The 115343-nt window shown below is 41.0% G+C and carries 114 protein-coding genes and 1 tRNA gene (2 of these 115 running past the window's edge); 68 read left to right on the forward strand and 47 right to left on the reverse strand.

Features of this window, described 5'->3' with window-relative positions; genetic code table 11:
* The 5 genes from AAYR28_RS04350 to AAYR28_RS04370 all read left to right on the forward strand — a co-directional run.
* On the forward strand, positions 1–394 hold the final stretch of the coding sequence (locus AAYR28_RS04350) for a hypothetical protein (protein WP_065214161.1). Its footprint begins 1073 nt before the window's first position; the window shows 394 of its 1467 coding nt (coding positions 1074–1467); its start codon lies beyond the left edge, outside the window; its stop codon occupies positions 392–394.
* Positions 378–1283: a PqqD family protein gene (locus AAYR28_RS04355; protein WP_025093297.1), complete on the forward strand. Its 906-nt coding sequence runs from the start codon at positions 378–380 to the stop codon at positions 1281–1283. Before AAYR28_RS04350 ends, AAYR28_RS04355 begins: the two co-directional genes overlap by 17 nt.
* A complete protein-coding gene (locus AAYR28_RS04360) occupies positions 1280–1561 on the forward strand; it encodes a hypothetical protein (protein WP_024425332.1) in 282 nt (93 codons plus the stop codon). The genes AAYR28_RS04355 and AAYR28_RS04360 overlap by 4 nt, the downstream gene beginning before the upstream one ends.
* Positions 1562–1622: 61 nt before the next feature.
* Entirely contained in the window at positions 1623–2279 is a 657-nt protein-coding gene (locus AAYR28_RS04365) for a hypothetical protein (RefSeq protein ID WP_120207532.1), read from the forward strand.
* A gap of 127 nt (positions 2280–2406) precedes the next feature.
* Positions 2407–2480, forward strand: a tRNA-Gly gene (locus AAYR28_RS04370).
* A gap of 98 nt (positions 2481–2578) precedes the next feature.
* Here AAYR28_RS04370 and AAYR28_RS04375 read toward each other — a convergent pair.
* A complete protein-coding gene (locus AAYR28_RS04375) occupies positions 2579–3175 on the reverse strand; it encodes a hypothetical protein (protein WP_241770685.1) in 597 nt (198 codons plus the stop codon).
* 83 nt (positions 3176–3258) lie between these two features.
* On the opposite strand from AAYR28_RS04375, the gene queG reads away from it, so the two are divergent.
* The 10 genes from queG (at position 3259) to AAYR28_RS04425 (ending at position 13913) form a co-directional block, all read left to right on the forward strand.
* Positions 3259–4407: a tRNA epoxyqueuosine(34) reductase QueG gene (queG, locus tag AAYR28_RS04380; protein ID WP_075623684.1), complete on the forward strand. Its 1149-nt coding sequence runs from the start codon at positions 3259–3261 to the stop codon at positions 4405–4407.
* Between the two features lie 61 nt (positions 4408–4468).
* Positions 4469–5371: an amidase domain-containing protein gene (locus AAYR28_RS04385; protein WP_046310336.1), complete on the forward strand. Its 903-nt coding sequence runs from the start codon at positions 4469–4471 to the stop codon at positions 5369–5371.
* Positions 5372–5414: 43 nt separating this feature from the next.
* Entirely contained in the window at positions 5415–5888 is a 474-nt protein-coding gene (gene trmL / locus AAYR28_RS04390) for a tRNA (uridine(34)/cytosine(34)/5-carboxymethylaminomethyluridine(34)-2'-O)-methyltransferase TrmL (RefSeq protein WP_034282301.1), read from the forward strand.
* Positions 5889–6061: 173 nt separating this feature from the next.
* Positions 6062–6769 (forward strand): YrpD family protein, encoded by a 708-nt coding sequence (locus tag AAYR28_RS04395; protein ID WP_034282300.1) that lies wholly within the window; start codon positions 6062–6064, stop codon positions 6767–6769.
* Between the two features lie 375 nt (positions 6770–7144).
* Positions 7145–9040 carry a PrkA family serine protein kinase gene (locus tag AAYR28_RS04400; RefSeq protein WP_024425326.1) on the forward strand — a complete coding sequence of 632 codons (1896 nt, stop codon included), beginning with the start codon at positions 7145–7147 and terminating at the stop codon, positions 9038–9040.
* 139 nt (positions 9041–9179) lie between these two features.
* Positions 9180–10343, forward strand: a complete 1164-nt coding sequence (yhbH, locus tag AAYR28_RS04405; RefSeq protein WP_034282299.1) for a sporulation protein YhbH — start codon at positions 9180–9182, stop codon at positions 10341–10343.
* A gap of 363 nt (positions 10344–10706) precedes the next feature.
* Positions 10707–11339, forward strand: a complete 633-nt coding sequence (locus tag AAYR28_RS04410) for an HlyD family efflux transporter periplasmic adaptor subunit (RefSeq protein ID WP_024425324.1) — start codon at positions 10707–10709, stop codon at positions 11337–11339.
* A gap of 39 nt (positions 11340–11378) precedes the next feature.
* Complete coding sequence (locus AAYR28_RS04415; RefSeq protein ID WP_345808936.1) at positions 11379–12998, forward strand: DHA2 family efflux MFS transporter permease subunit; 1620 nt, start codon at positions 11379–11381, stop codon at positions 12996–12998.
* 17 nt (positions 12999–13015) lie between these two features.
* Positions 13016–13540, forward strand: coding sequence for an NAD(P)H-dependent oxidoreductase (locus AAYR28_RS04420; protein WP_024425322.1), 525 nt, complete (start codon positions 13016–13018; stop codon positions 13538–13540).
* A gap of 13 nt (positions 13541–13553) precedes the next feature.
* Positions 13554–13913 carry a hypothetical protein gene (locus AAYR28_RS04425; RefSeq protein ID WP_034282297.1) on the forward strand — a complete coding sequence of 120 codons (360 nt, stop codon included), beginning with the start codon at positions 13554–13556 and terminating at the stop codon, positions 13911–13913.
* Positions 13914–14026: 113 nt separating this feature from the next.
* Here AAYR28_RS04425 and cspB read toward each other — a convergent pair whose 3' ends face one another.
* Both cspB and AAYR28_RS04435 read right to left on the reverse strand, forming a co-directional pair.
* On the reverse strand, positions 14027–14227 hold the full coding sequence (gene cspB / locus AAYR28_RS04430) for a cold shock-like protein CspB (protein ID WP_008349061.1): 201 nt from the start codon (positions 14225–14227) through the stop codon (positions 14027–14029).
* Positions 14228–14438: 211 nt separating this feature from the next.
* Positions 14439–15530 carry a GGDEF domain-containing protein gene (locus AAYR28_RS04435; RefSeq protein WP_065214165.1) on the reverse strand — a complete coding sequence of 364 codons (1092 nt, stop codon included), beginning with the start codon at positions 15528–15530 and terminating at the stop codon, positions 14439–14441.
* Between the two features lie 238 nt (positions 15531–15768).
* Here AAYR28_RS04435 and AAYR28_RS04440 point away from each other — a divergent pair, with 238 nt between their 5' ends.
* Entirely contained in the window at positions 15769–16008 is a 240-nt protein-coding gene (locus AAYR28_RS04440) for a hypothetical protein (RefSeq protein ID WP_227001710.1), read from the forward strand.
* Between the two features lie 34 nt (positions 16009–16042).
* On the opposite strand, the gene AAYR28_RS04445 is transcribed toward AAYR28_RS04440, so the two are convergent.
* Entirely contained in the window at positions 16043–16441 is a 399-nt protein-coding gene (locus AAYR28_RS04445; protein WP_024426613.1) for a hypothetical protein, read from the reverse strand.
* Between the two features lie 151 nt (positions 16442–16592).
* Here AAYR28_RS04445 and AAYR28_RS04450 point away from each other — a divergent pair, with 151 nt between their 5' ends.
* Together AAYR28_RS04450 and AAYR28_RS04455 are read left to right on the forward strand one after the other, a co-directional pair.
* Positions 16593–17099 carry a YhcN/YlaJ family sporulation lipoprotein gene (locus tag AAYR28_RS04450; RefSeq protein ID WP_345808937.1) on the forward strand — a complete coding sequence of 169 codons (507 nt, stop codon included), beginning with the start codon at positions 16593–16595 and terminating at the stop codon, positions 17097–17099.
* 156 nt (positions 17100–17255) lie between these two features.
* Positions 17256–18128: a hypothetical protein gene (locus AAYR28_RS04455; RefSeq protein ID WP_034282333.1), complete on the forward strand. Its 873-nt coding sequence runs from the start codon at positions 17256–17258 to the stop codon at positions 18126–18128.
* Between the two features lie 24 nt (positions 18129–18152).
* Here AAYR28_RS04455 and AAYR28_RS04460 read toward each other — a convergent pair whose 3' ends face one another.
* A complete protein-coding gene (locus AAYR28_RS04460) occupies positions 18153–18797 on the reverse strand; it encodes a spore coat protein (protein ID WP_034282292.1) in 645 nt (214 codons plus the stop codon).
* 144 nt (positions 18798–18941) lie between these two features.
* Here AAYR28_RS04460 and AAYR28_RS04465 point away from each other — a divergent pair, with 144 nt between their 5' ends.
* From AAYR28_RS04465 to AAYR28_RS04475, 3 genes are all read left to right on the forward strand, one after another.
* Complete coding sequence (locus AAYR28_RS04465; RefSeq protein ID WP_034282291.1) at positions 18942–22322, forward strand: CheR family methyltransferase; 3381 nt, start codon at positions 18942–18944, stop codon at positions 22320–22322.
* 86 nt (positions 22323–22408) lie between these two features.
* On the forward strand, positions 22409–25312 hold the full coding sequence (locus tag AAYR28_RS04470; protein ID WP_101677427.1) for a 5'-nucleotidase C-terminal domain-containing protein: 2904 nt from the start codon (positions 22409–22411) through the stop codon (positions 25310–25312).
* Positions 25313–25358: 46 nt separating this feature from the next.
* A complete protein-coding gene (locus tag AAYR28_RS04475) occupies positions 25359–25925 on the forward strand; it encodes a class D sortase (RefSeq protein ID WP_034282287.1) in 567 nt (188 codons plus the stop codon).
* 38 nt (positions 25926–25963) lie between these two features.
* Here the strand turns inward: AAYR28_RS04475 and AAYR28_RS04480 are convergent, their stop codons facing one another.
* Complete coding sequence (locus tag AAYR28_RS04480) at positions 25964–26872, reverse strand: RluA family pseudouridine synthase (protein ID WP_305933602.1); 909 nt, start codon at positions 26870–26872, stop codon at positions 25964–25966.
* A gap of 109 nt (positions 26873–26981) precedes the next feature.
* Here AAYR28_RS04480 and AAYR28_RS04485 point away from each other — a divergent pair, with 109 nt between their 5' ends.
* The 14 genes from AAYR28_RS04485 (at position 26982) to AAYR28_RS04550 (ending at position 43582) form a co-directional block, all read left to right on the forward strand.
* Entirely contained in the window at positions 26982–27329 is a 348-nt protein-coding gene (locus AAYR28_RS04485; protein WP_041116937.1) for a DUF5365 family protein, read from the forward strand.
* 310 nt (positions 27330–27639) lie between these two features.
* Positions 27640–28305: an HAD family hydrolase gene (locus tag AAYR28_RS04490; RefSeq protein WP_034282284.1), complete on the forward strand. Its 666-nt coding sequence runs from the start codon at positions 27640–27642 to the stop codon at positions 28303–28305.
* A 15-nt stretch (positions 28306–28320) separates the two neighbouring features.
* Complete coding sequence (locus AAYR28_RS04495) at positions 28321–29859, forward strand: bifunctional GNAT family N-acetyltransferase/carbon-nitrogen hydrolase family protein (protein ID WP_034282283.1); 1539 nt, start codon at positions 28321–28323, stop codon at positions 29857–29859.
* 128 nt (positions 29860–29987) lie between these two features.
* Positions 29988–30404, forward strand: coding sequence for a VOC family protein (locus tag AAYR28_RS04500; protein ID WP_041116939.1), 417 nt, complete (start codon positions 29988–29990; stop codon positions 30402–30404).
* 80 nt (positions 30405–30484) lie between these two features.
* Entirely contained in the window at positions 30485–31402 is a 918-nt protein-coding gene (locus AAYR28_RS04505) for an AEC family transporter (protein ID WP_061109599.1), read from the forward strand.
* 33 nt (positions 31403–31435) lie between these two features.
* Positions 31436–33028, forward strand: a complete 1593-nt coding sequence (locus tag AAYR28_RS04510) for a PucR family transcriptional regulator (protein ID WP_345808938.1) — start codon at positions 31436–31438, stop codon at positions 33026–33028.
* Positions 33029–33283: 255 nt separating this feature from the next.
* Positions 33284–34624 (forward strand): aspartate aminotransferase family protein, encoded by a 1341-nt coding sequence (locus tag AAYR28_RS04515; protein ID WP_065214171.1) that lies wholly within the window; start codon positions 33284–33286, stop codon positions 34622–34624.
* A gap of 168 nt (positions 34625–34792) precedes the next feature.
* Positions 34793–35350 carry a glycerol-3-phosphate responsive antiterminator gene (locus AAYR28_RS04520; RefSeq protein WP_024425304.1) on the forward strand — a complete coding sequence of 186 codons (558 nt, stop codon included), beginning with the start codon at positions 34793–34795 and terminating at the stop codon, positions 35348–35350.
* 215 nt (positions 35351–35565) lie between these two features.
* Positions 35566–36381: an MIP/aquaporin family protein gene (locus AAYR28_RS04525; RefSeq protein ID WP_176967553.1), complete on the forward strand. Its 816-nt coding sequence runs from the start codon at positions 35566–35568 to the stop codon at positions 36379–36381.
* 15 nt (positions 36382–36396) lie between these two features.
* Positions 36397–37893: a glycerol kinase GlpK gene (gene glpK, locus AAYR28_RS04530; RefSeq protein WP_034282273.1), complete on the forward strand. Its 1497-nt coding sequence runs from the start codon at positions 36397–36399 to the stop codon at positions 37891–37893.
* Positions 37894–38032: 139 nt separating this feature from the next.
* Positions 38033–39694, forward strand: coding sequence for a glycerol-3-phosphate dehydrogenase (gene glpD, locus AAYR28_RS04535; protein ID WP_065214172.1), 1662 nt, complete (start codon positions 38033–38035; stop codon positions 39692–39694).
* A gap of 194 nt (positions 39695–39888) precedes the next feature.
* The gene (locus tag AAYR28_RS04540; protein WP_101677422.1) at positions 39889–41634 is read left to right on the forward strand and encodes a phospho-sugar mutase; all 1746 of its coding nucleotides are present in this window, start codon (positions 39889–39891) and stop codon (positions 41632–41634) included.
* A gap of 155 nt (positions 41635–41789) precedes the next feature.
* Positions 41790–42935, forward strand: a complete 1146-nt coding sequence (locus AAYR28_RS04545; protein WP_101677421.1) for a GAF domain-containing sensor histidine kinase — start codon at positions 41790–41792, stop codon at positions 42933–42935.
* Positions 42932–43582, forward strand: coding sequence for a response regulator (locus AAYR28_RS04550; protein ID WP_101677420.1), 651 nt, complete (start codon positions 42932–42934; stop codon positions 43580–43582). The genes AAYR28_RS04545 and AAYR28_RS04550 overlap by 4 nt, the downstream gene beginning before the upstream one ends.
* A 377-nt stretch (positions 43583–43959) precedes the next feature.
* On the opposite strand, the gene AAYR28_RS04555 is transcribed toward AAYR28_RS04550, so the two are convergent.
* Positions 43960–44208 (reverse strand): YhdB family protein, encoded by a 249-nt coding sequence (locus AAYR28_RS04555; protein ID WP_024426598.1) that lies wholly within the window; start codon positions 44206–44208, stop codon positions 43960–43962.
* A 191-nt stretch (positions 44209–44399) separates the two neighbouring features.
* Here AAYR28_RS04555 and AAYR28_RS04560 point away from each other — a divergent pair, with 191 nt between their 5' ends.
* Complete coding sequence (locus tag AAYR28_RS04560; protein WP_427846923.1) at positions 44400–44720, forward strand: YqzG/YhdC family protein; 321 nt, start codon at positions 44400–44402, stop codon at positions 44718–44720.
* A 109-nt stretch (positions 44721–44829) separates the two neighbouring features.
* On the opposite strand, the gene AAYR28_RS04565 is transcribed toward AAYR28_RS04560, so the two are convergent.
* Both AAYR28_RS04565 and AAYR28_RS04570 read right to left on the reverse strand, forming a co-directional pair.
* Positions 44830–46305 carry a catalase gene (locus tag AAYR28_RS04565; RefSeq protein ID WP_101677418.1) on the reverse strand — a complete coding sequence of 492 codons (1476 nt, stop codon included), beginning with the start codon at positions 46303–46305 and terminating at the stop codon, positions 44830–44832.
* A gap of 159 nt (positions 46306–46464) precedes the next feature.
* A complete protein-coding gene (locus tag AAYR28_RS04570) occupies positions 46465–46896 on the reverse strand; it encodes an Rrf2 family transcriptional regulator (RefSeq protein ID WP_024425294.1) in 432 nt (143 codons plus the stop codon).
* A gap of 183 nt (positions 46897–47079) precedes the next feature.
* Between AAYR28_RS04570 and AAYR28_RS04575 the strand changes: the two genes are divergently transcribed.
* On the forward strand, positions 47080–48279 hold the full coding sequence (locus tag AAYR28_RS04575; RefSeq protein ID WP_101677417.1) for a globin domain-containing protein: 1200 nt from the start codon (positions 47080–47082) through the stop codon (positions 48277–48279).
* Positions 48280–48346: 67 nt separating this feature from the next.
* Positions 48347–49768 (forward strand): SpoVR family protein, encoded by a 1422-nt coding sequence (locus AAYR28_RS04580; protein WP_369877304.1) that lies wholly within the window; start codon positions 48347–48349, stop codon positions 49766–49768.
* Positions 49769–49806: 38 nt separating this feature from the next.
* On the opposite strand, the gene garD is transcribed toward AAYR28_RS04580, so the two are convergent.
* From garD to AAYR28_RS04615, 7 genes are all read right to left on the reverse strand, one after another.
* The gene (garD, locus tag AAYR28_RS04585; protein WP_061109607.1) at positions 49807–51384 is read right to left on the reverse strand and encodes a galactarate dehydratase; all 1578 of its coding nucleotides are present in this window, start codon (positions 51382–51384) and stop codon (positions 49807–49809) included.
* 13 nt (positions 51385–51397) lie between these two features.
* Positions 51398–52090 (reverse strand): FadR/GntR family transcriptional regulator, encoded by a 693-nt coding sequence (locus AAYR28_RS04590; protein ID WP_369877328.1) that lies wholly within the window; start codon positions 52088–52090, stop codon positions 51398–51400.
* An 83-nt stretch (positions 52091–52173) separates the two neighbouring features.
* Positions 52174–53538, reverse strand: a complete 1365-nt coding sequence (locus AAYR28_RS04595; RefSeq protein WP_101677414.1) for an enolase C-terminal domain-like protein — start codon at positions 53536–53538, stop codon at positions 52174–52176.
* 27 nt (positions 53539–53565) lie between these two features.
* Entirely contained in the window at positions 53566–54942 is a 1377-nt protein-coding gene (locus AAYR28_RS04600) for an MFS transporter (RefSeq protein WP_046310382.1), read from the reverse strand.
* A 65-nt stretch (positions 54943–55007) separates the two neighbouring features.
* A complete protein-coding gene (gene gucD, locus AAYR28_RS04605) occupies positions 55008–56474 on the reverse strand; it encodes an alpha-ketoglutaric semialdehyde dehydrogenase GucD (protein ID WP_034282252.1) in 1467 nt (488 codons plus the stop codon).
* Between the two features lie 21 nt (positions 56475–56495).
* Positions 56496–57422 carry a 5-dehydro-4-deoxyglucarate dehydratase gene (kdgD, locus tag AAYR28_RS04610; RefSeq protein ID WP_101677413.1) on the reverse strand — a complete coding sequence of 309 codons (927 nt, stop codon included), beginning with the start codon at positions 57420–57422 and terminating at the stop codon, positions 56496–56498.
* A gap of 180 nt (positions 57423–57602) precedes the next feature.
* Positions 57603–58964: an alkaline phosphatase gene (locus AAYR28_RS04615; RefSeq protein ID WP_098676769.1), complete on the reverse strand. Its 1362-nt coding sequence runs from the start codon at positions 58962–58964 to the stop codon at positions 57603–57605.
* A 353-nt stretch (positions 58965–59317) separates the two neighbouring features.
* Here AAYR28_RS04615 and AAYR28_RS04620 point away from each other — a divergent pair, with 353 nt between their 5' ends.
* Together AAYR28_RS04620 and AAYR28_RS04625 are read left to right on the forward strand one after the other, a co-directional pair.
* Positions 59318–60148: a C40 family peptidase gene (locus AAYR28_RS04620; RefSeq protein ID WP_041116968.1), complete on the forward strand. Its 831-nt coding sequence runs from the start codon at positions 59318–59320 to the stop codon at positions 60146–60148.
* Positions 60149–60600: 452 nt separating this feature from the next.
* On the forward strand, positions 60601–62001 hold the full coding sequence (locus AAYR28_RS04625; RefSeq protein WP_034282247.1) for an amino acid permease: 1401 nt from the start codon (positions 60601–60603) through the stop codon (positions 61999–62001).
* 64 nt (positions 62002–62065) lie between these two features.
* Here AAYR28_RS04625 and AAYR28_RS04630 read toward each other — a convergent pair whose 3' ends face one another.
* Genes AAYR28_RS04630 through AAYR28_RS04640 form a run of 3 tightly spaced genes read right to left on the reverse strand, consistent with a single transcriptional unit; the run spans position 62066 to position 63886 of the window.
* Positions 62066–62356 carry a hypothetical protein gene (locus AAYR28_RS04630; RefSeq protein ID WP_024425288.1) on the reverse strand — a complete coding sequence of 97 codons (291 nt, stop codon included), beginning with the start codon at positions 62354–62356 and terminating at the stop codon, positions 62066–62068.
* Positions 62344–63402: an anti-sigma factor gene (locus AAYR28_RS04635; protein ID WP_070325651.1), complete on the reverse strand. Its 1059-nt coding sequence runs from the start codon at positions 63400–63402 to the stop codon at positions 62344–62346. The genes AAYR28_RS04630 and AAYR28_RS04635 overlap by 13 nt, the downstream gene beginning before the upstream one ends.
* Positions 63395–63886 carry a sigma-70 family RNA polymerase sigma factor gene (locus AAYR28_RS04640; RefSeq protein ID WP_024425287.1) on the reverse strand — a complete coding sequence of 164 codons (492 nt, stop codon included), beginning with the start codon at positions 63884–63886 and terminating at the stop codon, positions 63395–63397. The genes AAYR28_RS04635 and AAYR28_RS04640 overlap by 8 nt, the downstream gene beginning before the upstream one ends.
* 370 nt (positions 63887–64256) lie before the next feature.
* On the opposite strand from AAYR28_RS04640, the gene AAYR28_RS04645 reads away from it, so the two are divergent.
* Positions 64257–64859 (forward strand): lysophospholipid acyltransferase family protein, encoded by a 603-nt coding sequence (locus AAYR28_RS04645; protein ID WP_024425286.1) that lies wholly within the window; start codon positions 64257–64259, stop codon positions 64857–64859.
* A gap of 39 nt (positions 64860–64898) precedes the next feature.
* Here the strand turns inward: AAYR28_RS04645 and AAYR28_RS04650 are convergent, their stop codons facing one another.
* Both AAYR28_RS04650 and AAYR28_RS04655 read right to left on the reverse strand, forming a co-directional pair.
* Positions 64899–66230: a hemolysin family protein gene (locus AAYR28_RS04650; RefSeq protein ID WP_034282244.1), complete on the reverse strand. Its 1332-nt coding sequence runs from the start codon at positions 66228–66230 to the stop codon at positions 64899–64901.
* 58 nt (positions 66231–66288) lie between these two features.
* Positions 66289–66729, reverse strand: a complete 441-nt coding sequence (locus tag AAYR28_RS04655) for a MerR family transcriptional regulator (protein WP_034667702.1) — start codon at positions 66727–66729, stop codon at positions 66289–66291.
* 337 nt (positions 66730–67066) lie between these two features.
* On the opposite strand from AAYR28_RS04655, the gene AAYR28_RS04660 reads away from it, so the two are divergent.
* Both AAYR28_RS04660 and AAYR28_RS04665 read left to right on the forward strand, forming a co-directional pair.
* Positions 67067–68449: a hemolysin family protein gene (locus tag AAYR28_RS04660; protein WP_342496048.1), complete on the forward strand. Its 1383-nt coding sequence runs from the start codon at positions 67067–67069 to the stop codon at positions 68447–68449.
* A 91-nt stretch (positions 68450–68540) separates the two neighbouring features.
* Entirely contained in the window at positions 68541–68933 is a 393-nt protein-coding gene (locus tag AAYR28_RS04665) for a hypothetical protein (protein ID WP_034282242.1), read from the forward strand.
* Here the strand turns inward: AAYR28_RS04665 and crcB are convergent.
* From crcB to AAYR28_RS04680, 3 genes are read right to left on the reverse strand one after another with little or no spacing between them, the layout of a single operon-like run.
* Positions 68930–69295: a fluoride efflux transporter CrcB gene (gene crcB / locus AAYR28_RS04670; protein ID WP_034282241.1), complete on the reverse strand. Its 366-nt coding sequence runs from the start codon at positions 69293–69295 to the stop codon at positions 68930–68932. The genes AAYR28_RS04665 and crcB overlap by 4 nt on opposite strands.
* Positions 69296–69691 carry a CrcB family protein gene (locus AAYR28_RS04675; protein ID WP_342496049.1) on the reverse strand — a complete coding sequence of 132 codons (396 nt, stop codon included), beginning with the start codon at positions 69689–69691 and terminating at the stop codon, positions 69296–69298.
* 4 nt (positions 69692–69695) lie between these two features.
* Complete coding sequence (locus AAYR28_RS04680; RefSeq protein WP_034282238.1) at positions 69696–70412, reverse strand: glycerophosphodiester phosphodiesterase; 717 nt, start codon at positions 70410–70412, stop codon at positions 69696–69698.
* 305 nt (positions 70413–70717) lie between these two features.
* On the opposite strand from AAYR28_RS04680, the gene AAYR28_RS04685 reads away from it, so the two are divergent.
* From AAYR28_RS04685 to AAYR28_RS04695, 3 genes are all read left to right on the forward strand, one after another.
* Entirely contained in the window at positions 70718–70819 is a 102-nt protein-coding gene (locus AAYR28_RS04685) for a YhdX family protein (RefSeq protein WP_017360338.1), read from the forward strand.
* A 164-nt stretch (positions 70820–70983) separates the two neighbouring features.
* Positions 70984–72072, forward strand: coding sequence for a mechanosensitive ion channel family protein (locus tag AAYR28_RS04690; protein ID WP_041116978.1), 1089 nt, complete (start codon positions 70984–70986; stop codon positions 72070–72072).
* A gap of 29 nt (positions 72073–72101) precedes the next feature.
* Complete coding sequence (locus AAYR28_RS04695; protein ID WP_373924852.1) at positions 72102–72833, forward strand: NAD-dependent protein deacylase; 732 nt, start codon at positions 72102–72104, stop codon at positions 72831–72833.
* A gap of 40 nt (positions 72834–72873) precedes the next feature.
* Here AAYR28_RS04695 and AAYR28_RS04700 read toward each other — a convergent pair whose 3' ends face one another.
* The gene (locus tag AAYR28_RS04700) at positions 72874–73728 is read right to left on the reverse strand and encodes a polysaccharide deacetylase family protein (RefSeq protein WP_046310400.1); all 855 of its coding nucleotides are present in this window, start codon (positions 73726–73728) and stop codon (positions 72874–72876) included.
* A 296-nt stretch (positions 73729–74024) separates the two neighbouring features.
* Here AAYR28_RS04700 and dat point away from each other — a divergent pair, with 296 nt between their 5' ends.
* Positions 74025–74882 (forward strand): D-amino-acid transaminase, encoded by an 858-nt coding sequence (gene dat / locus AAYR28_RS04705; RefSeq protein ID WP_340892186.1) that lies wholly within the window; start codon positions 74025–74027, stop codon positions 74880–74882.
* 45 nt (positions 74883–74927) lie between these two features.
* Here the strand turns inward: dat and AAYR28_RS04710 are convergent, their stop codons facing one another.
* Positions 74928–75434, reverse strand: coding sequence for a universal stress protein (locus AAYR28_RS04710; RefSeq protein WP_034282233.1), 507 nt, complete (start codon positions 75432–75434; stop codon positions 74928–74930).
* A 555-nt stretch (positions 75435–75989) separates the two neighbouring features.
* Here AAYR28_RS04710 and AAYR28_RS04715 point away from each other — a divergent pair.
* Together AAYR28_RS04715 and AAYR28_RS04720 are read left to right on the forward strand one after the other, a co-directional pair.
* Complete coding sequence (locus tag AAYR28_RS04715; protein ID WP_065214180.1) at positions 75990–77747, forward strand: ABC transporter ATP-binding protein; 1758 nt, start codon at positions 75990–75992, stop codon at positions 77745–77747.
* Positions 77744–79759, forward strand: coding sequence for an ABC transporter ATP-binding protein (locus AAYR28_RS04720; protein WP_111927066.1), 2016 nt, complete (start codon positions 77744–77746; stop codon positions 79757–79759). The genes AAYR28_RS04715 and AAYR28_RS04720 overlap by 4 nt, the downstream gene beginning before the upstream one ends.
* A 117-nt stretch (positions 79760–79876) precedes the next feature.
* Here the strand turns inward: AAYR28_RS04720 and AAYR28_RS04725 are convergent, their stop codons facing one another.
* The 7 genes from AAYR28_RS04725 to AAYR28_RS04755 form a co-directional block, all read right to left on the reverse strand.
* Positions 79877–80494 (reverse strand): NAD(P)-dependent oxidoreductase, encoded by a 618-nt coding sequence (locus AAYR28_RS04725; RefSeq protein WP_041109935.1) that lies wholly within the window; start codon positions 80492–80494, stop codon positions 79877–79879.
* Between the two features lie 285 nt (positions 80495–80779).
* Positions 80780–80983: an alpha/beta-type small acid-soluble spore protein gene (locus AAYR28_RS04730; RefSeq protein ID WP_024425744.1), complete on the reverse strand. Its 204-nt coding sequence runs from the start codon at positions 80981–80983 to the stop codon at positions 80780–80782.
* A gap of 236 nt (positions 80984–81219) precedes the next feature.
* The gene (locus AAYR28_RS04735) at positions 81220–82326 is read right to left on the reverse strand and encodes an ABC transporter ATP-binding protein (RefSeq protein ID WP_034282227.1); all 1107 of its coding nucleotides are present in this window, start codon (positions 82324–82326) and stop codon (positions 81220–81222) included.
* Positions 82327–82469: 143 nt separating this feature from the next.
* Entirely contained in the window at positions 82470–83345 is an 876-nt protein-coding gene (locus AAYR28_RS04740) for a helix-turn-helix domain-containing protein (RefSeq protein ID WP_340899071.1), read from the reverse strand.
* Between the two features lie 20 nt (positions 83346–83365).
* Positions 83366–83575, reverse strand: coding sequence for a YheE family protein (locus tag AAYR28_RS04745; RefSeq protein WP_003211787.1), 210 nt, complete (start codon positions 83573–83575; stop codon positions 83366–83368).
* 152 nt (positions 83576–83727) lie between these two features.
* Positions 83728–85086 (reverse strand): YheC/YheD family protein, encoded by a 1359-nt coding sequence (locus tag AAYR28_RS04750; RefSeq protein WP_345808939.1) that lies wholly within the window; start codon positions 85084–85086, stop codon positions 83728–83730.
* The gene (locus AAYR28_RS04755; RefSeq protein WP_120207493.1) at positions 85043–86155 is read right to left on the reverse strand and encodes a YheC/YheD family protein; all 1113 of its coding nucleotides are present in this window, start codon (positions 86153–86155) and stop codon (positions 85043–85045) included. The genes AAYR28_RS04750 and AAYR28_RS04755 overlap by 44 nt, the downstream gene beginning before the upstream one ends.
* A gap of 215 nt (positions 86156–86370) precedes the next feature.
* On the opposite strand from AAYR28_RS04755, the gene AAYR28_RS04760 reads away from it, so the two are divergent.
* From AAYR28_RS04760 to AAYR28_RS04780, 5 genes are all read left to right on the forward strand, one after another.
* Entirely contained in the window at positions 86371–87504 is a 1134-nt protein-coding gene (locus AAYR28_RS04760) for a DUF445 domain-containing protein (protein WP_034282223.1), read from the forward strand.
* 121 nt (positions 87505–87625) lie between these two features.
* Positions 87626–87982: a YlbF family regulator gene (locus AAYR28_RS04765; protein WP_024425750.1), complete on the forward strand. Its 357-nt coding sequence runs from the start codon at positions 87626–87628 to the stop codon at positions 87980–87982.
* A 451-nt stretch (positions 87983–88433) separates the two neighbouring features.
* Positions 88434–89300: a Cof-type HAD-IIB family hydrolase gene (locus AAYR28_RS04770; protein WP_039177545.1), complete on the forward strand. Its 867-nt coding sequence runs from the start codon at positions 88434–88436 to the stop codon at positions 89298–89300.
* Between the two features lie 113 nt (positions 89301–89413).
* Positions 89414–90913, forward strand: a complete 1500-nt coding sequence (locus AAYR28_RS04775) for a coproporphyrinogen III oxidase (protein WP_034282220.1) — start codon at positions 89414–89416, stop codon at positions 90911–90913.
* Positions 90914–90988: 75 nt separating this feature from the next.
* On the forward strand, positions 90989–92263 hold the full coding sequence (locus AAYR28_RS04780) for a lysine N(6)-hydroxylase/L-ornithine N(5)-oxygenase family protein (RefSeq protein ID WP_326135016.1): 1275 nt from the start codon (positions 90989–90991) through the stop codon (positions 92261–92263).
* Positions 92264–92300: 37 nt separating this feature from the next.
* Here AAYR28_RS04780 and AAYR28_RS04785 read toward each other — a convergent pair whose 3' ends face one another.
* The 3 genes from AAYR28_RS04785 to AAYR28_RS04795 all read right to left on the reverse strand — a co-directional run bounded on the left by AAYR28_RS04785 (position 92301) and on the right by AAYR28_RS04795 (position 94416).
* Positions 92301–93524: a cation:proton antiporter gene (locus tag AAYR28_RS04785; protein WP_034282218.1), complete on the reverse strand. Its 1224-nt coding sequence runs from the start codon at positions 93522–93524 to the stop codon at positions 92301–92303.
* Positions 93525–93527: 3 nt separating this feature from the next.
* Positions 93528–94025, reverse strand: a complete 498-nt coding sequence (locus tag AAYR28_RS04790; RefSeq protein WP_024425442.1) for a cation:proton antiporter regulatory subunit — start codon at positions 94023–94025, stop codon at positions 93528–93530.
* 64 nt (positions 94026–94089) lie between these two features.
* Positions 94090–94416, reverse strand: coding sequence for a potassium:proton antiporter (locus AAYR28_RS04795; RefSeq protein ID WP_227001712.1), 327 nt, complete (start codon positions 94414–94416; stop codon positions 94090–94092).
* Between the two features lie 181 nt (positions 94417–94597).
* Between AAYR28_RS04795 and AAYR28_RS04800 the strand changes: the two genes are divergently transcribed.
* Positions 94598–95371 carry an enoyl-CoA hydratase gene (locus tag AAYR28_RS04800; RefSeq protein WP_051627350.1) on the forward strand — a complete coding sequence of 258 codons (774 nt, stop codon included), beginning with the start codon at positions 94598–94600 and terminating at the stop codon, positions 95369–95371.
* Positions 95372–95402: 31 nt separating this feature from the next.
* Here the strand turns inward: AAYR28_RS04800 and AAYR28_RS04805 are convergent, their stop codons facing one another.
* Positions 95403–95591 carry a YhzD family protein gene (locus AAYR28_RS04805; RefSeq protein ID WP_034282213.1) on the reverse strand — a complete coding sequence of 63 codons (189 nt, stop codon included), beginning with the start codon at positions 95589–95591 and terminating at the stop codon, positions 95403–95405.
* A gap of 171 nt (positions 95592–95762) precedes the next feature.
* Here AAYR28_RS04805 and AAYR28_RS04810 point away from each other — a divergent pair, with 171 nt between their 5' ends.
* The 4 genes from AAYR28_RS04810 to AAYR28_RS04825 all read left to right on the forward strand — a co-directional run bounded on the left by AAYR28_RS04810 (position 95763) and on the right by AAYR28_RS04825 (position 101138).
* Positions 95763–96977, forward strand: coding sequence for a DNA repair exonuclease (locus tag AAYR28_RS04810; protein WP_345808940.1), 1215 nt, complete (start codon positions 95763–95765; stop codon positions 96975–96977).
* A 16-nt stretch (positions 96978–96993) separates the two neighbouring features.
* On the forward strand, positions 96994–99780 hold the full coding sequence (locus AAYR28_RS04815) for an ATP-binding protein (RefSeq protein ID WP_345808941.1): 2787 nt from the start codon (positions 96994–96996) through the stop codon (positions 99778–99780).
* 62 nt (positions 99781–99842) lie between these two features.
* Positions 99843–100790, forward strand: coding sequence for a 3'-5' exoribonuclease YhaM (gene yhaM, locus AAYR28_RS04820; protein WP_024425447.1), 948 nt, complete (start codon positions 99843–99845; stop codon positions 100788–100790).
* 117 nt (positions 100791–100907) lie between these two features.
* Positions 100908–101138 (forward strand): sporulation YhaL family protein, encoded by a 231-nt coding sequence (locus AAYR28_RS04825; protein WP_041089925.1) that lies wholly within the window; start codon positions 100908–100910, stop codon positions 101136–101138.
* A gap of 53 nt (positions 101139–101191) precedes the next feature.
* On the opposite strand, the gene AAYR28_RS04830 is transcribed toward AAYR28_RS04825, so the two are convergent.
* Positions 101192–102076, reverse strand: coding sequence for a peptidylprolyl isomerase (locus AAYR28_RS04830; RefSeq protein ID WP_041117009.1), 885 nt, complete (start codon positions 102074–102076; stop codon positions 101192–101194).
* Positions 102077–102237: 161 nt separating this feature from the next.
* Between AAYR28_RS04830 and AAYR28_RS04835 the strand changes: the two genes are divergently transcribed.
* Entirely contained in the window at positions 102238–102324 is an 87-nt protein-coding gene (locus AAYR28_RS04835) for a YjcZ family sporulation protein (RefSeq protein ID WP_008361129.1), read from the forward strand.
* A 145-nt stretch (positions 102325–102469) separates the two neighbouring features.
* The gene (locus tag AAYR28_RS04840) at positions 102470–102559 is read left to right on the forward strand and encodes a YjcZ family sporulation protein (protein WP_017360317.1); all 90 of its coding nucleotides are present in this window, start codon (positions 102470–102472) and stop codon (positions 102557–102559) included.
* A gap of 51 nt (positions 102560–102610) precedes the next feature.
* On the opposite strand, the gene AAYR28_RS04845 is transcribed toward AAYR28_RS04840, so the two are convergent.
* Both AAYR28_RS04845 and AAYR28_RS04850 read right to left on the reverse strand, forming a co-directional pair.
* Positions 102611–102796 (reverse strand): hypothetical protein, encoded by a 186-nt coding sequence (locus AAYR28_RS04845; RefSeq protein WP_072368131.1) that lies wholly within the window; start codon positions 102794–102796, stop codon positions 102611–102613.
* An 82-nt stretch (positions 102797–102878) separates the two neighbouring features.
* The gene (locus AAYR28_RS04850; protein WP_034282208.1) at positions 102879–103400 is read right to left on the reverse strand and encodes a DUF3267 domain-containing protein; all 522 of its coding nucleotides are present in this window, start codon (positions 103398–103400) and stop codon (positions 102879–102881) included.
* 232 nt (positions 103401–103632) lie between these two features.
* Between AAYR28_RS04850 and AAYR28_RS04855 the strand changes: the two genes are divergently transcribed.
* Entirely contained in the window at positions 103633–103977 is a 345-nt protein-coding gene (locus AAYR28_RS04855) for a YhaI family protein (protein ID WP_070325666.1), read from the forward strand.
* Here the strand turns inward: AAYR28_RS04855 and AAYR28_RS04860 are convergent.
* Both AAYR28_RS04860 and AAYR28_RS04865 read right to left on the reverse strand, forming a co-directional pair.
* Entirely contained in the window at positions 103955–104575 is a 621-nt protein-coding gene (locus tag AAYR28_RS04860; RefSeq protein ID WP_024425452.1) for an HTH-type transcriptional regulator Hpr, read from the reverse strand. The two genes, AAYR28_RS04855 and AAYR28_RS04860, sit on opposite strands and share 23 nt — an antisense overlap.
* Before the next feature lie 187 nt (positions 104576–104762).
* On the reverse strand, positions 104763–105119 hold the full coding sequence (locus AAYR28_RS04865; protein WP_024425453.1) for a YtxH domain-containing protein: 357 nt from the start codon (positions 105117–105119) through the stop codon (positions 104763–104765).
* A 128-nt stretch (positions 105120–105247) separates the two neighbouring features.
* On the opposite strand from AAYR28_RS04865, the gene AAYR28_RS04870 reads away from it, so the two are divergent.
* Positions 105248–105439 (forward strand): hypothetical protein, encoded by a 192-nt coding sequence (locus AAYR28_RS04870; protein ID WP_024425454.1) that lies wholly within the window; start codon positions 105248–105250, stop codon positions 105437–105439.
* A 253-nt stretch (positions 105440–105692) separates the two neighbouring features.
* Here AAYR28_RS04870 and AAYR28_RS04875 read toward each other — a convergent pair whose 3' ends face one another.
* The 3 genes from AAYR28_RS04875 to AAYR28_RS04885 form a co-directional block, all read right to left on the reverse strand.
* The gene (locus tag AAYR28_RS04875) at positions 105693–106211 is read right to left on the reverse strand and encodes a tryptophan transporter (protein WP_024425455.1); all 519 of its coding nucleotides are present in this window, start codon (positions 106209–106211) and stop codon (positions 105693–105695) included.
* Between the two features lie 127 nt (positions 106212–106338).
* Positions 106339–107418, reverse strand: coding sequence for a 3-phosphoserine/phosphohydroxythreonine transaminase (gene serC / locus AAYR28_RS04880; RefSeq protein WP_034282206.1), 1080 nt, complete (start codon positions 107416–107418; stop codon positions 106339–106341).
* Between the two features lie 159 nt (positions 107419–107577).
* Positions 107578–108006 (reverse strand): HIT family protein, encoded by a 429-nt coding sequence (locus tag AAYR28_RS04885; RefSeq protein WP_024425457.1) that lies wholly within the window; start codon positions 108004–108006, stop codon positions 107578–107580.
* A gap of 486 nt (positions 108007–108492) precedes the next feature.
* Here AAYR28_RS04885 and AAYR28_RS04890 point away from each other — a divergent pair, with 486 nt between their 5' ends.
* Genes AAYR28_RS04890 through AAYR28_RS04900 form a run of 3 tightly spaced genes read left to right on the forward strand, consistent with a single transcriptional unit; the run spans position 108493 to position 111199 of the window.
* The gene (locus AAYR28_RS04890; RefSeq protein ID WP_217008512.1) at positions 108493–109233 is read left to right on the forward strand and encodes an ABC transporter ATP-binding protein; all 741 of its coding nucleotides are present in this window, start codon (positions 108493–108495) and stop codon (positions 109231–109233) included.
* Positions 109226–110446 (forward strand): ABC transporter permease, encoded by a 1221-nt coding sequence (locus AAYR28_RS04895; RefSeq protein ID WP_144496550.1) that lies wholly within the window; start codon positions 109226–109228, stop codon positions 110444–110446. Before AAYR28_RS04890 ends, AAYR28_RS04895 begins: the two co-directional genes overlap by 8 nt.
* A gap of 45 nt (positions 110447–110491) precedes the next feature.
* A complete protein-coding gene (locus AAYR28_RS04900; protein ID WP_046310440.1) occupies positions 110492–111199 on the forward strand; it encodes an EcsC family protein in 708 nt (235 codons plus the stop codon).
* A 27-nt stretch (positions 111200–111226) separates the two neighbouring features.
* On the opposite strand, the gene AAYR28_RS04905 is transcribed toward AAYR28_RS04900, so the two are convergent.
* Positions 111227–112414, reverse strand: a complete 1188-nt coding sequence (locus AAYR28_RS04905) for a M20 family metallopeptidase (protein ID WP_340899061.1) — start codon at positions 112412–112414, stop codon at positions 111227–111229.
* 283 nt (positions 112415–112697) lie between these two features.
* On the opposite strand from AAYR28_RS04905, the gene AAYR28_RS04910 reads away from it, so the two are divergent.
* On the forward strand, positions 112698–112850 hold the full coding sequence (locus AAYR28_RS04910; protein ID WP_224426392.1) for a hypothetical protein: 153 nt from the start codon (positions 112698–112700) through the stop codon (positions 112848–112850).
* Between the two features lie 64 nt (positions 112851–112914).
* Here AAYR28_RS04910 and AAYR28_RS04915 read toward each other — a convergent pair whose 3' ends face one another.
* On the reverse strand, positions 112915–113400 hold the full coding sequence (locus AAYR28_RS04915; protein WP_024425462.1) for an antibiotic biosynthesis monooxygenase family protein: 486 nt from the start codon (positions 113398–113400) through the stop codon (positions 112915–112917).
* A gap of 127 nt (positions 113401–113527) precedes the next feature.
* On the opposite strand from AAYR28_RS04915, the gene AAYR28_RS04920 reads away from it, so the two are divergent.
* On the forward strand, positions 113528–115343 hold the 5' portion of the coding sequence (locus AAYR28_RS04920; RefSeq protein WP_345808942.1) for a PBP1A family penicillin-binding protein. Its footprint extends 320 nt past the window's final position; the window shows 1816 of its 2136 coding nt (coding positions 1–1816); the start codon lies at positions 113528–113530; its stop codon lies off the right edge, out of view.

Below are 115343 nucleotides of genomic sequence, written 5' to 3' on the forward strand. Positions count from 1 at the left end.
TGGTCTGAGATCTTGGGAAGTGGCTTTATATAAATTTATCGGCCTTCTGCTCGTAGGTGTACTGCAAATTGTTTTATTCATGCTGACAACGCTGACGCTTCCTGATCAGATTTGGCACGCATTGATTGGTGCTGCTGTCTTATGCAATGCCACTGCGCTCTTTTATGTGGTAGGTATCTTACTTCCTCTAGATCGAAACAATCCCTACACAGGCATTTTTTCATTTGGAGCGCTTATTTTACTCATGATTCCGATTGTTTTTATTGGGAACTATGTCATAGGGGCGTCTAGTCAAGCGCTTCAGTGGCTGCTTATGGCTGCATTTGAGGGTCTGCTCATCTTTGCCATATACAAAGGTTTTTCATGGAGGTATTCACATGATTCAACTTCTTAACAATAAGCTAAAGATTGAGCGGGTACCGGCACTAGCGCCGTATGTGACCTTACAAAAGAGGCATCTCACGGATACGCAGTATGGAAGCACACTCCCGATCAATGAAAGTGCCTATCATATGTTAACGAAAGTGGACGGTAAAAGAACTGAAGCGAGTATTACCGCAGAGCTCGCCGATTTGTTTCAGGTCGATGAGTCGGTGATTGCTCGTGACTTTTATCAGCTGATGATGGGATTGAATCAGCATCACTTGCTGTCTATTCATTATCATTCACCATATCGGATTGTGACAGCCTGCTGTCAATTTTTCAAGCAGTATCAAGTCAAAATGAAGGAACGATTTGATTGTACTGGTCACTCGTTCCTTCACATTTTTGGGACGGCTTTGCTCATGGTGACACGTAAAATCATCTTTTTCTGGATGCTTTTCATGGTCATGGCAGGGATCGCTTTTTTATTCATTCCTGATCCGTCGATTGCAGCCATTGCGATTTATTTTACGATTATTTATTTCGGGTTAATTACCGGAACCGCCTTACATGAGGCGGCACATGGCTATGCGCATCGAAAATTTGCAGGGCGGGATGGGCCTCAAGGCTTTTTTGCGAGTGACATGATGTCAGTGAAGTTTGTAAGGCCCGTATTAGATCCATTTCAGAAAAAGCAGGTATGGATTACGCTGCTTGGTCCGCTTGTTCCCGGTGTGATTGGCGCAGCAGGCATCATTGTGACCATTTTATTTCTAAAAGAAAACCCGGTTTCGACAGCTTTTTTCATTTTTTCAATCACGTATTTTATTCAATTACTCTATCTTCTTCCGTTTATGGGGGATGGTAAGTCCATTATGAAGCAGCTATTGCTTGGGGGAATGGGAGGACAACGATCATGAACGTACAGGCGATGAAACAAGGCGCGATAGTTGGTAGTTTTCTCGGATTCTTAGGCTTTCCGATGCTGACAATCGGCGTACTGTTCTATCATTTATTTCAATCAAAAACGAATGATGCTTTATTATTTAACAGTCTCGCTTTTGAAATGGAAGGCTCGTCCGCATTTACTTTTCAGATCAAGCCTAACTTTTTTATTTATATGATGGTGATTTTTGCTGTGAGTTTTCTCATTGTGGCATTCCTATCAGCCATGAAACAGAAAAAAGCAAAAGGTTAGGAGAATTCTCCTAACCTTTTTTTAGTATAATAGGAAATAAAAAACACCAAAGGGGATCACAATGTTTAAAAAATGGAGCATTCTTTTATTCACAGTTTTTCTATTAGCAGGATGCGGCGAGAAGGCCGAAGAAACCACGACAACCGAGAAGACGGTTTCGACCATAAAAACAGAGCCTGCCACTAAAAACCAAGTAACCATCGAACAAATGAAACTCTCAAAAAAAGAAAAAAACTTACTAGAAGCAGCAACGGCTAATGAAAAGGTGGCTCTGACACTGAAAGGATTAACGAAGAAGAATAAGAGTATTACGTTTATCGGGAGTCATTACAAAAATGGACGATTAGTGAATAAGGAAGCATCATCTGCTACCTTTTCTTTACACCAGGATGGAACCGACCAAACGGTGAATGTACTTCTTCAATTACATCATGAGAAAGATACATATGAATCACAATTTAGTATTTGGTCAAATAAAAAGAATGATGGGATGACGAAAGCGACATCAAGCTTCCCGTTCAAAGTAAGTGACTATGTATTTTCTGCACAATCTGAAACTGTCAAAGTTGCTTCCGGAGGAAAGGCACTGATTGCGTATACAGCGGCGATGGGGAAAGACGGGGGTTCAACAATATTTGAAGAGATTGAGGAGAATCCAAAGCAAGCACTGAAGAATAAGTCACATGCATACTTATTTTATATCCAGCTAGATAAATAACTATTGTAATATATACGGAGAATATGAAGTTTTTTGACGAAAAATTTTCATATTCTCTTGACGAATTGTTAAGAAAGTTGTAACATAATAAAAGTCAACGCGATGACGTTGCTTTTAAAAGATTGATGCGGGTGTAGTTTAGTGGTAAAACCTCAGCCTTCCAAGCTGATGTCGTGAGTTCGATTCTCATCACCCGCTCCAATACATAATTTTGTTTATAACGCAGTATTTCGTTTCTTAGATAAACGAAGTGTTGCGTTTTTTATTATGTCAGTATAATGTGAAAAAGCACTGTCAGGCTACAGTGCTTTTTCAATGAGTTCATATTTGCTTTCTCCGCCATGTATTTGTACAAACATCTTCGTCAAGGATTGAATAAGAGCTTCACTCTTTTCCCGGGAAATAGATGGCGGGAAAAGGATGATTTGAAGAATGTTCTTTGTGTCTTGAGAAATTTGTGCTTTACTTGTTTGAGAAAATAATCCATTCAATCCTGCGCTGTCCTGCCATTCGATGTCACCAGCCTCATGTTTTGCCAGTGAAAGCGGTCCTTTGATGCGATCGGCATCTAATGTCAGGATAGGTAAGAAATATTTTAGTGAGAAAAATATCGACAAATCCTGTACGGAATTGGTCGAGTCAATAAATTGTTCCTTTTGGATGTTAGAAAGAAGTGGAAGGAAAGGAACGTCTTTTAAAAGATCCGTCCATTCTTTGATGGCTGGTACTTCTTCTAAGACTTTATCTTCGTATTCAAAAAATAAAGATTCTTGAAACAAGCGTAAGCGGCCTTTTAACATTTGAGGTGATGTACCCACTTCAATATGTGAATATTCAATCTGCCCAACATGGATAGACGGGTTTTGAGGATGAGAAATTTCCATATGTATCTTCACAGTGACTCACTCCAATCGGTCATGATACACTCGTATTATACTGAAAACAACAGAAGAAACAAAGAAAGGAGGTTTGCAAGGTGATTCATGTTGGAGAATTAAAAGAAGAATTGATTCAATATGCGAAAGAAATTGGTGTCGATAAAATTCGATTTGCAAGTGCCGATACATTTGATTCATTAAAGGACCGCCTCATCTTACATGAATCGTTAGGGTATTTGTCAGGTTTTGAAGAGCCTGATATTGAAAAAAGGACAAACCCTTCTTTGCTGCTTCCGAAGGCCAAATCAATTGTTGCGATAGCGCTCGCGTATCCTTCCAAAATGAAAGATGCTCCTCGAAGTACAAAGGATGCGAGACGGGGGATTTTTTGCCGGGCTTCATGGGGAACAGATTATCATGTTGTGCTGAAAAAAAAGCTTGATATGCTCGAAGAATTTCTGCGAAGCAAACATGTCGATATACGGACAAAATCAATGGTGGATACAGGAGAATTATCTGATCGTGCTGTAGCAGAACGTGCTGGCATTGGTTTTAGTGCAAAGAACTGTATGATTATCACGCCAGAGTTTGGATCTTATGTGTATTTGGCTGAAATGATCACAAATGTTCCGTTTGAACCTGATGAGAAAATTGAAGACCAGTGCGGAACTTGTAATAAATGTGTGGATTCGTGTCCAACGGGTGCGCTTGTGAATCCAGGGCAGCTGAATTCTCAGCGGTGCATTTCATTTTTAACGCAGACAAAAGGGTTTTTACCTGATGAGTTTCGTTCGAAAATAGGGAATCGATTGTACGGGTGTGATACGTGTCAAACTGTCTGCCCAATCAATAAAGGAAAAGACTTTCATCTGCATCCTGAAATGGAGCCAGACCCTGAAATTGCGAAGCCGCTGTTAAAGCCGCTTCTGACGATCAGCAATCGTGAATTTAAGGAAAAGTACGGTCATGTTTCAGGTTCATGGCGGGGGAAAAAGCCCATTCAGCGGAATGCAATTTTGGCACTCGCTCATTTTAAAGATGCATCTGCTTTACCAGTGTTAATTGAGTTGATGCACAAGGACCCAAGACCGGTCATTCGAGGAACGGCTGCCTGGGCAATTGGCAAAATTGGCGACGATCAGCAGCTTCCAGAGCTGGAAAAAGCCCTTGAACGGGAAAGTGATGAAGAAGCGAAAGAGGAGATTGTGAAAGGAATTGAGCTTTTACAGACACCTTTAAATACTAAATAACATCCCTGTGAACATAGAATGAACCAAACAAAGATTTTAAAAAATGTTTGGTGGTGTCTGTGTGAAACAATTATTAGAGAAAACTTTAGAAGACAGGCTGGCGTATTTAATCAATGACCGTGCAATCAAACAGCCGCAGCTTATGTCTGATGTGGAAGCAGTAGAGCGGAAAAAAGAGCTTTTTGCTAGAAGACAGGTTGAGATTGTGAAGGCGAAAGCAAAAACAAAACTTCTCGATTCAGCCATTCAAGATGATGGGGCTCAGCATGTGCAGTACCTTGCTCATCTCACATATGTATGCAAGGATGTAGACGATTCTTTTTATTTAGAGGAACAGGTGGAAAAAAGAGAAGCGTTTCTTTATAACAACATGCTTGTTAAAGATCGGATGATGTTAGAAGAGCGGCAAAGCGAAGAGCATATGGATGAGCGCTTTCAGACCGAAGAACAATTTGGGAGAGCCTTTCATTATGACCGGCGGGCTGCCGTGAAGTATGCGGAGACATATTGGAATAAACGGAATCCAGCCTATAAAAACTTTGAAGATAACTGTACAAATTTTATTTCACAATGTTTGAAAGCAGGGAATGCGCCAACGAGAGGGTATCCGAACCGCGGGTCTGGCTGGTGGGTGCGTCCGCATACGTGGAGCTATAGCTGGACGGTGGCTCATTCGATGAAAAATTATTTAGCGAATTCAAAAGCGGGTTTGAGAGCAAAGAAACTCAAAGAAGCCCACGAGCTTCAAATTGGTGATGTCATTTGCTACGATTTTGAAGGTGATGGAAGGTATAATCATACAACCATTGTCGTTGATCATGACAAAGGCGGAATGCCTCTTGTGAATGCACAGACGTATGACTCCCGCATGCGTTATTGGTCATACGAGGATTCGACTGCCTATACACCTGCTATTCGATATATGTTTTTTCACATTTTGGACGATGCCGCGAAGGATAGTTAGTGGTATAATGTTGAGCGGAAATGAAAATTAGAGGTGAACTTTTTTGGGACTTCATGTCGTTTTATATCAACCAGAGATTCCAGCTAATACTGGAAATATTGCGCGTACATGTGCAGCAACAAATACAACCCTTCATCTGATTCGTCCGCTTGGTTTTTCGACAGATGACAAAATGCTGAAGCGTGCAGGACTCGATTATTGGAAATATGCCAATGTGGTCTATCATGATTCACTTGATGAATTATTTGAGGCACATCCGAAGGGGCAATTTTTCTATATCACAAAATTTGGCCAAAAGCCGCATACAACATTTGATTACTCTCAGCTGGATGAAGACTATTTCTTTGTGTTTGGAAGAGAGACAAGTGGATTGCCAAAAGATTTGATTGAACAAAATATGGACCGTTGTCTTCGTTTACCGATGACAGAGCATGTTCGTTCTTTGAATCTGTCGAATACGGCAGCCATTCTTGTATATGAGGCACTTCGCCAGCAGCAATATCGCGATCTCATATAAGATCATGATTAAAAGCCGAGATACTGATCTCGGCTTTTTTATGTGAGTTAAGAAACAGGAAGATGAAAAATATGACTTAATTATACTTTTTTTGACATGTTAAAAAATAGGTAGTATGATAGATTGTGATCACGTTTTCAAAAAATGATGAATCCATTAGGAGGAATAATGAGATGAAAAAGCTACTGATCACTAGTGCCATTAGCTCAGCAATTTTAATGGGGACGCTTCCAGTCAGTATTCCAGGACTCTCTCAGACGCAGGAGATAGAAGCAGCGCAGTTATCAAAAGGGATTGGCGGGCGTACTTATATCAATAGTAACGGATCCATATTGGTCACAAAAATTCAACTCCCTTCCACAATGAGTGTGTCAAATGGTACAGCTTATATTTATTCTGGATTCACAGGTTCAAAGGAAGCGGATATTGGTCTTCAATACAGTTCAACCTATAATGTGTGGAAACCTACGATGAAAGTAGGAGCAAATAATCAAGAGACATATATCGAAGGAAAAGATGACTTCACGTATACAAAGGGATTTAAACCTGGAAGTACTGTTCAAATGACGATTTATAAAAATTTGAATGGGCATACAAGAGCGACGTTCTGGGGCACAAATAATGTTGGTTATACCGGCCGCATTATTACAGAAATTCAAAACTCAAACATTGGCTCTGTGACCAAGTGGAAACTACTGTCGACGGTAGCAGTAACTGACGATATTTATCGAAAAGACATTCGGGCGAATTTCTCTACTCGTTTTACTGACATCACATTGGATAATCGTGCCGTTACACCTGTGGTCGATACGCAAGACTTTACGAAGGTGCAGGTGTCAGGGAATACAGTGAATATGCAAGTGCTGAAAACAACGAACTAAATGAAAAAGGATGTTCCGCAAATGGAACATCCTTTTTTTCATTTACCAGGCTTGCCTTCGTAGCCAGCAGTGAAAATGGATACTAAAAACGTAATGATGACGCCCATCATAATGACCGTTCTCATATAAGCTCCCCCTTATCCCTTTGTTCCGTTCGCTGCCTGTTTCATATGATGTGAAGTTCACCTTGAAAAGCAGGAGAAGAAAATCATTTTTCTCCTATTTTTCCTTTATTATGAAGGGTCTTGCGGATGGTTGTCAATTCAGTTTGCCAATTCGTCATTTTGAAGAACGAAAGCATGTAATAGGACGCCTCCGCATAGATTGTAAAACAGTATCTGATTTCTAGCTTCAATCTTGAAAGAGGAGGTTCATATGGATATTTTAAAGAAAATCGAACAGCACAGAGAAGAAGAGCAGCGTCTCAAATGGGAAGGCACATTCAGCGATTATTTAGACATTATTAAGGAAAATCCACTTGTCGCTCAATCTGCTCATTCTCGCGTTTATCATATGATTAAAGACAGCGGGATTGAAGAGGAGAATGGGGTCAGAACCTACAAATTTTTTGATCAGGAGCTGTTTGGGTTAGAGGAATCACTCGAAAGATTAGTGGAGGAATATTTTCACCCTGCTGCAAAGCGGCTAGATGTCAGGAAGCGTATTTTATTACTGATGGGACCAGTAAGCGGGGGGAAATCGACGCTTGTCACTAGATTGAAAAGAGGACTTGAAGAATATTCACTCACAGATCATGGCGCAGTTTATGCGATCAAAGGCTGCCCTATGCATGAAGATCCGCTTCATCTCATTCCGCAAAATCTGCGGGAGGATTTCTATAGAGAATATGGGATTCGTGTGCAGGGGAATTTGTCGCCTCTGAACATGATGAGACTAGAAGAGGAATATGGCGGCAGAATTGAGGATGTAAGGGTCGAGCGGATCTTTTTCTCTGAAGATAAACGGACCGGCATTGGTACGTTTAGTCCGTCTGATCCGAAATCTCAGGACATTGCCGATTTAACAGGAAGCATCGATTTTTCAACCATTGCTGAATTTGGATCAGAGTCAGATCCCCGCGCCTACCGCTTTGATGGAGAACTCAATAAAGCAAACCGAGGGATGATGGAGTTTCAGGAGATGTTAAAGTGTGATGAGAAATTTCTCTGGCACCTTCTGTCATTAACGCAGGAAGGAAATTTTAAGGCAGGAAGATTCGCCTTAATTAGTGCAGATGAATTGATCGTCGCCCATACGAATGAAACCGAGTACCGGTCGTTTATTTCAAATAAAAAGAACGAGGCGCTCCATTCAAGAATTATTGTGATGCCAATTCCTTATAACTTAAAGGTCACAGAAGAAGAACGCATTTATCATAAAATGATTTCAGAAAGTGATGTCTCAGATGTGCATATTGCCCCGCATACGCTGAAGGTAGCAGCAATGTTCTCCATTTTGACGAGACTGAAAGAGCCGAAGCGTTCTGATATTGATTTGGTGAAAAAAATGCGTCTGTATGACGGAGAAAGTGTCGAAGGCTTCCAATCAGTCGACATTGATGAGATGAAAAAGGAATTTCATGACGAAGGGATGAGCGGAATTGATCCGCGGTATGTGATTAACCGAATTTCATCTACCATCATTCGAAAGAATATGGAATCGATCAATGCACTGGATGTCCTTCGCTCCTTAAAAGAAGGGCTCGATCAGCATCCGTCTATCTCCAGCGAGGATCGGGAGCGTTATTTGAATTTCATTTCAGTCGCACGAAAAGAGTATGATGATATTGCGAAGAAGGAAGTGCAAAAGGCCTTTGTGTATTCCTATGAGGAGTCTGCGAAAACGCTGATGGATAATTACTTAGATAATGTCGAGGCATACTGCAATAAAAACAAGCTGCGTGATCCGTTAACGGGTGAAGAAATGAATCCTGATGAAAAGCTCATGCGTTCAATTGAGGAGCAGATCGGCATTTCTGAAAACGCCAAAAAGGCATTTAGAGAAGAAATTCTGATTCGTATCTCGGCTTATGCGAGAAAGGGAAAACGCTTTGATTATAATTCGCATGAGAGATTGCGGGAGGCCATTCAGAAGAAGCTGTTTGCTGATCTAAAAGATGTGGTGAAAATCACGACATCGACGAAGACACCGGATGAACAGCAGCTGAAGAAGGTCAATGAAGTAGTGGCTAGATTAATTGATGAGCATGGCTATAATTCAACAAGTGCAAATGAACTTTTAAAATATGTAGGCAGTCTTCTGAATCGTTAATAAATGAAGGAGGCATTATTGGCGCATCAGCACCGGTAATGTCTTTTTTAGAAATGATCGTCAACTTGGATGACGAGCAGCATAGGATAAAGGAATCGATGGCTAGAAGAATTGTGCAAATAGGTGAGGAGGGGGATGGATGTCCCGGCAAGAAAAAAGTCAGTTTATTGTGTCTCAGGAAGACTGGTCCCTCCATCGAAAAGGCTATGACGACCAGCAGCGTCATCAGAAAAAAGTCAAAGAGGCGATTAAAAATAATTTGCCGGATCTTGTTACAGAAGAAAGCATCATCATGTCGAACGGAAAAGATGTTGTGAAAATTCCGATCCGTTCATTAGATGAATATAAAATTCGGTATAACTACGACAAAAATAAACATGTGGGTCAAGGCGATGGAGACAGCGAGGTTGGCGATGTTGTTGCGCGTGACGGCTCAGACAGCAAGCAGGGTCAAGGAAAGGGGCAGGGTGCTGGAGATCAAGCTGGTGAGGATTATTACGAAGCAGAAGTCTCATTAATGGATCTCGAGGAAGCACTGTTTCGTGAACTGGAGCTGCCAAACCTCAAGCAAAAGGAGCTTGACGACATCATTGTTGAACAAATTGAGTTTAACGATATTCGCAAAACCGGGTTAACAGGAAATATCCACAAAAAACGAACGATGCTGTCGGCATTTAAACGAAATGCGATGACAGGCAGTCCTTCCTTTTATCCGATTTACCCAGAGGATATCAAGTATAAAACGTGGAATGAAGTGACCAAACCAGAGTCGAAAGCTGTCGTTTTGGCGATGATGGATACGAGCGGAAGTATGGGGCTTTGGGAAAAATATATGGCGAGAAGTTTTTTCTTTTGGATGACACGTTTCTTACGGACAAAGTATGAGACGGTCGATATTGAATTTATTGCCCACCATACAGAGGCGAAGGTGGTAGACGAAGAACATTTCTTCTCACGGGGTGAGAGCGGGGGGACCATTTGCTCGTCTGTCTATCGAAAGGCACTAGAGCTCATAGACGAACGATACCCACCGTCGCGATATAATATTTATCCTTTTCATTTTTCTGATGGTGACAATTTGACCTCAGACAACGCCCGGTGTGTGAAACTTGTTTCTGAGATCATGAAAAAAGCCAATTTATTCTGCTATGGTGAAGTCAATCAATACAACCGGCATTCTACGTTAATGTCAGCATATAAACACATTCAGGATGAGAAATTTAAGCATTATATTTTGAAGCAAAAATCAGACGTTTTTCTCGCACTAAAAAAATTTTTTCAGCAGGAAGAAGTTCATTCATAACGAGCACATTTGAAAAAACCTTTCAGCATAAGGGCTGAAAGGTTTTTTGTGTGGAGAAGGAAAGGATCGCCAAAAAAAAGTAAAACTTTCTCTTTGACATTTCAATTTTCATTTATTAATATTTAATCTTGTTAAATATAAGTTTTTCAAAAAAGATGCCGATCGTCTTTTCTTCTTTTTCTGCTCTTTGCTCATAAGTGAACAATAAGTATAAATGGGCTGCACACCATGATAGGGGCGGGAGTAGAAGAAGGGAAAAGGACAGAGTGTTGAGCTTGTTTCATATTCTGTCAGATGATGGGCATTCTAAGTTTGCTAAAGCAGATGACACTATATTTTTATACATGAAAGGAGAAACAAAACATGAACAGAGGGCGTTTATTGCTAACGAACATTATTGGCCTTATTGTGATTCTTGCCATTATTGCCGGAGGTGCTTATTACTACTATGAAAGCACAAACTTTGTCAAAACAGATGAGGCAAAAGTGACAGGTGACATGTATCAAATTACAGCACCAGCAGCTGGACAAATCAAAGGCTGGGATATCAACGAAGGTGACGAAGTGGAAAAAGACAGCACAGTTGCAAAAGTTGAAGGACAAACAAAAACAAACATTAAAGCAGTGGCTGATGGCACATTAGTTAAAAAAGAAGTACAAAACAATCAACAAGTGCAGCCTGGTACAGTTCTCGGTGAAACAATTGATTTAAGCAAGCTTTACATCACAGCAAATATTAAGGAAACAGATATTAAAAACATTGAAAAAGGCGACAAAGTCGACATCGTTGTAGATGGAGATCCTGATACAACATTTGAAGGAACTGTTGAACAAATTGGTTATGCGACAAACTCAACATTCAATATGCTGCCAGCAACTAATTCAAGTGGCAACTATACAAAAGTAACGCAAAAAGTAGCAGTGAAAATTTCAATTAAAAATCCATCAGACAAAGTGCTTCCAGGTATGAATGCTTCTGTCAAAATTTCATCTTAATGATGATTGATATCAAAATATGAAAGGAGGTTGTCTGAGATGGCAAATCAACCTGCAGCGACAAAACAGGGAACAGGCTCCTTGTCTTTACTGATCATTTTAATGGCCGGTTTGTTCGTAGCGATTTTAAACCAAACGCTTTTGAACGTAGCTATGCCCCATTTAATGACAGAATTTAATGTGAGTGCAACGACGATTCAGTGGCTGACAACAGGCTACATGCTTGTCAACGGTGTGCTGATTCCGTTGTCTGCGTTTTTAATCACACGTTTTGGACAGCGCAGCTTATTCCTAGTGGCTATGATCTCGTTTACACTAGGTACATTTATTTGCGGCATTGCGCCAAACTTTTCAACGATGCTTATTGGCCGTTTGATTCAGGCTGTCGGCGGCGGTATCTTACAGCCGCTCGTTATGACAACAATCCTTTTTATTTTCCCTCCGGAAAACAGAGGGAAAGGAATGGGGATTTTTGGTCTTGCGATGATGTTTGCTCCTGCAGTAGGACCAACATTATCTGGTTACATTATTGAACATTATTCTTGGCGTATTATGTTTTATGGACTTGTGCCAATTGGTGCGATTGTCATTATCGCGGCTTTCTTTATGTTTAAAAATATTGTAGAGCCTAAAAAAATCAAGCTGGACAGTCTTGGTGCGATTCTTTCAATCGTCGGTTTTGCTTCCCTTTTATACGGAGTGAGTGAAGCAGGAAGTGATGGTTGGACAGATCCGCTCGTCTTATCTACGATTATTATTGGTGCGATTGCGATCATTCTCTTTATTTTCCAACAGTTGAAAGTTGATAATCCGATGCTTGATTTCCGCGTATTTAAATACAGCATTTTCTCATTATCAAGTGTCATTAACATCATTATTACGGTTGCTTTATATACGGGGATGTTCTTACTTCCGATTTATCTGCAAAACCTCGTTGGGTTTACGGCATTGCAATCTGGGCTATTAATGCTTCCAGGGGCACTTGCGATGCTCATTATGTCCCCGATTTCAGGGATCTTGTTTGATAAATTTGGACCTCGTCCGCTTGCCATTGTGGGGATGCTCATTACCGTTGTCACGACGTATGAGTTTACGAGGCTGACCATTGATACTTCCTATAGTCACATTGTGCTCATGTATGCAGTACGCGCATTTGGTATGTCGCTCTTGATGATGCCGGTTATGACAGCAGGGATGAACCAATTACCTCAGCACTTAAACAGCCATGGTACAGCGATGTCTAATACATTAAGACAAATTAGTGGTTCCATCGGTACGAGTTTGATCACAACGATTTATACGAATCGGACGACATTCCATTATTCCAATATGGCGGATCAAACAAATACTGCGGACCCGTTCTTTATGAATTCATTCCAGGCGGCTGTATCGAATGTGATGCATCATATGGGCATGACAGCAGAAGCTGCTCAAAAATATGTATCTACCCAGCTCTTTACAAAAGCACAGGTTGATTCAAACGTGATGGGCATCAATGATGCTTACATGTGGGTGACATTATTCTGTGCGGCTGGTGTCATTCTCAGCTTGTTCCTGCGAGATGTTCGTAAGGATAAAAAGCGAAAAGAACAGCAGCATAAGAAACAAGAAATATCACTGCTTCCGGCACCTAAGGAAGCTAACCAGGATGCAAGATAAGTGTGGAGGGACCGTACATGAAAATTTATGTTGTATACGATAGTGAAGGTGACCATACAAAAGCACTTGCAGAAGCGATTGCAGCAGGCGCAGGTGAAACAGAGCAAGCTGAAGTATTCATTGATCACGTGAAAGATGCAGACATTCGCAAGCTCGATCAAATGGATGCGATCATTTGGGGCTGCCCTGGTCACTTTGGTACCATTAGTTCTGGGTTAAAGACATGGATTGACCGTCTCGGCTACTTATGGGCAGAAGGAAAACTAATCGATAAAGTCGGTGCTGTTTTCTGTACAACTGCTACAACACACGGCGGTTTAGAAATGACAATGCATAATTTGATTACACCAATGTTCCACCAAGGAATGCTTGTTGTCGGCCTTCCTGGAAATGTTCCAGAGAATGCTTTATACGGCTCTTACTATGGAGCTGGTGTGACATGTCCGATCGATTCAGATGAATTGATTTCGACTGAAGGCATTGAACTTGGAAAAGCACTAGGAAGACGTGTAGCATCAGTCACTGCATCATTTAAGCGATAAGGAGAGGGTTCTTTTGGCGACGATTATTGTAGCGTTAGTAGCTGCTGTTCTAGTCATTATTGGATTAGTAGCGTTCAATGTCAGACACGCATCAGCCGATAAGGAAGAGATCAAAGAAGATGTCTCCAATCAGCCTGACGTGCCGCATAGCGAGCCAGAAGCTGTGGCGAGACCTGTAGAGCCTGAAGTTGAAAAAAAAGCGTCAGAGCCTTCTCGAACGGATGATGCTGCGTCTGGCGACGATTTCTATAGACAGGCGCTTCAAAAGTTTAAACAGCCAGAACCACCTGTCAAAGAAGAAGAACCAGAGACAAAAATGAATGATGATATGTATCGTTCTGCTTTGCAGAAGCTAAAGCAGAAGGACAAATAAAAAAGAGAACCTCTCAACAGGTTCTCTTTTTTTATGGCACAAAAAAACCGCCGGCAGAAGCCGGGCGGTTTTCCTTCACTCTATAAAGTGCTAAAAGAGCAGATGCTCTTAAATTACGCTTTGTTAACGTTAGCAGCTTGTGGTCCACGGTTACCTTCAACGATTTCGAAAGAAACTGATTGACCTTCTTCTAAAGTTTTGAAGCCTTCGCCTTGGATAGCAGAGAAGTGAACGAATACATCGTCTTGACCTTCTACTTCGATGAATCCGAAACCTTTTTCAGAGTTGAACCATTTTACTTTACCTTCTAACATGAAATTTCCTCCTAAAGCGATCTTAACGCTTAAATTCACTATTCTTGCTCTTACACAAACTTCAAAGACGAAAACTCTTTCAAAACTTTCTTCTTAAAGATGATACGAACAAAAATAATTACCTTTACTTTACCAGTGTTTGCGGGAAAAAACAACTGTTATACGAAAACTTTTTTAAAAATAATTAGTGCTAACAAATTGAGGAAAATGCCTATGTCAAATGGTCTTTTTTTCTCTCTGAAAAGCTCACTTGATTTCGGCCAGACTCCTTCGCTTTATAGAGCTCCTGGTCAGCTATAATTGGTAATTGCTTGATGTCTGCACTCGTTCCATGAGAATAAGCACATCCAATTGATACCGTAGTGTGAATGGACATACCATTTTTTAAATAAATCGGCTGATCGGCTATTTTTTTTCGTAAGCGTTCTGCAATCTGCCATGTTTTTTCAATTGTACAATTTGGTAGAAGGACAGCGAATTCTTCACCGCCAATCCGACCAATATAATCAGAGCTTCTTGTGTTTTTAATCAGCCTTGTACCGATTTCTTTTAAAACAATATCTCCCTCATGATGCCCATATTGATCATTGATGGTTTTGAAGTAATCGATGTCTAGGTAAATAAGGGACATTTGATGGATAGGCTGCTTCAACTTCTTAGTAAAAGCTTCTCTTAATACCTCATCGAACTTCCGTTTATTTAAAACACCTGTTAAAAAGTCATAATGAGCTTGGAATTTATATAAATTTAACAGCTGATATGCTTTTGTTTGATGTTCAATGACATAAAAGTTAAACAATCCAGCAATATATGAGAAAATCCAATATGTAGAATGCAGCTGAAATGATGTCTCATGCACGATCAAGATGAACAGGCTTGTGGCAACCACATTACCAATCGTAATGGATAACAGCATTTTCACAACATGATTCATATGACGCTCTGCAATCAAAAAAGAAGAGGCTGCGATAAACATCATGGAAAAAATATTGATGGAAGAAGCGATGTTGGCTTCAATTAATAATCGGCCAATGATCACAATAAAAGCTGCAATCATTGTTTGGGCGATGCCTCCATAAAAGGCCGTTAAAATAAGGGGAATATGTCTTAAATCGATGATCGCTGGTCCTGTTTTAATAGAGAAGAACATTAAAAGGACACCGAGTAACCCAGAAAGCATGCCTTTGCATATTTGCCTGAGCAAGGTATCTTCTTTCTTCAGAAAATTCTCTTTAAACACAAGCATAAATAAATAATGGAAAGTGACAAGAATTGTTAAATTAATAAAGAGGTCTCTTAGCAAAATAGAATCACCTTTTTAAAATTACTAAAATTTGTTGCAAAAGAAAAGGGGAAAAAGGATAATTAATAAAAATTTTAATGATGAGGAATTGAAGAAAATGCGGGGAAAACGCTTTCCAGATCAAACGGACTGGCTTTCTTTTTTTGAAAAAATGCCAGATGCCTGATTTGAAAAAGAAATGCCGGTTGAATATCAAGATTTGACGTTTCGGTTCGAGAATCAGGAGGAGCGATTTGTTGTGAACATGTCGCTTGCTATGCAGGAGTTTACCTTAAAGGTCGTTCGAAAAAAGACCGAATCCGTTTTAGGAATATATGATTTTAAAACAGTCCAGCATGTAGAGATTAAAAAAGATCGGAAGGAAGAAAAGGAGCTGTTGCTGATATTAGAGCATCGTGACGACTTCATCACAACAATCGAAATCACATTTCTACCTTCCTTTTGTCTTATGGTCAAAGAACATTTTTCAGGAGAATAAACAGGAGCCTCTTTTTATGAAGGCTCCTGTTTTATTATTTGTGCTCGATGTCATTGATGACTTGCTGGATCGATTCATCATCCATCACATTCATCACACTTTCATCAATGTGAAGAGATTGCGCATAAGATTCTCTTGGCTGATGAGTTCTTGATGGTGATTGGTGCTGGTTCGTTTGATTTGGCTGGACAGCTGTGAATGCCTGCTTGATCATTTGGCCAACTTCACCTGTTCCTTTTGATTCCTTATGTGAGCGGGACTCATGACGAGATGAATCTTGGTGCTGATGGTTTGCGCCTTTCATCATTGAAGACATATTCATTTGTGTCATGCTTTTCAGTCTTCTTCGTAAAACCGGGGAGAATAATGCAATGATTGCTGTTGATACTGCGATCATTGCGCCAGTGCTCATACCTTTTCTTTTTTTAAACAAACGAATCCCTCCATTTGATCGTGATGATCTTTCATCAAGTTTAGGATGACCAATCACAGCTGAATTATGAATTCATTTTGCGGAAAGAGAGGATATGTGCATAAAAAGCCGGCTGGATGAAAAACCTATGAGCAAAAGGAGGGAATAATTGATGAATAAGAAATGGATGCTATCTTTACTGCTCGTGCCAACATTAATCACCGCTGGGTGTGGAATGAACAACCAAGGCGATGAGCGTAGAGGAACAATGAAAAGGCAGTATGAAAATGTCACATATAAAAATGACAACATGAGACAGGATCAGCCAGATGTTCAAACACCTCAGAAGGTCAAAGTGGCAGATAAGGCGTCAGAGCTTGTAGCCAATATGTCTGAAGTGAAGACAGCAAACGTGCTTGTCACAGGAAAAAATGCATTTGTTGCCGTTGTACTTGAAGGCAATAAAAGCGGTGGTGTGACGGACGATCTGAAAAAGAAAATTTCAGACAAAGTCAAATCAACGGATCAACAAATCGACAACGTGTATGTATCTGCTAATCCAGACTTTGTCGATCGTATGCAAGGTTATGGAAAACGTATTAAAAGCGGAGAGCCGATTTCAGGATTTTTCGATGAATTTACTGAAACGGTTAGACGTGTCTTCCCTGAATCAAAATAGCTACGACAAAAGCCGTATGTCATATGCGGCTTTTTTGTTTGGAACCGCACCTCGCGCACCTGACTGCATAAAGTAAAAAATATATCACCTCTTGTTGATCTTTGTTTCTTCATAGAGAGAGAAAGAGGGTTCAGGATGAATTCAGGTGGGGAGCAAATGAAAGCAGGGCCGTCATTGATTCATAAAAAACTTGTAAGCGGGATGATTGCAGCAGGTCTGATTTTTTATGCTTTCACCGCGTACTTGATTTATGTTGCGTTTCAGCTGACAGGACAATATTTGGAGCAGTCTTCTCCTAAAACGGTTATCACGGAGGGACTCAATAAGCAAGTCTATGAACATATTCGAATCTACTATGCAGAGGAAGAGGATGCTTTTGTTGATCTGACCATAGAGGCCATGAAGCAGGCAGAGAAGAGGACAGCGTCAGTGTTTCAATTTGAAGCTGACAGACCTTTAGACGTTATTTATTTTGATGATAAAGAGACGATCGAACAAATCGCTGGTATCAAGCATATTACGGGATTTTACTCCGATCATGATCAAATGATTGGGTTATATCCAGATAAACGGGAAGCATTATTGAAGAAAGAGACACTGCCTTTATACTTTTTCAATACGCTTTTTATTCATGAGTATGCTCATTTTGTTTTCTATGAAAAGGTCCATTCATATGAAGTATCTCCAGGCATTTTTCCGCTTTGGTTTCACGAAGGAACAGCAGAGTGGACGGCCTATGATGTGTTAAATGCTACGTCTGAACGCTTCGATGTAATTCCATTTCAATCTCTTCATTCTGATCAAGACTGGCAGAACTCCCGGGTAACGTATGAGACAGATGTCTATTTACAAAGCTATTATATGATCTATGAGCTGGTGCAGCTTTACGGACGAGACATCATACATGAGATCATGGAGGAAACTGCGAAAACGGGCCAATTTGCTAGCGGTTTTGAACAGGCGACGGGGGAGAGGCTCACAGATTTTGAAGAACAGTTTAAAGTGATGTATCAAAGAAAAAACGGCTGACCAGAGAAGGGGTCAGCCGTTTTTTTAATGAAGCGGTTTTTGTTGATCTGCCTTGCTAGGAGGCATTTGAACCTGCCCCTGAAGCGGTGCAAAAGCTGACGTCATGGCTGTCATATCTTGTTTGGAAAGCTGAGGAACTTGATAGTAGCCATGCTTGTTTTGATACAAGAAAATTTCATATGCCATTTCGATAAAGTTCGGAATCTGCGCAGCAAGCACACGTCTGACAACAGGATTTGTTACTTCTAATGCGGACATGGAAAGTAGCCCAGCGTGTGATTTGACTAGGCTGAGCATATGTCCTGTGATGCCTAAGTCTTTTACATCCTGTAATGACTGATTCGGCTTCTTCGGCTGAGAAGGTTTGATTCCGTATGTCACTTGTGTGTGTTCTTTCATCATATAAGTAGCGGTTTCTTCACTAGGCTTTTGGCCTGTAGAAAAACAATCTACAGTGACATTGTACTGTGATAAAACGAACTGATATTGTCGATCCAGGATGTCGCATAATGCAGGATCTTGAATAAATTGCCGCAGGATCATATATTGATCCAAAATATTAATCGTGCCGGCTAAAATTTCATGTAAATCGAATAACTCATGCCCGCCATGGTTGAGCTCAGGCTGCTGAGCGCTTCCTTGAAACATTGGCTGCTGATCGTTTTGCATTGATATTCCTCCTTCTGTTTATACAATCTGTTTTAATGTGAGGATATTTTCTCGTTTTCATGCAAAAAACATTATTTACAATTAGAGGGTTTTCTTTCTTTTTGTCGAAAAAAAGTATCAGACGAATGAACATGGGGGTACCAGATGCAGGACAAAATCATTAATCGTTTGATAGAAGACGAACATGTGCAGGCACCAGTGATCGGCATCGGTGTTTCGCCGTTTGAACAGCATCATCTTGAGGCTTTTTTTCAATCGTTGCCACATGAATTAAATGCCTCTTTTATTGTTGTGCAAAATCACGTGACAGGCGATTGTATAACAGATTTGGAAGCACTTGTTTTACCGATTGGCTACCGGGCAAAAACGATTAAACATGGTGAGAAAGTCATGAAGAAGACCATCTATTTTTGTCCGCAGCATGCGGCTGTGACGTTAACAGAAGATCATCGGCTTCATGTATCTGAGCAGCTGCCAACAAACAAGGGATGCTCTGTCGACTCGCTTTTTAAGTCACTTGCCAGTGTTCAAAAGGAAGAGGCGTTTGCGATCTTTTTTCAAAAAGGTCATTGTGTGGGGAGTGGATTGCTTCGGTTGGTAGAGCAAGGCGGTACAGCGTTATCGTGCAGTGAGGTAGAGAGTGGTTTTGACAGCATGTATCATCACACATTCAAAAATCCATCCACCCTTGCAGCTTATATGGCCAATATCATCAATGTCCCGCATGCGGATGAGACGGATCCAGCTTTACTAAGAATCATTGAACGTCTCGAAATGTATAAAGGGATTGCCTTTTCAACCTATGAAAAGAAAAGGCTGCTTTCTGTTATTCAAAAACGCATGCGCACTGCAAACGAACCAATGTCATTATTAACAGAGTACGATCGTTTATTAGAAAGAGAACCAGATGAGCTTGACCGCCTGCATGCCCAGCTCCTAAGCGGCACGACTGCTTTCTTTAGAGATATGGAGGCTTTTCGAGTATGTGAACAGAAGGTGATCCCGTCAATCATTGACCATTCGATGAACAACGGGAAATCTCGGTGCCGAATTTGGATTGCGGGATGTTCGACAGGGGAAGAAGCTTATTCTTTTACGATTTTATTTTTAGAAGAAATGAAGCGAAGAGATGTGTCCATTGAACTTCAAGTCTTTGCGACAGATATCAACCGAAAAGCCATTCAAATAGCTAGTAAAGGTCTTTACTCGATAGAGTCTATGGCAAGCATACCGGAAAAATGGCGGGCGCGATATTTCGAAAAAAAAGGTGACGCTTTTATTGTGAAGCAGTCGCTTAGAAAACATATTGTTTTTGCTCCTCACAATTTATTGATTGATTCACCTTTTATCCACCTCGATTTTATCAGTTGCCGAAATGTTCTGATGTACTTTGAGCCAGAAGTACAAAAACGAGTATTATCCCGATTCCAATATGCTTTAAAAGATCAAGGGGTGTTAATCTTAGGGCCAAATGAAACTGTTCCCAATATTCCTCGATTGTTTCAATTGTTCAATGAGAAGTGGAACATTTACACCTATTCAAATGTTCCTGCATCTAGTGTCCCTTGGGTATATGACGCTCGTGATGCCGAGTTAAAAAAGCGAGCTGCACAATATATGGAAGAAGTGGGCGGAGAATATGACGCATGCATGGTGATCAATGATTGTGACAAAATTCTGGCGATGTCAAATGGGGCCTATTCCTTTTTAGACCGTACAGAAGTGTCAGATCAATCATGTGAATATGTCACACCTGATTATTTGAAAGAGATGTTGAGTCAAACCTTTCAAAAGGTATGGACGGACGAGACAGAGGTTGTGTTTCAGCATGTCCTCATTTCGGAAAAAGGAAAAAAACAGTATGCGGATTTTATTGTAAAGAGTTTTGATCACCGTTTTAAAGGGGTATACGTCATTCTCATTCGAATGAATGAGAGAGGGAAAATTCAAAAGAACAGCAGGGAAAAAGGGATGCCAGATCAGAATTCAGTTTATCAGCAGCGTATTGTCGATTTAGAAATTGAACTCAATGAAATTAAACAAAAAGAGCAGGAGGCAAGGGCTCAATTAAAAGTGAAAAACACGCAAATAGCGGAGCTTGAGAAAAAACATGAACATTTTATTAATATCATAAACAACTTAAGGGTAACAAGGGAAGAACTGTATAGACCTTCTGTCAAGCCTCAGCTTGCGACGTTGTTTGTGGACCGGGACATGAATATTCGCTATTACACTCCTACAGCCGCCTCTTTATTTACTTCAGCACAAATAAGGCAACAGCAATCCTTTCAGGCGATGGCTAAAAAGCTTACACAGGAAACGCTCTATCATGACATACAATCGGTTATCTCGGACAGGCGCGTCATCGAACGAGAAATTGAAACGAATGAAGGAGAACAATTTACTGTTCACATCACACCTATCTTTGATCAAGATCATGAGGGAGCGGTGATGACGTGGATTAAAATGACGGAAATGACAAAAATCAAACAGTCACTCCATCTAGCGGTAACAGCACTGGATAACAGCCATATCCATATTGTTGTTGCAACTGAGGAAGGGGTCATTCAATGCGTGAATCAGCGCTTTTGCCAGTTTGTACAGCAGCATGAATATGACCTGATCGGCAAAGATATTTTTTCTGTCTATCATTCGCTGTGTCAATGTGATGATTTAGAAAAGCAATGGGACGTTTGTTTAAAAGAAGGCAGCTGGACTGGTGAGCTGTACTTTCAGGATTTATCAGGCCGTGAACGATGGGAGAGAGTCTCTTTACACCGAATTGATGATCCTGACAAAATGCAGTCAACCGTGATGCGGATTTCTGAGGACATTACCAATCAAAAGCAGTCAGAGAAGATGCTGATGAAGTCCGAGATGCTGTCCGCAGTTGGTCAGCTTGCAGCCGGCATCGCCCATGAGATACGGAACCCGCTGACGTCGTTAAAGGGATTTTTACAGCTGATGATTCAAAGTAAGAAATATCAGAAGGATTATGCAGATGTGATGATGTCTGAATTTAATCGGCTTGAAGCCATTATTAATGAATTCCTTGTGCTCTCTAGAAGCAAATCGGTGAAATTTGAGCCGGTACATGTCAATCTTCTGCTCGAAGAAGTGATCATGGTCGTTGAATCACAGGCGGTTTTAAAAGGCGTATCTATTCAGAAGAATTTGTCTCCGTCGCTGCCAAACATTCAAGGTATACCAAATGAGCTGAAACAAGTTTTCTTAAACATTCTTAAAAACGGTATTGAAGCGATGGATGGTGTGACAGGTGTCATTCAAGTCACATCCGTATTGGAACATAATCAGATGATGCTGATTTTTGAAGACCAAGGAAAGGGCATACCAGAAGAAGAACTAGGGAAACTGGGTGAACCTTTTTATACAACGAAAGAAAAAGGGACTGGTCTTGGTTTAATGATGACGATTAAAATCATTGAAAGCCATGGCGGCAGCATTCGTTTTGAAAGCAAAAGCTTTGAGGGGACACGAGTGATTATTACGTTTCCAATGAGCTGACAGACATAAGATTTACAAGAAATCCATCTACCATCAATATTTACTTAGTACACTATGAGAGATAAAGCTCGGAAGGGGAGGGTCTAATGAAACGTGTTCGATCCATTCGTATGATCTGCTGTCTGGTTTTAGTGATCTTTAGTCTGCAATCCTTACTGCCTGGCATGATTACAGCAGAACAAGCCATTGCGTCTGAAAAGAAGGAAACGGTTTGGAACCAAAAGAAGCCAATGAAAATCAAGAAAGCCCGTCTGCTGATCGGAGAAACGGTGACGGTGAGTGGAATTGTGACAGCAGACCAATCGGCTATAGGCAATGGGAAACTGTCAACGTACATTCAAGACAAATCAGCAGGAATCAATATTTATTCAGTACAGCCCAACAACTTCCCAGAACTGAAAACAGGCATGAAGGTGACAGTAACGGGGAAGATCACGTCTTATAAAGGACTGATTGAAATTGTGCCGGATCGAGATGCCCTGAAGGTAGATGCTGTCAATCAAACCTTGCCAAAGCCAAAGCGAGTCTCACTGAAACAACTAGAAACGGATCAGGCACATAAACATGAAGGAAAACTTGTGAAGATCAAAGGCTATGTTGAATCAAAGCCAGAGCAGCCGGCTGGCGGTGGATATAATGTCGTGATTATTGATAAAAAATATCACAGCACCATCCTTAGAGTGATGGTGGATACAAGTGCCATTGATGAAGTAAAGACAGGGAAATGGTATGAGTTTACAGGAGTTTTAAGCAGATATGATACGCTGCAGGTGCTTCCAAGACACAAGGGTGATGTCAGTCTGCTGAAACGCCAGCCAAAGCCGCCAAAAATCAAGAAAGAATACGAGGCAACGGTTGACCGGGTAGTGGATGGTGATACGATTCATTTAAAGAAGCCTGTGCTTGGTACAACAAAGGTGCGCTTTGTGAATATGGACACGCCGGAAACGTACCATAAGCCAAAAAATGAATTAGATCAAAACCAGCTGCGTTTTGGACAGAAGGCGGCGGACTATTTAAATACGCTGCTCTCAAGCGGAGATAAAGTCACATTAAAGATTGGTCCTGAAGCGAAGGACGACTATGGACGTCTTTTAGCTCAAGTGAAAACCAAAAAAGGGGTCAATACGAATTTAGAGCTTGTGAAAAAAGGATATGCTCCTACGTATTTCATCTGGCCGATTGGAGATGAAAAGGACTATCAGATGTTCCAAAAAGCGGTCAAAGAGGCGAAAGAAAAAGGGCTGGGCATATGGAACGAAGCGGACCCGCTGCTGGAACAGCCGTTTGAATTTAGGGCACGTGAACAGAAAAAAGGACTGACACGCTACGTCGGTGATTCATCAGCGAAAACGTACGTATCGCCTGACAGCTGGAAAGAAATCGCTGTAGATAAACGCATCTTTTTTGCTTCAAAAGAAGAAGCAGAACAGGCTGGCTATCAGCCGGCAGAGGAAGCTGGGGAAGTCCCGTTAACCATTTTAAGCATGAATGATTTACACGGAAAAATTGATCAACAATACGAGCTGGATCTAAAAGGTGATGGCAATAAAGGAACGTACGGACGGATGGATTATGTGGCGGCTTATATGAAACAAAAACAAGCAGCACACAAAAATACGATCACAGTTCACGCCGGAGATATGATTGGCGGCAGCTCTCCAATATCGTCTCTTCTGCAGGATGAACCAACTGTTGAACTCATGGAGAACATTGGCTTTGATGTTGGCACGGTCGGCAACCATGAATTTGATGAAGGGGTGGACGAGCTATTACGGATCATAAATGGCGGAGATCATCCTAAAGGCACAAAGGGATATGACGGACAGAATTTTCCGCTCGTTTGTGCAAACTGTGAATACAAGGATACAGGTAAACCACTTTTACCTGCTTATGAAATCATGGATGTCGAGGGAATTCCTGTAGCATTTATCGGTGTTGTGACAAAGTCAGCCGCAGGAATGGTGATGCCAGAAGGGATTAAAGACATTCAGTTTACAGATGAAGTCAAAGCCGTTAATGAAGCCGCGAAGGAATTAAAACAAAAAGGGATCAAAGCCATTGCGGTCTTAGCTCATATGACAGCCTCTCAAAATGGAGATACCATCACTGGAGAAAGTGCGAAGCTTGCCAAAGAAGGCGATGATGAAATTGATGTCATCTTTGCGGGGCATAATCACGAAGTGGTAAACGGAGAGGTCAATGGGAAATTAATTGTCCAAGCCTTTGAATATGGGAAGGCCGTTGGCGAAGTCAATGTAACACTTGACCGCAAAACGAAGGATATTGTCAAAAAGAGTGCAAATATCCAGTATGTAGACCAGTCTGGTATTGAAAAGGACAAGGAAGCAGCCGGCATCTTGGCTCATTACGGAAAAGAAGTTGAGCCGATTATTAGTGAGGTAGTTGGAGAAGCTGGTGTCAAAATGGAAGGCGGCTATTCAAATGATGGAGATACGCCGCTCGGAAATTTGATTGCTGATGGTATGAGGTATTCTATGAAAAGTGATTTTGCCATGATGAATGGCGGCGGCATCAGGCAAAACCTTGAAAAAGGGCCGATTACGTGGGGAGATCTGTTTAATATTCAGCCTTTTGGCAACGTCTTAGTTAAACTTGAGATTAAGGGGAAAGACTTGGCTGAGATCATTGAAGCGCAAATTTCTCCTCAATTTGGACCAGATTATAGCATTTCGGGTTTTTCATATTCCTATGATCCGGTAACATATAAAGTAGTCGACTTAAAGCTGCCAGATGGATCAGACGTTGAGCTCGATCAAACGTATACACTCACGGTGAATAACTTTATGGCAACTGCAACTGGCAGTAAGTATGCACCGATAGGAAGGCTGGGGAAAAATCCTGAAACAGGTCCAGAGGATTTAGAAGCCACTGTCGCTTTTGTGAAGAGCTTTGAAGGAGCTTCCATTGTGTATCAAAAAGAGGGACGCATTCAAAAAGCAAAACAAGAAGAAAAAGCAGCAAGCTAAAGAGCGTTTCATATAAGAGAAATGTAACAGGTAAAGGAGTTTAAGCATGAAAAAGTGGCTTGCACTTACTGTGATGACAGCAGGAATTGTCTTGCTCGGCTGGGGAATTTGGCAAATCGCCTCTACACACCTTCAAACAGCACAATCATTAGAAGCCGCGAAGAAAGCGGTAGCGGACGATCAAAGGATGTCAAAGAAGCAGTTTTCTCCTGAAGTGGGGAAAGCCTCTGGCATCCTGACGATTCCGAAATTAAAAGCAGACCTTCCCATTGTCGAAGGGACAGATGCGGATGATCTTGCCAAAGGAGTCGGGCATTACAAAGGCAGTTATTACCCTGATCAAAAGGGACAAATCGTCCTATCTGGCCATCGTGACACGGTATTTCGCCGAACAGGTGAGCTGGATATTGGCGATCAGCTAAAAATCACTGTGCCGTATGGTGAGTTTCTTTATGAAATCACACATACGAAAATCGTGGATCAGCATGATACATCCATTATTACTTTGCAGAATGAAAAGGAAGAGCTCGTGTTAACGACATGCTATCCATTTCATTTCGTCGGCAATGCACCAGAGCGATATATTATTTATGCAAAAAGAGCATCTGTCTAATGAAGAAAGAGCCTGCATTTAATCAGCAGGCTCTTTTTTTAATGAATGATCTCGTCCATGAGCTGAGCCATATCTGGTGGAAGCGGCGCTTCTATGCTCAGTTGCTCACCTGTAAAAGGATGTGTCATGTCTACTTGTTTGGCGTGAAGAGCGCATCTGTTGATATAAGCGCGAGCGCCGCCATAAAGTGAATCCCCGGCTAAAGGATGCCCGAGACTGCTAAGATGGACACGAATTTGATGTGTTCTTCCGGTCTCAAGTTGCAGCTTAACAACTGTCATTTGCAGGCGTTTATTGGTGTCCATAACCTGAAAATGAGTCACAGCACTTTGACCAGTAGGAGAGATTCTTCGTCTGACGGCATGATGCTTGTCACGGCCGATCGCTGCATTGATCGTGCCTTTCTTTTTCTTGAAAAGTCCTTCTGCGATGGCGATGTAAGTTCGGTTGATCGTTTTTTTAGAAAGCATTTGATCAAGCACAGCATGAGCTAACCTGTGTTTAGCAAAAATGACAGTGCCGCTTGTATCTTGGTCAAGCCTGTGGATATGTCTCACTCGCTTTTCCTCGCCATTTGCTTGAAAATGAAAGGCCACAAGGTTTGCCAGTGTGCCCGTTTGTCCCTTTTCATTCGGGTGCGTTGGTCGTCCAGCAGGCTTTTGCACAATCAATAAGTGCTCGTCCTCAAAGAGCACCTCTAATTCACCATATTCTGGCGTCACATCACTTTCTTCCGTTTCAAATAAATCGATCAGGATGTGATCGCCTGTACTGACTTTTGCCGCGTGATGGGCAGGCTTTTGATTTAAACGTATTTTTTGATGCTCCATCCAAAAATGGATAATCGGTTTTGAGGCCGATACGGCTGTTTTTAAAAACTGACTAAGTGAAGTGTCATGATGCTGCTCACCTGCTTTTAGTGAGAGCGTGTGCCCGTTAATATTCATAATATCCGTTCCTCTCTTTGGGTATATATAGGAAACACTTACCTTGGCGAACGCCTTTTTTTCTGTGCTATTCTGAATGGAGAACTAACGACAGAGAGGTAGATGCCACGTGAGAATAATGAAAGCTGCTACAGACCTGCAAGAGCAGGCAATTGAAGAAATATCAAAGGATGTTGAAGATCTTCTATCCCATGCTGTCGGTGAAAACCCAGCTGCGCGTCAACAAGAACGCCCGCTGACCTTTGTTGAAGGGGTTTATAACGGAACGATGGACGATGCTTTTCGTATTTTATCGGGACTTCAGCTATTACATACCATTATTGTAAAACCTAAACGCCATATGACAAAGCGTGATCGTGAGCTATTCGAGCGAAACCGTGAGCAGGTCAATGCATGCGGCTTTTCTTTTCCGTTTGATTTAGACGATTTTGCCAGCCGCCGCCTTCAAAATGCGTAAAAGTTGGTGTGAACTTCCTTGTTAACTTACAAGGCTGCCGCACATACTATTTTTAAGGGAACGGAGAAACCTTTAGATCTGTAATACCAAACCCGCTCTTTTTCAACATTGCCTATTTCTCCACGAATCGGAGCGCTTGGACCTCTTGCAGAATAAACCGAACACGGGTAGGAGCCTGACAAAATGGTACAGGCTCCTTTTATACATAATTATTTTAGCAGACATTCATCTTTGAAAGTCAATTTTATTCACGATATGATAGCATTGAGTATCATATTAAAGACTTTCGTAAAAAAAAGGAGTGGCCTCGTTGGTAAAGGCGATTATATTTGATTTTGACGGATTAATTTTAGATACAGAAACACATGAATATGAAGTTTTACAAGAAATGTTTGCAGAGCATGAGTCGGAACTGCCTCTTTCTGTATGGGGTAACGTCATCGGGACGCAGGCGGGCTTTAAGCCTTTTGAATACTTAGAAAAGCAGCTAGGAAAGACGCTCGATCATGAGGCACTCACAGCGGACCGGCGTTCTCGTTTTCAAAAGAGAATGAAGGATGAATCAGCACGACCTGGCGTAGAAGCTTATTTACAGGCAGCGAAGGAGCTTGGAATCAAGATTGGACTTGCTTCCAGCTCAGACTATAAATGGGTGTCTGATCACCTGAAGCAAATCGGTCTTTTCGATTACTTTGAATGTATCCGTACGTCAGATGATGTGGAAGAAGTCAAACCTCATCCAGAGCTTTATTTGCAAACCGCAAGCTGCTTAGGGGTAGAGCCAAAGGATTGTGTGGCATTTGAGGATTCAGTGAATGGATCAATTGCTGCCAAACGGGCAGGCATGAAATGCGTCATCGTCCCAAACAAAGTGACGAGCACGCTGCAGTTTGAAGAATATGATGTCAGATTAGAATCCATGGCTGAAATCGAATTGCTCCAGCTATTCCATCAGCTTGAAAAAGAGGATCAGTAAGGGGGCAAAAACATCATGGCAGAAAAACTCGATTTAACGCGGTTTGAAAAAAGAATGGTGATCCGTAATATCCGGGAAGAAGATATTGACCGAATCATCGCCTTGCAGGAGGTATGCTTTCCGGGCATGGACCCTTGGAAACGAGAGCACCTTGAAAGCCATCTTGAGCATTTCCCAGAAGGTCAGTTTTGTGCTGAATTTGAGGGGGAAATCATTGGCTCTTGTTCAAGTTTATTAATTAACTTTGATGAATACGATGACCGTCATACTTGGCAGGACATCACAGATGATGGGTACATCACTAACCATAATCCAGATGGGATGAATATGTATGGAATTGAAGTGATGGTTAGTCCTGAATACCGCCGCATGAAAATTGGCCATCGTTTGTATGAAGCAAGAAAAGACTTAGCGAGAAGATTAAATTTAAAAAGCATCATCATTGGCGGACGCATCCCGAATTATCATAAATACCAAGAGGAAATGACGCCTCGTCAATATGTGGAGCAGGTCATGCTTCACCAAATTTATGATCCTGTTTTATCTTTTCAGCTGTTAAATGAATTCAGCCTCATGCGGATCAACCCGAATTACTTGCCGGATGATAAGGCATCGAGCACATATGCGACGTTAATGGAATGGAATAATGTTGATTATCGTCCGCAATCGAAAAGATTTTATAAATCGGCGTTCCCAGTTCGCATTTGCGTCATTCAATATGCGATGAAACAAATTCATTCCTTCGAGGAATTTATGAATCAGGTGGAGTATTATGTTGATGTCGCATCAGATGCGTCAGCTGACTTTGCCGTATTCCCAGAAATTTTTACAACGCAGCTCATGTCTTACTTAGAGGAGCGCTCCCCAAGTCTTGCAGTTCAGCGGATCACGGAATATACCGAGGATTACATTAATTTGTTTACAGACCTTTCTGTGAAGTACAACATTAACATCATCGGCGGATCACATTTCGTTGAAGAGGAAGGGAAAATCTACAATATCGCTTATTTATTTAGACGTGATGGAACAATTGAAAAGCAATATAAGCTCCATATCACACCGAATGAAAGAAAATGGTGGGGGATTTCAGCAGGTGATCAGGTTCGGGTATTTGATACAGACTGCGGTAAAATTGCGATCCAAATTTGCTACGATATTGAATTTCCAGAGCTTGCTCGGATTGCAGCTGATAAAGGAGCGAAAATTATTTTTACACCGTTCTGTACAGAAGACCGTCAAGGCTATTTAAGAGTGCGTTACTGTGCACAGGCTAGAGCGGTTGAAAATCAGATTTATACCGTGATTTCAGGAACTGTCGGAAACCTTCCGCAAACCGAAAATATGGATGTCCAATATGCACAATCAGCGATTTTTGCCCCATCTGACTTTGAATTTGCAAGAGATGGAATTGTAGGAGAGTGTAATCCGAATATAGAAATGGTTGTCGTTGGCGATGTCGATTTAGAAATTTTAAGAAGACAGCGGCAAGATGGAACGGTACGTCAGCTCAAAGACCGAAGAAGAGACGTGTACCATATTGAATATAAGAAATAATGAAAGGAAGCGCCTATTGTTGAGGCGCTTCTTTTTGATGACATCAGATTTTTTCAATTGACAAAGGGATGCCGGAGCAAAATCTGAATATACTGAAAGGAGATCATGTGTTCAAAAAGGAGAGGAACATGGGACGACAAGCTAAACATTTGTATATCAATTTGCCGGTAAAGCATGTCAAGGAATCAAAGGCTTTTTTTGAGCAGCTGGGTTTTGAGTTTCAAGAGCAGCTTACGAATGATCAGGCAGCTTGTTTGGTCATTGGTGACACTATTACGGTCATGCTGTTATCCCATAAGCATTTTCAAACCATCTCAGAGAAACAATTGGTGGATGCAAGGCAGGGATCAGAGGTCATTGTCTCTATGCGGGTTGATTCACGAAAAGAGGTCGATGAGCTTGTCGAGCAGGCGATGGCAGCAGGCGGTTCACCGTTTAAGGAAAAGCAGGATCATGGGTTCATGTATGGCTGGAGCTTTCAAGATCTTGATGGTCATTTGTGGGAAGTATTCTATATGGATGAAGAGAGAAGCGGCCTTTCATAAGGGTGCTTCTTTTTTATTGTTTAACAGTGGTATGATAATGAGGAAGAATAGGAATTCATCTAGAGAAAAGTAGGTGCAGCATGGAGTTTTTACTTGTCTTACTGCCAGTGTTCGGTATCTTTCTTATCGGATATATTGGGCAGAAGGCCATTGGTTTTGACATACATACGCTCTCATCAATGTCTTTATATTTAATGTCACCATTTCTTGCGTTTGAAACCTTTTATCAAAACAAAGTATCGATGGACTATGTGTACCTATCTATTTTTGTCGTCGGACTTTGTCTTTCACTTGTTTTATGCGTTTTTATTTTATCTCGTATTTATGGTTATTCGAATGAAATGTATTGTGCCATGATTCTGTCGTCAGCCTTTATGAACAATGGGAATTACGGCACACCCGTTGTCCTGCTTGTCTTCGGAGCTGCTGGTTTAGATATTGCCATCGTTTTAATGGTACTGCAGCAGCTTGTCATGAGTACAATCGGTATGTATTATGCAGCAAAGGGCGGAGAGGATGCAGGAGATGGAAAGGTTGTGCTGAAAAAAGTGCTGCGTATGCCTGTTGCATATGGGGCACTCCTCGGTCTATTATTTCAGCTGCTTGATCTTTCATTACCTAAAGAGGTGATGACGGGTGTCCAGCTTGTGGGGGATGCCGCCATACCGACGATTATGCTTATTTTAGGCATGCAGCTCGCCGTCATTTCTTTTAAGCAAGTGGATTATCGAAATATTTCTTATGCTGTATTGCTGAAGCTGTTTATCTCACCTCTCATCGCATTTGGTTTTACGCTCATTTTACCGGTAGATGATTTGGTGAAACAAATTATGATCTTAGTTGCAGCCATGCCGACAGCAGCAAATACCACGCTGATGGCTGTACAATTTCGAACGAAACCTGAGTTTGTCTCAAGCACGACATTTCTCAGTACCGTTTTAAGCATCGTGACATTACCAGTTTTATTATGGATTTTATCTATGCACCCTCTGGGATAGGGGATAGGCGGCAAAACAAAGGGGGACATATCAATGAATGCAGATGTTCATTTTCAAGTGAGTGATGTGTTGAAAACAAAGTATTTTGCCCATGCAAAAGTGTTAGCAGGGGAAAAGGGATTGTTTCGGCAGGTCAAATGGGTCCATGTGCTAGAAGTGCCTGCTGTAGAAGATTTGTTAAATGGGGGAGAGCTCATACTAACAACAGCCGCAGGCTTTCATGATCAATTGGATGTGTTTCAAGCATTTTTAAAACAGCTGATCGATTCTGGTGCGGCAGGCTTGTGCATTGAATTTGTTCCGCTCAGATTCGATGTGCCGGAAGAACTGATTGCGTATGCAGAAGAAAGAGATTTTCCGCTGATTCTGTTTACAAAAGAAGTGAAATTCGTCAACATTACACAGCATCTCCATACGAGGATGATTGAACGCCAGTATCAAATGATGGCTGATTTAGAAGCACTGTCATCAAAGCTGAATGAGCTTTTGCTGACTCCGCATCCGCAGATGGATATTTTGGATCAAGTGTATCAGCACGTAAGGGGCATTCTTTTACTTATTCCTGTTCAGGGGGAGCCGATTATTTTATGTGATTCCTCTAAACAAACCGAAGAGCTGGTCATGAATTATTTACAGTTTGCTTCCTTGCCAAAAGGATATGAAGTGACCAAAAAAGAAGTGCTTGCACTCAAGCAGACATTTGCAGACCTTGTGCTTATTCATCAAACGAACGCGCTCTCAGAATTCGAACTGCTCGTCATGGATAAAGGGGCAAATGCTCTTGCACAGCAAACGCTAAGAGAGCTTTATACAGAAGAATTGAAGAAGACAAAAGAGAACGAATGGCTGCAAAAATGGTTCCAAGAAGAGCATTCAGAAAGAGATATTTTAGAGCATCTTGAAGAAACAGAAGGATTGAAAAAACCAACCGGCTGTGTGGTCATGCTCTTTCAAAAGCATCATCAAATCGAAGAAATTGCAGGAAATCTTTATTTTCTCGTATCGTGCCGCTCCATCTTTCAGCGAGCAGGTTTCCACTTGATTCCGTATGAGCATCAAGGACAAACCTTGTTTATTTTATTGAACACGAGAAAGAAGGAGGACTGGAAAGAGCGTGCAGAGAAGTCGGCAGCTGACATCAAACAATTGTATGATCGGGAGCAGCCACGCGGAACTGTGATCAAATTTGGCATCGGTCCATATTGTGAACAGTTTCAGCATATGAGAAAAAGCTTTCAGGCAGCCAAGGAAGTGCTGCATATAAAGAAAGTGATGCCCCAGCGGGTGGAAAGCCCATTTTATCAAGATTTGCATATGCTCCGTCATATGCCTGTCATGCAGGAAAGCGGACTGCTTGAATGTATGGTGAAAGAGTATTTGGAGCCTGTGATTTTATATGATAAGCAAAATAGCGGAAGACTCTATCAAACGCTGAATATCTTTTTACAGACAAACGGTTCTAAAAAGGAAACTGCAAGCCGGCTCTATATTGTCAGGCAGACCCTTTATCATAGACTCGATAAACTGCATGCATTGCTTGGTGAGGATGTGATGCAGGCACCGAAACGACAGGCGCTTGAATTTGCGATTCTTGCATATGAATTCCTGCAAGGAAATCGCCGTTAACAAGGTATGTTAGATTTGCTAAGGCAACCGAGTAGAGTGTCTTATGGTTCTTTTCAATCAGTTGACGATCTGTCTAATGTAATCAGCCCGTCCCCTTTTTTATAATGAAAGTAACGATTGGTTCTCTCTTACGGGCGGCCTAGTTTCAGTTTCATATGCCTCCCTTTTCATCCATATAATGAATGGAGAGGCAGTGTGCTGCTGAACCGGTCTAAGCTTCTTTAATGATGAAAACGGATACATGGGGGCGGGAAGATGAAAATACATGAGCAGGCTCAAAATCTTCAGGCGAAAGATGATCAGTTGATCTGGCATCATATGAAAGGGACAAACAAGGAAAATGAAAGCATGGTCATTCACGAGGCAGAAGGCGCATGGGTGACTGATATTCATGGGAATCGATATTTAGACGGGATGTCAGGTCTTTGGTGTGTAAATGCCGGTTATGGCAGAAAAGAGCTTGCAGAAGCGGCATATAAGCAGCTAAATACAATGCCTTACTATCCGCTGACGCAAAGCCATGTGCCTGCGATTCAGCTGGCTGAAAAGCTAAATGAATGGCTTGGCGGGGACTATGTCATCTTCTTTTCTAACAGCGGTTCTGAAGCCAATGAAGCCGCATTTAAGATCGCCAAACAATATCATGCGCAAAAAGGAGAGAGCACAAGAACAAAGTTCATCTCCAGGTATCGGTCGTATCACGGCAATACAGCAGCAGCCCTTGCCGCAACGGGGCAGGCGCAGCGTAAATATAAATATGAACCATTAGGTCAAGGCTTTATCCATGTCGCACCGCCTGATATGTATCGTCATCCTGAGGATCAAGATACATTGGCAAGTGCTGCGGCAATCGATCAAGCCATGACGTGGGAACTAAGTGAGACCATTGCTGGGGTCATTATGGAGCCGATTATTACAGGCGGCGGTATCTTAATGCCTCCGAAAGGGTATTTGAAGAAGGTCAAAGACATCTGTGAGGCTCATGGAGCGCTTCTCATTGTGGATGAAGTCATCTGCGGATTTGGCCGGACAGGGAAGCGGTTTGGTTTTATGCATGAGGAAGTAAAGCCGGACATTATCACAATGGCAAAAGGGATCACAAGCGGCTACTTACCTCTTTCTGCAACTTGCGTGAAACGAGAAATCTATGAAGCATACGCAGGAGAAGATACGTATGACAGGCTGCGCCATGTAAATACATTTGGCGGTCACCCTGCTTCTTGTGCGGTTGCACTTGCCAACCTAGAGATCATGGAAAACGAGAAATTAGTAGAACGGTCTGACACGCTTGGGCAAGACATGCTTGAACGTTTGCAAGAGTTAAAAGAGCATCCATTTGTCGGTGATGTCAGAGGGAAAGGCCTGCTGTTTGGAATTGAGCTTGTCCAGGATCAACAGTCCAAAAAACCAGCTGACCCACAGGTTGTCGGTCAATTAATTGCAGAATGTAAAAAACGCGGACTGATCATCGGGAAAAATGGTGATACGGTTGCCGGCTATAATAACGTTGCCCAGCTTGCACCTCCGCTAAATATAACAGCCGAAGACGCTTCATTTATTATCAACACGCTAAAAGAAAGCATGGCACAGTTATAGCAGAGAGATTTTTCTCTGCTTTTTTCTATGGGAAGAGCACATACATAGATCCAGTAAGATGCTGCTAGGTGAAATCGGCATTGGATACACTAGGTGTATTGAAAAATAGAAGATATTCTATTACTGTTAGGAGAAGACTGAACCAATACACTTAGAAGGAGACGGCATATGAGTTTTCATGATCAACCCATTCTACCTGCTGTTCGCAATATGAAGCAATTTGAGGAATTTTTAAAAAGTCCATTTACATATGGGGTCTTACTTGATGTCCATTTAGGCCGGCTAAAGGGCATCATGAATGAGGCAAATGCTCATCATAAAAAAATGTTTGTTCATGTCGATCTCATTCATGGGATCAAACATGATGAGTATGGAACGGAATTTATTTGTCAGGAAATGAAGCCGGCAGGAATTATTTCTACTAGGTCTTCTGTCATAGTAAAAGCCAAGCAAAAGAAGGTATATGCCATTCAGCGAATGTTTTTACTTGATACAAGTGCCATGGAAAAAAGTATGGAGTTCGTAGGGAAACATCGCCCAGATTTTATTGAAGTATTGCCAGGGGTTGTGCCGGATTTAATTACAGAAGTGCGCGAGCGAGCTGGTATTCCAATATTTGCAGGCGGGTTTATCCGCACAAAAGAAGATGTAGAAAGAGCACTTGAAGCAGGAGCTACAGCTGTGACAACATCGAATACAGCCCTTTGGAAAGCGTTCCAAAAGTGAAAAAGATAAAATGTGAAAATTGATTGACAACGTTTTCATCCTCTGATACTATAGCACTAAGTTAATATCATGTGATGGAGAAACGGAGATCCACAACAGCGCTTTACTAGGTGACAAATGACCCTGATGTAAAGTATGTTTGTTGTGGATCTTTTTTCTTTATCTTTTTTTACACATTCATAGGGGATGGCAACTGAACCAGAGGAGGAATTTTCATGACACCATTTTGGGGTGAAGTCGTAGGTACAATGCTTCTCATTATTTTTGGAGGCGGTGTATGTGCGGCAGTCAATTTAAAGAAATCGCTCGCATATCAGTCCGGCTGGATTGTAATCGCTTTCGGATGGGGATTTGCAGTAGCCATAGCAGCTTATGCAACAGGTGGAATAAGCGGAGCGCATTTGAATCCAGCACTAACAATTGGGCTTGCGCTTGAAGGAAGTTTTCCTTGGGCTGACGTACCAATGTATATTGCCGGTCAAATGCTTGGCGCATTAATAGGAGCTATTATTGTCTTTTTACATTACTTACCGCACTGGAAAGCAACAGACGATCCAGGTGCAAAGCTGGGTGTATTCTCAACTGGTCCTGCGATTCCGCATACTTTTGCAAACGTACTTAGTGAAGTCATCGGTACATTTGTATTGGTTCTAGGAATCTTAGCGATTGGTGCAAATAAATTCGCAGACGGAATCAATCCGCTGATTGTTGGATTCTTAATTGTGGCAATTGGTCTTTCTTTAGGCGGAACAACTGGTTATGCAATCAATCCTGCACGTGATTTAGGTCCGAGAATTGCACATGCGATTCTGCCGATTCCAGGTAAAGGTCCATCGAATTGGAAGTATGCTTGGGTGCCAGTCATTGGTCCAATTTTAGGCGGCGCATTTGGCGGTGTTTTCTACAATGCAGCCTTTAAAGCGAACATCACTCCAGCCTTTTGGATTGTAAGCGTTATTTTAGTTGTGGTATTGTTAGGACTCTATGTCTCTACGAAAAATCAAACAAATGCTGTAAATGAAAGTATGTAAGGGGAGGAAAACATCATGGCAAAAGAAAAATATATTCTCGCTTTAGATCAAGGGACAACAAGCTCAAGAGCGATCTTATTTGATCAAGAAGGCAAAATTGCCCATACAGCTCAGAAGGAATTTAATCAATATTTTCCGAACCCAGGCTGGGTAGAACATAATGCAAATGAAATTTGGAGCTCTGTTCTATCCGTCATTTCAACTGCTTTAATTGAATCAGGCATTGAAGCAGATCAAATCGCCGGTATCGGAATTACGAACCAGCGTGAGACAGCAGTTGTTTGGGATAAACATACAGGCGCACCCGTTTATAATGCAATTGTTTGGCAGTCTAGACAAACGTCAGGCATTTGTGAAGAGTTAAAAGCGCAAGGACACAATGAAACGTTTAGAAATAAAACGGGTCTTCTCATTGATGCTTATTTCTCAGGGACAAAAGTAAAATGGATTTTAGATAATGTAGAAGGTGCTCGTGAGAAAGCAGAAAATGGCGACTTGCTGTTTGGCACAATTGATACATGGCTCATTTGGAAGATGACAGGCGGTCAATCACACGTCACAGATTACTCCAACGCGTCAAGAACATTAATGTTCAACATTTATGATCTGAAATGGGATGAAGAATTACTTGATATTCTTGGCGTACCTGCTTCTATGCTTCCAGAGGTGAAACCATCCTCACACATCTATGGTGAAACAACAGACTATCACTTCTTCGGCAGAAATATCCCGATTGCAGGAGCTGCGGGAGACCAGCAGTCTGCACTATTCGGTCAGGCTTGCTTTGAAGAAGGAATGGCGAAGAACACGTATGGTACAGGATGTTTCATGTTGATGAATACAGGGGAAAAAGCAATTAAGTCGGATCATGGTTTATTAACGACAATTGCATGGGGCATTGACGGTAAAGTTGAATATGCTTTAGAGGGAAGTATTTTCGTAGCTGGTTCAGCGATTCAGTGGCTGCGCGACGGACTGAGAATGTTTAAAGACTCAAAAGACAGCGAAGCCTATGCAAAGCGCGTTGAGTCAACAGAGGGCGTATATGTCGTTCCAGCATTCGTTGGTCTAGGCACACCATACTGGGACAGTGATGTCAGAGGCGCTGTATTCGGATTAACACGCGGTACTTCTAAAGAGCACTTTGTCCGTGCAACGTTAGAATCACTTGCTTATCAAACGAAGGATGTTTTAGATGCGATGGAAAAGGATTCAAACATCTCATTAAAAACGTTGCGTGTGGATGGCGGAGCTGTAAAGAATGATTTCTTAATGGGCTTCCAAAGTGATTTGCTGGATGTACCAGTAGAACGTCCAGAAATTAATGAAACGACGGCACTCGGTGCGGCCTATCTTGCGGGAATAGCAGTTGGCTTCTGGAACGACCGTTCAGACATTGCAAAACAATGGAACCTTGACAAGCGCTTTGACCCTAAAATGGAAGAGGACAGCCGCGACTCGTTATACAGCGGGTGGAAAAAGGCTGTAAAAGCAGCTCAAGCTTTCAAATAAACCAAAAGTATGGTATACTTCAAGTAAGTTAATAGAACGGTTGGAGAACTGGAGAGACCGCAGGCACCGAAGTGTAGAAATACGCTTTGGGTGTTTGCGGTCTCTTTTTCTTTACCGTACAACATGGGAGGAACAAGAGATGACTTTTTCTAGCTTAGAAAGAGAACAAATGCTGCAGGAAATGACAAAAAAACCATATGATGTGTTTATCATTGGTGGGGGTATAACAGGCGCTGGTACAGCACTTGACGCGGCTTCACGCGGAATGCGTGTCGGTCTTGCAGAAATGCAGGATTTCGCAGCAGGTACGTCTAGCCGCTCAACGAAACTAGTGCACGGCGGACTTCGTTATTTAAAACAATTTGAAGTGAAAATGGTCGCAGAGGTCGGTAAAGAGCGTGCCATTGTATACGAAAATGGTCCTCATGTCACAACGCCAGAATGGATGCTTCTTCCGATGCATAAAGGCGGGACATTTGGTAAGTTTTCAACCTCTATTGGGCTTAGAGTGTATGACTTTTTAGCTGGCGTAAAGCATAGCGAACGCAGAAGCATGCTAAGTGCAAAAGAAACACTTGAAAAAGAACCGCTTGTCAAAAAGGACGGCTTAAAAGGCGGCGGTTACTATGTTGAATACCGTACAGATGATGCACGCCTCACAATCGAAGTCATGAAAGAGGCTGTGAAATTTGGAGCGGAGGCGGTCAACTATGCGAAAGTAAAAGAATTTATTTATGATAAAGGCAAAGTGGTTGGTGTTGTCATTGAAGATGTCATGACACAGAAAACCTACGATGTGTATGCGAAGAAGATCGTCAATGCGACAGGTCCATGGGTAGATCAGCTGAGAGACAAGGACCACTCAAAAGAAGGAAAACACTTACAGCATACAAAAGGAATTCACTTAGTATTTGACCAATCGGTCTTTCCATTAAAACAAGCGATTTACTTTGACACACCTGATAAACGTATGGTCTTTGCCATTCCAAGAGAAGGCAAAACGTACGTTGGAACAACAGATACAGTGTACAAAAAACAGCTGGAGCACCCGCGTATGACAAAGGCCGATCGTGACTATGTCATCCAAGCGATTCAGTACATGTTCCCTGATCTCAATATTACAGAAAAAGATGTAGAATCCAATTGGGCCGGTCTTCGTCCGCTCATTCATGAAGAGGGCAAGGATCCTTCAGAAATTTCTCGTAAAGATGAAGTGTGGACATCATCTTCAGGCTTAATCACCATTGCTGGCGGTAAATTAACAGGCTACCGTAAAATGGCTGAGCATATTGTCGATCTAGTACGTGATGGACTGAAACAGGAAACGGGCAAAGATTATGGACCATGTAAAACAAAACATATGCCAATCTCAGGCGGCCATGTAGGCGGATCTAAAAACATGGCAGCCTTTGTTCAAGCGAAAACAGCAGAAGGAGCATCTGTTGGTTTAACAGAACCGATTGCACAAAAACTAGCTGAAAAATATGGCTCAAATGTCAGCAGTCTCTTCAAACGTGTCGAGCAGCTTCAAGGGGAAGCAGACAAACGAAATATTCCAGCGTATGTACTGGCAGAGCTTGTCTATGCGATTGAAGAAGAATTAGCCGTTACTCCTGTTGACTTCTTCTTAAGAAGAACAGGAAGCCTATTATTTAATATCAATTGGGCAAAAAAATATGCACAGCCAGTCATCGATTATATGGCAGAACGTTTTGGCTGGGATGAAGCAGCAAAACAGAAATATCAATCAGAATTAGATCAACTATTCCATGAAGCAGTCGTACCGCTTGATGCTGAATAAAAAGAAGACAAAGGGCTAAAGCAAGATCATTTTAGCTCTTTGTCAACAATCTGAAAGCCGATCATGTATCGGCTTTTTTTATTTGTGCAGCATTTTTTCCAACTGCTAATGATATAGCATGACATAAAGGATGATTCCATATAAAATAACAGTAGATGTTATTTTATTGATGATAAGAGCTGGGGAGGACGACCATGAGTTGGAAGACGAATTATGAGCGATGGATCAATGAGAAGCACCTGGATACTGAACTAAAGGAATGGCTGGAGACGCATCAAGATGACCACCAGGCCCTTGAAGACTGTTTCTACAAAAACCTTGAGTTCGGCACTGGAGGAATGCGCGGTGAGATTGGTGCAGGCACGAACCGAATGAATGTGTACACTGTTCGTAAAGCATCAGCAGGTCTTGCTGCGTATATTGCGAAACATGGAGAGGATGCAAAAAGAAGAGGCGTCGCCATTGCATATGATTCACGCCATAAATCGCCTGAATTTGCAATGGAAGCAGCCAGAACACTTGCTTCACAGGGCATTCAAACGTACGTATTTAATGAATTGCGTCCGACACCAGAGCTCTCCTTTGCGGTTCGTGAGCTGCATGCATTTGCTGGAATCGTCGTGACAGCAAGTCATAATCCACCAGAATATAATGGCTATAAAGTGTATGGTGAAGATGGCGGGCAGCTGCCTCCATTTGAAGCAGATCAAGTCATTCAAGAAGTAGATGCAATTGAAAATGAACTGTCGATTTCAGTTGATTCTGAAGAAACGTTGAAACAGCAAGGGCTGATCAAAATAATCGGAGAAGAAATCGACCATGCTTATATTGAAAAATTAAAAACCATTAGTGTGCACCCTGAGCTGGCACATGAGGTCGATGTCAAAGTCGTGTTTACTCCGCTTCATGGGACAGCCAATCACCCTGTCAGAAACGGGCTGCAGGCTCTTGGATATCAGCATGTCACTGTTGTGCCTGAGCAGGAAAAACCGGATCCACAATTCTCAACAGTGACCTCGCCGAATCCAGAGGAGCATGCAGCATTTGAGTACGCCATCAAGCTTGGTGAAAAACAAAATGCAGATATTCTCATTGCCACAGACCCAGACGCTGACAGGTTAGGTATTGCGGTCAGAGATCACGAAGGAGAATTTACTGTCTTAACAGGCAACCAGACAGGCGCCCTGCTGCTTCATTATTTATTGTCTGAAAAACAAAAGCTGGGTCAATTGCCGCCTCGTCCCGTTGTGATGAAAACCATTGTCACAAGTGAGCTTGGGCGCGCTGTAGCATCAGCTTTTGGTGCCGACACGATAGACACACTCACAGGCTTTAAATTTATTGGAGAAAAAATTAAGCAGTTTGAAAAGAGCGGAGAATACACGTTTCAATTCGGTTATGAAGAGAGCTATGGCTATTTAATTGGTGATTTTGCCCGAGATAAAGATGCGGTGCAAGCGGCACTTTTAGCCGTTGAAGTTGCTGCCTTCTATAAAAAGCAGGGCAAGTCCTTGTACGATGCGCTTGTCGATATTTTCAAGCAGTTTGGATTTTACCAGGAAGGATTAAAGTCGTTAACCTTAAAAGGAAAAGAAGGAGCAGAGCAGATTTCAGCGATCCTTCATACCTTTAGAACAAATCCGCCAGCTGCCATCGCAGGGCAGCGGATCACAGTGATTGAGGATTATCAATCAAGTCAAAGACAACTTGTGGCTGAAAAGAAAGAGGAAACCATTCACCTGCCAGCATCAAATGTGCTGAAATATTTCCTTGAGGATGGTTCTTGGTTCTGCTTAAGACCTTCCGGCACTGAGCCTAAAGTGAAATTTTATATTGCAGTCAAAGGCACGTCTTTAACAGATAGTGAAGAAAAGCTAAAGCATTTGTCAGAAGAAGTGATGAAAGTCGTTTATGATATTGTGGAAGAAACAGCGAAATAACGAAAGACAAGGCCATCGTGTATGAATGCATGATGGCCTTTTCTCAGCCAAAAGGATGAGAAGAAATCATTCTTTTGGAGAAAGAGCGACGAGGGGGCTCATGGTATAATGAGCGTAATGATAAGTGAAGGCTGCAAATGCCGGGGGTAAACAGTATGGGAGAATACCAAGAGAAGGTTGAAACATTAAAAACGTTAAAAGAAATTGCTGAAAAGCTAAATGAAGGCATGGAAATGAAAGAAACGCTCCATGAAGTGCTCCATATGCTGATGGATGTCACAGGTTTTCATTCAGCATGGATTTATTTTATAGAAAAAGACGGGTCATATGAACTGATGGCAGAGGTTTCCTTACCTGAAGCACTCGCAAAGCATCAAAAGCAGCTCATGTGTCAAAATGATTGTTATTGCATCAACCGATACACAAAAGGCTCGCTGCAATCAGCCACCAATATTATTAACTGCAAACGGATTGAAACGGCAATTGAAGAAAAGCTCGGGGATACAGAAGGAATTACTCATCATGCAACCGTACCGCTAAAAGCGTGTAAGCGTACGTTCGGCTTATTAAATGTGGCGGCAAAAGGAAAAGTCACATTTACGCAAGAGGAGCTGAATTTGCTTGAAAGCATTGCACTTCAAATTGGCACCGCCATTCAGCGGATGAAGCTTGTGCAAAATGAACAGCAGCACGCACTTCTGGAAGAAAGAAACCGGCTCGCACAGGACTTGCATGATTCTGTCAACCAAATGCTGTTCTCTGTGAGTCTGACTGCTAAGGCTGCACGGCAAATGACAAGCGATCAACATCTAGGGGAAATGATTGATTTTATTCAGCATTTGTCTCAAGACGCTCTGATTGAAATGCGGTCACTCATTTGGCAGCTGAGACCAAGAGGCCTTGAAAAAGGGTTTACGACAGCAATTGAAGAGTATGCACAGCTTTTAGGATTACGCTGCACTTTATCTTTATCAGGCTGTATAGAAATGGACCATTCTCACAATGAAACTTTCTTTCGGGTATGTCAAGAAGCGCTCAATAACTGTCAAAAACATGCGGAAGTAGAAGAAGTCGAGGTCAAGCTTGAGCAATCAAAAGACACGTTGGAGATGAAAATCATTGACCACGGAAAAGGTTTTCAATATGACGAGCAGATGAGCCTTCTTTCACTTGGGCTGAAAGGGATGTCTGACCGCATCCGAAGAGCAGGTGGTACATTTTGTATCCATTCAGAGTTAGGTAAAGGGACTACGATTCATGTAAAAGTGCCATTTTCACAAGAAAGGAAGGGATCGTCATGAGAGTTGTCATTGCAGATGATCATCATATTGTGAGAAAAGGGCTTGTGTTTTTCTTGCAGACACAGTCTGATGTGGACATCGTTGGTGAGGCGTCCAATGGGCAAGAGGCATTAGAGGTTGTCAGAGAAACCCTGCCTGACATTGTCTTAATGGATTTGTCTATGCCTGTAATGAATGGCATTGAGGCAACGAAACAAATGACGCTGGAAATGCCGGACTCCCGCATTGTGATCCTGACAAGCTATGCGGATAAAGATTATGTCATTCCCGCCATTCAAGCAGGGGCGAAAGCCTATCAATTAAAGGATGTAGCACCAGAAAAGCTGCTTTCGACCATGATTGAAGTTCAAAATGGCACCTACCAGTTAGATGGTCATATCACGACCTTTCTCGTGCAGCATCTGACAGAGCCAAAAGAGCAGAAATGGGCATTGATGAAAGAGCTCACCAATAGAGAGCGAGATGTCTTATTTGAGATTGCAAAAGGCAAAAGCAACAAAGAAATTGCCTCATCGCTGTTTATTTCTGAAAAAACTGTTAAAACGCACGTATCTCATGTATTATCAAAATTAGAGCTGGCAGATCGAACCCAAGCGGCTCTGTATGCAGTGGATTATCAAAAAAATCAGCCGAAAGAGCTGCTATGACAAAAGGAGATCTAGGCGTCATGCTAAAACTTTTAAGCGCACATTCAATTCAATGAATTGAATAAAAAAGAGAAGCATGAACAGTCTAATTTCTAATAGAAAAACCATAAAAGACTTGATGAGTGTATGCTCATCCAGTCTTTTTTTATTTTAAATGAGGGGATGAACCGGTCAATCACAGGTGAATGTAAAATAGGAGGGGATCTAGTGGAGGCATATGAATTAGTAAGTGATTTTCGTCATGATGATGACAAATTAAAAGAGAACTTGAATAAGCTTGCGATCCATACATTAACTCTAACGCTTCCCATTACAGCGCACTGCTAATTGTATATAAAAGGGAAGGGCTAAAAAAAATTCATTTTAGCCCTTTTTCTTTATGTGTACATCGGTTGTGAATAAACTTCAGAAGCAGCAGCCTCTGAAGCATGATCAATGTACTGCAGGAGCCCATATAAACATTTTTCAACATCTGCATCGTTCCGGTTAAATTGATACGCATGTAAGAAATGCTCAATACGTTTCGAGAGCAAATCATCTTGCGTACGTACCATAAGAATAAGTAAATTATCCCATTGCGAGCGATGCGTATAATAAAGTGCTTTATCATAATCCGCCACATTCATTAAACCTTCTCCTTTCCCTTGAGAAGTCTTCATTAGTTTGCTCGGATCATATCGACTTTTTCAGGGGAAAAGTTGGTGTCCGCATCAATCGTGTACCGGGAATTATAGGCTGAATAATTGCTTCATGTATGAAAAAGGACAGGCTTGCTAAACCTAAACAAAACATATATGAAAGTGAGTTCAATGATATCATGCAGCCGAAATGGTGGATGCTTATTGCAGCAGGAATCGTTTTGCTTGGCAGTTTGATGATTCATCCTGCATCAAAAGCAGCAGTGCAGCCGTTTGAAAATTGGGAAAGACTTGCGTACACAGCGTTTAAAGATGAATATAAAGGTGCCGCATTAAATGATTATCATTACATTGGCCGGACAGAAGTGAATGATGAGCAGACAAAAGATGTGTTTCGCGTCACTGTAAAGGAAGGATCAACTCGCTTTGCCTCACATGCAGAAATTTATTTTCATCCGGTGACTGGTCATTTGATTAGTATTAACGTGTTTCGATTATAAAGAAGTCCCTTTTTTTGTAAAGGGTGCTTGAGGCGTTCAGTCAAAAAAGACAAAGGGCTAAAATAAAGATCATTTTAGCCCTTTGTCCAACAATTTTTTCGAAATGGAATTACTTCATGCTACCTTGAAGATAAGCGCGAATATCCACACCAAGTGAATCTGCTAATCGCTGGCCGTAATCTTCATCGGCACGATAGAAGTTGCAGATTGCAAGTAATTTTGTTTGGTCATTCACATCTTTCAAATCAGCTGTTAGGTTTTTAATCAATGCTTGTTTCTCTTCTTCAGAGTAGCTTCGATATTTTTCTCCAGCTTGTTTGAAATCGTTCGGTTTTTCAATTTTTTGTCTCACCATACGGTCACCGTGAAGAACTGGCTCACTTTCTTTGTAGTGAGGGTTTTCTTTTGGCTGATCGGCATAACGGTTTGGTTCATAGTTAATATGACCGCTTGGACGAGTCGTTGTCATAAAGCCATCCTGCTGGTTATTGTGTACAGGTGCATAAGGGCAGTTAACCGGAATGCGCATGTAGTTCGCACCGAGTCGGTGGCGCTGCGTATCAGGATATGAGAACAGACGGCCTTGAAGCAGTTTATCTTCAGATGCCTCAATTCCTGGAACAAATGCACTTGGCGTGAAAGCAGACTGTTCTGTTTCAGCAAAGAAGTTTTCAGGATTGCGGTTGAGTGTCATGCATCCTACTTTTTGAAGCGGGTAATCTTCCTCGCTCCACGTTTTTGTTGGGTCACATGGATCATAATCAAGTTCATCATAATCGCTAAGCGGCATAAGCTGAACATATAAGTCCCATGCTGGGAAGTTGCCTTTTTCAATGCGGTCATATAAATCTCTTGTCGCATGCTGGAAATCGTTTGCTTGAATTTCCGCTGCTTCTTCCATAGATAAGTTGCGAATACCTTCAGAAGGTCTCCAGTGATATTTTACATATTTTGCTTCGCCGTATTTATTCACCCATCTAAATGTATGCACACCAGAACCGCGCATTTCAGCATAGCTTGCAGGGATTCCTTCGTCAGAGAAAAGCCATGTGAGCATATGAGTGGATTCAGGCGTTAAGGTCATAAAATCCCAATAACGGTCAGGATCTTGAATATTGGTTACAGGATCTGGCTTGAGAGAGTGAACCATATCAGGGAATTTCAATGCATCACGAATAAAGAAGATCGGCAAGTTGTTACCAACGAGATCATAGTTGCCTTCTTCTGTATAAAATTTGACAGCAAAGCCGCGCGGGTCACGCAATGTTTCAGGTGAACCTTTCGGATGAATAACGGTGGAGAAGCGAACAAAAACGTCTGTTTGTTTTCCTTCTTCACTTAAGAAGGCTGCTTTTGTATGTTTCTCCATGCTGTTTTCTACTTCAAACACACCGTAAGCGCCGGCGCCTCTTGCATGAACGACGCGCTCTGGAATACGTTCACGATCAAAGTGTGCGAGTTTTTCAATCAAATGGTAATCATCAAGAAAGGTAGGTCCGCGGTGACCAGCTGTTCTTGAGTTTTGGTTATCGCCAACAGGCACGCCTTGGTTCGTTGTCAAATTTTTATGATTTGAATTTGTCATTCTTTTCTCCTCCTGTAAACAAAAAAGTGTTTTCTAGCAATCTATATACCCTAATTATATTGAATCAAACATGATAGTCAATATTTATTTATAATAATTTTAAATAAATTATTATTACAAGAAGGTAAAGAAAAAGACGAAAGAATAAATTCTTTCGCCTTAAAGCAGGAGCTCTCTAAGAGCATCTTTGTTTTGTGTTAAATCGTTTAGTGTGTATCGGTCTAGAACGCTTAAATAAGCAGTGAGTGCTTCATGAAGTACATGCTTTAATGAACAAATTGGGGAGATAATGCAGCTGTTTTTCTTTGGATCAAAGCATTCAACCATGACTAAATCATCCTCTGTATAACGGACAACCTCTCCAATATTAATGCTTTCTGGGCTTTTTCCAAGCCTGATCCCGCCATTTCTTCCGCGAATCGTTTCCACATACCCGCGTTTTCCAAGATGATAAATCACCTTCGTCAGATGATTTTTAGAAATGCCATAAACATCGGCGATCTGCTGAATATTTGACAGTTCATTATTTTCTCTCGAAGCTAAATAAATGAGTACCCTTAATGAGAAATCTGTGTAATTCGTAAGTTTCATTTTGACGACCTCTAAACCTAATAGAGTTTTGTATCATCGTAACACATTTTAGACAAAAACTGTTCGAGAAAGTGTAAAATGTGACAACATTTAAAACATGTATTATAAATATTGCTTTTAGAGACTGTCATCCATTACGATAAAGATGTATTTAAAATACTTCTTTTGAAAGAAGGAATGACGATGTTATCTAAAGATCAAATGAATGCAATAAAGCAATCAGCTCCTCTACTAAAAGCCGAGGGAACCAAACTTGTCACTGTTTTTTATCAAAATATGATTCGCCAGCACCCGGAGCTGCTCAATCAATTTAATAAAACAAATCTGATGAACGGAAGTCAGCCAGAGGCACTTGCTGCGACACTATATCAAGCTGCACTGCACATTGATCGATTAGAAGAATTACTTCCTGCGGTCAAACAAATTGCCCATAAGCATGTCAGTGTCATGGTCAAAAAAGAACAATACCCAATTGTCGGATATCACCTGATTGAAGCGATGAAAGATGTGTTTGGCTTAAGAGAAGAAGATGCCACTTTATTAGCTTGGAAAGCTGCATATGACATCATTGCGAATATTTTCATTACCATAGAAGCAGAAATGATGGATGAAAATGTGAAACAGACAGGCGGATGGGCAGATGTGAAGCCGTTTGTGATTAAGAAAAAGAAGCAAGAATCTCCATCGCTTATCTCTTTTTATTTAGTACCAGAAGATGAATCAGAGCTGCCATTGTATCAAGCAGGCCAATACATTACGGTTCAGGCAGATATGCCAGGAGAAGCCTATATGTGCAGCAGACAATATAGCTTATCAGACGAGCATCATCCATCTTATTACCGTATTACAGTGAAGCGTGACGGTCATGTGTCTACATTTTTGCATGATGAAATGAAAGAAGGGGACGTTCTTCAAGTGAGTATGCCGCAGGGAATGTTCTGCTTGCAAGGAGACACAAAAGAGCCTGTTTATTTCATCAGTGCTGGGTCTGGTGTCACACCAATGATTGGTTTAGTGAAAACTGCCGCACAAAACAGCCAGACATTCACGATGATTCATGCAGATCGATTAGAGGATGTAAATGCTTTTGAAAATGAGTTTGAACGCGTTCTAGCTTCAGCTTCCCATGGGCGCATCATCCTATGTAACGAACAATTTGCGCAGTCTGGAAAGGGTGAGCTTGTTGAGAAAGCGTCTTCCCGCATTGACCGTCCATTTCTTCAATCGGTGATCGGAGAAGGGAAAGGCCAATTTTATCTATGCGGTTCCCCGGTGTTTACACAGGAGATCATTCATATTTTAAAAGAGCTTGGAATTCCATCGCGCAATATTCATGTCGAAGCATTTGGCGGACAATCCACAAAAGAAATGGAAGTCGTCTAAACGGTTGGCGGAACATCATGTTTTTTTACATACGCTCATATAGTAGGGATAAGTCCGATGAGGAGGGATGGTTTCCTTGAGCGTATCTGAAAAACGTCTTTTACAAAGAGCGATTGATGAAATTACAGAAATTGCAGAAGGATTTGGTCTAGATTTTTATCCGATGAGGTATGAAATCTGTCCCGCGGAAATTATTTATACGTTCGGTGCATATGGAATGCCAACACGATTCAGCCACTGGAGCTTTGGGAAGCAATTTCATAAAATGAAGCTTCATTATGATTTAGGATTAAGCAAAATTTATGAACTGGTGATCAATTCAAATCCTTGCTACGCCTTTCTACTAGATAACAATACGCTCGTTCAAAATAAATTAATTGTGGCTCATGTATTGGCACACTGTGATTTCTTCAAAAATAATTGCCGTTTCCAAAACACAAAACGAGATATGGTCGAAAGCATGTCAGCAGCGGCAGAGCGGATCAAAGAATATGAGCATATCCACGGAACAAAAGAAGTCGAAGCCTTTTTAGATGCCGTATTGGCTATCCAGGAGCATATTGATCCGTCTCTTGTTCGATCAAAATTAAGCTGGAATATGGACGATGAAGAAAGTGAAGATGATAAACCAAAACGTCAAACGCCTTATGATGATTTGTGGGGAATGGATGAGCCGAAAATGCGTGAGAAAAAGAAAACCGTTAAGCAGTTTCCGCCAAAGCCCGAAAAGGATCTTTTACTCTTTATTGAAGCGCATTCCCGGGAGCTGGAGCCATGGCAGCGGGATGTTCTTACCATGCTGAGAGAAGAAATGCTCTATTTTTGGCCGCAGCTGGAAACAAAGATTATGAATGAAGGCTGGGCATCGTATTGGCACCAGCGGATTATGCGGGAGCTTGATTTGGATTCAAGTGAATCGATAGAGTTTGCGAAATTAAATGCAGGTGTGGTGCAGCCATCTAAAACAGGCATCAATCCTTACTATTTAGGGCTGAAAATTTTTGAAGATATTGAAGAACGCTATAACAACCCATGTGAAGAATTAAAAAAAGCAGGGGTCACAGAAGGATCTGGCCGCAGTAAAATGTTTGAAGTCAGGGAAATTGAATCGGATATTTCCTTTATTCGAAACTACTTAACGAAAGACCTTGTGATGAGAGAAGACTTGTACTTGTTTCAAAAGCAGGGGAGAGACTATAAAGTCATTGATAAAGAATGGAAGGCGGTTCGTGATCAGTTAGTCAGTATGAGAGTGAATGGCGGCTTTCCGTATTTGACCGTGATCGATGGCGACTATTTAAAAAATAACGAACTTTATATCAAGCATTGGTATGAAGGCATTGAACTTGATCTGAAATACTTAGAAAAAGTCCTTCCGTATTTATATCAGCTGTGGGGAAGAAGTGTGCATATCGAGTCAGTTCTTGAAGGAAAAGAAGTGATGTTTTCTTATGATGGAAAAGGGGTTCATAGGAAATATCTCGCTTAATGATCATAAAAAAAGATGTCCTCAAACGGACATCTCTTTTATGTGACTGGGGCTGGATTAAATAGACACAAATCGTTATGAATCCCCCAATGATCGGCCCATGTTTCTTTCCGGCCGCTGGCGATATCTAGTATATAATGAAACAGGTCTGTACCGACTTCCTCGATTGTTGCTTCTCCGGTTGCAATACGGCCGGCATCAAAATCAATAAGATCCGGCCATTGTGTCTGTAAGCTGGTTTTCGTAGAAACTTTTATTACAGGTGCTGCTGCTAGGCTGTATGGAGTTCCTCGGCCTGTTGTGAAAATTTGTACATTCATACCAGAGGCGAGCTGCAGTGTTCCGCAAACAAAATCGCTTGCCGGCGTCGCAGCAAATATCAGCCCTTTGGTGGCCGCTTTCTCACCAGGCCCAATCACACTAGATATTGGACTTGTGCCAGATTTGGCGATAGAACCAAGCGCCTTTTCTACGACATTGGATAAACCGCCTTTTTTATTTCCTGGGGAAGGATTTGCACTTCTATCTGCTTGACCTCTGCTTAAATAGTCGTCGTACCATTTCATTTCCCGTATAAGTGCCTGCCTCGTTTCTTCATTCAAAGTTCTTGGAGTTAATAGGTGAATGGCATCACGCACTTCTGTCACTTCTGAAAAAAGAACCGTTGCTCCTGCTTTGACAAGGAGGTCTGCTGCATATCCAACGGCGGGGTTTGCTGTTACACCTGAGAATGCATCGCTTCCACCGCATTGTAAGCCTACCACTAAATCCGATACAGGACATGGGACGCGTGTCCGCCTATTGAGTTTCTTTAGTTTGTGCTCTGCAGCCTTCAGAATGGAGGTAATCATTGAAGAAAAGCCTGATTCCTCCTGTAATGTTAAAATATCGTCTTGCCGCTCTTCTGACACAATGCGTGATGGTATGAGTTTTTCACAGCCTAATCCAATGACGAGCACTTCTCCCCCAAAGTTCGGATGTGTGGCTAAGTTTTGGATGGTTCTGATGGGAATGACCGCATCTGGTGCATGAATGGCCACACCGCAGCCGTATTGGTGGTGGAGGGGAATTACGTCATCCACATTTGGATATTTCGGCAGCAGATCTTCCTTGATTTTTTTGACCGCATAGTCAAGAACCCCAACGACACATTGCACGCTTGTTGTAATCCCGAGAATATTTTTAGTACCAACAGAATGATCTGGATTTCGGTATCCCTGAAATTCATAACCATCAAGCTTTTTAAGCGGAGGACCGCTGTATGTTAGGCATGATAATTTGTCTAAAGGAGGAGGAGCTGGCATTTGAACGAGCTCTTCTTTCACCCAGCTTCCCTGTATGATGGTTTCGTTAGCGTATCCAATGATTTCACCATATCGCACAATTGGTGCATGCTGTTCAATTGTCTTAAGTGCAACTTTATGCCCTTGAGGGATGCGTTCAGTTAACGTCAATCCACTTGAAAAGCTGGTGCCAGCTGGTAGTCCGCCATCATTTACGATGATTGCTACATTATCCTTTGAACTTACCTGAATATATAGGGGTGCTTCCTTTGCTTTTTGATTCAAGAGATCACTCCTTTGAAAGCGCTGTCTTTTTAAGAGGAGAGGAAGCATATCCGCTTCCGTATCATGGCGTTTGATTTAATCCTTTTAAAATCTTATCACGTACAAACTTCAAATGTTCATGCATATGGAAGTGTGCTTGATATGGGTCTCTAAGCTGAAGCGCTTCATAAATTTTCTGATGATAATTAACGGTCACGTTTTTTTCTCGATAAGGAATTTGGCTGTCAATCTTGGCGTGTGATACTAAAAGCGCCTGAATCATGCCTTCAACAACTGGATTGTTTGCACTTAAGGCAATAATCCGGTGGAATTCTTTATCGGCTTCACCATAGTTGTTATCTGTACTTTCCTCAATCATTTCAATGGTTCTTTCTAATTTTTTTAATTCTGCATCACTAATTTTCTCAGCAGCAACGGTGACAAGGCCTAGTTCTAGTACCATACGAGCTTCTAGAATGGCTGGTAAATTATCTTGAGCCAGTGCGAGCATAACTGAAAATGGCTGATTGCTAATTTTATCATTAAAATATGTACCGCCTCGTGTTTTTCTAGTGATAACGCCTAATGTTTCAAGAGAACTTAAAGCTTCGCGCAACACAGGGCGGCTTACCGATAAAATATCCATGAGTTCCATTTCTGTTGGCAGTTTGTCACCAGCTTTTAATTGTCCGCTAGACAATAAATGAACGATACGTTCTATGACTTGTTTTGCTAATGTTTTTCGATTCACTGTTTCAAATTTAAGTTCATCCATACTTTCATTCACGAGTCATTCTCTCCCTTCAGTTGTTCAATTGTAAGACAAAATGAAGGGGAATACAATCATTTACAGTCAAACTACCGAATCAAACACGGTTTTTTCGGGTCGAATGTCCAGCCATTCATGAGATATTGCATCTGAATGGCATCATTTCTTGCACCAAGCTTCATTTGTTTATATAAACGGTTGGCTTCCTCTATCTTTTCTAGATCAATTTGAATACCCAGCCCGGGTTCTTGTGGCACTTTGACACGACCTTCTTTGATTGAAAGTGGGTTCCTTGTTAAATGCTGGCCATCTTGCCATATCCAGTGGGTATCAATCGCTGTTATATGACCTGGTGCAGCAGCGGCAACGTGTGTAAACATGGCCAGGGAAATATCAAAATGGTTGTTTGAGTGCGATCCCCAAGTCAAGCCGTTATCATGACACGTTTGAGCGACTCTAACTGAACCTTCCATTGTCCAAAAGTGCGGGTCCGCCAGTGGAATATCAACTGCATGTAATTGGATGGCGTGTGACAATTGACGGAAATCAGTTGCGATCATATTTGTAGCCACTTGAATGCCGGTAGCTCGTTTGAATTCGGCCATTATTTCTCTTGATGAGAATCCGTCTTCTGCTCCACATGGATCCTCTGCATATGCAAGCACATGTTGTTTTCCTTTGCAAAGCTGAATGGCTTCATCAAGAGACCACGCTCCATTAGGATCAAGTGTGATGCGCGCATTTGGAAAACGTTTTGAAAGAGATTCTACAGCTTCCATCTCTGCTTCCCCGGAAAAGACACCGCCTTTTAACTTGAAATCCTGAAATCCATAGCGTTCATAAGCCGCTTCAGCCAAACGGACAATGTCGATCGGTGTTAGTGCTTTTTGACGCCTTAGCCGAAACCAGCTGCAAGATGAATGATCTTCTTTCAAATAGGGGAGAGGGGTTTTCATTTGATCCCCTATGTAAAATAAATACCCAAGCATGTCAACGACCTGTCTTTGTTGACCTGTTCCTAATAAAGAGGCAACCGGTTCTTCTAAAAATTGACCTAATAAATCCAAGAGAGCCGATTCTAACGCTGTAACAGCATGTATTGTTGTCCGTAAGTCAAAGGTTTGATTGCCTCTCCCGCTTCTATCGAGGTCTTGATATGTTTGCTGCACCGACTGCAGGATGGCATGATATTGCCCAATTGGTTTTTGGAGGACAAGTCTGGCGGCTTTTTCAAGTGTTTGTCGAATGTTTTCACCGCCGGGAACTTCTCCGACTCCTTGACGGCCGCTGCTGTCTGTTAGTATGACAACATTTCTTGTGAAAAAAGGTCCATGCGCTCCGCTTAGATTCAAAAGCATACTGTCATAGCCGGCAACAGGAATCACCTTCATGTCAGTAATGTAAGGGAGATTGTTTGTTCGTTCCTTTTTGACTTCTTTTAAGTATTGATTCATATATATCCTCCTTTATATAAAGCGCTTTCAAATAGAGCTGGATGGGACTTGGGCCGGAGGTGTTGAAGGGGGTTCTTTTAACTTCACACGTTTAATGGGACCCACAAGGAATAAATAACTTAAGATTGCAATAACGGCATTACTGCCGACAAAGACGAGCGCACCACTGAAAGAGCCTGTCGCATTGACAATATATCCAATGATAATGGGTGTTGTAATGGATGCAATGTTGCCAAAGGTATTAAATAAACCGCCGCTTAACCCGGCACATTCCTTTGGGGAGGTATCTGATACAACGGCCCAGCCAAGTGCACCGAATCCTTTTCCAAAGAAAGCAAGCGACATAATCGCAACAACAATCCATGAAGATTCTGTATAGTTGCAGATGATCATACTGCATGAAAGAAGCATGCCGATAATAATGGGTGTCTTTCGTGCGAAAGTAAGCGATTTCCCGCTTTTTAATAAAAAATCGGATAACAAGCCGCCAAGGATTCCGCCTAAAAAACCGCAGAGAGCTGGCAGGGAAGCAACAAAACCTGCTTCGAGAATGGACATTCCTTTTGCTTGAACCAGATACACAGGAAACCACGTCAAGAAAAAATAAGTGAGGGTGGTAATGCAATATTGAGCAATATAAACCCCAATTAACATCCGATTTGAAAGTAATTGTTTCACGTATGGCCATTTGGATTCTTTGTTTTGCTGGCTCTTTTCATCGTCCATTGAGGTCAAAGCCCCGCCTTTTGATATGTAATCGAGCTCTGCTGCGTTAATTTTCGGGTGTTGTTTTGGATTATAGACGGTTTTTATCCAAAGAAAAGACAGCAAAATACCGAGGATTCCCATAACAACAAAAACAGAATGCCATCCTAAAGAATGTGTAAGCCAGCCCATAATTGGAGAGAAAATGACAAGCGCAAAATACTGAGCTGAATTAAAGAAAGCAGAAGCTGTTCCACGTTCAGAACTAGGAAACCATGCAGCCACTACACGGCTATTGCCTGGAAAGGAAGGAGCTTCCGCCAGCCCTACTAAAAATCGCAGGGTAAAAAGGAGAATAATCGCAGTACCCGCTGTAAAAAAACCTATGGCACCTTGAAACAATGTAAACAAAGACCAAAAGAAAATACTGCAGGCAATCACCATTTTAGAACCGAATTTATCCAATAAATAACCGCCAGGCAATTGGCCAATGACATATGCCCAGCCAAAAGCAGAAAAGACATAACCCATTGATACAGAGCTAAGACCAAGGTCATGTTGAACAGAATCTCCAGCAATAGAAAGGGTAGCACGATCTGCATAATTGACAGAAGTGACAAGAAACAGCATGAAGACGATAAACCAGCGGACAGACGTTTTTTTATCAGTTTGTGAAGCATGGAAGAGGTTATTTATCATCATTTCTTCTCCTTTTCTAAAATAGAGAATTGAGGAGGGCAGATGCCCTCTCAAATGCTTCAATTTTACGATTTAATGAAAACGGTTTGAATGGCTGTAAAGAATTCCTTTGCCGCTTCTCCTTGTTCACGAGAATGAGAGCTTGATTGTTTCATTCCACCAAATGGTGCCTGTAACTCTACACCAGCACTTTCTGCATTAATTCTAATGAGCCCAGCTTGGATATTCTGAATAAAGGACAGCATACGACCGATATTTTGTGTGAAAATAGAAGCGCTTAAGCCAAAAACCACATCATTGGCAATGTGAAATGCTTCATTGATATCTTGCACTTTGATTAAAGCAATGACAGGACCAAATATTTCTTCTTGAGCGATGGTCATGTCTGAGGTGACATGTTCGAAAATAGCAGGCTCAATAAAATAACCATTCTGATAATCACCATCTGTTAATGGTTCCCCGCCAAAAAGGAGGGTGGCACCTTCTTTTTTTCCAGTTTCAATATAGGAAAGGCATTGATCAAGCTGCTGTTTGCTTGCGATCGGACCCATCCATACGTCTTTTTTTAAACTGTCCCCAATAGTGATCTCTTGCGTTTTTTGAACGAGTTTTTCTTTAAAGGCATCATAGATGTCTTCTTGGACAATGACTCGGCTCGTTGCTGTACATTTTTGTCCAGTTGACCGGAAGGCTCCTGTAATGGCTGCTTCTACCGCAAGATCAAGATCCGCATCATTGGCTACGATAACGGGGTTTTTTCCTCCCATTTCAAGCTGATACTTAATCCCGCGATCAAAGGCTTTTTGACCGATGGCTTTACCCGTTGCATTTGATCCAGTAAATGTAATTCCTTGGATATTTGGATGTTCAATCATTCCTTGACCTACGACAGCTCCCGATCCTGTGACCATATTGACTACTCCTTTTGGAAGGTGGGCATCTGCAAAGCAGGCCATGATTTTTGCGCAAGTAACGGCAGTTTCTGTCGCAGGTTTAATGACGACCGTGTTCCCATAAATGAGTGCAGGAGCCATTTTCCAAATAGGGATCGCGATAGGGAAATTCCAAGGAGAGATGATGCCTACAACACCTAATGGAACCCTTTTAGTGAACATGAGTGCCTCTCGGTCAGTAGAAGGAATGACATCGCCTTCTTTGCGCATTCCTTCGCCGGCATAGTAGCGGAGAATGGCTACACCGCGTGCCGCTTCTCCTTTTGCCTCAGGCAGAGTTTTACCCATTTCTTTTACAGCAGTAATGGCAATGTCATCGAGACGTTCTTCCAGCAAATCAGCTGCTTTATAAAGATATTGTCCTCGTTCTGCACCTGATAAATCTCGCCACATCGTCTTTGCTTCATGAGCTGCAGTGATGGCTGCGTTTACATCTTCGAGACTTGAGCGCTGCACATATCCAGCAGCCTCCTCTTTGTCGGCAGGATTTTGAATGGGGATCACTTCTCCTGTGGAAGCCTTTACCCATTCACCATTGATATAATTGAAGTACGTTTTTTGTTTCACTGAAGTGGACATAATATGAGCTCCTTTCTTTCGTTAATTCACAGCCGCTTTTTTCGGGAAGCGTTCCATTGCGTGCTGTAAAATGTTTTCTAGTTCTTGATAGTGTTCTTTTTCTACAGGAACAACAGGCGGTCTTGCTGAATTGCGGACAGAATGTCCCATGATGTTCATGCCGGCTTTAATGAGTGAGACGGCATAGCCCTTTCTCTGTTGGCGAATCCGGTTAATCGGTAGAATAACAGTTGTGTAAATGTCCTTGACCGTTTCTTGATCACCCGTTTTTAGTGCGTGATAAAACATTCTTGAGATGTGCGGGATATAATTAGAAATTGCGGAGGAATAAGAATGAAAACCAATCGGTAAGTAAGCCGGCATTGTGACCTCTGCCATAGGCAATCCATTTATATAGCTGAGCCTGCTGCCTATTGTATAGGAAAGATTCACGTTTAAATCCATATCACCGACCCCATCTTTTACACCAACAAGCTGTTCAAAAGAAGTGAGCCGTTTGATTTGCTGCACAGAAAGAACAGCATTATCTCGTTGATATAAGATGGCATTTAGGTTTGTACTTTCTATAATGGTTTTGGCGTATTCATATAGTCCTTCTTGTTCACCATGAATTAAATAAGGAGGGAGTAATAAGTAACCGTCAACGCCTTTTTCCTCGGAAATTTTCGCCCACTCCAGTGCGGTATTTAAATTTCCGCCAACTCCTGAATAAACAGGAACTTGACCACCGGCAGCTGCAAGTGCCGCATCAATCATTTGCTCGTATTCTTTTTGACTAATAGACTGAAATTCTCCCGACCCACATGCAATAAAAATGGCATCGAGCCCTTCGTCTAGTAAGAATTGAATGTTTTGAAATAGTGCTTCCTCAGAAAGCTGACCATTTGCTTGAAAAGGAGCGATAGGAAAACCTAATATGCCTTCTGGTGCTCTTCTACCTTGAATCATTGCTAAAAACCTCCTGTAATTTGTTAAAAAGAAAGGTAAGCGCTACCAAAAACTCTTTTGTTTAATTGTAAGACAAATAAACAATTTGTCAATATCTTTATTTTCAGAAATTTCAACTGGAAGATTGAACAATAAAAAGAGCAGGCATTTTCTACACCTGCTCTTACAATGTTCTTCGTTTTATTGATGAAGTAATTTAAAGATATGTTTCGCTTGATCTGTATTTTCCATCAGACCTTTTAGCTGCTGGCTTGTTGGGCCATACGCAAAGAATGGAACTTCATCACCGGTATGACCAGAAGTTGTCCAGCCTGTATGTGATCTTGTATTGATCACTTCTTCAATCGCATCATCAATTTTAACAGTATCCTTTGTTTCAGCGGCCTTTTGAATAGAGGCTGTTTCTTCTTTTGTGAAATCAAGATTGATATATTGTTTCAGCGCTGACTCGACAGGCATGCCGCTGACAATTTTGTTTGCGATAAAGTCAGGCGTTTTTTTCGCTGCTTTGACCGGTTTGTAATCCCAGCTGCCTGAACCGTCTGCTCCAAAGGAAAGTCCGCCAGTTGAATGATCTGCGGTCGTGATGACTAACGTGTTTTTATCCTTTTTCGCAAAACGGATCGCTTCTTCAAATGCTTTTTCAAAATCCTTCATTTCGCTCATCGCACTGACAATATCATGATCATGTCCAGCCCAGTCAATTTGACTGCCTTCGACCATAAGGAAAAATCCTTTTTTGTTTTTAGACAGCTGTTTGATGGCTGAGGATGTCATATCTTGCAGGGAAGGCGTCGTTTGATCACGATCAATGGCTTTATCGAGACCTCCATCAGCAAAAATGCCTAACACTTTTTCATTTTTGTTTTTTTGTAAGGCGGCTTTATTGGTGACATAATCATAACCGGCTTGTCTGAATTCCTTCGTCAGATCACGATCCTTTCGGACAAAATCGACAAGTCCTCCGCCAAGCATGACATCGACTGTATGCTGTTTTCCGATTTTCTCATCGAAGAAGTCATCAGCGATGGCTGCAGTGTTTTTCCTAGACACATCGTGAGCGGCATACGCAGCAGGCGTAGCATTTGTTAATTCAGATGTCACGACAAGACCCGTCGATTTTCCCTTTCGTTTGGCTTCTTCTAAAACGGTTTTTAGTTTTTTGCCGTTTTTGTTTACACCAATGGCATTGTTGTATGTCTTTTTACCAGTGGCCATGGCTGTACCAGCTGCTGCTGAATCGGTAATGTTACTTTTAGAGTCGTCAGGGTATGTTTTATGCATGCCAGTGAGGTAAGGGTCAAACGCTGTTTGCTTTGAAAGGTCACCGTTGTGTTTAAATGAGCGGTAAGTTGAAAGATAAGGTGTTCCCATGCCATCTCCAATCAGCACGATCACATTTTGCACGTCATTTTTCGGCTTCTTTTTAGCCTCAGCTTTGTCAGCTTGTCCAAATTCAATCCCTGAAAAAATGCCAATCGATAGCACAGATGCTGCTGCCACTGCAGCAATTTTCGTTTTCGAGCTTTTCAACACACTCATTCATTTTGCCTCCTCATTGTTTATGTATCGCTCTTACGTTTACAATGGTAGAGCAGAAGTGTGGATTCCTCTTTACAGCACCGTAAAGTTCACTTTAAAATTGTAAAGGTCCACTTTACATAGAATGAACCAAAAAGAGAAATGAATGTATCATTTATCCATGACAAGATGCGATTATTTTGTCATGATTGTGTAATAAAAATGAAATAAAAAGAACCCTAAAAAAAAATAAATTTTGCCGAATTAATAAGCATAATGTCGTAGGAAGTCAAGACTATTTCTTCTGGTATTTGATCCTTATAATAGGGAGTAGATAAAAATTCGGATCAGATAGATACATACAGGAGGAACAAATGAAAAAACAATTGATCACAGCTGCAAGTGCAGTTCTACTTGGGACGACATTATTTGCCGGCGCTGCCTCAGCACAATCAGTAAAAGTTCAAAAAGGTGACTCTCTTTCTGTTCTAGCGAAAAGATACAAAACAAGCGTGAGCAAAATTAAATCAGACAATAAGCTGAAATCTAACGTGATTTATGTTGGACAAACCTTAAAAGTGAATGGCACTTCTTCGAAAAAAGCAGTGAAGACATCAAAAACAACAACAAAAGTAAAAACGGCTTCAGCAACTGCCACTCATAAAGTTGTCAAAGGTGATACATTATCTAAGATCGGCAAAAAATACGGGATGACTGTGAAAGAGTTGAAATCGTTAAATAAACTTAAAACAGACCTCATTAAAATCGGGCAAAAGCTAAAGGTGAAAAAGACGTCTAAAGTAAAGGCGAAACCTGTGAAAGAAAAAACAGTCTCTACTTCTTCCTTAAACACGTCTAAGCTCATAGCAGATGCTAAAGCGCAAAACGGTACTCCATATAGATGGGGTGGAACGACACCGAAGGGCTTTGATTGCAGCGGATTTATGTGGTATATCATTAACAAACAAAAAAAGATTTCAAGACAAACAACTGAAGGTTTCTGGGGATCGATGAAAAGTGTATCCAAACCAAAGGCTGGAGATTTTGTCTTCTTTACAACGTATAAATCGGGTCCATCTCACATGGGTGTCTACCTTGGGAACAATAAGTTTATCCATGCTGCTTCTGACGGTGTAACGATCAGTGATATGACATCAAGCTATTGGAAGCCTATTTATCTTGGAGCGAAAACATTTGTAAACTAATTCATTTTAAGAGACTGCTATGAAGCAGTCTCTTTTTTCATATATCATTTGTGCCGCAGAACTGGTCTTTTTCTCATAGATCACTATCGGTCTAAAGGCTTTAAAATAACATAATTGTGACCCTGCTTTTAAAAAAAGGGTCTTATTTTTGTTGAATAATAAGTATATGAAAAAAATATAATCTTCCATGTTGTATCATAAATAGAGGGAGACAAACTATCAATTGAATAAGGATTGAAGAAAATCTAACCGTTTTATTGACAATATTTCCGTTGATATATAAGAATTTTCACTCTATTTTTTAAAAAAGTGTTTTCATTTTTTAATTTTCATATATAATAATTTTACGCCACCAATTTATTGCGCTAAATTTAATCTAAATATTCAGAAAATATTGTGAATTATATGAATGTGGCGTCTTTAGACTGATACTAAGTTTTGGGAGTGATGGTATGAGCAATTCGTTGTTTAGAAAAAAGAGCATTTCAGAGCTCATTGCGGCAACACAAGGGGAAAAAGCATTAAAAAAGGAATTGGGTTCATTTGATTTAACCATGCTGGGCATTGGAGCCATAATCGGGACAGGGATATTTGTTCTAACAGGTACAGGAGCCGTCACTGCGGGGCCAGGACTTGTGCTATCATTTGTCATCGCAGGTCTTGCTTGTTTGTTTGCAGCACTGTCATATGCGGAATTTGCTTCCACAGTGCCTGTATCAGGGTCTGTGTATACATTTACGTACGCATCAATGGGGGAATTTCTAGCATTCATCATTGGCTGGGATTTAATATTAGAATATATGCTGGCTGCTAGTGCCGTTTCAGCGGGCTGGTCAGGCTATTTTGTGTCTTTTTTAAATGGGATAGGGATTCATATACCAGTTGAGTTAACAGCAGCACCAGGTGGTTTAAAGGGGCACGTGACATATTTTAATCTTCCAGCATTTATTATTTTAATGGTCATCACCTTCCTGCTGTACTTTGGTATTAAAGAATCAAAACGAGTAAATAACATCATGGTTATTATGAAAATTGCTGTGATTCTGCTCTTTATTTTAGTCGCTGTGAAATATGTAAAACCTGAAAACTGGACACCATTCGTTCCATTTGGGACATCAGGGGTCTTAAGTGCAGCAGCCCTAGTATTCTTTGCATTTATCGGGTTTGATGCAGTTGCTTCTGCGGCAGAGGAGACAAAAAATCCATCACGCAACCTGCCTAGAGGAATTATTACTTCTTTATTGATTTGTACGCTGCTTTATGTCGTTGTCAGTGCGATTATGACGGGCATCGTTCCTTTTATGAATTTTGAAGGAGTATCACATCCAGTGTCTCTCGTTTTACAAGTAGCCGGACAAAACTGGGTGGCTGGTATTGTGGATGTCGGAGCGATTCTAGGGATGACAACCGTGATGCTTGTCATGCTGTACGGCCAGACACGCGTGATGTTTGCTATGTCTCGTGATGGCTTGGTGCCAAAGGTATTATCAAAAGTTCATCCAAAGCATAAAACTCCTTACATCAATACATTGTTCTTCGGTACATTGTCAGCATTAATGGGTGGATTTATTCCACTTGATGAGCTGGCAAGTTTAGTGAACATCGGGACACTTTCAGCATTCATTTTGATTTCAGTGGCGGTCATTGTGATGAGAAAAACGCAGCCGGACTTACCAAGAGCTTTCAGATGCCCAGCAGTTCCGCTTATTCCGATCTTAGCTATTCTATCTTGCGGATTGCTCATTTATAAGCTTGGTGCAATCACCTTTGTACGTTTCTTAATCTGGCTTGCCATTGGGCTGGTTGTGTATTTCTTATATTCAAGAAAGCATTCAGAATTGAATAAAAAATGAATGAAAAAAGCCCGTGCTGCTTGGCATTAGTCAAGTAACACGGGCTTTTGCTTTTGAGTGCTGATTAAAAACCTAATTGAAGATCGACATCGATTGATACGATGGCATAGACACAAACAATGACAAAGATATTCAGTACGACACCGAGGAAACCTGGACCCGTACGGCCTTTTTTAATGAACAGTTCAATAATGCCAAATGGAACTGCGGCCATTGCAAAAGGAAGCATTTGAAAAGAATAAAATGTCACGTTGCTGATAATGGCGAGGTTTAGCATGAGCAGGGATAATATCGCTGTGCCGACAGAAATCCAGCCAAATACATTATGCTCTTTAAAAATTCTTACCAATTCCATAATTCCACCTCGCTCACTTTTGCCGTTTTAATGCGTTTTGTCTTTACAAATTTCTCAATCTCTTTTGAAGGCCCAGTGACCACAGAGCCATAAACCGTGACGCCATTTTGATCGATATAGCGTATACGATTAGACAAGTCAAGATCAGGTCTGCCAGAGATCGTTGTTGCCCATGTCGGGTGCTGATTAACATAAGCAAGGGCATCTTTGAATTGATCTACCTCAGTTTTTGATGTGTGCTGAAGCTCTTTTAAAAATTCAGAGTCCTTCCCAGGAAAGCCGATTGGCCGCTGATTTCCACTTAATGAATCCTCTGTTTTAATCGCATTCCACAGCACTTTCATATCGTATTTTTTAGCAAAGGAATAAACATCCTTTGGTGTGTAAGCTCTGTCATAGGATACATACACTTCACTTACTGTTCCTTCAGGAAGCTTGTCTAACGTAGTGAGTGTTTGTTTTTTTGAGGCATCTGCCTGCGCCGAAGGATGGGTAAAGAAATCCTCCGTTTCGCGTGCGCTGTCACCATAATAAGAGATGGTAGGCTGCTTTAATTTATCGAAAAACATCTCGATTTGTTCACTGCCAATAGCTTCTGTTTTATTGCCAATTTGCTTTTGCAGCTTCAATTCGGTGTTCATCCCAAAAAGTTTGACCTGACCTTTTAAATCCTTCATATCAATGGCCACGTTTGGTTTGGTTAAAGCGACGGTGACAGCTGCTGTTTCCATGAAATGATTGCCTTTGCTCTCGGCGCCGCCAACGCCGTAGTATAAATAACTTCCTAATGTACAAAGCGGTAAAATAATGAGTGTCGATATGACAGCAAGTACGGAAATACGTAAATATGACTTTCTTTTTCCGTATTGTAAAATGGCTTTTTGCTTCTCAGGACTGATGGAAAAATCTGTCCAATCTGAGTCGTTCAGTTCCTGGCTTAAGCGTTTTTCGTTTTCTTCAAGTTCTTCTTCAAACGCTATCATTTCTTCCTCATTCATCTCACCATTATTATATTGTTCCCATCGCTTGTTAAACTCTTCATTCATCATTAACACCTCTGTTGTAAAGTGCTTTTAGGCGCTGCCTTGCACGAAATAAAACACTTTTAAAATTTGCTTCAGTAATATTCATGACCTTGGATGCTTCCTTGTAATTTAGCTCTTTTAAATAATACAATGTCAACGCTTCCTTGTAGTTATCTGGAAGCTGCTCCAAATACATGGTGAGAACTTCCTTTATTTCAACCTGTTCAGCAGGGCTTTGTACAGACGTTTGTAAAAGACCGCCAATGAGGTCATCCGATATGGTCACTTCTTTTTTATGTTTCCTGACATAATCAATAAAAGCATTTCGTGCCACCTGAAATAACCAAGGTTTCACTTTGCTATGGTCGTAGGAATGAATATGTATATACGCACGCATAAAGGTTTCCTGCAATAAGTCTTCTGCCAAATGTTTGTCTTTTGTCATGGAGAGCAGAAACCTGTAAACATCGTTCATATACATTTGATAAATTTCATCGATCGTCACTGATTTTTCTCCCCTCTATGTTATACACGCATAAGAAAGGCATAAAGTTGCACGAAACTTCTCATTACCGTACATTACTCATTTCTTTCGCCGAATCAAAATCATTTCTCCTTATCATAGCGAAATTTGCATCATTTATAAAGTATTTTCAATAGAACAAATCAGGAAAAAACATCGAAAAACGACAAAATTGGACACAATTCCTATTCTATTCTCCCCTAAAACCTTGTGCTTGAATACAGTCAGAACGTTCATTTTAAACGAAAAAAATAGGGAGGATTGGACTGCGTACAAATTTTTAGTACCAGGTAATAAAAAATTTGTTATAATAGAGACAAATCCTTCATTCTTCAAACAAAGGAAGTGCACTATGTATAAATTTTCAGGCTATACCGTCAAATTATTATTTGGTCTCCGAGGTGGAATCAAAGTATATCAAAAAGAGAATCTGCCAACTGATCGGGGTTTTGTCATTGCTTGTACACATGAGGGTTTTGTGGATGTTCTTGCATTAGGCGCAGGAATTCTTCCGTTTGAGATCCACTACATGGCGAAAAAAGAATTGTTTGCAAATAAATGGATCGGTGGATTTTTAAAAAAGATTCATGCCTTTCCAGTTGATCGAGAGAATCCTGGGCCAAGCAGTATTAAAACGCCCATTAAATTATTAAAAGAGGGAAAGATCGTTGGGATTTTTCCAAGCGGCACACGTACTACAGAGGATGTTCCTTTAAAAAGAGGAGCGGTTACCATTGCGCAGCTCGGTAAAGCGCCAATTGTTCCAGCCGCATACAAAGGACCTTCAAATGCGAAAAGCCTTTTCAAAAAAGGGAAAATGCGCTTAATCATCGGTGAACCGATTGAGCTGTCTGAATTTGACCATCTGCCGCCAAAAGAAAGATTAGGTGCCATGACAGAAGTATTAAACACAAGAATCAAAGAGCTAGAAGCTCAATTAATGGAAAAGGCATAAGAAAAACGACCGCTTGCTTAGGCAAGGGTCGTTTTTTTCTTAAGAAGCGCCTTCTTCAGCTGCTTCTAATAATTGTTCATTTAACTTTTTTACTTCGATGTATGCCACATGGTGTCCATCGACTTCATTAATAATAAATTCATAGCCTTGTTCACGAATGGCGTCATTTTTCTCTACTTCATATTTCTGAGTAAGGAACCAGCCGCCGATTGTGTCGACCTCTTCATTATCAAGCTGTATACCTAATAGCAGGTTGACTTGATCAACAAGAACCTTGCCATCAAAGATGTAATGGTCTTCTCCAAGTTTACGCACTTCGTTGATTTCATCAATGTCGAACTCATCACGAATTTCACCAACGATTTCTTCAAGGATGTCTTCAACAGTGACAAGACCTGCTGTACCGCCATATTCATCTGATAAAATGGCCATGTGTACACGTTCACGCTGCATTTTGAGCAGTAAATCATGAACAGGAACCGTTTCAATCACGTGAATAATTGGATTTACAAACTTTTCGATCGTATCGCTTGTAGAGCACTCACCGCTAATGCAGGCAGTGAGAACCTCTTTAATGTTAAGAACACCGATAATGTTGTCTTTGTCGCCATCTTCAATTGGATAACGTGTATATTTCTCTACCTTTGTTACCTTCAGCATTTCCTCAATGGTAATATCATATGGGAAGCTGACAACTTCGGTACGAGGAATCATAATTTCTTTCGCCAGACGGTCATCAAATTCGAAAATTTTATTTACATATTTGAATTCAGACTGGTTAATCTCGCCGCTCTTATAGCTCTCTGATAAAATAATCCGCAATTCTTCCTCAGAGTGCGCCATGTCATGCTCAGATACTTGCTGAAGACCGAACGCTTTCGTTAACAAACGAGCAGATCCATTTAATACCCAAATGAACGGGAACATCACTTTGTAAAAGATCATCAGTGGTCTAGCAAAAAGAAGGGATACTTGCTCAGCCTTTTGAATGGCGAGTGTTTTCGGTGCAAGTTCTCCAACGACAACGTGTAAAAACGTCATGATACTAAACGCAATAATAAAAGTGACAATAGAACTAGCTGATTGAGGAATGGACAGCTCTGCAAAGAGCGGCGCAAGCATATGCGCAATTGTTTCTTCCCCTAACCAACCAATACCAAGGGCGGTAATGGTAATACCAAGCTGACAGGCTGATAGGTACTCATCAAGATGAGTCGTTACATGCTTGACAGCAACTGCTGTTTTATTACCTTCTGCGATTAACTGATCAATTCTTGAGCTTCTTAAGCGAATGATCGCAAACTCTGATGCAACGAAAAACGCGGTTAAAGCTATAAGTAAAGCGACTATGAGTAAATTAACTATGTCCAATTAAGGCCTTCGTTCTGACTTTGAGAACGAAGGTAACACCTCCTGTTTAGTAAAAATTTTAACTTAACAGCAGTAAAAATGATTGGACAGCCGTCATTTTTTCAGGAGTAAGCTGCTCTTTTAGTTTTTCACGTTGTTCTGGCTGAAGCTGCTTACAACGTGCCAAAATGCGGTCCATATGCTCATTCATCCGATCGATATCAGAGGTTAAATGGACAAGTTCATCATGATCTTCCTTTTGAGAAGGGAATTGTTCATCTAATCTGGATTTGATGTCAGAAAGAGCCAATCTCTGCTGTTTGCAAAGAACGATTAATTGTAATCGTTTTAAAGCATATTCATCGTAATAACGATAATTTGAGCAAGATCTAACAGGCGCAAGCAAACCTAGATTTGTATAATAATCTACAGTTCGTTTCGTCACCTGTGCAATCTGTGCTAGTTCACCAATACGATACTTTTTCTCAGCCCCATCTGAACATCTCCTCCTAACCGTCACGTTATAGTTTATGAAAATAGTTTAATATAATTCTAGTCTGAAACACAAGTTAATTGTTCATATTTCCTGCCAATAAGAAGAAACAGAGGAGGATTTCCCTCAATTTAGTCAGTCATGTCAAAAACAGCATGATGATACAGGAATTTTCAGATTATTTATGGTAAGATAAAATGAATACCGTTTCATATATATGTAGAGAGGCGGAATTTTACGTGAACCGGAGGTGGTTAAGTGGGGCCCTCAATGTAGTCTTATTTAATCAGTTAACCGTTTTGCAAAACATAACATCATCAATCAGGAGGTGACTCCTTGTTCTTCTAAGAAAGAGCAAGGTTAAATGGACGATATTGTTAATCTGAGTATAGTCGGTGTTTTGATTGCTTTAACAGCTTTCTTTGTTGCATCTGAATTTGCCATAGTAAAGGTGAGAAGTTCAAGAATTAATCAGCTTGTTGCCGAAGGGTCCAAAAAGGCCATCATGGCGAAAAAGGTGACATCAAGGCTAGATGAATATTTGTCAGCCTGTCAGCTCGGTATTACAGTGACATCCCTTGGTTTAGGGTGGATTGGTAAGCCGGCTGTGAAAGAACTTTTGGTTCGAGGTTTTGGTTTGACAAACATTCCTGATTCAGCAATCAGCCTGATCTCAGCAACACTTGCGTTCTCTATTATTACCTTTTTGCATGTAGTTGTAGGTGAGCTAGCACCAAAAACGCTTGCCATTCAAAAGGCGGAAAAAATGACGCTATGGCTGTCAGGCCCGCTGCATGCATTTTATATCCTTATGTTCCCTTTCATTTATGTGTTAAACGGATCAGCCCGTTTGCTAACTAAAATGATGGGCATCGATATGGGGTCTGAAAAAGAACATTCCCATTCTGAAGAGGAATTGAAGATTTTATTATCTGAGAGCTTAAAAAATGGGGAAATCAACCCATCAGAATATAATTATATGAACAAGATTTTCGATTTCGATAATCGAATTGCCAGAGAGATCATGATACCGCGGAGAGAAATTTGTGCGATTCCAGAAGATATGCCGTTAGATGATATCCTCGCCATCATGACGCAGGAAAAGTATACACGTTTCCCTGTTTTTTCAGGAGATAAAGACCATGTCATCGGCATGCTGAACAAAAAGCAGCTCTTTGCAGATCTTGTGTATCAAGGAGAAAAAGATCAACTGAAAATTCAAGATTATATATATCCAGTGATTGAGGTCATCGACACGATTCCTATTCAAGAGCTTCTCGTTAAGATGCAGCGTGATAGAATGCATATGGCGATCTTAACTGACGAATATGGCGGAACGTCTGGACTTGTCACAACGGAAGATATTTTAGAAGAGATTGTCGGAGATATTCGAGATGAATTCGATGAAGATGAGCAGCCAGTTATTCAAAAAAGAGCCGATCATCATTATGTTTTAGATGGCAAAGTGAGATTAGATGAAGTTCAAGATTTGATCGAGATCTCTTATCATGATGAGGAAATTGATACAATCGGCGGACTCATCTTAAAAGAGAATATTGATATCAGAGAAGGACAATCCGTCTATCTTGATGATATTCGAATGAAAGTGCTGGAAATGGATGGACGCTACGTTAAAAAGATCGATTTGAAAAAAGGCGTCACATCGCCAGAAAAAGGCAGCGCACGCACTGGGCTTAATATAAAGGAGCCGCTTTTAGTAAACGAAATGACCTTGAGCGAAAAATAAGCTCAAGGTTTTTTTTAGGTATTTAGTCTCTTTTGAACGAATATATGTTCGGTATATAATAAGAACAAACGTTCGATAGAGGGGGATGGACATGCTTTGGTATGAAACAGCAAGTATCACGGAGAAAAAAACCTCAATGAAACGAATTGAGTTTCATTTAAAGAATTTCAAAAATTATCAAGCAGCGATCTTAAATATCGAAAGGCAGCTTGAAAAAAGAAGCCCGCATCATCTCGACCACATGACTCGGAAAAAGTTAGAAGAACAAAAAAGTCAGTATGAACTCATCGTTGCTTGTATTGAAACGGCATTAAAAGAGTTGGACGAAATAGAGCAGCAGCTCATCGATTACAAATATTTTCGAGATTGGCGGATGGCAAAGTGTGCAATGGAAATTGGCTATAGTGAAAAAACACTCTTTTTGATGAAGCGCCAGCTCATGGATCAGCTGCTCATCAGCTTAGCCGCCATTACCAATATTTAAAAAAGATGCTGTCCTATTTGATAAAACGCAGCAAAGAGACATAAAGACCCGATGATTGTGACCAGCAAGTAGACAGCAAGAAGTCCAATTTGCCGCTCATGCAGCATGGACGCAGCTTCTACACTAAATGTAGAGAATGTTGTAAAACCACCGAAAAACCCAGTACCAATGATCATAAGCAGCGGATCATTGTCAGACACTGCACCTGTCAGTAAACCTAAACCGGCAGCGCCGAGTAAGTTGATGAGAATAATACTATACGGAAAACGAGTATGAAACTTGGTTTTCTGAATCGATTGACTGAGGAAAAAACGAAGGGCACTGCCCATCCCGCCGGCAACAGCTGTATAAAATACAATCATTTATCTGCTTCCTTTCGGCTGCTCATTTTGTTGAAAGAGGCGCTGAGCGGTGATCAGTCCCCATAAGGCAGCGCCCACTCCAGCAATCACTGAGAGTAGAATGTACATGATACTTGATGTGAACAGTCCATCCTGTAATAAGAGAACCGTTTCTTTAGAAAAAGTGGACATTGTCGTAAAACCACCGCAAAATCCTGTTCCGATCAAAGCAGCAAGATATTTTTTTCCTTTCCGAAACATAAAATATCCTGTTGAAAAGCCAAGAAACAGACTGCCTGTCATGTTTTCAATCAGTGTTGCATAGGGGAATGTCTGGCTGACAACGGATTGGCTAAGTTCATATCTGCAAAGGGTACCAACCAATCCACCGATAAATACGGCGAGATATGCTTTCATTTAATCATTTCTCCTTTAGAAAAAATGGCGGGTGATCCGTCACCACTCCATCAATGAGGTATGTTTTCATCCTGTCGGCTGTTTTTTGATCTTTCACTGTCCATATAAAGACATCCATTCCAAATGAGTGGATGCGGTCAATCCACCATCTGTTGATCATCGTTTTCTTCATATTAAGGCAATTCGCAAAGGAGCTGTACTCCGCTAATTTCCTTTTCGTCAGTTTAAAGGCAGAGGGTTTTATAATAAAAGCTGTTCGAAGAGAAGGGGCGTAAGCTTTGACTCTTTGAAGTGCATTGGCATCAAAAGATTGAACCATGATATGACGGGAATAGGCAAACCGGTTGATGATGTCGACAACTGCCTTTTCAATCCCAATCTGCCGTTTTGGATGCTTGATCTCAATCAGTATCCCGACACGATGAGTGTACCTTTCAAGAATTTCCTGTAAGGTGGGAATTCGTTCGTTGGCGTACTGTGAATCAAACCAGCTTCCTGCATCCAGTTTCTTCAGCCGATCAAGTGTATAACTTTTCACTAAGCCGCTTCCGTTAGTTGTTCGATTAACGGTATCATCATGGATGACGGCTACGTGCTGATCCATTGTCAGCTGGACGTCTAACTCAATATAATCCGCACCTTGCTGAACAGCTAAATCAAATGCGGCGATTGTATTTTCTGGGGCAGCGCTTGAAGACCCTCTATGCGCGATAATATACACATGCTCCAGCTCCTGACATAAGTTCTGGTCTTATCATATCAAATTTTTGCTGTTTTTCCTTCTTTACTATATGGAACGATGGAGAGCTGTATGTAATGGAACATGGCGTGTGGTGAGAAAGCATCGTGTATAAAAGGTGAAAAGTTGCAGGAATATCCCAAGCTCTTATTGAGTAAATCTGAACTACATCATTTTTTCTTCGATCATTTTTGTCCAAATCGTCAGCGTTCGTCAAAATATTAGTGCTTTCGTCATGTTGACTGAAAATTCTGATGTTTTATAATGATGAAAAGGAGGCGAGATGATTGGGTAAAGGGAGAATTAGAGTGGAAGAACGTATTAAGGCTGAAACGGATGCTGAAATGTTTAAAGCGACTCTCCTTGATCAGGCTCAGAAGAAAAAGTAGTTTGCTGCCCGTCGATATGTCTCTAGCCAAAATTTCATATTTGAACTTCATGCCTCGGGATCAGTCCCGAGGCTTTTTATGTAGAGGTCAGACATTTAAGAGAGGACATGAACGAAGGTTATATTATAAACTAGAGAGGATTGTTTTAAAGGAGAGAGACAGACATGTTTACACAAAAATGGATGGATACATATTTTACAGTAGATATTGCGATCCAAATTGGTATTAGCCTTTGTATTTTATTGCTTTTTTTATTGCTTCGGAAAGTATTTACGAAGTATTTATTTCAGCTTCTGTTTAGGCTGACGAATCGGTCTAAAACGGAGGTCATTAACCAAATTGTTGTGGCATTTGAAAAACCAGCCAGGCTGTTTTTCGTGGCACTTGGTTTATATTTTGCGTTAAGACAGGCACCATACTTTGAGCATCATATGGATATCATCATTAAATTGTATAGATCTTCTATTATATTAATGCTGACGTGGGGGCTTTGTAATTTAACCGCTGCATCTTCTTTCTTGTTTCAAAAGGTCAATTCGAAATTTGAATTAGATATGGATGATATTTTAGCACCATTTTTATCAAAGGTACTTCGTTTCATTATTATTGCACTGAGTATTAGCGTCATTGCACAAGAATTTAATTATGACGTAAATGGACTTGTGGCAGGGCTTGGTCTAGGTGGTCTAGCATTTGCGCTCGCTGCTCAGGATACAGTGGCTAACTTTTTTGGAGGGATAGTCATCATTACGGAGAAGCCTTTTACGATGGGCGACTTTGTGGAGACACCAAGTGTACTTGGGACTGTGGAGGACATTACATTTCGAAGCACAAGGTTTCGAACACCTGCTGAAGCCGTCGTGACCGTTCCGAATTCTACGCTTTCTAAGGAGCCAATCACAAACTGGACAAGAATGAATAAACGTCAGATTACGTTCTCTGTTCGCGTTTCCTACAATACACCAAAGGAAAATATTGATCAGTGTATTAAGCGTCTCAAACAGATGCTTCACGAGCATGATGGGGTGCATAAAGAGACGATTATGGTAAATCTCGATGTACTGGCAGACAGCTATTTGAACTTGTTTTTCAACTTTTACACTAATACGACAGCTTGGTCTGAAAACCTTGATATTAAGCAGGATATTAACTATCGCATCATAGATATTTTCCACGAGGAAGGCGTAGAATTTGCTTTCCCTGGTCAGGCCATTTATATGAAACAAAAAGGTGAGAAGCAGCTGGGTGAATAAAGGAGGAATGGTGCGTGGATCAAACAAAAGTGGAAGCACTAAGAGAGAAATTATCACAGGCTTCACATATCACAGTACTCTCAGGTGCAGGTATGAGTACAGAATCGGGTATTCCTGATTTTAGATCAACGGGTGGTCTGTGGACAGAAGATACTTCCCGCATGGAGGCGATGAGCCGGTCCTACTTTTTATCAAACCCTCATCAATTCTGGCCGAAATTTAAGGATTTGTTTCAAATGAAAATGAGTGGAGAATACGAACCAAATAGCGGGCATACCTTTTTAGCCAGCCTTGAGCAACAAGGGAAGCATGTGGATATTTTTACCCAAAATATTGACGGTCTTCATAAAAAGGCGGGAAGCCAGCATGTATATGAACTCCATGGCTCCATTCAAACGGCTACTTGTCCATCGTGCCACGCGGTATATGATCTGCCTTATTTATTAAAAGAAGAGGTGCCGGTCTGTCAAAAGGTTTCCTCAGACGGCAGTACGTGTGGACGTGTGCTAAAAACAGATGTTGTCCTATTTGGCGATATGGTCAAACATTTAGACCAAGTGGAGACATCACTTCAGAAAACGGACATGCTCCTCGTCATGGGGACTTCCCTGGAGGTAGCGCCAGCAAGATATATTCCAGAAGATGCAGCTCATGATCCTTCCATCTTCATGGTGATGATGAATTTGAGTGAAACAGAATTCGATCCGCTTTTTGATCTTGTCTTTCATGAGCGAATTGGCGATCTCGTGAAAGCTTTATAAATCATTAAAAAACCCGCATCCTAAAGGTGCGGGTTTTACTTTATTGCTGCAGCGGCTTCATTGTTTCATCAAGGACTTCAAATGTATAGCCCTTTGCCTTTAGCTGCGTGATTAAGCTGCTTAAGTATTTTGCCGTCGCCGGCTGATCATGCATTAAGATGATTTTTGGTTCTTTTGGATATTTTGTCTCCAGCACTTGCAGCTGATTTAATACCTCTGGTACATATTTTGAGCTTTTATATTTCCAGTCAAGACTGTCAATGGTCCAGTCCCAGTAGACAAAGCCTTTTTGTTTTAAACGTGCTTTTTGCTGATCGGTTAAATTTGGGGTGCTGCCATAAGGTGTTCTTACAAGATGGGTATACTCACCTGTGACAGAAGCCAAAATGCGCTGATCTTCCTTCATCTCGTTAACAGGAGAATCACTTTTTTGATAAAAGCGTTTCACATCATGGGTAATACCATGAAGCCCTAATTGATGACCTTCTTGATGGAGTCTTTTCACTGCTGCCGGGTGTTCTTTAATCTGCGGTCCGAGCATAAAGAATGTGGCTTTCACTTGATGCGCTTTTAGCACATCTAACAGCTGATTTGAAGTCGCTGATGGACCATCATCAAAGGTTAAAAAGATCGTTTGATCCGTTATATGTTTATTTGAATGGATCTTAAAATGTGCATCTAATGTTTTCCGAGAAGCATCTTTTGCTTTCATACTAGTACTTGTGTCCCTAAATTGACTGCTCGCAGACAATTTCGCCGGCTGATCTGCTGCCTGCATATTGGTTTTGGACATATCCCAAATAAAAAAGAGGATTAGTGTCAGGATGACAAAACCAATCGCCTTTGAGAGCAGCATTGTGTTTGAAGGTGTCTGTTTTTTTTTAACCCGTTGCATTACAATCGCTCCAATAAATCAAAAATTTGTGTCGAATCATGTAGGGGATTCTGTCTTATTTCGCTGTTTTTTGTCGTGTTTATATGGAGTAAGTATACAGGAAAAAAGAGCCTATGAATATAGAAGATGCTAAAAAATTGGAATCTTTTTGGTTATCAAACTATATTTGTTACAATAGAAGGTTATCCATTTCATACGATGTGAAATAATTCTGAATAATCATTGAAACGAACCCATTTATCCGCTAAGATAGCATCAGATTCAACCATTATTGCAAAGCGAAGGGGAGATTCCATATGAAAATATTGTACAATGGAGATTTCATTGAAAAAAAGGATGCACATGTTGATATTGAGGACAGAGGCTATCAATTTGGTGACGGAGTCTATGAGGTCATCCGTGTATACAATGGTACTTTGTTTACGTTAAAGGAACATACAGAGCGTCTGTTCAAGAGTGCAAAGGAAATTGGCATTCATCTGCAAGGTACAGTATCAGATATGGAAGAAAAGTTACAACAGCTCGTCGCTCACAATCAATTAACAGATGGCGGTGTGTATATTCAAGTCACGCGGGGTGTCGCCCCTCGTAAACATCAATATAGTGATTCTCTTACTCCTCAAATCACAGCATATACGTTCCAGGTGAAAAAGCCTGTTCAAGAGCAGAAAGCTGGGGCAAAGGCCATTTTATCTGAGGATCTTCGCTGGTTAAGGTGTGATATCAAAAGCTTAAATCTTTTATATAACATCATGGAAAAGCAGAAAGCATCTGAAGCTGGTGCGTTTGAAGCAATCCTTGTGAGAAACGGTTTTGTGACCGAGGGAACCTCCTCGAATGTATATGCCGTGATTGATGGCGTGATTCGTACTCATCCTGCAAACAATCTCATTTTAAACGGCATTACTCGTAGAAAGCTGCTGGAGGTATGTGAGGAAGAAGGATGTACGGTTGAAGAAACTCGTATAAGCAAAGAAGAACTGCTGCGCGCTCAGGAAATCTTCATCAGCTCGACGACAGCTGAAGTTATTCCGATTGTTGAAATAGATGGCGAGCCCGTAGGGGAAGGCGTTCCAGGAGAGCTGACAAAGCGCGTACAGGAAGGCTTCCAGCAAAAAATTAAACATGAAAGTGAAGCATCCATCTCTTCATAAATAAAAAAGGCTGTAAACCAATGTTTACAGCCTTTTATGATGCATTTATTTCACAATAAGCACAGGTATATCTGATTTTGCTGATAACTTTTCACTCACACTGCCAAACAGCATTTTTTTCAATCTGCTTTGGTCACGTGCTCCCATGACGATGAGGTCTGCTGATATTTCCTCCGCATATTCGATAATCGCTTCTGCTGGTTCTCCTTCTACAATTTCAATGGCAGCCTCAAACTGCTCCTCATTTAATAGCATTCGTGCTTCCGCAACGACCTCTTCTGTATGGTCTTCAAAAATCAAGGGACTTTGCTGTTCATCGTGAGGTACATATACAGGGGGAGTTTGAAGATCTGCCGTACCGCCGCCGATATAAGCTCCGCCAGTCATTGGGCGCGGTGCATCAAACACCTGTCTGTCTGTTTTGCCATCATGTGCATAGGTAACGGTCAGCTTGGCATGTAAGGTTTTAGCTAAAGCGATTGCCTTTTTTAATGCTTTCTTACTGTCTTCATGTCCATCAAACGCTACGACCATCCGATCAGCTTGAAACAATGTCCTCATTCCTTTCAAAAGGAGTCTTTACACTCATGGTATACCCGTTAATAGAAAAAGATACACATGAAGGAGATTGATTTTTGTTAGAAAATTTCATTTATTGAAAAATATTTATTGACAAAATGGTGACAGCCGCTATAAGATAAAAAAAGATTCAAGAGCCAAAAGGAGGAAATGTCATGTGCAACATTGGAAGAATGAAACCAAACTGCATGAATGGGTTGATTCACGTGACAATTACACCTTCATTGGTCATTGAAAAGGAACTCGTCTGTTCCAATTGATCGGATGAATCAAGGCGTATGTTGCGTATTTGTCAACATGCGCCTTTTTACATGACGAAAAGAGGCGTACCAGCCAGCTGGTGGCCTCTTTTTTGTTGAATTCATTTCGCATTTCGAAATAAAGGGATGAAAAACAACAAGTAAATGAAGAGGAGTGAAAGCATGTGAACATGCCAAAATCAAGAAAAATGACAAAAGCTCAAAAAACGAAACAAGGTGACTTGCAGGAAAATTTAGAAAGCGGCTAGCTTGAAAAGGAGAGACAAACATGTTTTCAGTATTTGCGAAATTAGGCTGGTTCTTTAAACAAGAGTGGAGGCGTTATACGATTGCTATTACGCTCCTGCTCATTGTGAATGTGCTTGAAATGCTGCCGCCAAGATACCTAGGCCAGGCAGTTGATGACATTCGTTCTGGTCAATTTACAACATCCAGTATTGTGTTTTATGTGACCATTTTTTGCTTACTAGGTGTCGTCGTCTATACACTTACATATTTTTGGATGTATCAGTTATTTGGCGGCGCAAATGTCATGGAGCGTGTGATGCGCGGGAAACTGATGCGCCACTTGCTTAAGATGACGCCTACCTTTTATGAAAAGAAAAAAACAGGCAACTTAATGGCACTAGGTACAAACGACTTGAATGCTGTGGCCTTAACGACAGGTTTTGGCGTTCTGACCTTGGTTGATTCCACTGCTTATATGCTGATGATCTTCTTTACGATGGGGCTGACGATTAGCTGGAAATTAACCTTAATGGCGATTATCCCTATGCCGCTGATGGCGCTCTTGATTGCGTTTTATGGAAGCAAAATCCATGAGCGCTTTACAGTCGCTCAAGATGCATTTGGTGATATGAACGATCGCGTTCTTGAATCAGTGGCAGGTGTCCGGGTCATTCGCTCTTTTGTGCAGGAGAAACAAGATGTCGAACGCTTTCGCGAAATGACAGATGATGTATTTCAAAAAAACATGCGAGTGGCGATCATTGATTCTTTGTTTGAGCCGACAGTGAAATTACTTGTGGGGATCAGCTACTTAATCGGAATCGGCTACGGAGCATACCTCGTGTTCCAAAGTGATTTAACCATTGGGGAGCTTGTTGCATTTAACGTCTATCTTGGCATGATGATCTGGCCAATGTTTGCGATCGGCGAATTGATTAATATTATGCAAAGAGGAAATGCGTCGTTAGACCGGTTAAATCATACACTCGGCTACAAGCCGGACGTAACAGATGCTGCTCAGCCGAAAACGTTACAAGAGCCTGGAGATATTGAGTTTGATCATGTGACATTCAGGTATCCAACTTCATCTAAAGATAATCTCATTGATGTGTCCTTTACCGTTCGAAAAGGACAGACGATTGGGATTACAGGCAAAACAGGAAGCGGTAAAACGACCATTGTCAAACAGCTTCTGCGCCAGTACCCGGCAGGTGATGGGCAAATCTTGCTATCAGGTGTTCCAATCCAAAACATTGAATTAGATCAGTTATTTCAATGGATCGGATATGTACCGCAGGATCATATACTTTTCTCAAAAAGCGTGGAACAGAATATGCGCTTTGGTCATCGTGACGCGAAACAAGATGAGTTAGCACAAGCAATCAAAGATGCTTATTTTGAAAAGGATTTACGCCTTTTGCCAGAGGGTCTAGAAACCATGGTTGGGGAAAAAGGTGTGGCGCTGTCAGGCGGACAAAAACAGCGAATATCCATTGCACGTGCTTTATTAATTGATCCAGACATTTTAATTCTGGATGACTCATTATCTGCGGTAGATGCAAAAACAGAAACCGCTATTTTAGAAAATCTAAGACAAAACCGTCATGGCAAAACGACGTTTATTACAACTCATCGCCTATCAGCTGTTGAACATGCGGATCTCATTCTTGTCATGGAAGAAGGACGCATTGTCCAAAAGGGCACCCACAACGAGCTCATCCAGCAGGATGGGTGGTACAAGGAACAATTTTTGCGTCAGCAGCTAACAAATCAGCTGGAAGGAGGGGATGAGGCATGACAACAGGAAGAAGACTCCTTGCCTACGCACTCCTATATAAGAAAGTATTGTCTGTTGCCTTAATCTTTCTAATGATTGCAGTTGGTGCTGAGCTGACAGGACCGTTTATTGGGAAGAAAATGATTGATGATCATATTTTAGGTGTAGAAAAACCGTATGTCGAGGTCAATGAAAAGACAGACAAAACCGTTTATTACCAGGGAAATAACTATATACGAAGCGATCGATTAAATAATGGAATGGATTCTGGAAAGCAAATCAATGTAGTGCAAGTCGGGTTCGGTTACTATTTTGTGAATGAGCCGATTCGTTTTGATGGAAACAGAAAAATATCGGGAGATCAGCTCACCATTGATAATGGAAACGAGCGTGAGACCTATGAGGTACAGCGTTTATCAAAAGAGGAGATTTTCGCTTTTTATCAGCCAGAAATCAGTGGTTTGGTGCAGCTTGTTCTATTTTATCTAGGACTGCTCATCGTTGCGATTTTCTTTCAGTATGGGCAGCATTATTTGCTCCAGAGGATTGCAAATCGAATTATTCAAAAAATGAGGGTAGACGTATTTGAGCACATCCAAACACTGCCGATCCGATATTTTGATAATTTACCGGCTGGAAAGGTTGTCGCGAGAATCACAAATGACACGGAAACCATTCGTGATTTATATGTAACAGTCCTTGCTAATTTCGTGACGAGTGCCATTTACATGATTGGGATTTACATTGCCATGTTTTTGTTAAATGTAAAGCTGGCACTCATTTGTTTGGTCGCAGTACCGATTATTTTCCTATGGTCGATGACTTACAGAAAGTTTGCATCAGTGTACAATCACCGCATTCGTTCGATCATCAGTGAAATTAATGCCAAGCTAAATGAAGCCATTCAAGGGATGACAATCATTCAAGCGTTTCGTCATGAAAAAGCGACGCAAGAGGAATTTGATGAGCTGAACAACAATCACTTTCGATATCAGCGAAAGATGCTGCATTTAAATTCACTTCTTTCACATAATTTGGTTAACCTGCTGCGAAATTTAGCATATGTGGCACTCATTTGGTATTTTGGCGGTGCTTCGTTAAGTGCGACAGGCATTGTGTCCATTGGTGTGCTCTATGCGTTTGTCGATTATTTAAATCGATTGTTTCAGCCGATTACAGGCATTGTGAATCAATTCTCTAGGTTAGAATTAGCAAGGGTTTCATCGGAGAGGGTTTTCCGATTACTAGATGAACCAGGAACAGAAGTGGAAGAGCCTGTTCAGAAGAAGCTGGAGGGACACGTTCAGTTCAAAGATGTCACCTTTGCTTATAATGAAGGGAAAAATGTCTTAAAGAACATTACGTTTGAAGCAAAGAAAGGTCAAACGGTTGCACTTGTGGGGCATACTGGTTCTGGGAAAAGCTCGATCATGAACTTGCTGCTGCGTTTTTATGACATTCAGCAAGGAGACATTCTCATAGATGGCGAAAGCATTTATGATCAGTCGCGCCAAACGCTGCGTAAACAAATGGGCATTGTGCTGCAAGACCCGTATTTATTTTCTGGAACAATTGCTTCCAATGTAAGCTTAGGAAATGAAGACATCAAAAGAGAAACCATTGAATCTTCATTAAAGCAAGTAGGTGCAGCAGAGTTATTGAAGCACCTGCCAGAAGGTTTTGATGAACCAGTCGTTGAAAAGGGAAGCACCCTTTCCTCAGGGGAACGTCAGTTGATTTCATTTGCGCGCGCATTGGCGTACGATCCAGCGATTTTAATTTTAGATGAAGCCACAGCCAACATTGATACAGAAACAGAAGCGATCATTCAGCGGGCACTTGATGTAGTCAAAGAAGGAAGGACGACTTTTGTGATTGCTCACCGATTATCCACTATTAAGAAAGCCGATATGATCTTGGTGTTAGAAAAAGGTGAAATCGTCGAGCGTGGCAGTCATGAACAACTCATGCAGCAAGAAGGGCTGTATGCACAAATGTATGAACTGCAAAAAGGTGCTGTTGCCAACAGCTGATGAATAGTAGAAAAAAGAGCCTCTTCCAATTGAATGAGGCTCTTTTCCTTTGCATGAAAAAGTCGGAGATTCTGTTCTCGACTTTTATTGATTATATTGTTTGGACAGGCTGCATCATCAATAAGCGATGCCGACGCGTTGATGTACAAACTCCTTCGAATTTAACTGCTGATATAAAAAGTGTGCGGTATCTTCAACTGAAATTTTCTTTCCATCTATAGGGAGAAAATCTTTCTCATAGCGATATGACCGTGTCACTTCTCCATTTGGTAAATAGGTTGGACAAATAATGGTCCAATCTAGATCAGTCGATTGAAGGATTTCAAACGCTTTCGCATGCTCTTTAGCTGCTCGGGAAGTGGTCCGTCTTGATTCATTTGTTTCAAAACGGTAGAGCTCCGGCTGCTTTCTTGCTTTTAAAATACCTGCTGTACCAATTGTAATAATTCTAGATGTATTTGTTTGCTTCATGGCTTGTACGATATGCTCCATTGAAACAGATAATGTATCGTCACCATCTGTTGATAGACAGCTCACAACAATATCTGCTCCTTTGATTGTCTCAAGCACATCTTCCCGATTTCTTGAATTGCCGGTGACTTGAAACATACCCGCAAGCATTTCTTCTCGGTTTGTTCGAATCAATGAACGAACCATGTAACGATCATCTACTTGAACGAAACGAAGAAATGCTTGTCCTACACGTCCATGAGCACCGAAAAGAGCTATTTTCATCTGTTCGATCCCTCCACTACATACTATAAGTGAAAAGGGCACAAAATGGTACAACTTTTATGTGATGCTTTTTTTATATAGATGAAAGGATCGAATACTATGAGCATATTCACATAATAGAGAGATACCTACAAATTGTAAAAGTTCAAAGTTCATACCAGAAATAATGTCCATGAAGATCCGCTCCTTTCTACTACATGATATGAGCTGAAAGGAGTTTGGTGAGGGATAAAAACAAAAAAAGAAGACACCATAAGAGGTGCCTTCTATGATCCAAATATGAAATTAAGCTTTTGTTCCGCCAAGGTTTTGTTGAGCGAAAGACACAAGACGTTTTGTAATTTCTCCACCAACTGAACCGTTAGCACGAGATGTTGTTTCTGCTCCAAGGTTTACACCAAATTCAGAAGCGATTTCGTATTTCATTTGATCGATCGCTTGCTCTGCTCCAGGAACTAGTAATTGGTTTGAACTATTAGAATTTGCCATGATGTGATTCTCCTTTTTGTATATGTTTTGTTTTTTTGGTTGGGTTTGCTGGAATCGCACCAGCGAAATGATCAAGTCATTTGCCACTTGGCGAAACCCAATGCAGTAACTGCTTTGTACTAAGTATTATGGTTATTTCCGAAAAAAACATACGAGAAAAGAACATGGTAAATGTTGTGTTAACACACAAAAAACCATCACCCAATGATGAGTGATGGCGCTGCTTGTATATCTTCTTATTCTGCTGAGCGGATGCGCAGCTCCGTATCCGCATCAAAGAAATGGGCTTTGTTCATATTAATCGCAAGAGGGATAGACTGTCCGGCTTGTACATCGGTACGAGAATCAACACGTGCAATAAACGATTGACCATCGATAGAAGAATAAAGCATCGTTTCTGCTCCCATTAATTCAGCTACTTCTACGTCAGCATTAATTTTTGTGCCTTCAGACGCCTCTATAAATACTGGTTCATCGTGAAAATCTTCTGGTCTGATGCCTAAAATGACATCCTTTCCAATATAGCCTTGGCTGCGTAATACTTTCATTTTTCCTTCTGGTACACGAATATGTGTTTTTCCAACCGCAATGGCACCGTCAGAGAGCTTTCCTGTGAAAAAGTTCATCGCAGGTGAGCCGATAAATCCACCTACAAACACATTCTCTGGGTTTTCATATACATCTTTCGGCGCTCCAACCTGTTGAATAAATCCATCTTTCATGACAACAAGGCGGGTTGCCATTGTCATGGCTTCAGTCTGATCATGTGTCACATAGATAAATGTCGTTTGCAGACGCTGATGAAGCTTAGAAATTTCAGCACGCATCTGAACACGGAGTTTTGCATCTAAATTAGAAAGCGGCTCATCCAAAAGAAAAACCTTTGCATCACGTACAATTGCTCTGCCAAGTGCAACACGCTGCCTTTGACCGCCAGACAGTGCTTTTGGTTTCCTGTCTAAATATTGCTCAAGCCCTAATATTTTAGCGGCATTTCGAACCCGCTCATCAATTTCTGCTTTCGGAAACTTCCGAAGCTTTAATCCAAAAGCCATATTATCGTACACATTCATATGAGGATATAATGCATAGTTTTGGAAAACCATTGCGATATCCCGGTCTTTCGGTGCTACATCATTCATCCGTTTTCCATCTAACAGAAAGTCTCCTTGTGATATTTCTTCTAGACCTGCAATCATGCGAAGGGTTGTTGATTTTCCGCAGCCTGATGGACCAACAAACACAATAAATTCTTTATCTTCTATATGTAGATTAAAGTTGTCTACTGCTGTTACCTTGTTATCGTACACTTTATAAATTTGATTCAGCATCATTTCAGCCATTAGCTGTCAGCCTCCCCAGTCCCTCTTTTTTGAAAGCGCTTTACTAGTAAATAAAGTGTATAAAATGAGGAAGAGTCTGTAAATGGACAACGTGCACAACATCCTATTTTCATTTTTGGGCAGGGTGCTCATGTCTTCGTTCTTTATGAAAGATCGAGTAGAATCATCATCAAATAAGCAGCTGATGCTTCTGGAAAATGTCGTATATCTAGACCAGTGCGCTCAATAAATTTATCAATTCGATATTGAAGACTGTTTCTGTGAACATATAACGCTTTTGCTGCCTTGGATGCGTTTAAATTACATTGCATATAGGTCATGAGAGTGCGATAAACATCCCGGTCAAAGACCGCTTCTTTAAAAGCATCTGAAATAGCGTGAGTGAGTGCAGATGCATCATAACAAATGAACGATGGCAGGCATTGATAAAATGTGGCAGCCCCTGATCTAAGCTTTTCTCGCTGCAGATGGCATAAAAAGAGCTGTTGTTCATTTAATAACCTCATCTGTAAATGGTCATTAGGCAAATGCAGCTGTCCTTGCATAAAGACTGAGTCTGTTAAAAAATCACTTGTAATAGCCAGAGACAAATCATTTAACTGATCTAATTGACTGTTTTCTGATGTGGCGTTTGGTTGAATCAGCATAGCTGTTTCAGGGCCTGTCCATATGAAATGAGTATGTTCGAGGCTGTTATTCACAGCCTCTTTTATTTGCTGTCTTTGTTCTTCTTGATGGATCATTTGAAAATAATAAACACGGACGGGATGTTGGACAGTTAGTGGTTTGTTTTCAAAAAGATAGCTGAACCATTTTTGTTCATCCTCGGTCTGCGCTTTTTGAAATAGATCAATTGGTGTAAGAAAAGAGTTGAGAAGAAGTGTTTCTCTTTCTGAAAGCTCCGATTTGTTTACTCCAAATATTTCACCTTCGTCTGTTTGATACCAAAGAATTTGTTTGTCATGAGTAGGTGTGCTGATGATATGGTTTCCGTAAACAAGTTTTAATTTTTCTAACATGGCGGGGCTCCTTAAACAGTTTAATCATAGACATGGAACAGCATTAATTCGTGGATTTCTTCTTTTAAAGTTGGTTCTACTTCATGGGGCGGAAGCTGAGAGCCCCATTCAATGTCACCTGTTTTGTGGTAGATGCCTTCATAGTGCGCACCGTTGTGGAAAAAGGATATTTTCCAGCCTGGCAATTGTGCTTTCTTAAAAAGGGGTTTCCATTGAAAATGAGAAATCATATCATCATTGCCTCCTTGCTTTTATTGATGAAACAATAAACAAACACGACAACACGGAAACAACCTTGAACTTGATTTTATTGTATCTCATCTCATGAAAAGAGCATAGAAAAAGCATAGATTTAAGATCACTGACATGTGACAAAAAAGCGTCAGTAGACGTTTGCGTGATCTGAAGTTGTGAGTGCCGTTTTTGAAAGGTAAGATGCGTAATCCATGATACTTTTCCCAATCATCCATTCTGATTTTTTCAAAGAGACATGCTGGAAAATCTCTCGGCCAGGGCGAGAATTAGCTTCGAACATCCAAATTGCACCTGTTTGATCAATGCCTAAGTCAAAACCGATTTCACCGATATGCCCGGACATTTTTTTATCTATCACCTGGCTGAGTATGATGGCAGTATGAGAAAGCTGCTGTAAAATCTGCAAACGTTTCTTTTCTTCTGGAAAGACAGCATAAAGTGTTTTCACCGTTCCCCCGTGTAACTGGTGAGTCGTGATGGTATGATCTCCAGAAACCTTTGCTGCAGCTGCTGTGACTGTCCAATCACCTTCTTTATTTTTATTCGTATGAACTCTGAAATCCATCGGTTGATTGTCTATTTGAAGAAGCTCAATGCCTTGTTGTGCAATAAAATCATGAATTGCATGATCCTTTCGCAGTCTTTGAACAAACTGATCTATTGAATCATATGGAATGGACTTTCCAAAATTTGAGAATACAGTGATTCCGTCGTTTTCCTTCTTTAACTGATAAATCCCGTCTCCATGACTTCCGTTTGTCGGTTTTAAGTATATAACTTGATGCAGGTGGAGAAGTGTTTCAATTTTAATTAGAGCGTCCACGGGATCTAATTGTACAGAATGTGGGAGTAAGGACCATGTTTTTTCATCTGTTAATAGCTGTTCATGAATCTCCCATTTATTAAAAAAGTAAGGATTGAACCAAGGGATATCATAGTCTTGAGTGAGTTTTCGCTTCGTTTCTTGTATGAGTGCCGACTGAGCAGCTTTTCTATTTGGAAGCCGGTCATAAATAACTGACGGAAGGGGAAGCTGTTTTTTAACCCATGAATCTTGCTGGTACAACAGTCCTTCTACAATTCCTTTTTCCCAATCAATCGAATGTGACCCAAAAAGATAGGCAAAACCAAGATGCTGCCTGAAAGAGTGCAGCAGTTTGATAAAAAATTCTGATCTCGTTCCCAATGGCTGTGTACTTTGCTCAAAACCCGCAGTGAAAATGCCCATCAACGGCCCTATAAAAAGTGTATGGTCAATGATGATCACATCAGCTTTTGATTGGTAAGGAATCAGTAATCCTCTGTATAGATCTTCAGATAATAAAATTTTATTTGGATGCTGATGATAGGAAATGTTGAAGCCATCTACTAAACGAGACCCTATAGCAAGAGAATAGATGGCATCTTTCTGTTTATAATTGACGGGAAGATGAATTGTTTTTTCACTTGTGAGGTGTGGGGCGATGATGCAGCGCTTTCTGTTCATAAGAAACCTCCTTCGGTTGAGACTTTATCGATTGCGCATATTCAAGAATGATACGAATCAATTCGTGTTCCTTCTCAGGATAAACTTTTAAAAAAGCGGACCGCCCTGGCTTTGATCTGATATTTGATATGAAAAGTCTGCCTTCACTTGAATGAAGTAAGTCTACTGCGAATTCAAAGCAAGGAGAGTAAGTTTTATCTATATAAGCTGGGATTGATGCCTGAATGGATGCAATATCATCTAAAAGGAGTTCCTTGATGTGTGGCTGCAATGTATTTAGATAGTGTTCAAAGCCTATCACAGGAGCTGATTTTTGTGTATGACTTAAAAGACTATTTTCTGCAGGTGATTTTGTGTGAATTCCCATGCGTTTCCATTGATTTTGTGAATCTTTCATAAGGAAAATCTTGATTTCATTGAATAAAATTTCTTTTTGATCATTCGTGTTGAAAAATTGAAGAAAATACCGGCCTGCATATTTTTTGCACCAGCGCTCCAGCTCTGACGTACGAGAAAATGTAATGGTTTGATTGGAACTTAGCTGAACGGTAAATGTTGATTTGCCATCAAAGGAAATGAAGTAAGTAGATGCTGCATGCTGATGGGAGAGAGGCTGCATTCTACAATAACCGCCAGCCCCGCACTCCCTTACCATATTGATTAGGTCTGAGGGCTCTTTTAATATAAAGCAGCCAGGTAAATATGGCTGTAAAGCAGAGCGGAGACGGAGCTGCTCAAATAGCACCATTTTATTTGAAATGCCGGTATTCAAAAAATTTGTTTTTGGATATTTTTTTAGCCATTCCATGATGGGTTTTGCTTTTTTAGATTGTGCGTCATGCCGGTAAAGACATCGGTCATAAATCAAGTCGGGAATCGGAAATTGTGCGTCGGCAAACCCTTGGCCATTCGTATATGTTTGGCCTTGTATCAAATTTGAAGCCGGCTTTAAATCAAATGGTGTAAAACGAACAACCACTAAACGATAAGAAGAGGCAGCTTTGGCGAGCTGCCGTGTGAATGCCTCTTCATACTGCGGAGAAAGGCTCACAATACCTAATGTTGTCATTTAAAAACACCTTCTTTTCAACTTCTTTTTTTTACCATCACAAAAACATTTTTTTATGATTTTACATAAAGCTTGCGCTCCTTTATCATTACGACAGATCGCTTGATCATATGTCTCGCTGCATGCTTCATTTGCTTGGGAACTTGACAACAACTATAATACGTATAGATCAAAACAATAAACCTCGGGTGTTGTTTGAAAGGTAGATGACGACTTTGAATATATTCACAACGTTTATCTTTATGATTGTTATCGGCGCAGTCATAGGAGCAGCGACAAACCATCTTGCAATTAAAATGCTTTTTCGGCCTTATAAGCCATATTACTTATTCGGAAAACAGCTTCCATTTACACCAGGGCTTATCCCTAAAAGAAGAGACGAAGTAGCCAAGCAGGTTGGTGTCATGGTTATGGAGCATTTGCTCACGCCAGAAGGTATTCAAAAGCGATTTGAATCATCGGATGCAAAGCAGGAGATCCTGCGTACAGTCCATCAATATATTGACAAAGGCGCAAATATGGAGATCACCGTATTCTCCCTGCTAGAAAAATTCGGCGTTACAGAGGCTGATGTCAAAGCAGATAGATGGCTCCATCAGTGGTCTGACCAGAAGCTCGCTTCATTGCTTGAAACATATAACGAGCAAACTTTATCTGAATTGCTCCCGGTAGAAGTGGAAACCAAAATATCATCAAAAATTCCAGATGCAGCAGATTATATTTTAAAGAGAGGCATTCATTATTTTGAAAGTGATGAAGGCAAAGCCAGGCTTGGCAATATGATTGATGATTTCTTAAAAGAACGGGGAATGCTTGGCAGTATGGTCCAAATGTTTCTAGGGAATTCAAGCTTAATTGACCGTGTGCATCCAGAAATTATCAAGTTCTTAAGAAATGCAGAAACAAAAAGATTTTTATCAGATTTACTTGTTCAAGAATGGGACAAGGTGAAGCTATTTTCTCTTCATGAGCTTGATGAAAAATGGAATGTGAAGGAACTTATTTTTAGTGTGAAAAATCAATTGCTTTCTCATTTCTCTACAAAGCTGATATTAGACAAACCAGTTGGAACATATGTCAGTGCTGTAGCGGATGACCTTAAAACACATTTTGCGCCAGTGTTGATTGATAAGGGGATCGAAGCGGCTTCAAATGCTTTAGAGAGTCTGCTTGCAAAGCTGCAATTTGAAGATATCATTCGTGAACAAATTGAACTTTTCCCGCTTGAAAAAATGGAAGAGCTTGTAGTCAGCATCTCTAATAAGGAGCTGAAGATGATAACATTTCTAGGCGGTCTTTTAGGCGGGATGATTGGTGCTATCCAGGCTGTTTTTGTGGCGCTATTCTAAGAGAAGCTATAGAAATTTTAATGAATTCATTGTATATATGTGAAACGAAAGCCATAGTTTGTTATAGTGGAGTGGTGTCCGCCGATCATATCGGTGATAACGGATAGAAAGGAGACATAACATGTCTGTAAATCTTTATGATGTTGCATATGACCTTGAAAAAGCATTGCGTCATAGCGAAGAATATTCAACTTTAAGAAATCTTTATGATGAGGTAAACGCGGATGAGTCCTCTAAAAGAATGTTTGAGAACTTCCGTGACATTCAAGTAAACCTTCAACAAAAACAAATGACTGGTCAAGAGATCACACAAGAAGAAGTGGAGCAAGCTCAAAAAACAGTTGCGCTTGTTCAGCAGCACGATAAAATCTCTCAGTTGATGGAAGCAGAACAACGTGTGAGTGTTCTTATCGGTGAATTAAATAAAATTATCATGAAGCCACTTGAAGAGCTTTATGGGAATCCAGAAGAAAACTAATGGAAAGGGCGAGGTCATTCGCCCTTTTTTGTTTTATCTTTTCTCCTCAATATCTTTTAAAAAAAGGTTGTCGAAGCACATAAATTCTGCGATAATACTTATATTGAAAGTGCTTTCAAAAGGCGCTCTCAAGGGACAATTGGGTGCGTTTCACTTGGGATTTATGGCGGTGAGCCAAACGAGAGAGAAGCGCTTCTGGGAGAAACGCAAAGCATCATAAGGGGATCTGATATAAGCAATGCTTTGGTGTGTAAATGATAAGGGGATCATGGGGAGCTTCATCACTCCATTGTAACGCATCCAAACCATACATAAAAAAAAGCCTAGGGGTAGGCTTTTTTTATTTATCCATCTATTCATAACCTGGGGCTCTTTCAACTGCATGTTCTAAAGCACCAAGCTAGGGCATATCCTCATCGTAAGTACAGTCATCAAGAAGGGGGATGCCTCAGTGTCAAAAAAACTACTTGCACTCAATATAGATGGGACGTTACTTCGTTCCAATGGTAAAATCCATTCTGCTACAAAAGAAGCTGTGGAATATGTAAAGAAAAAAGGGGTTTACGTGACGATTGTCACCAACCGGCATTTTCGTTCCGCTCAAAAAATTGCCAAGGCGTTGAAGATTCCAACATCAACCCTTGTGACGCATAGTGGTGCATTTATCGCCGATAAACTCGATGAGCCGCTTCATGTGAAAAAATTAACGGAAGAAAAGACATTTAATCTTGTGCAAATCCTTGAAAGCTTCGATTGTAATGTCCGCTTGCTGCATGAAAAATTCTCGATCGGCAACCGGAAAAAAACGCAGTCTCAGCTGATGGGAAAGACGCTTATTCATCCGTCTGATCCAATTTTCTATCCCGTTCAATTTGTTGAATCGTTAAGTGATATGCTGATGGATGAACCAGTCAGTACTCCAGTGATTGAAGTATATTCGACTGCGGAGCTTCAGCCTGAGATTCACAGGACCATTCAACAAGCATTCCCATCTGTTGATCTTATTAGGATCAGTGATGAGAAAATGAATATTGTATGCAAAGGGGTTTCGAAGGAAGCGGGACTTTCTCTTTTAACCTCTGCACTCGGTTTTACTTTAGAAGATACGGTCGTCATTGGTCATGGAACAGATGACATTCCAATGCTTGAATTGGCTGGTTTAGGTGTTGCTATGGGAAATGCCCCCAATGATGTCAAGCGTAAAGCCGATTGGGTGACGCGCTCGCATGATGAACAGGGTGTGGCTTATATGATCAAGGAATACTTTAGAATGCAGCAAAGAGAAGGATTTTTGCATCAATTCGATATTAAGAGATAATACAGTGAAGGCCCTGTCAATCAAGAAATGACAGGGCCTTCGTCTGTTCCCTTCATTGCTTTTCCTACATGAATTTTGTAAAATGAAACAAGTTTGAAGATAAAGGTGATATGATGCGAATTTTAATTAAAGGGCTGTCAGATGAACGATTTCATCGCCCGCTTGTCAATATAGCCAATTTATTTGAAGAAGATAGTGAAGTGATGTTTGATCCAAGTGAATTGGATGATGGTTTGGTCATGGTATTTAACTGGAAGGAAGAAAATGGCATGGTGGAAGCATCTGGTCATATCGATGGATCAGACATCACCAGTCGTTTTTCGCGGGATGTCCCAGAGAGCTTGAACGATAAGGAGCGCTGGAAACAAATCAAAAACACAGTGCTGTCTGTTTATTTACACTTGCTTCAGGAGCACACAGGAATGACACAAAAGTGGGGCATTCTCACAGGAATACGTCCTACGAAATTGCTTCATAAGATGCTGAGAGAAGGCATGTCAAAGGAAGATGCACATGCGGCATTAAAGCGTGATTACTTGATTCATGATGAAAAAATCAATTTGATGCAGGAGATTGTCGATCGTCAGCTTCAAGCCATTCCAGATCTGTATGACCTTCAGCAGGAAGTGAGTATTTATATTGGTATTCCTTTCTGCCCCACAAAATGTGCTTACTGCACGTTCCCTGCTTACGCCATTAAAGGACAAGCTGGCAGAGTGGGAACGTTTTTGTTTGGTCTGCATTATGAAATGCAAAAAATGGGCGCATGGCTAAAAGAACACGGGATCAAAGTGACGACCGTTTACTTTGGCGGAGGCACGCCAACGAGCATTACAGCGGAAGAAATGGATTTGCTGTATGAAGAAATGTACCGCTCGTTCCCAGATGTGAAGCATATACGGGAAGTGACTGTCGAAGCAGGGCGTCCTGATACGATTTCGCCTGATAAGCTAGAGGTGCTAAACCGCTACAATATTGACCGGATTAGCATTAACCCGCAATCGTATGAGAATGAAACACTAAAGGCTATTGGCCGGCATCATAGTGTCGAAGAAACGATTGAAAAGTATCACTTATCAAGACAGTACGGCATGAATAATATCAATATGGACTTAATCATTGGATTGCCGGGAGAAGGGCTCAAAGAATTTCAGCACTCCTTGCAGCAGACTGAAGAGCTCAAGCCTGAATCTTTAACCGTGCATACACTCTCCTTTAAAAGAGCATCTGAAATGACGCGCAATAAGGAGAAATATCAAGTAGCCGACCGAGAAGAAATCACACGTATGATGGATGAAGCGGTCACTTGGACGAAAGCACATCATTATCACCCATATTATTTATATAGACAAAAAAATATTTTGGGGAATCTTGAAAATGTCGGGTATTCATTAGATGGACAGGAAAGTTTGTATAATATTATTATCATGGAAGAAGTACAGACAATCATTGGCATTGGATGCGGTGCAGCAAGTAAATTCATTGATCCACGATCAGGAAAAATTACGCAGTATGCCAATCCAAAAGATCCAAAATCGTATAATGACCGCTATGAACACTATACAGAAGAGAAAATTCAATTCCTTGAATCATTATTTGTTTCTCACGTTTAAACACTGCGATGACGCAGTGTTTTTTTCATTTGTAAAAGGGTATATAAGTGATAAAAAGTTAAAGCAGGTGTACATATGATAGATGTGATCGGAATTGGGATTGGGCCCGCCAATTTAGGGTTGGCCGCTTTGTTAGAGGAGTATGAGGATGTCTCATGCTGTTTTTTTGAACAAGAGTCTGAGTTTGCCTGGCATCCTGGTATGCTGATCAAAGGAACGGATTTGCAAGTTTCCTTTTTAGCAGACCTTGTCACAATGGCGAATCCAAGGAGCAGGTATACATTTTTAAATTATTTACATGAAGCAAATAGACTTCACCGGTTCTATACATTTGAACAGTTTGATATCCCGCGGAGAGAATTCAATGAGTATTTATCATGGGTGGCAGGAGAATTAGACAGCTGTCAGTTCGGGATGAAGGTAGAAGAAGTGACGGACTGCCAAGAAGGCTACCTTGTGAAAGTCAGACGGCTGAACGATGGATCGCTTTCTGAATATCGTGCAAAGCATGTCGTGTTAGGCACAGGAAGCAAACCAATGATTCCAGTCGATGTGCCTGAAGCAGTATACCCATATGTGACCCATAGCAGCCGTTATTTAGATCAGCAGAAAGCACTTCATGAAGCTGAGTCGGTGGCGGTAATCGGCTCAGGGCAGAGTGCAGCTGAAATTTTCTTAGACCTGCTTCAGCATCAAAAGAAAGGACAGCAGCTTTCATGGTTTACGCGTTCTAGTGAATTTAGAGAGCTGGAGACGGCAGAACTTGGCCAAGAGCTTTTTACACCAAAGTATGTCGAGTATTTTCATTCGCTTCCTTATGAAGAACGTATGAACACATTGCCCAGGCTGACAGGATTAAGAAATGGCATCGATGCATCAACGCTTTCGCGCATTTATCAGGAGTTGTATCATCGCTCCGTTTCAGGTGAAGAGCCATCTGTGCTCATTCAGCCAATGACCGAGCTTGAAGCGATTCAAAGAGGAGAGCATCAGCCTTTGGAGCTGCATCTCAAGCAGTGGCAGCTGAAGAAAGAAAAAAGCATAACTGTAGATCACGCTGTATTGGCTACAGGATACACACCGAATATTCCTGAATGGTTTAGCGCATATGAACCTTTGATTGAATGGGAAAGTGATGAGCATTTTAAAGTGACAGACGACTTCAGGCTTGTGTTCAAAGACAAGCGTTCAAATCATTTCTTTACATTCACGAATCTTGATCATTCTCATGGAACAGCGGCGACCAATTTGAAACTATCGATTTACCGCAACCAGAAAGTCATTCGAACCATTCGAGGTGTCAAGGAAGCGCCAGTCAAACAAGAAACTGCATTTCAGCAATTTGAATAAGACATAAAAAAGGGCCCAAGCATAGGGCCCTTTTTTATTAGATCGTCGTTTCTTTTTTTACTTTTGGTTTTTCAGGTTTCCATTTGAAGATTTTGTTTAGGATTTGATAGATTTTTTTAGATTCTTTCGTTACGAGCGGTCCTAAGATCGCAAGAATTAAGACATACAATGCAGCAAAGGGCTTCAAAGTAGCGGCAAGTCCGCCGGCGATGCCAAGCTCGGCAACAATGATTGAAAACTCTCCTCTCGATACGATGGTTAATCCAATATTAGAAGAGGCTTTATGAGAAAATCCAGCTCTCCGTCCAGCGAACATTCCGGCAGTGAAGTTCCCAATTAAGGTAAGAATCACAGCGCCGATCGCAAGCCAGAAGGCATCACCCAATGTAAACGGATCGATACTGAGACCAAAGCTGAAAAAGAACATCGCTCCAAAGAAATCTCTAAACGGAACCACGAGATGCTCGATGCGGTCTGAGTGCTCTGTTTCTGAGAAAACAAGACCAAGTAAGAGAGCTCCAATAGCCTCTGCTACATGAATTGTTTCTGAAAAGCCAGCGACAAAGAACAAAGCGGCAAAAATCACAATGATGAACACTTCGTTCGAACGGATATCAAACAACTTATTTAATAGTTTTGGCAGCTTCCGCGCAATGATAAAGAAAAGCATCATATAACCAAAAGCAATTAAAATTGATAATAAGGCACCGCCAACAGTAGTGGCATCTCCAAGGACAAGACCTGATACGACGGATAAATAAACGGCAAGGAAAATATCCTCAAACATAATAATCCCTAGAATTAACTCTGTTTCAGGATTCGCCGTTCGTTTCAAATCGACAAGGACTTTGGCCACAATGGCGCTGGATGAAATGGTGATCACCCCTGCCATAATGAGAACCTCAAGGAATCCAAACCCTGTGATAAAACCGTAGAGCAGACCTAAGCTGAAGTTGATCAAAATATAAATAGATCCGCCGACTGCAATAGATTTACCCGATTTAATGAGTTTTCCGACAGAGAACTCAAGTCCAAGATAGAAAAGAAGGAACAGGACGCCCATTCTGCCAAAAAACGAAATAATCTCCGTGCTTTCGATAAATTTCAAATCAATGATTCCGATAGTTGGAGCATGCGGCCCAACAATCATTCCGAGGACAATGAGAAAAGGGATGATAGAAAATTTAATTTTATTGGCGATTAAGCTGGCGATGGCGATAAGAATTAGCGCCGTCCCAACTTCAAAGACTAAATGATCCATTCATCACTCTCCCCCTCTAGAAAGAAAATCACGTACCAATCGCTTCAAGTGTTTTCTTTCGCCCGAAATGACCATCGTATCATTTGCTTGAATAATCGAATCGGCACCAGGGTTGAGTAATTTTTCATTTGTATGTTTAATGATCGCAATCACGGTGACTTCATAATTTTGTCTCACATCTAAATCACCGAGTGTATGTCCAACCGCTTTTGCACCTTTTTCCACTTTAAACCATTCAATGATCAAGTCGTTGAAGGCCATTTCAATGGTTTCTAGTGCCTGCGGTTTATACACCATACCGCCGATAATAGCAGCGATTTGCCGGGATTCAGCATCATCGAGTGAAATGGTAGACAGCACTTCATCTGGATCATCATCGTCAAAACGATAAATTTCCCGTCTGCCATCATCATGAATCACAATCGTCATCTTTTCTCTATTTCTCGTTTCAATTTCAAATTTCTTTCCGATCCCAGGAAGATCATTTTCTTTAATGTTCATTTTATCCCTCCGAATTTGATAGGCTGTGTTTTTCAAATAGTAAATGCGGATGAAATAAAATGAATCAGTAGAGGTAATTAGATTGATACATAACGGGGATCGCACACTTCATTTCCAAAAAACATAGATCAATGGACAATGCAGCTGATGGGGCAGGCTTTGGCAGAAAAGTCTTGGCATACGCCCTTGATAATCTGTCCTTCAACAGAATGGATGAAGCATGTTTTTTTGAAAATGAAGGTGTCTTCACAGCATTGATTTCTTCATCATAAATGGATGGAGAAATCAGGCTAGGTATACTCGCTTCTGCCTGTGAAGCAAAAACGACATTTGAAAAAGGAGAAAACATGACGATGAAGCTAACCAATATCATGATGGAACATCTGATCAATCATCCTCCTCCTTTCAAATTTATTTTCTTTCTTTTTTTACTATATAAAAATATATTTCTTGTTTCAATCATTATGCTTATTTTAGTATCAATTGATCTTGAAATTTTTTATTTAGAGAAAAAGGTTTTACATGATGAAAATGGAAGTAAGTGATGAGCTTTTAAAAGAAGAGGGGGATGGATGATGACATATATCAATTGTCAGTTAGACGGGGATGTTTTTGAAATCGTTTTCAATAGGCCTGAAGCTTATAATTCTTTTCATGTGGACATGTTTGCTGAATTCAAAGAAGCATGTGATGCAGCGGAGGAAAGCAGTGCAAAAGTCGTTGTCATCAAGGGAGCGGGAAAAGGATTCTCAGCAGGCGGAGATATTGGGATGATGCTCAAGCAGGAAAGTGAAGAAGATTTCCATCGTGTGATGGATTTGATCGAGGGAATTACACTTTCTCTAGCTAGTATGAAAAAAGTGACGATTGCGCTTGTTCACGGGTCAGCAGCAGGCCTCGCTTTTAGCTTTGCTCTAAGCTGTGACTACTTGTTTATGCATCAGGATGCAAAACTCGCCATGAATTTTAATGGAGTAGGATTAATTCCAGATGGCGGGGGGCATTTTTTCCTCACAAAAAGAGTGAGTGAGCAAACCGCTAAACAATTGATTTGGAGCGGACAAAAGCTGCCGGCTGAAGAAGCGTTAAAGCTGCGCCTTGCAGACGGGGTGTTCCAGGATGAGGTCGATACGTATCAAAAAGTGTGTGTGAAGCCATTTATGAACATGCCGCTTCAAGCCTTTATCGAAACAAAGATGATCTATTTCCAGCAGTCAGAATCAAAGCTCTTAGCAGTTCTTCAAAAAGAGAGAGCAGCACAGGCAAGACTGAGAAAAAGTCATGATCACAAGGAAGGTATACAGGCCTTTTTAGAAAAAAGACGTCCTGTCTTTCAAAAAGCATAAATGAACATGAGGCCGGCGAAAGCCGGCTTTTTTAACGTTCAAATAAAAGCAGCTTTCCTGCTTGATCAACGAGTCGATGAGAATGCTTTGTGTATTGCTGTTCCATTAAGCGATGACGTCCTAATTCCTTTGCTTTCTCGTCACCATCCGCTGTGATTTTTTCATTTAATAAAGTCTCACCCGACCGGTCAAATACGGTTAAAAAGTATGTCTTCTCCATTCCTCATCTTCCTTTCTTCTGTTTTTAATGTAATTAAACATGGAATAAGACAAAACCTCTTTTTTAGCCCTTAAAAATGTGTTTTTTAGAAGAAGAGTGATAGAACGTGCATTCGTAAAAATGGCATGATAAAATATGGACAATGACAGTATCGGACAAGGAGATAGACGTTTGACTAAGCTCACCTTTATTCATGCCGCAGATTTACATTTAGACAGTCCATTTGCAGGAATGTCGACTATACCTAGTTCTATATTTAAGCGGCTCAAAGAAAGTACATTTCAAAGTGCTAAGAACATCTTTGATCTCGCCGTTGCGCGGGAGGTAGACTTTGTGCTGCTGAGCGGAGATTTATTTGATGAATCCAATCGCAGCTTAAAAGCACAGCTGTTTTTAAGAAATCAGTTTGTAAGACTGCAAACGCACGGGATTGAAGTCTTTATTATTTATGGGAATCATGATCATTTAGGCGGTGAATGGACACCGATTGAGTGGCCCGAGAATGTACATGTCTTTTCGAGCAGTACACCAAGTGAGCACTCCTATTATCGAGGGGATCAGCTTGTCGCGAGTATTTATGGGTTTAGCTACAAAGAGCGGGCTGTCTATGAAAATATGACATCTCATTATGTCAAAACAACAGATGCTGCCTATCACATTGCGATGCTTCACGGCACATTAGCCGGACAAGAAGGACATGATGCATATGCCCCATTTCAGCTTCAGCAGCTCATAGCACAGGATTTTGATTATTGGGCGCTTGGACATATACATAAAAGAGCCCTTCTGCATGAAGACCCATATATAATTTATCCTGGTAATGTGCAGGGCAGACATATAAAAGAAACGGGAGAAAAAGGCTGTTACTTGATTCACCTCTCCGAAGATTCACGGGCAGCGGATTTTATCAGCTGTGCAGATATCATCTTTGAGAAACTGGCAATAGACATCACAGAAACAACTCATATGACGGATCTTGTCACACTTGTGGAAGGCAAAATCAATGAGCTGAAAGAGGAAGGCATTCCTCATTTTGTGAGAATTGAATTGACAGGTGATGCGCCTTCTTACTTTGAGCATACGCAGCTTGAGGTCCTCGAAGAGCTGATGACTGTTTTTCATGAGCAGGAGGAAGATGAAGATGTGTTTGTTTGGGTGATGTCAATTGATTGCCGAACAAACGAGGATGTCATTTATCCAGAAGATTCCTTTTTGAAGGAACTAACGGCAGAAATTGCACAGTTTGAGTCATATGAAGAGCTGCTTTCACCGATCAAGCGTCACTCAACCTACAGGAAGTCAGGAAAAGCGCTCACAAAAGAGGATGAAGTGGATATAAAAGAAGAGGCACAAAGGCTGCTAACGGAACAGCTGAAGCAATTATGAGAAAAGGAGAGGTATGATGAAAATACGTTCACTCCATATAGCGAATTTCGGGAAATTTTCAAATCGAACCTTTCACTTTTCTGATGACGGTTTTCAGCTAGTTTACGGCCTGAATGAATCGGGGAAAACGACATTGAAGGCATTTATTGAGTCGATGTTATTTGGTTTTTCAAAAAACAAGATATACAAGCCGAAACAAGGATCTTTCTATGGCGGCTCCCTCACTTGCTTAGATGAGGAGTTAGGTGTCATTCACATTGAGAGATCGTCCGATCGAGGCGGTCAAGCACAGGTGTTTTTACCGAATGGTGAAGTGAAAGATGAAGCATTTCTACGAACTCTTTTAAAGGGAACAGATCGCAGATTATTCCAATCAATCTATTCATTTGATGTGTTTGGACTGCAAAATGTCCAAGCCTTAAACGAAGATCAAATCGGTGAATTTCTCCTTTTCTCAAGTTTATTTGGCTCAGATGCTGCCTCCAAGATGGATAGCAGGCTGCTTAAGCAGCAGGAGCAGCTGTTTAAACCAAATGGACGCAAGCCGGAATTAAACCAGCAGCTTGATCGTTTAAAAGAGCTGGCTGCCCAGCTGAAACAAGCTAGATTGGCAGAAGGCCGTTATACAGAAAAAAAACGGGAGCATTCTGAATTAATAGAGACGATCGCAGCGCTTCAAAAGGAAATGAAGCAGACAGAAGAACAGATTCAGCAGTTAAACGAACACATTCGACTTTATCCCATGATAGAGAAGAAGATGGAGTTAAAAAAAGAATTAGCCCGTTATCCAGAACGAGTCAAACGCTTTAGAGCAGAAACAGAGCATGAATTAGATAAATTAGAATCACACCTTCACCCGAAAAAGGCTCAAATGACTGCACTAAAGCAAAAATTAGATCATTTGCAAACCTCGCTGGCACAAGTTCAGCTGCTTCATGACAAGGATACATTACTGGAGATGAAGCGTGTCGTTGATGAATCTTCTCATGCTGAACGTGTCAAAAACCGCTTAGCAGAATGTAAAGCAGAACGTGATTCATTGAAACAAAAAATGGACGAAGCCGCAGCGAAGCTAAAGTGGCAGCGTTCAGTCAAACTTGAGCAGATTGACGACTCCCTTGAATTTGAGTGGGAATTAAAGGAGGCTGTCAGCCACTACGTTCGTTTAATGGACAGAAAGGCACAGCTGGATGACCGGTTTGATCATGCAAGACATGAGCTGGAAGAAGCGGAAACCGCTTTAAAAGGATTAAAGGAACAGCAGGCCAAATCGCATAGTACAGTGGAAACTGGGGAAACAAGAGCAAAAGAGAAACAGGTTCATTCCCGGGCGTGGTTATTTCCTGTGATGGTGATATTTGATGCTGCATTTCTGCTTGTCCTTTTCTTTTTAACAGAGTGGTGGGTTACTTTCTTATTTGCAGGGTTTTCTATTTTTGTCTTCTTTGCTATTTACCCATTTTTGAAATCGACACAGGTGAAACAGGGAAGCGGCGGGGGAACATTCGATTCCTTCCAAGTACAGGCAGCTTCAGCTGAAACGCTTGTGAGGCAGAAGGAGCTTTTGTACGAAAGGATCATCCGGCAATATGAAGACTGGGAGCAGGAGCTGGAACCTGTCCAGCAGCAAGTAGAGGAAAAGAAAAGACAGCTGGGCTTGTCCTCAGAGCTTTCTTTCCTAGTAGAAGCCTTCCTTATCCTGAAGCAGTTAAAAACGAATACAGCGGGATATGAGGAGCTTAGCCGGGAAATAGACGAGCTTGCCGGCCAGCAGTCCAATTATGAGCAAAGGGTGGAAGCGTTAAGCAGTCTTCTGCAGCGAAAGGAAGGCACCATTCAAGAGAGCATCTCGGCCTTTCAAGAGATATTGAAAGATGAGGCGAAAAGAGAAAAAGAACGTCAGACATTGGATGTATCGATTCAACATGTGAAACAGCAGATCACGACACTGGAAGGGGAAATTGACTATTACGAAAAACAAATGGACGTGCTTTTTCGTCAAGTAGAGGCAGAGTCCAAAAAAGATTACCAAATTCTTTCCCATCTATCGAAAGTATATCGGGAACGGCTTTCCCATTTGCAGCAGCTGAATCAAGAGCTGCATAGATGCGGCTGCTTTGATGAGGAAGAATCGATTGTTCGTAAAGGATTGCGCCTTCTTGAAGAAGAGTGTGCGGAAGCAAAGCAGCATCTGAATAACATACAATCGAATGCGGCGAATATGGAAAAACGTCTGGCAGAACGAGCAGTGGAAATCCGGCAAATAGAAGCTTCAGGTACGGTGTCTGATTTGACTCATCAGCTTTCAGCTGAGCAGGAGCATGCAAAGCACCTTGCGAAAAAATGGGCGGCGATTCAGCTTGTCCGCTCCGTCATTCGAGAAAAATTGAATGAACATAAAGAAAAAAGGCTGCCAGCACTGCTGCAAACAGCTTCCCGCTTTATTCAGCCGTTAACGAATGATCGATATGAAGCCATTTTATTTTCACCAGAGGATGACCGGCTGATCGTGAAAAGGATGGATGGACGAATATTCCGCCCAGAAGAGCTCTCGCAAGCAACATGTGAACAAGTCTATCTGGCCATTCGTTTTGCACTCGCCTTGTCTCATCAGCAGGAATGTCAGCTTCCGTTTATGATGGATGACAGCTTCGTTCATTTTGATCATGTTCGTCTAGGAAGAGTACTGGAGTTGATGAATGAACTCACGCGTTATGAAACACAGCTGTTTTATTTTACCTGTCATCAGCATATGATGCAGGCAGCTGAAGATGGACAGATTACGAGTTTAGCAGTTGAATGATTGACAAATAATGACTTATGTTATACTTATATGAGCAGAAACATGGAAGGAGCTTTTATTGAATGGCTAAAGGGATCATGACCTATGATGTCGGCGAACAAGTTGACCTGCATTTATTAATTAAATCATCTACTAAAGGAATTGCAAGTAATGGCAAACCATTTTTAACGCTCATTCTTCAAGATCAAAGTGGAGATATTGAGGCGAAACTATGGGATGCAAAGCAGAATGATGAAATCACCTATGGACCGCAAACCATCGTGAAGGTAGTAGGCGACATTCATCATTATCGCGGGAGGAATCAGCTGAAGCTTAGGAATATACGCCCTGTTGCTGAAAACGAGCAAATTCGAATTGATGACTTTCTCGAAACAGCTCCTATTCCAAAACACGATATGATGGATACGATTATGCAATATATCTTTGATATGAAAAACCCTAATATTCAGCGTGTTACAAGGCATTTGCTGAAGAAATATGGACAGGAATTTGCTGATTATCCAGCAGCGACAAAAAATCATCACGAATTTGTCTCTGGACTCGCCTACCACGTCGTGTCTATGCTGCATTTAGCAAAATCCATTGTTGACCTATATCCATCACTAGATCGAGATCTTTTATATTCAGGTATCATTCTTCATGATTTAGGGAAAGTCAAAGAGCTTTCGGGCCCAGTCTCCACGACATATACTGTGGAAGGGAATTTAATTGGCCACATTTCCATTATGGTGACAGAAATTGCGAAAGCTGCGGAAGAGCTTAGCATTGATTCAGAGGAAATTCTCATTTTACAGCACTTAGTCCTGAGTCATCATGGAAAAGGAGAATGGGGCAGCCCGAAACCACCAATGGTAAAAGAAGCTGAAATTCTCCACTATATTGATAATTTAGATGCGAAAATGAACATGATGGATCGTGCGCTTGAGCATGTGAAACCAGGAGAATATACAGAACGTATTTTTGCACTTGAGAATCGTTCGTTTTATAAACCAACCTTCCATCACGAATAATCATGTCAAAACGTCCGTTTATGCGGGCGTTTTTTTTCATAACTTGTCTTCTTTTCGCATAAGCATGTAACACAAAGGAAGAGAGGAATGTCCTTAAGAAAAGGAGGCGATGAAAAAATGTTGTTTTTTCCGTGGTGGGTGTATGCATGTATCATCGGCATTATTTTCTGTGCGTATAAATTAATGACAACAGCCAAAGAGGAGCAAGAGATTGATCAATCCTTTATTGAAAAGGAAGGAGAAATTTTTATCGAGCGAATGGAACAGGAAAGAGAGCGCAGACGTCAGGATCAGCAGGTGAAAAGATCGCAGGATACTGCGGCACATGAAGATCATTCGATTGCTTAATCTCGTCATACAAAAACCCCTCTGCACGATGACGGCAGAGGGTTTTTTTGTGATTACTGGCCTTGTTGAGGCTGCTGATTTTGTGCAGGCTGTTCAGATTTTTCTTTGAACGTTTTTTGAAGCTCTTTATCTTTTACTTTCACATCAGCATCTTTTACTAATTTGTTTAAGATGTTTTGGATTTCATTTGTGTCTGCTTGTTTTTGGTCAAGCAGTTCTTTTTTCAAGTCCGCTTTCATGTCATCATATTTACCGCGTTCTTCAGTCTTTTTAATGATATGGTAGCCGAATTGGGATTTTACTGGCTTGCTGATTTCATTTACTTTTAGTTTGAAAGCAGCTTTGCTGAAGTTCTCGTCCATTTGGCCTTCTTTTGCGAACCAGCCTACATCGCCGCCTTGTGCTGCTGAAGCAGTATCAGTTGAATATTCAGAGACAAGGGCATCCCATTTTTCACCTTTATCTAATTTCTTTTCCACTTCGTCAGCTGTTTTCTTATCAGCTACTAAAATGTGACTTGCGCGGATTTTTCCTTTAAGGTCATCGTAATACGATTTTACTTCTTTATCAGTGATTTTGATGTTAGCTTTGGCAGCCTTTTGAGTCAGCAGCTCATATTTCACTTGATCTTTGATGTAATCTTTACCGAATTCATCTTGAAGCTGTTTTAAACGATCTTCACCAAGTGTCTTTTTATATTCTTCCAATTTCTTATCAATTTCTTTATCAGATACTTTGTATTTGTCAGCAAGAACCTTTTGTTGAACAAGTAGGTTTAAAGCATCTCCACCTGCTTGTTTCTTAAGAGTAGTATAAAGTTCTCCTTTTGTGACATCTCCTGATTTTGTTGTGGCGATCACATCTTTATCACCGCTACTGCATGCGCCAAGAGTTAAAACACTTACTGCTGTTACAGCTGCTAAAGCCATTTTTTTCATTCAAAAAACACTCCTAATCTTTCCAATTTATTTATCATTGCTTGTATCATAACATATTGTGACACGCTGTAAAAAGAAATGCAAATGGAAGGGCATTCGTCTAGTCAAAAAATTGCGCGCGACATACACATATAGTGATCACAAAAAGGAGGCTGAATTATATGGGAGCAGGATATTCTAATGGGTTTGCTTTATTGGTCGTGCTATTCATTTTGCTGATCATCGTTGGTGCAGCATATCTTTACTAATTAAATCGCTGTGACAGAAGGGAGCCGTCCTGCCGTGCGTGAGGGCGGTTCTTTTTTCAAACGATGACAGGTGCCTAAACGTTTTTTATTTTTCTGCATACACTGAGCTTAGAACAGAGGAAGAACTGGCAGGAGGTGTTTTCACATGGGAGGAGAAGTCTTTGCTGGCGGTTTTGCACTAGTCGTCGTATTATTTATTTTATTGATCATCATCGGTGCATCTTGGATTTGCTAATGAAAATATACACAAAAAGCTGCCCTCAAACTGGCAGCTTTTGCTTTGATCTTAAATGGAAATGGTAATTTCAACAAATGATGAGATAAGTAAGATCAGTATCGATACATTGATAAAGCGAAACACCTTATCTTGCCGTTCTTCAGGAATCTCTCTGACAAGGCATAATGTATTAGTAAGCCTGTTTATTGAATACACAATAAACGCGGCAAAGACGATGAAGTAAAATAAAACTATCGGAGATCCCCCCTCTCTATGCTATTCCCATACTACATTACCAAATTTTTTATGAAAAAGATAGAAGTTGGCTTTAAAAACCTCATGATGAGGAAGTTTGGTCAACTAAAATATCAAACTCGTCTTGAGCTTGATCGATGATGCAGGATTTAGGTGCTTTGAGCAGCTTCCATGCAAATAAAAAGTCAGGCAAACAATAGCCTGCATGTATACTTGCGATGATGATAAAATAGTGTGCGTACATAGGAAACGCCACGCCTAACAAAAAGTAAACCGGTGAGATGACACAAAACGGGCTGAGAAGTGAAAAAAGCATCACTTTCTTAGGCACGCGCTGCCAGCAATTTCGTTTCATCAATAGCGTCATTTTTTTCTTATTTTTCATCACTGGGATCAAGTGAACCACACGGTGGACAAGCAATGTCACAAGTAAGAGCACGGCAAAAAGCGGTGCGTTATGGCTGCTTAGCCGCGTTTCAGGATGAGTCAGTTGAAAACATAAAAATGCCATAATGAAAAAAAGGATAGCAAGACTTATGGCTGAAATCATCATTCTCGTATAACCATAATCCTTTTCAAGATTAATGGTCTTCCAACAATTCATTTTTCATCCTTCCAATCTAAAAATCGAATTGAATATCTCAAGATAATTTACTCTTCCTGAGGATAAAAATCAATGGTTTTGATGAAAAAAAATAAAATGGTGCCTTCATATGGAATAAAGAGAGGAAACTTTGGGTTTTTCAAGAAAAAAGAACAGAAGGGGGAGGTTCGTCTCTTTCGTCAATGAGTAATTTCGGCTAAAATAGAAGGACTAAGAGAAAGAGGGAACGTACATGAGTATTGAGGAACGAATGAGCCAGCTTGAATATTATATGGAACTTTTATTGACGGTAGCCGATATGAGCCGTTATCCATATTATGCGTTATTGATCAGGCAGCGTGTATCGAAAGAAGAGGCAGAGGAAATTGAGCGTATTTGTGCTGAGCTTTCAGAGGAAATGGATAAGCAAAAAGCACAAGGCTACGTCATGTTTGACGATCTCCTTGCGCTCTTTGCGGGACAGTTAATTGAAAAGCTGGATGTTCATGAGACAATATTTGCTTTGCATGATCAAGGGCTCTTTCAGCCGCTAATGAATGAATTTATAAAGATCATTAAACAATTTGATTTGTTTTAGACGCTTTTTCTGCTGCCTCAGCTGAGTTTTCAAGTTCCTCAGTCTTTTTTGTGACTTTTCCTTGCTCATTCAAAAAGTCCTTCTCAATGTTTGAAAACGATTTCTCAAAAATCTCCATGAAATCCTCACCATAAATGTTTCGGATGATACACATCATTTCTAAAATCTCAGGGAACTTTCCGTAAATGTCATGAAGCGGCTGTGCGCCTTTGACAATACCAGTTCGGGCCGGGTCATAATCTTCGAGTAGTTTATGGAATGTCTCTTCGCCTTTTGGCGTTAGCTCAATATACGTATTGCGTTTATCGTTTAACTTTTTAGAAAATTTTAAAAATCCTCGTTCCTCCAGTTTCTTGGAGAAGTTAAACGCCGTTGATACATGCATGACGCCAAACTTTGCAATTTCTGATATTGAAGCTCCTTTTAATTGATACGCAATCCACAAAATATGATGTTCATTGATATTTAGGTTATACGGTTTGATCCACTGCTGCCAGTCCTTTTCAATGGATTTCCAAAGAGCTTTGCTCAATTGGGCCATTCTTTGACTGAATAAAAGTGCTTCTTTTACATCGAAAGGCTGTTCCGAATGATTCATCCATTTCACCTACTTCTCTTTTTCTTGTAATTCTATTATGCCAATAAAATAAAGATTAATAAAGCTGAAAATTCAAGAATTTTTAAAAGTCATGAAAAACATTGTCAAAATAACCTTTTTTCAACAAAAAAAGTGCGGGATACGCACCCCGCACACTTTTGTAAACGAATATTTTTTTGTGAGTATATTAGTTTTGTAAGGTTTTCTCCAGTTGTTTGAGCTTTTCTTCAATTTCCTGAATTTCCTTTTGTAAGTCCTGCTGATGAGGTTTGATTTCTTCGCGCCATTGCTGAATCGATGTTTGCAATTCAGACCCGACTTCTTTAATCACCTCTGCGCTTTCTTTTGCTGTTTCCACAATTTGTTCTTTTAAAGCTTGTCCGTCTCTTTTTAATTTTGTCAGCGTATCTTCGAATTTGTCATAGCCGTCTTTCACTTTTCCGCGCACATCTCTGCCAGAAGAGGGAGTCGTCAGGAGCACTGCCGCACCTCCGAGGAGACCGCCTACAAATAATCCTGTTAATAAAGAACGTCCACTAGCCATTCAAATCACCTCTAGTCAAATTTTACACATTCGCATGTTCTCTCTGAGCTGACGATCAGCTTCATTGAACTTCCATACATAGCTTGCTTTATTTTAGCATACTTTTGAAGAAAAGGGAGGGGAGAAGGTTGTCTGTCTTTCTGTTCGTTTTTATGTGTATCGTCATCGTTTTTACAGGTGGTTCTATTCATTATGCAAGACAGCTTGGGTATGCAGGGTCTTATCCGCCAAAACATGTATTAAAGCAAAAAGCACTTGTGTGTGCGGCTGGTGCAGGAATTTCGCTCCTCATTTTGCTGCTGACCCTTTTTCTTTTATAAAAGCATGAAAAAAACCTCTTCATCTATCATGAAGAGGTTCCAGAGTGTAGACAAACCCTCGCATTCTTTGTCAGTCCTGCGTGCTGGTGCTCACGAATATCAAATTCGCTCCGCGCCAGTACTCGTCCTTCCTAGACTTCAAAGGTTTTCTATCACGCTGAAAAGAAGACAAAGGGCTAAAATCAAGATCATTTTAGCCCTTTGTCAACAATCTGAAACCTCTTCATCTATCATGAAGAGGTTCGGTTATTCGTTAAGCAACTTCTATCATTCTTGCACGTCTTAAAATGGACTGAGCAATTGGGAAGACAAATACCATAGCAATGGTATTAATCACGGCTGCTGGCAGGACCACGCCCACAAGAAGTGCCGGTAATGCAGCTGGCAGTCCAGTGATCAGTAAAGCGGCAGATAGGAAAATCACACCGGATACGATGGTTCCAATCGCAGTTAACACAGCGGTCAGCACCACTTTGTTCTTTATCTTTAAGCAAGATAAGAAAAGGGCTAGGAAGATAAAGGCTGTCACTGGTTTATCAATCATATTCGGAATTTGTCCGCCTGGGAATCCCGTTGTTAATGCAGAAATCACGCCAGTCACTAGCGCAATCACGACAACATGCTGAACCTTTGGGAAAAGGATGATGCTTAAAAACATCATGACCAGCATCATATCAGGTTTCATTCCGAAAAAGATGGGCGGGAAAATCGTATGCAAAACAGCGCCCATTGCTGCAAGCAATGACATAATCACTAATTCTTTTGTTTTCATTTCTATGCTCTCCTCTGCTAAGCTCTTATAGGACTCTCCAATAATATGGCTCATCATTTATTGCAAGAGTCATGACTTTATATTTTTCGTTATTATAACAAATTTATTTCCCTATAGAAAAGCCTTTTTACTCATTTTCTTGCTGGAACTTTTTCATAAAGTCCGCAAGCTTTTGGCAGTCTTCTATTGAGACCGCATTGTAAATAGATGCTCTGCATCCGCCGACAGAACGGTGGCCGGCAAGTCCAACCATTTGCTCTTGCTTTGCTTTTTCCACAAAGGAAGAAGTAAGTGCATCATCACGAAGAGTAAAGGTGACGTTCATATGAGAACGGCTGTCAGCACGCGCATGTCCTTGATAAAAACCGCCGCTTTGATCAATGGTATCATAGAGAATGCCTGCTTTTTGTTCATTGCGTTTTTCCGCTGCTTCTACACCGCCAGCATGTTTGACATGCTCAAGGACAAGTGACAGCATATAAATCGCAAAAGTCGGTGGTGTATGATAAAGAGAATTGGCTTTTGCGTGTGTTGAATATTTTAATATTTTTGGCGTGCTGCTTTTCTCTTTCTCTAATAAACGTTTGCGCGCAATCACAATCGTGATACCTGAAGGCCCTAGGTTTTTTTGTGCCCCGGCATAGATGAGATCAAATGAAGAAACGTCTATTTTTTTGCTGAGAATATCACTGGACATATCCGCAATGAGCGGGAGTGACGTGTTCGGGAACGTTTTCCACTGAGTGCCGAAGATTGTATTGTTCGATGTGATATGTAAGTAAGCGCCATCTGTTAAACCGGATGCATCTACTTCTGGAATATACGAGTAGTTGTCATCTTCACTTGAAGCAAGCACAGATGTCTGACCAAACCCTTTTGCTTCTGACAATGCTTTTTCTGACCAAGCGCCTGTTTGAATGAAATGAGCTGTTTCGCCTTCATGTAAGAAGTTCATAGGAATCATCGCAAATTGAAGACTAGCTCCGCCTTGTAAAAAGAGGACTTCATAATCTTCTGGAATGTCCATCAGTTCCACTAAAAGCGCTTTTGCTTTATTGTGGACTGCTTCATATTCACCGCTGCGATGAGAAAGCTCCATCACAGACATCCCAGTTTGTTTAAAATCAACAAGTTCTTCCTGTGCTTTTTGAAGCACTTCTAGCGGCAATGCCGCCGGACCAGCATTAAAATTCGTCGTTCGCTTCATCACAATCTCTCCCTATTTCTCGCGTTAATGGATCAAAAGATAAAACCATCCTATCACAAATTTGAAGCATTTGGACAAAAAAATTGAATCGTTCAAAATATCTTACTATTAAAAGGCGGAAGCGATGAAAAGGGGTGAAAATAAGAAAAACCTCATCTGTTAAGATGAGGTAAGCCGCGTGTGGATGGCAGAAGAAATGTCTTTTAAATCCTCTGACGTGTATTGATCTTGATGTGATTTCCATACGGCACCAAAGCCATCACCTTTTCCGTAGCGCGGAATGATGTGCATATGGTAATGGAATACCGATTGTCCGGCTTTTTCACCGTTGTTGTTCAGGAGGTTTAACCCGATTGGTTCAAATTCCTGTTTGATCGCCCTTGCAATTTTCGGAATCGCTTGGAAGTAGTGGTTAGACACTTCTGGTGTCATCTCATAGATGTTTTCTTTATGTATTTTCGGGATTACAAGGGTATGTCCTTTTGTTACTTGGCTGATATCAAGAAAAGCCAATACATGCTCGTCTTCATATACTTTTGCACATGGAATGTCTCCATCAATGATCTTGCAAAAAATGCAGTCGCTCACGCCATGTCACTCCTCATTATTTTTCCTTTATCGTATCACAAAAAGAAGCAAAAAAGAAAACAGGACAAGCGAACTCCTTTGGTCGCTCATCCTGCTCCTGCAGAAGAAATGCTGATGCTTTCATTCGAATGCCTTTTGAATTCTTTATTTACTGAAATAAAGAATTCATATGCCTGCTATTTCTGCCGTAAACACCTCATTTGACGTTTTGGTTTGTCGTATACATATTGTATAGGACACAAAAATCAAGAATCAGTGAAGCAAAACAGAAGCTAAGGTTTTTAGATGAAAAACCAACTTGTCATGCGGTTCTTTGCCTTTAACAAACACCTCATTTACTTATTGGTCATCAAGTTCATTTCTTCTACATACATTATGATGACCAAAGCGCCTATTTTTTATTCATGACTCATCTATAGGTAAACATTTCAAATTATCATTCGTTTTTGTTACTATAAAGGAAAAAAGAAAGAAAGGAACGAATTCATGTCCCTTCTCACTGTAAAAGATGTAACGGGTGGATATACGAAGAATCCCGTTCTAAAAAATATTTCATTTGAATTAGAAAGAAATCAAATCGTCGGTCTCATTGGCTTAAACGGGGCGGGGAAAAGTACAACCATCCGCCATATTATCGGGCTCATGAAACCGCATAAAGGTGTCATTGAATTGAATGGACGAACTCTTCAAGACGACCAAGAGGCGTATCGTTCACAATTTACGTTTATTCCTGAAACACCTGTTTTATATGAAGAATTAACGTTAAAAGAGCATTTAGAGCTGACAGCGATGGCGTACGGTCTATCAAAGGAACAATTAGAAGAACGCCTGCCATCATTGCTGAAAGAATTTCGAATGGAGAAACGGCTGAAATGGTTCCCTGCTCATTTTTCAAAAGGAATGAAGCAGAAGGTCATGATTATGTGTGCATTCCTTGTGGAACCAGAGCTGTATATCATCGATGAACCGTTTTTAGGGCTTGATCCTCTTGCAATCAATGCACTGCTTGAACGGATGAATGCTGCGAAGAAAAGCGGCGCTAGTGTCCTGATGTCAACGCATATTTTAGCGACAGCTGAGCGCTATTGTGATTCCTTTATTATTTTGCACGAAGGGGAAATCAGAGCGAAAGGAACGCTGGCAGAGCTGAGAGAACAGTTCAATATGAGAGATGCGACACTCGATGATCTTTATTTGGAATTAACAAAGGAAGAAAGCTATGAGTAAAACAACACAAACCATTTGGAAATCAAGACTAGAGGAACACGTACAAGAAACAAGAAAATACTTAAAATACATGTTCAACGATCATCTTGTCATTGTGCTCATTTTTTTCCTTGCAGGCGGAGCAAGCTGGTACAGCAGCTGGCTTAAACATATTCCGGCTCACTTCCCATCCTACTGGGTGATGGCAGTTGTTTTCTCATTGGTACTCACAAGCTCATATGTACGTACGTTGATTAAAGAAGCCGATCTCGTGTTTTTGCTTCCTTTGGAAGGGAAGATGGAGCCTTACCTAAAACAAGCGTTTAATTTTAGCTTCATTTCTCAGCTGTTTCCTCTCATTGCTGTATCCATTGTCGCACTTCCTCTTTATTCGGCGGTGTCTTCAGGAGGCATCACGGGGTATGTGCTGATACTGGCGCAAATGATCTTAATAAAGGGCCTGAATACAGCCATTCAATGGAGAATCACATATTTTCAAGGAAAACACGTGAGATGGCTCGATGCAGCCCTTCGTTTTCTATTAAATATGATGCTGATCTACACCGTCTTACAGGCAGCCTATGTGATTGCAATCGTTTTTTATCTTATCTACGGTGTCTATCTCGTCTACTTAACAAATGCAGTGAAAAAACAGCCCTTTCAATGGGAAATGCATATTTCTGATGAATTAAAACGGAAGCAGCGCTTTTATCGTTTAGCAAACTTATTTACAGATGTGCCTCACTTAAAGAAACAGGTGAAAAGAAGAGCATACATGGATTGGCTTATGAAGTTTGTTCCTTACGATCAGCGTAAAACTTTTTCTTATATGTATGTGAGGGCGTTTGTACGCTCAAATGACTATTTTGGTCTCGTTTTAAGATTAACGGCCGTGTTTGTCCTGATTATTTTGTATACAGGTGCAGCAGGCTGGGTGGGTGCGTTACTTGTCTTGTTCACAGTATTTATCACAGGTGTACAGCTTGTGCCGTTAACGAAGCACTTTGCTCATCTTTCATTACAGGCACTTTATCCAGTTTCTCAAAAAGAAAAGGATCGAAGCTTTTTTGTTCTCGTCCGTAATGTGCTGATCATCCAATCAATCTTGCTGAGCTGTGCGGTACTTCCAGCGGGAGGCTGGCAGGGAAGCGGACTTGCCTTTCTTATTTCTTTAGCATTTGTGCTTGTCCTCTTTAAGCCTTACGTACAAAGCAGGTTAAAAAAGATGAGATAAGTGGAGATTACAGCGAGCGTATGATGACATCAAGGAGGGAACCGGATGAATGCAGCTGAACGAGAGTTGTATGAAGAAGCCATTCTTTTTCAAACACGTTTTTTAAGAAAACCTTCAAAGATCGAACGGTTTTCAAAAGGAGTTCAGCAGCATGTGAACCGCCGAATTCCTGCAAGGTTTCATCAAGTCATCACAAGTGCAGTCAAAACAATGGTTGAATCCACCGTATCAGGATCACACTTTACTTCATTTTCAGTGATTGATGAACAATTATCTATTGTAGAACGAAATGAACTGGCAAAGGATAAAGTGAAGTATTACCAAAAGGCGGCAGCTATCGAAGGGGTTGGAACAGGTGCAGGCGGTTTATTCCTCGGAATGGCAGACTTTCCGCTGCTGTTAAGCATAAAAATGAAATGTCTTTATGAGCTGGCGTGTATTTATGGCTTTGATTTATCTCAAAAGGAGGAAAGACTCTTTTTGCTCTGTATATTTCAGCTCGCCTTTTCCAGCAGTGCCCATCGTCAAAAAATGATGAAGATCATAGATGATTGGGAAACGAGCCGCGAGGAAATGGATTGGTACAGCTTTCAGCAAGAGTATCGAGATTACATTGATCTTGTAAAGCTGTTTCAATTAATGCCGGTCGTCGGAGCCGCTGTTGGCGGGGTGGCGAATCATCAGCTGACAGGACAGCTCGGAGAGGTCGCACGCCATGTGTTTCACTTGCGAATATTGAAAGAAATGAAATAGAAAAGCCGCTGATGACAGCGGCTTTTTTTATTCATTGTAGGAAAGAACAGTGTTCGCGAGTACCTTTGCTGCGATAGGCATTGCTTTTTCGTTGATATCAAACTTTGGATGATGATGTGGATACACGTCCTGGCTGTTTTCGGGCATGGCGCCTGTGTAGAAGAAGGTACCAGGGACATGCTGAAGGTAGTAAGCAAAGTCTTCTCCGCCCATTTGGGTTTCCGCTTCTTTTACTTCTGTGACACCTTCTGTCTGGTTTGCGATGCCAGCAATATATTCAGTCGGCTTTGGATGGTTTTTGACAGCAGGGTATCCTCTGACGTACTCATATGTGTAGGCAGCATCATGCATCTGGCATACCCCTTTTACCACCTGTTCAATTTCTCGTTCGATAATATGCCGTGCACTTTCTTCAAAGGATCGTGCAGTACCAGTTAAAACAGCTGAATCTGCAATAACGTTAAAGGCATTCTCTGCTACAAAACCTCCAACAGAAACAACAGCAGAATCAATCGGATTGACTTTACGTGCAACGACTTGCTGCAGGTTTGCGACGATTTGTGAACCGATGAGTACGGCATCTTTTGTTAAATGAGGCTGAGCGCCGTGTCCGCCTTTCCCTTGGACTTGAATGGAGAAACGATCGGCCGCTGCCATAAAGTTCCCGCTTTTATAAAGAATCGTGCCACAAGGCTCTGAAGACCAAAGGTGCGTACCGAATATCACATCGACACCGTCTAAACAGCCGTTTTCAATCATTGGTTTTGCACCGCCGGGAGCATATTCCTCCGCATGCTGATGAATGAGGACGATCTTTCCTTTTAATTGATCACGATGCGTATGCAAGACTTTTGCTAATACAAGAAGTGTCGCAGTATGCCCATCGTGACCGCACGCATGCATCACACCAGGCTTTGTTGATTTGTAAGGTACATCTTTTTCATCGTGGATGGGAAGTGCATCAAAATCAGCTCTGAGGGCAATGGTTGGTCCCGGAGAAGCTCCTTCAATAAAAGCGAGTACGCCATGACCGCCCACCTTGGTGCGCGTAGGTATTTGTAATGTATCATAGTAGCTGGCGATGAAAGCGGCTGTTTCTTCTTCCTGAAAAGAAAGTTCAGGATTCATATGGAGATGGCGTCTAATTTCAACCATTTCCTCATAATGTTCATCAAGACGTTCATTGATGCTTTTTTGTAAAGTGGATATTGTCATTGAATCGAAAACCTCCTTCATGCTCTTTTACTGATTGTATGGTAATTGTTAGAATCTTTCAACAGAAGAGGATTTCGTGGTCAGTATCAAAAGGTCATTTTACATAAAAGTCGAAGTTGATATGAAGCAGGGAAAGGGAGGAGTAGCGTTGGGAAGCTGTCCAAATTGTTCAAAAACATTTTCTTTCGTCGAAAAATTTCATTTATCACATACGAAAATGATGATGTGTCCAAGCTGCCGGCATCAAATTAAAGAAACATTTCTCTCAAAAATGAGTTTTTTCATGATCTGCTTGATTCCACTATTGGTGCTGCTGATTCAATTGAAAGGTGCTTCACCTATGTTGAAGTGGCCGGTCTTATTAGGTTGGATATTGCTGAATTTCTATGTGCTTCAGCCGATCATTCATCGGTACGAGCTGAAATCAAGCTCATAAAATGAAGAGCCCATCGACTGGGCTTTTTTTGATGAAAAAAAGAAGTGCTGAGAGCAGCACTTCCTTAATTGTCTGTGACGGCATGGTAGGATGTGAGGTAAGCTGGACGAGAGAAAATGGAGCCTGTATCCTCGTGTGGCTGAAAGAATGCTTCTGATTCTTGAAAGTCTTGAAATAAGTCCTCTGATTCCCAAAGTGTCAAAATCAAATAAACTTCTTCATCTTTTTGCGGTCTTAAAACGCGAATAGCCTGGAAGCCGCGCTGATGTTCTGAGATGTTCGTCTTTTTCTGAAAGGTGGATTCAAACAGTGCTCTGCTTTCAAGCTTAACAGGGATATGATTCAAGGTGACGAAACCAGATTGGACAAGCTCGCCTTTCGCATAAATCACATCATAGGCATGAGGGGCTTTAAATACAGTCTCACCCTCCGTTTCATGAAAAAGAGCTGCTTGTTCTTTCCCGACCATATAAAGCAGATTTTCCAGATGGTGTTTCTTTGCGATTTTATGCAAAAAATCTGCTGTTCCATATGTAATATAGAAATTCATCTAAACCGCCTCCTGCTTGATAGTATAACAAAAGAATGATATATAATTCTTTGGCAGTCAATCCATAAAACATATTATGAAGCAATACATCCCATACTATCCGTATAAAGGAATGAGGTGACCTAATTTGAAGAAAAAGAAGATAATCATTCCATTAGTCATTGCAGGAAGTACCATCGTACTCTCATTTATTGGCTATCTGACGATTTTATTTTTAGGACATTATGTCATAGATGAAAAGAAGCTTGTTTTTCACGCTTCCTCCAAAATCATTGATCAGAATGGAAAAGAACTCACAAGCATGTATTCAGAAAATCGGGATCCTGTGTCATTAAAAGAGGTGCCTGAAAAAGTAGCAAAAGCTTTTGTGGCTGTTGAGGACAAGCGTTTTTATGAGCATCACGGCATTGATGCACAGTCTATTTCAAGGGCGGTTTATCGAGATATATTAGCAGGAGGGAAGGTAGAGGGCGGCAGTACAATCACCCAGCAGCTCGCAAAAAATATTTTTCTCACAAATGACAAAACCTTTCTTCGAAAAACAAAAGAAGTCATTATTGCCATTAACTTAGAAAGAGATTATTCAAAGGATAAGCTGCTTGAGATGTATTTGAATCAGCTATACTTTGGCCATGGTGTTTATGGTATTCAGGCAGCAGCCAATTATTACTTTAGTAAGGATGTCAAAGATTTAACGGTCAGCGAAGGTGCTTCACTTGCTGCGATGCCAAAGGCACCATCTTCTTACTCGCCTGTTTTACACCCTGATAAAAATAAACAAAGGCGGGACACCATCCTGAATTTAATGAATGAACAAGGATATTTGTCTTCAACAGAAACAGTAGAAGCAAAAGGGAGAACACTAGGCATTCATTTGAAAAAGAAATCAGAAACGCCTTGGGTGGACAGCTATGTTGATCTCATCATTAAAGAAGCAGAGTCAGAGTATGCCATTTCACATGAACAATTGCTTCAAGGCGGCTATACCATTACAGTTCCGATTGATATGAATCTGCAAAAAACCGCATATGATGCGATGAAGAACAACCGTTATTTCCCGGGAAAAAGCGGTTCTCCGGAAGGCAGCGCCGTATTCATTGATAACGAGTCTGGTGGAGTGAAAGCAGCCATCGGTGGACGAGAATATCAGGCGAGAGGCTACAACAGGGTGACAGCTGTTAGGCAGCCTGGATCTGTTTTTAAGCCGATCGCGGTCTACGGTCCGGCAATGCAGGAGAAAAAATTCAGACCTTATTCATTGCTTGAAGACAAAGAAAAAAGCTATGACGGCTATTCACCAAAGAATTACGATGGGCAGTATGAAGGAAGGGTCACAATGGTGGATGCCCTCATGAAAAGTAAAAATACCGCTGCTGTGTGGACGTTAAGCCAGCTGGGCATTGACACGTCGAAATCATATCTTGAGAAAATGGGGATAGATATCTCGGATAAAGGACTAGCCATGGCGCTTGGCGGTTTAGAAAAAGGAGTTTCTCCATTACAGATCGCTGGAGCCTTCCATACATTTGCAAATGAAGGCGTATATAAAAAGCCTTTCTTCATTCAGAAAATCACCAATGATGAAGGAGAAACTGTAGAAAAGAATCGTGGTAAGCAAGAACGAGTGTTTAGCGTGCAGAATGCTTGGAATATGACAAGAATGCTTCAGCAAGTCGTCAAAGGCGGGACAGCCCAGAGCGGTTCATACGCTGGAGATTTAGCAGGTAAGACAGGTACGACCACATATTCAGGTGTGAAAGGTGCAACAAAGGATGCTTGGTTTGCCGGCTATACGCCTAGTACAACGGGTGCGATTTGGATGGGGTATGACAAAACCGATAACAGTCACTATTTAACCGGCGGCAGTCAATTCCCGGTGCAGCTGTTTAAAGATATTTTAACAGCAGCTCAAATCACCAATGAAACGTTTGAAAAACCAGAGG

The organism is Bacillus safensis, assembly GCF_039619585.1.
In the GTDB taxonomy this organism is placed as follows: Bacteria; Bacillota; Bacilli; order Bacillales; family Bacillaceae; genus Bacillus; species Bacillus safensis.

Excerpts from the sequence above, each read along its gene's own strand:
- AAYR28_RS04355 (WP_025093297.1), top strand. The coding sequence starts at position 378 with ATGATTCAACTTCTTAACAATAAGCTAAAGATTGAGCGGGTACCGGCA.
- AAYR28_RS04360 (WP_024425332.1), top strand. The coding sequence starts at position 1,280 with ATGAACGTACAGGCGATGAAACAAGGCGCGATAGTTGGTAGTTTTCTC.
- AAYR28_RS04365 (WP_120207532.1), top strand. The coding sequence starts at position 1,623 with ATGTTTAAAAAATGGAGCATTCTTTTATTCACAGTTTTTCTATTAGCA.
- AAYR28_RS04395 (WP_034282300.1), top strand. The coding sequence starts at position 6,062 with ATGAAAAAGCTACTGATCACTAGTGCCATTAGCTCAGCAATTTTAATG.
- AAYR28_RS04400 (WP_024425326.1), top strand. The coding sequence starts at position 7,145 with ATGGATATTTTAAAGAAAATCGAACAGCACAGAGAAGAAGAGCAGCGT.
- yhbH (WP_034282299.1), top strand. The coding sequence starts at position 9,180 with ATGTCCCGGCAAGAAAAAAGTCAGTTTATTGTGTCTCAGGAAGACTGG.
- AAYR28_RS04410 (WP_024425324.1), top strand. The coding sequence starts at position 10,707 with ATGAACAGAGGGCGTTTATTGCTAACGAACATTATTGGCCTTATTGTG.
- AAYR28_RS04415 (WP_345808936.1), top strand. The coding sequence starts at position 11,379 with ATGGCAAATCAACCTGCAGCGACAAAACAGGGAACAGGCTCCTTGTCT.
- AAYR28_RS04420 (WP_024425322.1), top strand. The coding sequence starts at position 13,016 with ATGAAAATTTATGTTGTATACGATAGTGAAGGTGACCATACAAAAGCA.
- cspB (WP_008349061.1), bottom strand. The coding sequence starts at position 14,227 with ATGTTAGAAGGTAAAGTAAAATGGTTCAACTCTGAAAAAGGTTTCGGA.
- AAYR28_RS04450 (WP_345808937.1), top strand. The coding sequence starts at position 16,593 with ATGAATAAGAAATGGATGCTATCTTTACTGCTCGTGCCAACATTAATC.
- AAYR28_RS04455 (WP_034282333.1), top strand. The coding sequence starts at position 17,256 with ATGAAAGCAGGGCCGTCATTGATTCATAAAAAACTTGTAAGCGGGATG.
- AAYR28_RS04460 (WP_034282292.1), bottom strand. The coding sequence starts at position 18,797 with ATGCAAAACGATCAGCAGCCAATGTTTCAAGGAAGCGCTCAGCAGCCT.
- AAYR28_RS04465 (WP_034282291.1), top strand. The coding sequence starts at position 18,942 with ATGCAGGACAAAATCATTAATCGTTTGATAGAAGACGAACATGTGCAG.
- AAYR28_RS04470 (WP_101677427.1), top strand. The coding sequence starts at position 22,409 with ATGAAACGTGTTCGATCCATTCGTATGATCTGCTGTCTGGTTTTAGTG.
- AAYR28_RS04475 (WP_034282287.1), top strand. The coding sequence starts at position 25,359 with ATGAAAAAGTGGCTTGCACTTACTGTGATGACAGCAGGAATTGTCTTG.
- AAYR28_RS04480 (WP_305933602.1), bottom strand. The coding sequence starts at position 26,872 with ATGAATATTAACGGGCACACGCTCTCACTAAAAGCAGGTGAGCAGCAT.
- AAYR28_RS04495 (WP_034282283.1), top strand. The coding sequence starts at position 28,321 with ATGGCAGAAAAACTCGATTTAACGCGGTTTGAAAAAAGAATGGTGATC.
- AAYR28_RS04500 (WP_041116939.1), top strand. The coding sequence starts at position 29,988 with ATGGGACGACAAGCTAAACATTTGTATATCAATTTGCCGGTAAAGCAT.
- AAYR28_RS04505 (WP_061109599.1), top strand. The coding sequence starts at position 30,485 with ATGGAGTTTTTACTTGTCTTACTGCCAGTGTTCGGTATCTTTCTTATC.
- AAYR28_RS04510 (WP_345808938.1), top strand. The coding sequence starts at position 31,436 with ATGAATGCAGATGTTCATTTTCAAGTGAGTGATGTGTTGAAAACAAAG.
- AAYR28_RS04515 (WP_065214171.1), top strand. The coding sequence starts at position 33,284 with ATGAAAATACATGAGCAGGCTCAAAATCTTCAGGCGAAAGATGATCAG.
- AAYR28_RS04520 (WP_024425304.1), top strand. The coding sequence starts at position 34,793 with ATGAGTTTTCATGATCAACCCATTCTACCTGCTGTTCGCAATATGAAG.
- AAYR28_RS04525 (WP_176967553.1), top strand. The coding sequence starts at position 35,566 with ATGACACCATTTTGGGGTGAAGTCGTAGGTACAATGCTTCTCATTATT.
- glpK (WP_034282273.1), top strand. The coding sequence starts at position 36,397 with ATGGCAAAAGAAAAATATATTCTCGCTTTAGATCAAGGGACAACAAGC.
- glpD (WP_065214172.1), top strand. The coding sequence starts at position 38,033 with ATGACTTTTTCTAGCTTAGAAAGAGAACAAATGCTGCAGGAAATGACA.
- AAYR28_RS04540 (WP_101677422.1), top strand. The coding sequence starts at position 39,889 with ATGAGTTGGAAGACGAATTATGAGCGATGGATCAATGAGAAGCACCTG.
- AAYR28_RS04545 (WP_101677421.1), top strand. The coding sequence starts at position 41,790 with ATGGGAGAATACCAAGAGAAGGTTGAAACATTAAAAACGTTAAAAGAA.
- AAYR28_RS04550 (WP_101677420.1), top strand. The coding sequence starts at position 42,932 with ATGAGAGTTGTCATTGCAGATGATCATCATATTGTGAGAAAAGGGCTT.
- AAYR28_RS04555 (WP_024426598.1), bottom strand. The coding sequence starts at position 44,208 with ATGAATGTGGCGGATTATGATAAAGCACTTTATTATACGCATCGCTCG.
- AAYR28_RS04560 (WP_427846923.1), top strand. The coding sequence starts at position 44,400 with ATGCAGCCGAAATGGTGGATGCTTATTGCAGCAGGAATCGTTTTGCTT.
- AAYR28_RS04565 (WP_101677418.1), bottom strand. The coding sequence starts at position 46,305 with ATGACAAATTCAAATCATAAAAATTTGACAACGAACCAAGGCGTGCCT.
- AAYR28_RS04570 (WP_024425294.1), bottom strand. The coding sequence starts at position 46,896 with ATGAAACTTACGAATTACACAGATTTCTCATTAAGGGTACTCATTTAT.
- AAYR28_RS04575 (WP_101677417.1), top strand. The coding sequence starts at position 47,080 with ATGTTATCTAAAGATCAAATGAATGCAATAAAGCAATCAGCTCCTCTA.
- AAYR28_RS04580 (WP_369877304.1), top strand. The coding sequence starts at position 48,347 with ATGGTTTCCTTGAGCGTATCTGAAAAACGTCTTTTACAAAGAGCGATT.
- garD (WP_061109607.1), bottom strand. The coding sequence starts at position 51,384 with ATGCTTCCTCTCCTCTTAAAAAGACAGCGCTTTCAAAGGAGTGATCTC.
- AAYR28_RS04590 (WP_369877328.1), bottom strand. The coding sequence starts at position 52,090 with ATGGATGAACTTAAATTTGAAACAGTGAATCGAAAAACATTAGCAAAA.
- AAYR28_RS04595 (WP_101677414.1), bottom strand. The coding sequence starts at position 53,538 with ATGAATCAATACTTAAAAGAAGTCAAAAAGGAACGAACAAACAATCTC.
- AAYR28_RS04600 (WP_046310382.1), bottom strand. The coding sequence starts at position 54,942 with ATGATAAATAACCTCTTCCATGCTTCACAAACTGATAAAAAAACGTCT.
- gucD (WP_034282252.1), bottom strand. The coding sequence starts at position 56,474 with ATGTCCACTTCAGTGAAACAAAAAACGTACTTCAATTATATCAATGGT.
- kdgD (WP_101677413.1), bottom strand. The coding sequence starts at position 57,422 with ATGATTCAAGGTAGAAGAGCACCAGAAGGCATATTAGGTTTTCCTATC.
- AAYR28_RS04615 (WP_098676769.1), bottom strand. The coding sequence starts at position 58,964 with ATGAGTGTGTTGAAAAGCTCGAAAACGAAAATTGCTGCAGTGGCAGCA.
- AAYR28_RS04620 (WP_041116968.1), top strand. The coding sequence starts at position 59,318 with ATGAAAAAACAATTGATCACAGCTGCAAGTGCAGTTCTACTTGGGACG.
- AAYR28_RS04625 (WP_034282247.1), top strand. The coding sequence starts at position 60,601 with ATGAGCAATTCGTTGTTTAGAAAAAAGAGCATTTCAGAGCTCATTGCG.
- AAYR28_RS04630 (WP_024425288.1), bottom strand. The coding sequence starts at position 62,356 with ATGGAATTGGTAAGAATTTTTAAAGAGCATAATGTATTTGGCTGGATT.
- AAYR28_RS04635 (WP_070325651.1), bottom strand. The coding sequence starts at position 63,402 with ATGAATGAAGAGTTTAACAAGCGATGGGAACAATATAATAATGGTGAG.
- AAYR28_RS04645 (WP_024425286.1), top strand. The coding sequence starts at position 64,257 with ATGTATAAATTTTCAGGCTATACCGTCAAATTATTATTTGGTCTCCGA.
- AAYR28_RS04660 (WP_342496048.1), top strand. The coding sequence starts at position 67,067 with ATGGACGATATTGTTAATCTGAGTATAGTCGGTGTTTTGATTGCTTTA.
- AAYR28_RS04665 (WP_034282242.1), top strand. The coding sequence starts at position 68,541 with ATGCTTTGGTATGAAACAGCAAGTATCACGGAGAAAAAAACCTCAATG.
- crcB (WP_034282241.1), bottom strand. The coding sequence starts at position 69,295 with ATGATTGTATTTTATACAGCTGTTGCCGGCGGGATGGGCAGTGCCCTT.
- AAYR28_RS04675 (WP_342496049.1), bottom strand. The coding sequence starts at position 69,691 with ATGAAAGCATATCTCGCCGTATTTATCGGTGGATTGGTTGGTACCCTT.
- AAYR28_RS04690 (WP_041116978.1), top strand. The coding sequence starts at position 70,984 with ATGTTTACACAAAAATGGATGGATACATATTTTACAGTAGATATTGCG.
- AAYR28_RS04700 (WP_046310400.1), bottom strand. The coding sequence starts at position 73,728 with ATGCAACGGGTTAAAAAAAAACAGACACCTTCAAACACAATGCTGCTC.
- dat (WP_340892186.1), top strand. The coding sequence starts at position 74,025 with ATGAAAATATTGTACAATGGAGATTTCATTGAAAAAAAGGATGCACAT.
- AAYR28_RS04715 (WP_065214180.1), top strand. The coding sequence starts at position 75,990 with ATGTTTTCAGTATTTGCGAAATTAGGCTGGTTCTTTAAACAAGAGTGG.
- AAYR28_RS04720 (WP_111927066.1), top strand. The coding sequence starts at position 77,744 with ATGACAACAGGAAGAAGACTCCTTGCCTACGCACTCCTATATAAGAAA.
- AAYR28_RS04725 (WP_041109935.1), bottom strand. The coding sequence starts at position 80,494 with ATGAAAATAGCTCTTTTCGGTGCTCATGGACGTGTAGGACAAGCATTT.
- AAYR28_RS04730 (WP_024425744.1), bottom strand. The coding sequence starts at position 80,983 with ATGGCAAATTCTAATAGTTCAAACCAATTACTAGTTCCTGGAGCAGAG.
- AAYR28_RS04735 (WP_034282227.1), bottom strand. The coding sequence starts at position 82,326 with ATGGCTGAAATGATGCTGAATCAAATTTATAAAGTGTACGATAACAAG.
- AAYR28_RS04740 (WP_340899071.1), bottom strand. The coding sequence starts at position 83,345 with ATGTTAGAAAAATTAAAACTTGTTTACGGAAACCATATCATCAGCACA.
- AAYR28_RS04745 (WP_003211787.1), bottom strand. The coding sequence starts at position 83,575 with ATGATTTCTCATTTTCAATGGAAACCCCTTTTTAAGAAAGCACAATTG.
- AAYR28_RS04750 (WP_345808939.1), bottom strand. The coding sequence starts at position 85,086 with ATGAACAGAAAGCGCTGCATCATCGCCCCACACCTCACAAGTGAAAAA.
- AAYR28_RS04755 (WP_120207493.1), bottom strand. The coding sequence starts at position 86,155 with ATGACAACATTAGGTATTGTGAGCCTTTCTCCGCAGTATGAAGAGGCA.
- AAYR28_RS04765 (WP_024425750.1), top strand. The coding sequence starts at position 87,626 with ATGTCTGTAAATCTTTATGATGTTGCATATGACCTTGAAAAAGCATTG.
- AAYR28_RS04775 (WP_034282220.1), top strand. The coding sequence starts at position 89,414 with ATGCGAATTTTAATTAAAGGGCTGTCAGATGAACGATTTCATCGCCCG.
- AAYR28_RS04780 (WP_326135016.1), top strand. The coding sequence starts at position 90,989 with ATGATAGATGTGATCGGAATTGGGATTGGGCCCGCCAATTTAGGGTTG.
- AAYR28_RS04785 (WP_034282218.1), bottom strand. The coding sequence starts at position 93,524 with ATGGATCATTTAGTCTTTGAAGTTGGGACGGCGCTAATTCTTATCGCC.
- AAYR28_RS04790 (WP_024425442.1), bottom strand. The coding sequence starts at position 94,025 with ATGAACATTAAAGAAAATGATCTTCCTGGGATCGGAAAGAAATTTGAA.
- AAYR28_RS04800 (WP_051627350.1), top strand. The coding sequence starts at position 94,598 with ATGATGACATATATCAATTGTCAGTTAGACGGGGATGTTTTTGAAATC.
- AAYR28_RS04805 (WP_034282213.1), bottom strand. The coding sequence starts at position 95,591 with ATGGAGAAGACATACTTTTTAACCGTATTTGACCGGTCGGGTGAGACT.
- AAYR28_RS04815 (WP_345808941.1), top strand. The coding sequence starts at position 96,994 with ATGAAAATACGTTCACTCCATATAGCGAATTTCGGGAAATTTTCAAAT.
- yhaM (WP_024425447.1), top strand. The coding sequence starts at position 99,843 with ATGGCTAAAGGGATCATGACCTATGATGTCGGCGAACAAGTTGACCTG.
- AAYR28_RS04825 (WP_041089925.1), top strand. The coding sequence starts at position 100,908 with ATGTTGTTTTTTCCGTGGTGGGTGTATGCATGTATCATCGGCATTATT.
- AAYR28_RS04830 (WP_041117009.1), bottom strand. The coding sequence starts at position 102,076 with ATGAAAAAAATGGCTTTAGCAGCTGTAACAGCAGTAAGTGTTTTAACT.
- AAYR28_RS04835 (WP_008361129.1), top strand. The coding sequence starts at position 102,238 with ATGGGAGCAGGATATTCTAATGGGTTTGCTTTATTGGTCGTGCTATTC.
- AAYR28_RS04840 (WP_017360317.1), top strand. The coding sequence starts at position 102,470 with ATGGGAGGAGAAGTCTTTGCTGGCGGTTTTGCACTAGTCGTCGTATTA.
- AAYR28_RS04850 (WP_034282208.1), bottom strand. The coding sequence starts at position 103,400 with ATGAATTGTTGGAAGACCATTAATCTTGAAAAGGATTATGGTTATACG.
- AAYR28_RS04855 (WP_070325666.1), top strand. The coding sequence starts at position 103,633 with ATGAGTATTGAGGAACGAATGAGCCAGCTTGAATATTATATGGAACTT.
- AAYR28_RS04860 (WP_024425452.1), bottom strand. The coding sequence starts at position 104,575 with ATGAATCATTCGGAACAGCCTTTCGATGTAAAAGAAGCACTTTTATTC.
- AAYR28_RS04865 (WP_024425453.1), bottom strand. The coding sequence starts at position 105,119 with ATGGCTAGTGGACGTTCTTTATTAACAGGATTATTTGTAGGCGGTCTC.
- AAYR28_RS04875 (WP_024425455.1), bottom strand. The coding sequence starts at position 106,211 with ATGAAAACAAAAGAATTAGTGATTATGTCATTGCTTGCAGCAATGGGC.
- serC (WP_034282206.1), bottom strand. The coding sequence starts at position 107,418 with ATGAAGCGAACGACGAATTTTAATGCTGGTCCGGCGGCATTGCCGCTA.
- AAYR28_RS04890 (WP_217008512.1), top strand. The coding sequence starts at position 108,493 with ATGTCCCTTCTCACTGTAAAAGATGTAACGGGTGGATATACGAAGAAT.
- AAYR28_RS04895 (WP_144496550.1), top strand. The coding sequence starts at position 109,226 with ATGAGTAAAACAACACAAACCATTTGGAAATCAAGACTAGAGGAACAC.
- AAYR28_RS04900 (WP_046310440.1), top strand. The coding sequence starts at position 110,492 with ATGAATGCAGCTGAACGAGAGTTGTATGAAGAAGCCATTCTTTTTCAA.
- AAYR28_RS04905 (WP_340899061.1), bottom strand. The coding sequence starts at position 112,414 with ATGACAATATCCACTTTACAAAAAAGCATCAATGAACGTCTTGATGAA.
- AAYR28_RS04910 (WP_224426392.1), top strand. The coding sequence starts at position 112,698 with ATGATCTGCTTGATTCCACTATTGGTGCTGCTGATTCAATTGAAAGGT.
- AAYR28_RS04915 (WP_024425462.1), bottom strand. The coding sequence starts at position 113,400 with ATGAATTTCTATATTACATATGGAACAGCAGATTTTTTGCATAAAATC.